The organism is Brevibacterium spongiae (assembly GCF_026168515.1).
Taxonomy (GTDB): Bacteria; Actinomycetota; Actinomycetes; order Actinomycetales; family Brevibacteriaceae; genus Brevibacterium; species Brevibacterium spongiae.
The window spans coordinates 2,352,954-2,468,296 of sequence record NZ_CP093443.1 but is presented as its reverse complement, the minus strand read 5'-3'; the positions used below and the strand labels follow the sequence as shown (position 1 = coordinate 2,468,296).

General features: G+C 65.1%; 92 protein-coding genes, 1 tRNA gene and 1 pseudogene (2 of these 94 cut by a window edge). 66 read left to right on the top strand and 28 right to left on the bottom strand.

The window, feature by feature from the left end; all coding sequences use genetic code 11:
• From xerD to L1F31_RS11100, 10 genes are all read left to right on the top strand, one after another.
• Positions 1–608: the 3' portion of a site-specific tyrosine recombinase XerD gene (gene xerD / locus L1F31_RS11145; protein WP_265417365.1), read on the top strand. The gene continues 343 nt to the left of window position 1, outside the view; 608 of the gene's 951 nt are visible here — the last part of the coding sequence; its start codon lies off the left edge, out of view; the stop codon is at positions 606–608.
• A 38-nt stretch (positions 609–646) separates the two neighbouring features.
• Positions 647–1,516, top strand: a complete 870-nt coding sequence (locus L1F31_RS11140; protein ID WP_265417364.1) for a ParA family protein — start codon at positions 647–649, stop codon at positions 1,514–1,516.
• A 185-nt stretch (positions 1,517–1,701) separates the two neighbouring features.
• Positions 1,702–2,562, top strand: coding sequence for a segregation and condensation protein A (locus L1F31_RS11135; RefSeq protein ID WP_265417363.1), 861 nt, complete (start codon positions 1,702–1,704; stop codon positions 2,560–2,562).
• Positions 2,559–3,215 carry an SMC-Scp complex subunit ScpB gene (gene scpB / locus L1F31_RS11130; protein WP_265417362.1) on the top strand — a complete coding sequence of 219 codons (657 nt, stop codon included), beginning with the start codon at positions 2,559–2,561 and terminating at the stop codon, positions 3,213–3,215. The genes L1F31_RS11135 and scpB overlap by 4 nt, the downstream gene beginning before the upstream one ends.
• Positions 3,216–3,232: 17 nt before the next feature.
• Complete coding sequence (locus tag L1F31_RS11125) at positions 3,233–4,093, top strand: pseudouridine synthase (RefSeq protein ID WP_265417361.1); 861 nt, start codon at positions 3,233–3,235, stop codon at positions 4,091–4,093.
• Positions 4,090–5,235 carry a prephenate dehydrogenase gene (locus tag L1F31_RS11120; protein ID WP_265417360.1) on the top strand — a complete coding sequence of 382 codons (1,146 nt, stop codon included), beginning with the start codon at positions 4,090–4,092 and terminating at the stop codon, positions 5,233–5,235. The genes L1F31_RS11125 and L1F31_RS11120 overlap by 4 nt, the downstream gene beginning before the upstream one ends.
• On the top strand, positions 5,232–5,891 hold the full coding sequence (gene cmk / locus L1F31_RS11115) for a (d)CMP kinase (protein WP_265417359.1): 660 nt from the start codon (positions 5,232–5,234) through the stop codon (positions 5,889–5,891). The genes L1F31_RS11120 and cmk overlap by 4 nt, the downstream gene beginning before the upstream one ends.
• Positions 5,888–7,399, top strand: coding sequence for a ribosome biogenesis GTPase Der (gene der / locus L1F31_RS11110; protein WP_265417358.1), 1,512 nt, complete (start codon positions 5,888–5,890; stop codon positions 7,397–7,399). Before cmk ends, der begins: the two co-directional genes overlap by 4 nt.
• Positions 7,400–8,908 carry an AI-2E family transporter gene (locus L1F31_RS11105; RefSeq protein WP_265417357.1) on the top strand — a complete coding sequence of 503 codons (1,509 nt, stop codon included), beginning with the start codon at positions 7,400–7,402 and terminating at the stop codon, positions 8,906–8,908.
• 16 nt (positions 8,909–8,924) lie between these two features.
• Positions 8,925–9,551, top strand: coding sequence for an L-threonylcarbamoyladenylate synthase (locus L1F31_RS11100; protein WP_265417356.1), 627 nt, complete (start codon positions 8,925–8,927; stop codon positions 9,549–9,551).
• 177 nt (positions 9,552–9,728) lie between these two features.
• Here the strand turns inward: L1F31_RS11100 and L1F31_RS11095 are convergent, their stop codons facing one another.
• The 5 genes from L1F31_RS11095 to L1F31_RS11075 all read right to left on the bottom strand — a co-directional run bounded on the left by L1F31_RS11095 (position 9,729) and on the right by L1F31_RS11075 (position 14,500).
• Complete coding sequence (locus L1F31_RS11095; RefSeq protein ID WP_265417355.1) at positions 9,729–10,433, bottom strand: ABC transporter ATP-binding protein; 705 nt, start codon at positions 10,431–10,433, stop codon at positions 9,729–9,731.
• Complete coding sequence (locus L1F31_RS11090; RefSeq protein WP_265417354.1) at positions 10,433–11,206, bottom strand: ABC transporter ATP-binding protein; 774 nt, start codon at positions 11,204–11,206, stop codon at positions 10,433–10,435. The genes L1F31_RS11095 and L1F31_RS11090 overlap by 1 nt, the downstream gene beginning before the upstream one ends.
• Entirely contained in the window at positions 11,203–12,327 is a 1,125-nt protein-coding gene (locus L1F31_RS11085) for a branched-chain amino acid ABC transporter permease (RefSeq protein WP_265417353.1), read from the bottom strand. The genes L1F31_RS11090 and L1F31_RS11085 overlap by 4 nt, the downstream gene beginning before the upstream one ends.
• Before the next feature lie 5 nt (positions 12,328–12,332).
• Entirely contained in the window at positions 12,333–13,199 is an 867-nt protein-coding gene (locus L1F31_RS11080; RefSeq protein WP_265417352.1) for a branched-chain amino acid ABC transporter permease, read from the bottom strand.
• A gap of 86 nt (positions 13,200–13,285) precedes the next feature.
• A complete protein-coding gene (locus L1F31_RS11075) occupies positions 13,286–14,500 on the bottom strand; it encodes an ABC transporter substrate-binding protein (RefSeq protein ID WP_265417351.1) in 1,215 nt (404 codons plus the stop codon).
• Positions 14,501–14,948: 448 nt separating this feature from the next.
• Here L1F31_RS11075 and L1F31_RS11070 point away from each other — a divergent pair, with 448 nt between their 5' ends.
• Both L1F31_RS11070 and L1F31_RS11065 read left to right on the top strand, forming a co-directional pair.
• Entirely contained in the window at positions 14,949–15,692 is a 744-nt protein-coding gene (locus tag L1F31_RS11070; RefSeq protein ID WP_265417350.1) for an SDR family oxidoreductase, read from the top strand.
• A gap of 232 nt (positions 15,693–15,924) precedes the next feature.
• Positions 15,925–17,124: an acetyl-CoA C-acyltransferase gene (locus L1F31_RS11065; RefSeq protein ID WP_265417349.1), complete on the top strand. Its 1,200-nt coding sequence runs from the start codon at positions 15,925–15,927 to the stop codon at positions 17,122–17,124.
• A 163-nt stretch (positions 17,125–17,287) separates the two neighbouring features.
• Here L1F31_RS11065 and L1F31_RS11060 read toward each other — a convergent pair whose 3' ends face one another.
• Positions 17,288–20,074: an HNH endonuclease signature motif containing protein gene (locus L1F31_RS11060; RefSeq protein WP_265417348.1), complete on the bottom strand. Its 2,787-nt coding sequence runs from the start codon at positions 20,072–20,074 to the stop codon at positions 17,288–17,290.
• A 259-nt stretch (positions 20,075–20,333) separates the two neighbouring features.
• Here L1F31_RS11060 and L1F31_RS11055 point away from each other — a divergent pair, with 259 nt between their 5' ends.
• Together L1F31_RS11055 and L1F31_RS11050 are read left to right on the top strand one after the other, a co-directional pair.
• Positions 20,334–21,650, top strand: coding sequence for an MATE family efflux transporter (locus L1F31_RS11055; protein ID WP_265417347.1), 1,317 nt, complete (start codon positions 20,334–20,336; stop codon positions 21,648–21,650).
• The gene (locus L1F31_RS11050; RefSeq protein ID WP_265417346.1) at positions 21,647–22,543 is read left to right on the top strand and encodes a GNAT family N-acetyltransferase; all 897 of its coding nucleotides are present in this window, start codon (positions 21,647–21,649) and stop codon (positions 22,541–22,543) included. Before L1F31_RS11055 ends, L1F31_RS11050 begins: the two co-directional genes overlap by 4 nt.
• A gap of 124 nt (positions 22,544–22,667) precedes the next feature.
• On the opposite strand, the gene L1F31_RS11045 is transcribed toward L1F31_RS11050, so the two are convergent.
• Positions 22,668–24,176, bottom strand: a complete 1,509-nt coding sequence (locus L1F31_RS11045; protein WP_265420429.1) for a M1 family metallopeptidase — start codon at positions 24,174–24,176, stop codon at positions 22,668–22,670.
• Entirely contained in the window at positions 24,169–28,188 is a 4,020-nt protein-coding gene (locus L1F31_RS11040; RefSeq protein ID WP_265417345.1) for a Pls/PosA family non-ribosomal peptide synthetase, read from the bottom strand. The genes L1F31_RS11045 and L1F31_RS11040 overlap by 8 nt, the downstream gene beginning before the upstream one ends.
• A gap of 390 nt (positions 28,189–28,578) precedes the next feature.
• On the opposite strand from L1F31_RS11040, the gene L1F31_RS11035 reads away from it, so the two are divergent.
• The 4 genes from L1F31_RS11035 (at position 28,579) to L1F31_RS11020 (ending at position 33,423) form a co-directional block, all read left to right on the top strand.
• Positions 28,579–29,793, top strand: coding sequence for a metal-dependent hydrolase family protein (locus L1F31_RS11035; RefSeq protein ID WP_265417344.1), 1,215 nt, complete (start codon positions 28,579–28,581; stop codon positions 29,791–29,793).
• A gap of 234 nt (positions 29,794–30,027) precedes the next feature.
• Positions 30,028–30,549, top strand: coding sequence for a DedA family protein (locus L1F31_RS11030; protein WP_265417343.1), 522 nt, complete (start codon positions 30,028–30,030; stop codon positions 30,547–30,549).
• A 256-nt stretch (positions 30,550–30,805) separates the two neighbouring features.
• Positions 30,806–32,197, top strand: a complete 1,392-nt coding sequence (locus L1F31_RS11025) for a sodium:proton antiporter (RefSeq protein ID WP_265417342.1) — start codon at positions 30,806–30,808, stop codon at positions 32,195–32,197.
• The gene (locus tag L1F31_RS11020; RefSeq protein ID WP_265417341.1) at positions 32,194–33,423 is read left to right on the top strand and encodes an MFS transporter; all 1,230 of its coding nucleotides are present in this window, start codon (positions 32,194–32,196) and stop codon (positions 33,421–33,423) included. The genes L1F31_RS11025 and L1F31_RS11020 overlap by 4 nt, the downstream gene beginning before the upstream one ends.
• Positions 33,424–33,532: 109 nt before the next feature.
• On the opposite strand, the gene L1F31_RS11015 is transcribed toward L1F31_RS11020, so the two are convergent.
• Positions 33,533–33,606 (bottom strand) — tRNA-Pro (locus L1F31_RS11015).
• A gap of 230 nt (positions 33,607–33,836) precedes the next feature.
• On the opposite strand from L1F31_RS11015, the gene gcvH reads away from it, so the two are divergent.
• The 4 genes from gcvH to L1F31_RS10995 are packed head-to-tail and all read left to right on the top strand — an operon-like array spanning position 33,837 to position 37,248.
• Positions 33,837–34,241, top strand: a complete 405-nt coding sequence (gene gcvH, locus L1F31_RS11010) for a glycine cleavage system protein GcvH (RefSeq protein WP_265417340.1) — start codon at positions 33,837–33,839, stop codon at positions 34,239–34,241.
• Positions 34,241–35,347, top strand: coding sequence for an FHA domain-containing protein (locus L1F31_RS19000; RefSeq protein WP_346732460.1), 1,107 nt, complete (start codon positions 34,241–34,243; stop codon positions 35,345–35,347). The genes gcvH and L1F31_RS19000 overlap by 1 nt, the downstream gene beginning before the upstream one ends.
• A 10-nt stretch (positions 35,348–35,357) precedes the next feature.
• Positions 35,358–35,843 (top strand): bifunctional nuclease family protein, encoded by a 486-nt coding sequence (locus L1F31_RS11000; protein WP_265417339.1) that lies wholly within the window; start codon positions 35,358–35,360, stop codon positions 35,841–35,843.
• A gap of 10 nt (positions 35,844–35,853) precedes the next feature.
• A complete protein-coding gene (locus tag L1F31_RS10995; protein ID WP_265417338.1) occupies positions 35,854–37,248 on the top strand; it encodes a class II 3-deoxy-7-phosphoheptulonate synthase in 1,395 nt (464 codons plus the stop codon).
• Between the two features lie 149 nt (positions 37,249–37,397).
• Here the strand turns inward: L1F31_RS10995 and L1F31_RS10990 are convergent, their stop codons facing one another.
• Together L1F31_RS10990 and L1F31_RS10985 are read right to left on the bottom strand one after the other, a co-directional pair.
• Positions 37,398–39,566, bottom strand: a complete 2,169-nt coding sequence (locus L1F31_RS10990; RefSeq protein WP_265417337.1) for a protein kinase domain-containing protein — start codon at positions 39,564–39,566, stop codon at positions 37,398–37,400.
• On the bottom strand, positions 39,563–40,780 hold the full coding sequence (locus L1F31_RS10985; protein WP_265417336.1) for a lytic transglycosylase: 1,218 nt from the start codon (positions 40,778–40,780) through the stop codon (positions 39,563–39,565). The genes L1F31_RS10990 and L1F31_RS10985 overlap by 4 nt, the downstream gene beginning before the upstream one ends.
• A gap of 125 nt (positions 40,781–40,905) precedes the next feature.
• Between L1F31_RS10985 and L1F31_RS10980 the strand changes: the two genes are divergently transcribed.
• Complete coding sequence (locus L1F31_RS10980) at positions 40,906–41,256, top strand: Rv2175c family DNA-binding protein (protein ID WP_265417335.1); 351 nt, start codon at positions 40,906–40,908, stop codon at positions 41,254–41,256.
• A 106-nt stretch (positions 41,257–41,362) separates the two neighbouring features.
• Here the strand turns inward: L1F31_RS10980 and L1F31_RS10975 are convergent, their stop codons facing one another.
• Together L1F31_RS10975 and L1F31_RS10970 are read right to left on the bottom strand one after the other, a co-directional pair.
• The gene (locus tag L1F31_RS10975) at positions 41,363–42,589 is read right to left on the bottom strand and encodes a polyprenyl synthetase family protein (protein ID WP_265417334.1); all 1,227 of its coding nucleotides are present in this window, start codon (positions 42,587–42,589) and stop codon (positions 41,363–41,365) included.
• Positions 42,586–43,131 (bottom strand): hypothetical protein, encoded by a 546-nt coding sequence (locus tag L1F31_RS10970; RefSeq protein WP_265417333.1) that lies wholly within the window; start codon positions 43,129–43,131, stop codon positions 42,586–42,588. Before L1F31_RS10970 ends, L1F31_RS10975 begins: the two co-directional genes overlap by 4 nt.
• Positions 43,132–43,191: 60 nt before the next feature.
• Between L1F31_RS10970 and dinB the strand changes: the two genes are divergently transcribed.
• From dinB to L1F31_RS10955, 3 genes are all read left to right on the top strand, one after another.
• Positions 43,192–44,427, top strand: coding sequence for a DNA polymerase IV (dinB, locus tag L1F31_RS10965; RefSeq protein WP_265417332.1), 1,236 nt, complete (start codon positions 43,192–43,194; stop codon positions 44,425–44,427).
• Between the two features lie 131 nt (positions 44,428–44,558).
• On the top strand, positions 44,559–44,966 hold the full coding sequence (locus tag L1F31_RS10960) for a DUF3040 domain-containing protein (RefSeq protein ID WP_265417331.1): 408 nt from the start codon (positions 44,559–44,561) through the stop codon (positions 44,964–44,966).
• Between the two features lie 49 nt (positions 44,967–45,015).
• Positions 45,016–45,705 (top strand): YdcF family protein, encoded by a 690-nt coding sequence (locus L1F31_RS10955; protein WP_265417330.1) that lies wholly within the window; start codon positions 45,016–45,018, stop codon positions 45,703–45,705.
• Positions 45,706–45,910: 205 nt separating this feature from the next.
• Here the strand turns inward: L1F31_RS10955 and L1F31_RS10950 are convergent, their stop codons facing one another.
• From L1F31_RS10950 to L1F31_RS10940, 3 genes are all read right to left on the bottom strand, one after another.
• On the bottom strand, positions 45,911–48,442 hold the full coding sequence (locus L1F31_RS10950) for a transglutaminase TgpA family protein (protein ID WP_265417329.1): 2,532 nt from the start codon (positions 48,440–48,442) through the stop codon (positions 45,911–45,913).
• A gap of 74 nt (positions 48,443–48,516) precedes the next feature.
• The gene (locus L1F31_RS10945) at positions 48,517–49,692 is read right to left on the bottom strand and encodes a DUF58 domain-containing protein (RefSeq protein ID WP_265417328.1); all 1,176 of its coding nucleotides are present in this window, start codon (positions 49,690–49,692) and stop codon (positions 48,517–48,519) included.
• A gap of 4 nt (positions 49,693–49,696) precedes the next feature.
• Positions 49,697–50,686, bottom strand: a complete 990-nt coding sequence (locus tag L1F31_RS10940; RefSeq protein ID WP_265417327.1) for an AAA family ATPase — start codon at positions 50,684–50,686, stop codon at positions 49,697–49,699.
• A 486-nt stretch (positions 50,687–51,172) separates the two neighbouring features.
• Between L1F31_RS10940 and mraZ the strand changes: the two genes are divergently transcribed.
• The 22 genes from mraZ to nrdR all read left to right on the top strand — a co-directional run bounded on the left by mraZ (position 51,173) and on the right by nrdR (position 77,380).
• Positions 51,173–51,604 carry a division/cell wall cluster transcriptional repressor MraZ gene (gene mraZ / locus L1F31_RS10935; protein ID WP_101553353.1) on the top strand — a complete coding sequence of 144 codons (432 nt, stop codon included), beginning with the start codon at positions 51,173–51,175 and terminating at the stop codon, positions 51,602–51,604.
• A 179-nt stretch (positions 51,605–51,783) separates the two neighbouring features.
• On the top strand, positions 51,784–52,749 hold the full coding sequence (gene rsmH / locus L1F31_RS10930) for a 16S rRNA (cytosine(1402)-N(4))-methyltransferase RsmH (protein ID WP_265417326.1): 966 nt from the start codon (positions 51,784–51,786) through the stop codon (positions 52,747–52,749).
• Positions 52,746–53,312, top strand: coding sequence for a cell division protein FtsL (gene ftsL, locus L1F31_RS10925; protein ID WP_265417325.1), 567 nt, complete (start codon positions 52,746–52,748; stop codon positions 53,310–53,312). The genes rsmH and ftsL overlap by 4 nt, the downstream gene beginning before the upstream one ends.
• Before the next feature lie 74 nt (positions 53,313–53,386).
• Positions 53,387–55,168 (top strand): peptidoglycan D,D-transpeptidase FtsI family protein, encoded by a 1,782-nt coding sequence (locus tag L1F31_RS10920; protein ID WP_265417324.1) that lies wholly within the window; start codon positions 53,387–53,389, stop codon positions 55,166–55,168.
• Positions 55,165–56,739, top strand: coding sequence for a UDP-N-acetylmuramoyl-L-alanyl-D-glutamate--2,6-diaminopimelate ligase (locus L1F31_RS10915; RefSeq protein WP_265417323.1), 1,575 nt, complete (start codon positions 55,165–55,167; stop codon positions 56,737–56,739). Before L1F31_RS10920 ends, L1F31_RS10915 begins: the two co-directional genes overlap by 4 nt.
• 1 nt (position 56,740) lies before the next feature.
• Entirely contained in the window at positions 56,741–58,207 is a 1,467-nt protein-coding gene (locus L1F31_RS10910; RefSeq protein WP_265417322.1) for a UDP-N-acetylmuramoyl-tripeptide--D-alanyl-D-alanine ligase, read from the top strand.
• Positions 58,204–59,292, top strand: a complete 1,089-nt coding sequence (mraY, locus tag L1F31_RS10905) for a phospho-N-acetylmuramoyl-pentapeptide-transferase (RefSeq protein WP_265417321.1) — start codon at positions 58,204–58,206, stop codon at positions 59,290–59,292. The genes L1F31_RS10910 and mraY overlap by 4 nt, the downstream gene beginning before the upstream one ends.
• A 52-nt stretch (positions 59,293–59,344) precedes the next feature.
• On the top strand, positions 59,345–60,847 hold the full coding sequence (gene murD / locus L1F31_RS10900) for a UDP-N-acetylmuramoyl-L-alanine--D-glutamate ligase (protein ID WP_265420428.1): 1,503 nt from the start codon (positions 59,345–59,347) through the stop codon (positions 60,845–60,847).
• 1 nt (position 60,848) lies between these two features.
• Positions 60,849–62,438, top strand: a complete 1,590-nt coding sequence (ftsW, locus tag L1F31_RS10895; RefSeq protein WP_265417320.1) for a putative lipid II flippase FtsW — start codon at positions 60,849–60,851, stop codon at positions 62,436–62,438.
• A gap of 1 nt (position 62,439) precedes the next feature.
• Entirely contained in the window at positions 62,440–63,540 is a 1,101-nt protein-coding gene (locus tag L1F31_RS10890; protein ID WP_265417319.1) for a UDP-N-acetylglucosamine--N-acetylmuramyl-(pentapeptide) pyrophosphoryl-undecaprenol N-acetylglucosamine transferase, read from the top strand.
• A 2-nt stretch (positions 63,541–63,542) separates the two neighbouring features.
• Positions 63,543–64,943 carry a UDP-N-acetylmuramate--L-alanine ligase gene (gene murC, locus L1F31_RS10885; protein ID WP_265417318.1) on the top strand — a complete coding sequence of 467 codons (1,401 nt, stop codon included), beginning with the start codon at positions 63,543–63,545 and terminating at the stop codon, positions 64,941–64,943.
• Between the two features lie 5 nt (positions 64,944–64,948).
• Positions 64,949–65,704 (top strand): cell division protein FtsQ/DivIB, encoded by a 756-nt coding sequence (locus L1F31_RS10880; protein WP_265417317.1) that lies wholly within the window; start codon positions 64,949–64,951, stop codon positions 65,702–65,704.
• Positions 65,705–65,956: 252 nt separating this feature from the next.
• The gene (ftsZ, locus tag L1F31_RS10875; RefSeq protein ID WP_265417316.1) at positions 65,957–67,141 is read left to right on the top strand and encodes a cell division protein FtsZ; all 1,185 of its coding nucleotides are present in this window, start codon (positions 65,957–65,959) and stop codon (positions 67,139–67,141) included.
• Position 67,142: 1 nt separating this feature from the next.
• Positions 67,143–67,901, top strand: a complete 759-nt coding sequence (gene pgeF, locus L1F31_RS10870) for a peptidoglycan editing factor PgeF (protein ID WP_265417315.1) — start codon at positions 67,143–67,145, stop codon at positions 67,899–67,901.
• A gap of 78 nt (positions 67,902–67,979) precedes the next feature.
• The gene (locus L1F31_RS10865; RefSeq protein WP_265417314.1) at positions 67,980–68,510 is read left to right on the top strand and encodes a cell division protein SepF; all 531 of its coding nucleotides are present in this window, start codon (positions 67,980–67,982) and stop codon (positions 68,508–68,510) included.
• Positions 68,511–68,604: 94 nt separating this feature from the next.
• On the top strand, positions 68,605–68,904 hold the full coding sequence (locus tag L1F31_RS10860; protein ID WP_265417313.1) for a YggT family protein: 300 nt from the start codon (positions 68,605–68,607) through the stop codon (positions 68,902–68,904).
• 405 nt (positions 68,905–69,309) lie between these two features.
• The gene (locus L1F31_RS10855) at positions 69,310–70,140 is read left to right on the top strand and encodes a DivIVA domain-containing protein (protein WP_265417312.1); all 831 of its coding nucleotides are present in this window, start codon (positions 69,310–69,312) and stop codon (positions 70,138–70,140) included.
• A 99-nt stretch (positions 70,141–70,239) separates the two neighbouring features.
• Positions 70,240–70,776, top strand: coding sequence for a signal peptidase II (locus tag L1F31_RS10850; RefSeq protein ID WP_265417311.1), 537 nt, complete (start codon positions 70,240–70,242; stop codon positions 70,774–70,776).
• Complete coding sequence (locus tag L1F31_RS10845) at positions 70,769–71,692, top strand: RluA family pseudouridine synthase (protein WP_265417310.1); 924 nt, start codon at positions 70,769–70,771, stop codon at positions 71,690–71,692. Before L1F31_RS10850 ends, L1F31_RS10845 begins: the two co-directional genes overlap by 8 nt.
• Positions 71,693–71,958: 266 nt before the next feature.
• Positions 71,959–75,468 carry a DNA polymerase III subunit alpha gene (dnaE, locus tag L1F31_RS10840; RefSeq protein WP_429860965.1) on the top strand — a complete coding sequence of 1,170 codons (3,510 nt, stop codon included), beginning with the start codon at positions 71,959–71,961 and terminating at the stop codon, positions 75,466–75,468.
• Positions 75,469–75,569: 101 nt separating this feature from the next.
• A complete protein-coding gene (gene hisD, locus L1F31_RS10835) occupies positions 75,570–76,880 on the top strand; it encodes a histidinol dehydrogenase (RefSeq protein WP_265417308.1) in 1,311 nt (436 codons plus the stop codon).
• A 2-nt stretch (positions 76,881–76,882) separates the two neighbouring features.
• Positions 76,883–77,380 carry a transcriptional regulator NrdR gene (gene nrdR, locus L1F31_RS10830; protein WP_265417307.1) on the top strand — a complete coding sequence of 166 codons (498 nt, stop codon included), beginning with the start codon at positions 76,883–76,885 and terminating at the stop codon, positions 77,378–77,380.
• Between the two features lie 232 nt (positions 77,381–77,612).
• Here the strand turns inward: nrdR and L1F31_RS10825 are convergent, their stop codons facing one another.
• A complete protein-coding gene (locus L1F31_RS10825; RefSeq protein WP_265417306.1) occupies positions 77,613–79,844 on the bottom strand; it encodes a HelD family protein in 2,232 nt (743 codons plus the stop codon).
• Between the two features lie 223 nt (positions 79,845–80,067).
• A complete protein-coding gene (locus L1F31_RS10820; RefSeq protein WP_265417305.1) occupies positions 80,068–80,859 on the bottom strand; it encodes a spermidine synthase in 792 nt (263 codons plus the stop codon).
• Between the two features lie 236 nt (positions 80,860–81,095).
• On the opposite strand from L1F31_RS10820, the gene L1F31_RS10815 reads away from it, so the two are divergent.
• Both L1F31_RS10815 and L1F31_RS10810 read left to right on the top strand, forming a co-directional pair.
• The gene (locus L1F31_RS10815) at positions 81,096–82,268 is read left to right on the top strand and encodes a DUF4192 family protein (RefSeq protein WP_265417304.1); all 1,173 of its coding nucleotides are present in this window, start codon (positions 81,096–81,098) and stop codon (positions 82,266–82,268) included.
• Positions 82,269–82,496: 228 nt separating this feature from the next.
• A complete protein-coding gene (locus tag L1F31_RS10810) occupies positions 82,497–84,002 on the top strand; it encodes an RNA polymerase sigma factor (RefSeq protein WP_429860924.1) in 1,506 nt (501 codons plus the stop codon).
• Between the two features lie 87 nt (positions 84,003–84,089).
• On the opposite strand, the gene L1F31_RS10805 is transcribed toward L1F31_RS10810, so the two are convergent.
• Complete coding sequence (locus tag L1F31_RS10805; RefSeq protein ID WP_265417302.1) at positions 84,090–84,935, bottom strand: N-acetylmuramoyl-L-alanine amidase; 846 nt, start codon at positions 84,933–84,935, stop codon at positions 84,090–84,092.
• Positions 84,936–85,062: 127 nt separating this feature from the next.
• Between L1F31_RS10805 and L1F31_RS10800 the strand changes: the two are divergent.
• A pseudogene (locus L1F31_RS10800) lies at positions 85,063–87,148 on the top strand (DNA gyrase/topoisomerase IV subunit B).
• Between the two features lie 139 nt (positions 87,149–87,287).
• On the opposite strand, the gene L1F31_RS10795 reads toward L1F31_RS10800, so the two are convergent.
• Together L1F31_RS10795 and L1F31_RS10790 are read right to left on the bottom strand one after the other, a co-directional pair.
• Entirely contained in the window at positions 87,288–88,181 is an 894-nt protein-coding gene (locus L1F31_RS10795; RefSeq protein ID WP_265417301.1) for a M56 family metallopeptidase, read from the bottom strand.
• Positions 88,182–88,199: 18 nt separating this feature from the next.
• Positions 88,200–88,562, bottom strand: coding sequence for a BlaI/MecI/CopY family transcriptional regulator (locus tag L1F31_RS10790; RefSeq protein WP_265417300.1), 363 nt, complete (start codon positions 88,560–88,562; stop codon positions 88,200–88,202).
• 242 nt (positions 88,563–88,804) lie between these two features.
• On the opposite strand from L1F31_RS10790, the gene L1F31_RS10785 reads away from it, so the two are divergent.
• Genes L1F31_RS10785 through cydC form a run of 3 tightly spaced genes read left to right on the top strand, consistent with a single transcriptional unit; the run spans position 88,805 to position 94,773 of the window.
• Complete coding sequence (locus L1F31_RS10785; protein ID WP_429860964.1) at positions 88,805–90,370, top strand: cytochrome ubiquinol oxidase subunit I; 1,566 nt, start codon at positions 88,805–88,807, stop codon at positions 90,368–90,370.
• Positions 90,371–90,382: 12 nt separating this feature from the next.
• The gene (cydB, locus tag L1F31_RS10780; protein WP_265417298.1) at positions 90,383–91,405 is read left to right on the top strand and encodes a cytochrome d ubiquinol oxidase subunit II; all 1,023 of its coding nucleotides are present in this window, start codon (positions 90,383–90,385) and stop codon (positions 91,403–91,405) included.
• Complete coding sequence (gene cydC / locus L1F31_RS10775) at positions 91,402–94,773, top strand: thiol reductant ABC exporter subunit CydC (protein WP_265417297.1); 3,372 nt, start codon at positions 91,402–91,404, stop codon at positions 94,771–94,773. Before cydB ends, cydC begins: the two co-directional genes overlap by 4 nt.
• A gap of 15 nt (positions 94,774–94,788) precedes the next feature.
• On the opposite strand, the gene sepH is transcribed toward cydC, so the two are convergent.
• A complete protein-coding gene (gene sepH, locus L1F31_RS10770) occupies positions 94,789–95,916 on the bottom strand; it encodes a septation protein SepH (protein ID WP_265417296.1) in 1,128 nt (375 codons plus the stop codon).
• A gap of 338 nt (positions 95,917–96,254) precedes the next feature.
• On the opposite strand from sepH, the gene L1F31_RS10765 reads away from it, so the two are divergent.
• Positions 96,255–97,367 carry a ferrochelatase gene (locus L1F31_RS10765; protein ID WP_265417295.1) on the top strand — a complete coding sequence of 371 codons (1,113 nt, stop codon included), beginning with the start codon at positions 96,255–96,257 and terminating at the stop codon, positions 97,365–97,367.
• 142 nt (positions 97,368–97,509) lie between these two features.
• Here the strand turns inward: L1F31_RS10765 and L1F31_RS10760 are convergent, their stop codons facing one another.
• Entirely contained in the window at positions 97,510–97,737 is a 228-nt protein-coding gene (locus tag L1F31_RS10760; protein ID WP_265417294.1) for a hypothetical protein, read from the bottom strand.
• 285 nt (positions 97,738–98,022) lie between these two features.
• Here L1F31_RS10760 and L1F31_RS10755 point away from each other — a divergent pair, with 285 nt between their 5' ends.
• Positions 98,023–98,322, top strand: a complete 300-nt coding sequence (locus tag L1F31_RS10755) for a DUF4193 domain-containing protein (protein WP_135541258.1) — start codon at positions 98,023–98,025, stop codon at positions 98,320–98,322.
• 136 nt (positions 98,323–98,458) lie between these two features.
• On the opposite strand, the gene L1F31_RS10750 is transcribed toward L1F31_RS10755, so the two are convergent.
• A complete protein-coding gene (locus L1F31_RS10750) occupies positions 98,459–98,914 on the bottom strand; it encodes a DUF3093 domain-containing protein (RefSeq protein WP_265417293.1) in 456 nt (151 codons plus the stop codon).
• Positions 98,915–98,978: 64 nt separating this feature from the next.
• Here L1F31_RS10750 and dut point away from each other — a divergent pair, with 64 nt between their 5' ends.
• The 3 genes from dut to L1F31_RS10735 are packed head-to-tail and all read left to right on the top strand — an operon-like array spanning position 98,979 to position 100,722.
• On the top strand, positions 98,979–99,452 hold the full coding sequence (dut, locus tag L1F31_RS10745; RefSeq protein WP_265417292.1) for a dUTP diphosphatase: 474 nt from the start codon (positions 98,979–98,981) through the stop codon (positions 99,450–99,452).
• A 7-nt stretch (positions 99,453–99,459) separates the two neighbouring features.
• Complete coding sequence (locus L1F31_RS10740) at positions 99,460–100,338, top strand: DUF3710 domain-containing protein (RefSeq protein ID WP_265417291.1); 879 nt, start codon at positions 99,460–99,462, stop codon at positions 100,336–100,338.
• Positions 100,339–100,344: 6 nt separating this feature from the next.
• Positions 100,345–100,722 carry an OB-fold nucleic acid binding domain-containing protein gene (locus L1F31_RS10735; RefSeq protein ID WP_265417290.1) on the top strand — a complete coding sequence of 126 codons (378 nt, stop codon included), beginning with the start codon at positions 100,345–100,347 and terminating at the stop codon, positions 100,720–100,722.
• A 39-nt stretch (positions 100,723–100,761) separates the two neighbouring features.
• Here the strand turns inward: L1F31_RS10735 and L1F31_RS10730 are convergent, their stop codons facing one another.
• Together L1F31_RS10730 and L1F31_RS10725 are read right to left on the bottom strand one after the other, a co-directional pair.
• Entirely contained in the window at positions 100,762–101,493 is a 732-nt protein-coding gene (locus L1F31_RS10730; RefSeq protein WP_265417289.1) for a potassium channel family protein, read from the bottom strand.
• Positions 101,490–102,164: a potassium channel family protein gene (locus tag L1F31_RS10725; RefSeq protein WP_265417288.1), complete on the bottom strand. Its 675-nt coding sequence runs from the start codon at positions 102,162–102,164 to the stop codon at positions 101,490–101,492. Before L1F31_RS10725 ends, L1F31_RS10730 begins: the two co-directional genes overlap by 4 nt.
• 138 nt (positions 102,165–102,302) lie before the next feature.
• Here L1F31_RS10725 and L1F31_RS10720 point away from each other — a divergent pair, with 138 nt between their 5' ends.
• Together L1F31_RS10720 and L1F31_RS10715 are read left to right on the top strand one after the other, a co-directional pair.
• Positions 102,303–104,207 carry an APC family permease gene (locus L1F31_RS10720; RefSeq protein ID WP_265417287.1) on the top strand — a complete coding sequence of 635 codons (1,905 nt, stop codon included), beginning with the start codon at positions 102,303–102,305 and terminating at the stop codon, positions 104,205–104,207.
• A 7-nt stretch (positions 104,208–104,214) separates the two neighbouring features.
• Entirely contained in the window at positions 104,215–105,648 is a 1,434-nt protein-coding gene (locus L1F31_RS10715) for a class I SAM-dependent RNA methyltransferase (RefSeq protein WP_265417286.1), read from the top strand.
• A 150-nt stretch (positions 105,649–105,798) separates the two neighbouring features.
• Here L1F31_RS10715 and L1F31_RS10710 read toward each other — a convergent pair whose 3' ends face one another.
• The gene (locus tag L1F31_RS10710) at positions 105,799–105,993 is read right to left on the bottom strand and encodes a hypothetical protein (protein ID WP_265417285.1); all 195 of its coding nucleotides are present in this window, start codon (positions 105,991–105,993) and stop codon (positions 105,799–105,801) included.
• A gap of 335 nt (positions 105,994–106,328) precedes the next feature.
• Between L1F31_RS10710 and acnA the strand changes: the two genes are divergently transcribed.
• The 5 genes from acnA (at position 106,329) to L1F31_RS10685 (ending at position 114,288) form a co-directional block, all read left to right on the top strand.
• Positions 106,329–109,013, top strand: a complete 2,685-nt coding sequence (acnA, locus tag L1F31_RS10705) for an aconitate hydratase AcnA (RefSeq protein ID WP_265417284.1) — start codon at positions 106,329–106,331, stop codon at positions 109,011–109,013.
• A gap of 465 nt (positions 109,014–109,478) precedes the next feature.
• Complete coding sequence (gene dxs, locus L1F31_RS10700; RefSeq protein WP_265417283.1) at positions 109,479–111,419, top strand: 1-deoxy-D-xylulose-5-phosphate synthase; 1,941 nt, start codon at positions 109,479–109,481, stop codon at positions 111,417–111,419.
• 473 nt (positions 111,420–111,892) lie between these two features.
• The gene (locus tag L1F31_RS10695; protein WP_265417282.1) at positions 111,893–113,203 is read left to right on the top strand and encodes an ISL3 family transposase; all 1,311 of its coding nucleotides are present in this window, start codon (positions 111,893–111,895) and stop codon (positions 113,201–113,203) included.
• An 87-nt stretch (positions 113,204–113,290) separates the two neighbouring features.
• Positions 113,291–113,902 carry a hypothetical protein gene (locus tag L1F31_RS10690; RefSeq protein ID WP_265417281.1) on the top strand — a complete coding sequence of 204 codons (612 nt, stop codon included), beginning with the start codon at positions 113,291–113,293 and terminating at the stop codon, positions 113,900–113,902.
• Positions 113,902–114,288: a hypothetical protein gene (locus L1F31_RS10685; RefSeq protein WP_265417280.1), complete on the top strand. Its 387-nt coding sequence runs from the start codon at positions 113,902–113,904 to the stop codon at positions 114,286–114,288. The genes L1F31_RS10690 and L1F31_RS10685 overlap by 1 nt, the downstream gene beginning before the upstream one ends.
• Before the next feature lie 211 nt (positions 114,289–114,499).
• Here L1F31_RS10685 and L1F31_RS10680 read toward each other — a convergent pair whose 3' ends face one another.
• Positions 114,500–115,343: the 3' portion of a ribonuclease D gene (locus L1F31_RS10680; protein ID WP_265417279.1), read on the bottom strand. 308 nt of this gene lie beyond the right edge of the window; 844 of the gene's 1,152 nt are visible here — the last part of the coding sequence; its start codon lies off the right edge, out of view; the stop codon is at positions 114,500–114,502.

Sequence of the window (115,343 nt, the reverse complement as noted above, 5' to 3'; positions counted from 1 at the left end):
GCCCGCCGCAGGAGGGACTGCGCCTGCCCAAGGCGCTCTCGCTCGACGAGATCGAGGCGATGCTCGCCACTGCGGAGGGGGAGGAGCCGGTGCAGATCCGGGCCAAGGCCCTGCTCGAACTCCTCTACGCGACCGGCGCACGCATCTCCGAGGCAGTGGGGACCGACCTCGATGACCTCGACCTCGACTCCGGACTGGTGCGTCTCTACGGCAAGGGCGGCAAGGAGCGGATCGTGCCCTTCGGCTCTCACGCGGCACAGGCCGTGGGGGCCTGGGTCTCACGGGTGCGGCCGGGAATGGCCGCGAAGGCGAAGTCCTCCGCGCCGGCCGGCGCACTGTTCCTCAATGCCCGCGGAACCCGACTCTCGCGGGTCTCCGCATGGCAGATCGTCAAGAACGCGGCTGAGGCGGCGACGATCGATGCGGAGGTCTCTCCGCATACGTTCCGGCACTCCTTCGCCACGCATCTGCTCGAGGGCGGAGCCGACATCCGCGTCGTCCAGGAGCTGCTCGGGCACGCCTCGGTGACGACGACCCAGATCTATACGAAGGTCTCCGAAGAGACACTGCGGGAAGTGTACGCGACCTCGCACCCCCGGGCGCGGTAGGGTTGGACGAAGAGCAACGAAAGGTGGCCATCCGAGAGATGAATACGCAAGAGGCGTTGGATATCCCCCAGCAGAGGACTGCAGCAGCCGAGCCCCAGGATTTCCCGGAGCCGGCCCCCTTGGCTTCGCATGGGCCCGCCCGCATCATCGCCATGGTCAACCAGAAGGGCGGGGTCGGGAAGACGACCTCGTCGATCAACCTCGGTGCGGCTCTGGCCGCGTACGGTCGCAAGATGCTGCTCGTCGACTTCGACCCGCAAGGAGCACTCTCCGTCGGTCTCGGACTCAACCCGTATGACTTCGACATCAGCGTGTACAACCTGCTGATGAACCCGCGCATGGACCCGCACGACGTCCTCGTGAGCACGGAGTTCGAGAACATCGACATCCTCCCGGCCAACATCGATCTCTCGGCCGCCGAAGTGCAGCTCGTCGGTGAGGTCGCCCGCGAGCAGGTGCTCGCCCGGGCACTGTCGAAGGTCGCCGACGAATACGATGTCATCCTCATCGACTGCCAGCCCTCGCTCGGCCTGCTCACCGTCAACGCGCTGACCGCCGCGCACGGTGTGATCATTCCGCTCGAGACCGAATTCTTCGCCCTGCGCGGTGTCGCCCTGCTCGTCGAGACGATCGAGAAGGTCCAGGACCGGCTCAACCCCTCGCTCGAGGTCGATGGAATCCTCGCCACGATGTTCGACTCGCGGACCCTGCACTCGAAGGAGGTCATGTCTCGGGTGACCGAGGCCTTCGGCGACAAGGTGTTCGAGACCGTCATCAACCGGACAGTGAAGTTCCCGGATGCCTCAGTGGCCGCCGAACCGATCACGAGCTTCGCGCCGAAGCACACCGGCTCCGAAGCCTATCGCCGACTCGCCCGGGAGCTCATCGCCCGCGGAGGCGCACCCTGAGCGACGCTGCAATACACGAAGGTGGGATCGACACCTCACATGACGGCGCAGTCAAAGCCTCGCATGACAGTGAGGTCGAAGCGTCATATGACGGTGAGATCGAGGCGTCGCACGACAGTGAGGTCGATGCGTCGCAGAGCGGCGACGTCGATGCGTCCGGTGAGCAGGCCGGGCAGGGATTCCAGGTGCGGCTGGAGAACTTCTCCGGCCCTTTCGACCTGCTGCTCGGGCTGATCTCGAAGCGTCGACTCGACGTCACCGAGATCGCCTTGGCCGAGGTCACCGACGAATTCATCGCCTACACCACCGAGCTCAAAGACAAAGCGAATCTCGCCGAGATCTCACAGTTCCTCCTCGTCGCGGCCACCCTGCTCGACCTCAAGACCGCACGGCTGCTGCCCCACGAAGAGGGCGAGGAAGCCCTCGACCTCGAACTGCTCGAGGCCCGCGACCTCCTCTTCGCGCGACTGCTCCAGTACAAGGCGTACAAGTCCGTCTCCGGCTACCTCGCCGAGGCGATGGCCGCCGGATCGATCCGCGCACCCCGCGATGTGGCCCTCGAGGCAGAGTTCCAGGATGTGCTGCCGCCCTTGGAACTCAACATCGGCCCCGGCGAACTGGCAGGCATCTTCGCCACCGTGCTCCAACGCGACCACACCCCGCCGACAGTGGCCGTCGATCACATCCACCTGCCGCTGGTCAGCGTGTCCGAACAGCGCGGACATATCCTCTCCCTGCTGCGGGCCGGTGAGGTCGATTTCGCCGATCTGCTCGAAACCGCTGAGAACACGTTGGTCGTCGTCGCCCGCTTCCTCGCCCTGCTGGAGCTGTTCAAGGTCGGCCTCTGCGACTTCGACCAGCCCGAACCCTTAGGCCGGCTGCTCATCCACCGCACCGAGATGAGCGAAGACGGCGTCGATCTGCGCACCGAAGGTGATTGGAGCGGGGACGAGAGCGCGACCGACAGCGCACTGCCGGCGGCAGACGGCGAGGGCAGTGCCGGGAATGACGACAGGGAAGACGATGGGGGAGACGAGCGAGCATGATCGACGATGAGATCCTCGCCGGCATCGAAGCCGTGCTCATGATCACCGACTCGGCAGTGTCCGCCGCTGAACTCGCCAGCTCCTTGGGTCTCGACGAAGACACTGTGCACGACGCGATCGCCGCACTCAAGGCCGACTACGACGGTGATGAGAACCACCGACAGCGCGGCTTCGAGATCCGCCACGTCGCCGGAGGCTTCCGCATCTTCTCCCGCGGCGACTACCACGAAGTCGTCAAGGACTTCCTCACCGCAGGGCAGAGCGCGAAGCTGTCCCAAGCAGCACTCGAGACCCTCGCCGTCATCGCCTACCGGCAGCCGATCTCGCGACCGCGCATCGCCGCTATCCGCGGAGTCAGCGTCGACGGCGTCATCCGCACCCTGCTGCTGCGCGGACTCATCGTCGAAGCGGGCAAGGAGGCATCCACCTCGGCGCTGCTCTATGCCACGACCCCGCAGTTCCTCGACACGATGGGGATGAACGCGATCGACGACCTGCCCGATATCGCCCCCTACCTGCCCGAGGATGCCGACGTCGCCGAACTCGGCGCCGACGACACCGAAGTCCTCGCGGAGATCGACGAGGCCCTCGACGGCGATATCGACGAAGACTTCGACGAGCCGGACGCGACGATGTCACGAGTCGACGATTGATTTGAGAGAATAGGCTTATGAGTCCCTACCGTGATCACCGTGCCCCTGGCGGGCGCCAGAACCGACCGACCAGAAAACAGCGCGCTTCGACCGCTTCGAAGGGCGCCGAGAAGCACGGCCAGGGCGCTGGCCAGGTATCGGATGCCCATGTCAGCGGTGGTGTGCGCCTGCAGAAGGTGCTCGCCGAGGCGGGGCTTGGCTCACGTCGTGCCTGCGAGCAGCTCATCGTCGACGGACGCGTTGAGGTCGACGGTCAGATCGTGACCGAACTGGGCACCCGGATCGACCCCGAAACGCAGTCCGTGTACGTGGACACAGTGAGAATTTCGACACAGACCAAGAAGGTCTACCTCGTGCTCAACAAGCCGGCCGGCGTCGTGTCGACGATGAGCGACCCCGAAGGTCGCCCATGCCTGGCCGACTACGTGCGCAACAACACCGAACGTCTCTTCCACGTCGGTCGCCTCGACACCGAGACCGAAGGACTCATCCTGCTCACCAACGACGGAGAGCTGAGCAACCGCCTGGCCCATCCGCGCTACGAGGTCCCGAAGACCTACCTGGCGAAGGTCAAGGGCCAGCTGGCCAAGGACGCCGGTGCCATCCTCAAGGCCGGAATCGACCTCGAAGACGGCTTCGTCAAGGTCGATGAGTTCAAACTCGTCGACTCGACACCCGGCAAGTCCGTCGTCGAACTCACCCTCCACTCCGGTCGCAACCGGATCGTGCGTCGCCTCCTCGACGAGATCGGCCACCCCGTGGAGCGGCTCGTGCGTCTGCGCTTCGGACCGGTCGTCCTCGACGAGCAGAAGCAGGGCAAGATCCGTCCGCTGCGCTCCGATGAGGTCGGCGCCCTCTTCGAGGCCGTCGGTCTGTGAGAGTCCACATCATCGGCACCGGCCTGCTCGGTGCCAGTCTGGGGTTGGCGCTGAGCGCAAACGGCCATGAGGTGACCCTCGAGGACACTTCGCCGACGGCTCAGCAGCTCGCCGCGGACCTCGGCGCAGGACGCGTCGTCAACGCAAAGACCGGCACCGAGGCGGCCGATACGACCGATCCCGACGCACCGGACACGGCTCCCGCGCATCCGGACATCGTCGTCGTGGCAACCCCGCCCGACGTCGCCGCCCGAGTCATCGCCACAGCACTCGAGACCTACCCGGACGCCACCGTCACCGACGTCGCCAGTGTGAAGACCCGACTCCTGGAGTCGGTGAAGACCCTGGTCACACGCTCTCAGCTGGACCGCTACATCGGCTGCCATCCGATGGCCGGGCGGGAGAAGTCCGGGGCCATCGCCGCACAGGCGGACCTGTTCACGGCCCGCCCCTGGGTGATCTGCTCGGACGAGGACACACCGGAGTCCCGCCTCGGCGAGGTCATCGCCATGGCCACGGACACGGGCGCCTCGGTGCTCCACCTCGACCCGCGCATCCATGATGCCGCGGTCGCGAAGGTCTCCCACGTTCCGCAGATCGTCTCCTCCCTCGTCGCCTCCCAGCTGCGCCACGCTCCGCTCGAGGAGATCGCCCTGGCCGGGCAGGGGCTGCGAGATGTCACGCGCATCGCCGCCTCGGACCCGGGCCTGTGGACCCAGATCCTGACCGGCAACGCCGAGGAGGTCCGGTCGGTGCTCATCGACCTGCGGACCGAACTCGATGAGGTCATCGCGGCGCTCGAACTCGGGCCGGGATCGACGGGTCTGCTCGCCAAGGCGATCGCCCTGGGCAACGAAGGACACGACCGGATTCCCGGCAAGCACGGGCAGCCGCCGACCACCTATGCTGTTGTCACGATCCTCGTCCCGGATACGCCCGGAACCCTGGCCCGGCTGTTCAAGGACATCGGCGACCTCGGCGTCAACGTCGAGGACTTCCGGATGGATCACGCCTCCGGTCGGAAACTGGGCATGGTCGACGTGTCCGTGGTCCCGGCCATCCAGCAGGAGCTGGAGATCGGACTGCTGTCGAAGGGATGGCAGATCCCCGAATCCGCCATCGAGAAAGAAGGAACTGCATGAGCGTCGTAGCCATTGACGGACCGTCCGGAGTGGGCAAGTCGAGCACCGCCAAGGAGGTGGCGCGTCGGCTGGGCTACCAGTACCTCGACACAGGAGCGATGTACCGGGCGATGGCATGGCTGTGCCTCAACCGCGGGGTCACCGATCCCGTCGACGTGCTCGAACAGGTCCGCGGCGCCGATCTGGAGATCTCACTGAGCCCTGATGAGTTCTTCGTCTCCGTCGACGACATCGACGTCACCGAGGACATCCGCGGTGCGGACGTGTCGGCGAACGTGCAGACGGTCTCCGGAGTCGTCGACGCTCGCGAGGAGCTCATCGACATGCAGCGCGACTACATCAGGGCCGCACCCGAGGGCATCGTCGTCGAAGGCCGCGACATCACCACCGTCGTCGCCCCCGACGCCGAGGTGCGCATCCTCATGACCGCGCGCGACGACGTCCGTGTGGCCCGACGGGCCAAAGAAGTGCACGGCAACGCCGATGCCGAGGCGATCGCCGCCACCCAGGATCTCGTCACAGGCCGTGACGCGAAGGACTCCGCCACGACGAGCTTCTTGGAAGCCGCCGACGGAGTGTACACACTCGATACCAGCGACATCGACTTCGACCAGGTGGTCGAGACGGTGCTGCAGCTGGTGAAGGACTCACAATGAGCGAATCCGAATTCCAGGAGACACCCGACGACAACCTCGTCGACCGTGTCGAGAGCATCAGCGACGAGGAGGCCGAGCAGCGGGCGACCGCGCTCGAGGCCGGACTCGAAAGCTACGAACTCGAAGACGAGGACCGGGCGCTGCTGCACGCCTATGGTTTCGAGGACGAAGACGAGGAGACCCTCGGCGCCGCACCCGTGCTCGCAGTCGTCGGCCGCCCCAATGTCGGCAAGTCGACCTTGGTCAACCGCATCCTCGGGCGTCGCGAAGCCGTCGTCGAGGATGTTCCCGGAGTGACCCGAGACCGGGTGAGCTACCGCGCGGAATGGAACACGAAGGAATTCACTCTCGTCGACACCGGCGGTTGGGACCAGGACTCGAAGGGCATGGCCTCGCGGATCGCGATCCAGTCGGAGATCGCCGTGGACATGGCCGATGCCGTCGTCCTCGTCGTCGATGCGACGACCGGCCCGACTTCGACCGACGAGATGGTCGTGAAGATGCTGCGGCGGAAGAAGAAGCCGGTCATCCTCGCGGCGAACAAGGTCGACGACGAGCGCGGCGAGCTCATGGCCGCCGAACTCTGGGGACTGGGTCTGGGCCAGCCGTGGACGGTGTCGGCCCTGCACGGTCGCGGAGTCGCCGACCTGCTCGATGAGGTGCTGACGATCCTGCCGGAGGTCTCGGCCGTCGACACCCGCGTCGAAGAGGGCGGACCGCGTCGCATCGCCCTCGTGGGGCGACCGAACGTCGGGAAGTCCTCGCTGCTCAACCAGCTCATCGGCACCGACCGTGTGCTCGTGGACAATGTCGCCGGCACCACGCGTGATCCCGTGGACGAGCTCATCGAGCTCGGCGGGAAGCAGTGGCGATTCGTCGACACCGCAGGCATCCGCCGTCGTGCCCATCAGGCCAGCGGTGCTGATTTCTACGCGGCACTGCGGACGCAGACCGCCCTGGAGCGGGCCGAGGTGGCCCTCGTCCTCCTCGAGGTGCAGGAACCGCTGAGCGAACAGGACGTGCGCATCGTGACCACCGCCGTCGAGGCGGGGCGTGCCGTGGTGCTCGCGTTCAACAAGTGGGATCTGCTCGACGATGAACGTCGCTACTACCTCGAGCGGGAGATCGAACGGGACCTCGCGCATGTGGCGTGGGCGCCGCGGGTGAATATCTCCGCGAAGACCGGTCGTCATGCCGAGAAGCTCGTGCCCGCCATGGAGGCGGCTCTCGAGGGCTGGGACACCCGCATTCCGACGGGTCGGCTCAACGCCTTCCTCGGCGAGCTCGTCGCGGCGAACCCGCATCCCGTGCGCGGAGGCAAGCAGCCGCGCATCCTCTTCGGCACGCAGGCACAGTCGCGTCCGCCGAAGTTCGTGCTCTTCACCACCGGCTTCCTCGATCCCGGCTACCGCCGGTTCATCGTCCGTCGTCTGCGCGAGACCTTCGGCTTCAAGGGCACTCCCATCGAGGTGTCGATGCGCATCCGCGAGAAGCGGCGGGGACGCTGAATGACCGAGGACGAGCAGCCGGACGGTACGGGCGCGGTCGGGGACGCGGACTCCTCGAACGGTGATTCGGTGCGCCATGCCGAGTCTGCTTCGTCCTCGGAAAAGGCGACCTCGGGATCGGCTTCCTCAGAACCGGCTTCTTCGGAATCGGCGGCCTCGGGATCGGCGGCCCCAGGTCTGCTGACCCGGCGGTCGAGGCGCCCGGAACCGGACGCGGACGAAACCACGGGCGGTGCGGACGCTCGAGCCACCTCGGCGGGATCCGGGAACGGCACAGCCACCTCGGCGGGGTCTGGGAACGGCACAGCCACCTCGGTGATCGGGGAATCGGACGCGGACGTCCGGGCACGGCCCTGGCACGAGCGCCCACCGGCGCGCGCGCTCATCATCGCGGTGACGATGGCCGGCCTGGCGTACGCGCTGATGTTCTTCCGCGAACTGCAGGACCTCGCGGCACCGGTGTTCCTCGCGCTGAACTTCTACATCGTCGTCTACCCGGTGCAGCGGATCCTCACTCGCTTCAAGGTCCCACGGGCGATCGGCGCGTGCATTTCGGTCATCCTCGTGCTGTGCATGATCGTCGCGTTCTTCGGCCTCACCGCGTGGTCGGTGGCCGAACTCGTCATCCTCATCCCCAGCTACAGCAACGAACTCGTCAACACCTACCAGAACGCACTGGCACTGCTCTCGGACATCGGGGTGACCTCCTCGGTGATCCAGCAGCAGCTTTCGGCCTTCGACGTGCGTTCGGTGCTCGATGCGATCTATCCGCTGCTGACGAACGTATCCTCGGTGGCGGGCCTGCTGACCACGGTCATCATGGCTGTCTTCTTCGTGGCGATGGACTCGATGGGCATCGACAAGCGGATGACGATGCTGCTCGACATCAAACCCTCGCTGTCGGTGTCGCTGGGCGACTTCGCCAGCGGCGTCCGCCGGTACTGGGTGGTCGCGACGGTCTTCGGTCTCATCGTCGCCTTCCTCGACGTCATCGCTCTGGCGATCATCGACGTTCCGCTCATCTGGGTGTGGGGCGTGCTCGCGTTCCTGACGAACTACATCCCGAACATCGGCTTCGTCATCGGTCTCGTCCCGCCGGCTCTGCTCGCTCTCGTCGACAGCGGCTGGCAGTCGGCCGTGTGGGTCGTCGTGGCCTACAGCGTGCTCAACTTCGTCATCCAGTCGATCATCCAGCCGAAGTTCACGGGCGAATCCGTCGGCGTGACACCGCTGATCTCGTTCCTCTCGCTGCTGTTCTGGGTGTGGATCCTCGGTTGGCTCGGCGCACTGCTCGCGCTGCCGGCGACCCTGCTGATCAAGGCCCTGCTCGTCGACGCGGACCCGAAGGCGAGGTGGGTGAACATCCTCCTGGCCTCGGATCCCGAGACAGGGAGACGGGACCCGAAAGCAGGACGGCGGGCTCTGAGAACGGGGACGCGGGAGCCGAATGCGGGTCGGCACGCTCCGAACGCAGGGAAGCACGCTGACCCCTCGCCCTCAGGAGCCTGAGTGGTTAGCATGAGGTATGGCGACTCTACTGAATATCCATCCGGAGAACCCGCAGGACCGACTGATCGAGAAGGCCGCTGAGTCCTTGAGGAGCGGAGGGCTCATCGCCTATCCCACGGACTCCTGCTACGCCCTGGGCTGCGCCTTGGACAATAAGGCCGGCATCGAGAGGATCAGCCGCATCCGGCACCTCGACTCGAAACACCACTTCACGCTGATGTGCCACGATTTCGCCCAACTGGGGCAGTTCGTCATCGTCGACAACTCGGACTTCCGCGCCATCAAGTCGATGACGCCGGGACCCTACACGTTCATCATGAAGGCGACGAAGGAAGTGCCGCGCCGAATGATGCACCCGAAGAAGCATTCGGTCGGTGCACGGATTCCGCAGAACGTCACCGCGCTGGCCCTCGTCGAGGCGATGGGCGAGCCGATCCTGTCATCGACTCTGCTGCTGCCAGGTGCTGAGGATCCGCTCACCCACGCCGAGGATGTCATGGATCAGCTCGGCAACGACGTCGACATCGTCGTCGAATCCGGTGTTCCCGGGGTCGTGCCGACCTCGGTCATCGACTTCACAGGCAAGTTCCCCGAGGTGGCCCGCGTCGGCGCCGGGGACGTCTCCCGGTTCCTCGACGAATAGGGACCGACGTCGGAACCCGATCTGCTGGCTTGAACTGTTCGACTGGCCACATCTGATGAACTAATCGTCGCCGAGGTGGGAGCACCGCCTCGGCGACGAAGTGATTGCCTGCGTAGCCAGCCAGCCAGGCAGTCGGACGTGGCCAGCCAGACGGCACACCGTGGCCAGTCAGGCAGCCTACAGGCCCAGGTAGGCGGCCTGCACCTCCGGGTTGTCGAGCAGTCGTGAGGCATCATCGGCCAGGACGATCCGCCCCTCGGCGAGGACATATCCTCTGTGGGCGATTGCCAGCGATGCCTTCGCATTCTGCTCACTGAGCAGGACTCCGATCCCGTTGCGGTTGATCTGAGCGACCGAGTCGAGGACCTGCTCGACGACGATGGGAGCCAAACCCATCGACGGCTCATCGAGGATGAGAAGGCTGGGATCCGACATCAGTGCTCGACCGATCGCAACCATCTGCTGCTGGCCACCGGACAAGGAGCCAGCCGGCTGCTTCGCCTTCTCCTTGAGGATCGGAAACAGGTCGAGGACTTCGGCGTAGATCTCTTCGGTTCGGGCACGGTTCCGGTGGGGGTACGACCCGAGACGCAGATTCTTCTCCACCGACATCTTGCCGAACAGATGGCGCCCCTCGGGACAGTGCGCGATGCCCACTTTGACGATCGTGTTGGGGCGGGCGCGATGAAGATGCCGCCCCTCGTAGTCGATCGACCCGGAACGAACGCGCATCAGCCCGCTGATCGTCTTGAACAGAGTCGTCTTGCCTGAGCCGTTCGCGCCGAGGATGACGGTGAGTTCTCCGGGGCGAGCAGTGATGCTCACGCCATGGAGCACATCGGTGGCATCGTAGCCGGTGCTGACATTGTCGAGTGTGAGCATCAGTTCTCCTCCTGGGCTGTCGAACCGAGATATGCGCGGATCACGTCGGGATTCGCCTGGATCTCCGCAGGCGTACCGAGAGCGAGCTTCTGCCCATGATCGAGAACGAGGATCGTGTCAGCGAGGCCCATGATCATCGTCATCTTGTGTTCGACGAGAAGAACGGAGATTCCTCGCTGCGGCAGTGAACGAATGAGGTTGCCGAAATCGACGGTCTCCTCTTCGGGAATGCCGCCGGCAGGTTCGTCGAGCAGCAGCAACTCGGGTTCAGTGGCCAGCGCCATTGCCACCGCCGTGCGCTTCTGCACCTCCTGGGGCACGTTGGACGCCAGATCGTGCCGATACTCGGCGACGCCGCAGAACTCAAGGGCCTCCATCGCCTTGGTCTCGTTGATACGCGATTCACGACGATGGCGAGGCGTGTGGAAGACAGCGTCGAAGATATTGGACTTCGAACGCACGATCCGGCCAGCCAAAACGTTCTCCAACAGCGTGCTGTCATCGAACAGGTGCGTTGTCTGGAAGGTGCGGGCGATGCCTCCGTCGACCGTATTGTGGGGAGAGGAATGAGTGATGTCCTCGCCCTTGAAGCTGATGCTTCCTGCCGTGGGCCGATAGAAACCGTGAACGAGGTTGAATAGCGTCGACTTGCCCGCTCCGTTGGGGCCGATCACTGCGGTGATCTGACCCTCTTCGACATCCAAGTCCACGTCCTTGACCGCATCGAGTCCGCCGAAGCGCTTACCGAGGCCGCGTATTTCAAGCAGTGTCATTTCGTCTCCTCGGAAGAGGTACTGCCGCCGGTGTGGCCGGCATTCGACTGGTTCCGGGCCGTGGAATCACTCCCGGAGTGGTCGTCTGATTCGATGGACTTCGACGCTCCGTCCGGCCCGCGAGGGTCTGACGCCTGTCGACCGTCCGTCGACTGGCGAGCTTCTGCGGCCCTGCGTCGTCGGCTGCGTTTGTCGACGAATCCACCGAGGTAGCCGATGATTCCCCGTGGAGCGAAGATCACGAGAGCGACGATGATGGGTCCCAGCACGATGAAGCGGTAGGCCTGGAAATCCTGGAACAGTTCGAACAGGAAGGTCACGATCATGCTGCCGAGCAGGGGACCAGCGACCGTGCCCATTCCGCCGACGAGGATGAACATGAGGAATTCGAAGGTCTTGTCGATCGATGCCGAATCGGGTCCGATGAATCCGACGACAGTGGCATACAGCCCTCCGCCGATCCCACCGAAGACGGCTGATGCGGCGAACGCCAGCTGTTTGCTGAAACCGACCCGCACTCCGATCGCATCAGCCAGATCCTCGCTCGTCCTGATGGTCAGCAAGGTGCGACCCACGCTCGAGCGGCGGATCGCATAGGTCGTGTAGACGCAGACGAGCAGTATGGCGAACACGAGGTAGAACATTGCCACCGGAGATTCGAAGTCGACGATTCCGCCGCCTTCGGGAAATTTCACATTGTTGACTCCGGAATGAGCGTGAGTGACGGACTCCCAGCGGCTGATGACGAGGAAGATGATGAAGCCGATGGCCATTGTGAATATGGCGAAGTACTCGTCCTTGGTTCGCAGCGCAATAAGTCCGCAGAGGTAGCCGATCACCGCAGTGCCGATGACGGACACGACGAATGCGGCCCAGAAGGACCAATCGTAGTCAGTGGTGAGCAGTCCCACCCCGTAGGCTCCGATGCCGAAGAATCCACCTTGGGCCAGGTTCAGCTGTCCCGTGAAGCCGAGGATGATGTTGAGGCCGTAGACGGCGATCGCTGCGCACATGCCGACAGTGATCACGCGCATCGTGTAGTTCTCCTGCGCGAACGCCAGCGGAGTCAGGCCGAGCAGGACGATCAAGGCGATGGTGCCGATGATTCGAGGATTCTTCATAGAGTTCATCGCTGCACCGCCTTGGTGAACAGTCCGTTGGGTTTGATGGCCAGCACGGCGACGAGAACGACGAAGGCCACGGCCTCACCGACTGCCGAGGAGACATAGGTCGCTGTCATCGTCTCGGCGATCGCCAGCGCGAATCCGCCGACGATGGCACCCGGAAGTGATCCGAGTCCGCCGAGGATGATGATGGCGAACACTTTGAGATTGAGTGCGTCGCCCATCGTCGGAGACAGCAGATTGATCGGTGCGACGAGGCCGGCTGCGATGGTGGCCAGAAGGGCCGACAGCCCCAGAGTCAGCATCGACACCATCGAAGGATTGATGCCGACGAGCGATGCTCCGACTCGGTCCTGTTCGATCGCTTCGATAGTCTGCCCGTGAATGGACCGTTTGATGAACCACGCCAACAGCGCCAATACGATCACAGCGGTGACGATGATGACGATCCGCTGAGCAGAGATCTCAGCACCGAGGATCCGCAGCTCGCCGGTGATGGGTGTGTCCATGCGGCGGAAGTCTGCGCCCCAGATCGCTTGAGCCAGAGCTTGGAAGAAGAACATCGCACCGACTGCAGCGATCATGTGGTGGGTGTGCGGAGAGTTCCGCAACGGGTGGAAGACGAGGCGTTCGAGCCCGACTCCGACGACGAAGAGCATGATCGCGGCGATCCCGATCGCGGCGATATAGGGAACTCCGACGGTCGTGAGGAAGAAATACGTGATGTAGGCGCCGAGCATATACAGCGCGCCGTGGGCGAGGTTGGGAATGCGCAGCACTCCGAAGACCAGTGTCAGTCCGATCGCAGCCAGGCAGTAGACGCCGCCCAGCGCGAGGCCGTTGAAGAGTTGTTGGATGAAGAGGGTCATAGTGATTCGGGTCCTCTGCAGGCATGAGGGCGGCCCGGGTGAGGCGCACCGATGCGCCTCACCCTCAGCAGTGCCGCGGACGGGTGTTACTTGTCGTCGGATACCTGTTCGATCGGCACCTTCGTGTATTTGCCGTCCTCATTGAGGAAGGTGGCCTCCAGATTGGGATTGAGGAGGTGCCCCTGTTCCGTGATCTCTTCGGGGAAGCCGTTGACTTTGTACTTGTCATCGACCTCGGGCAGGGCGTCGCCGATGGCTTCGCGGATCTTTTCGGGGTCGTCCGTCGTTCCCGCAGTCTCCATGGCCTTCGCGATGATGGCAATGCCCTGGTAGTTCAGCGCAGTCTCACTGGTCGGCACCTTCTTGTCACCGGCTTTGTCTGCGAACTTCTTGACGAAGTCCTTCGTGCCCGGATCTTCATACTCGGAGACGGGCAGGACGCCGACGGAATTCTTGAGATTGTCGAGCTTCGTCACCGTCGCCATCTCATCAAGCTTCGCCTGGTCCATGACGAGGAAGCTGCCTTTGAATCCCTGCTTGCGAGCTTCTTCCATGATCAGCGCAGTCGGTTGGGAGGGCCCGCCGACGAAGATCGCATCAGGTTTCTCAGCCAGGGCTTTGGAGACCGGACCGGCGAAGTCGGACACAGTGGCGTAGTCGACGCTGTTGTCTCCGCCGATCTTTCCGCCGGCTTCGCTCCATGCGTCTTTGATCGATTTGGTCCACTGCTGACCGTATTCACTCTGTGTTCCGAGCAGGGCAAGCTTCTTGCCTCCGTGTTCCATGGCGGTTTCGGAGAACTCCTGCGCATAGGATTCGAAGTTCGGAGGAATCATCATCGTCAGCGGGTTGTCCGACTGCACGATCGCCGGATCTGATGTGTAGGCGGAGATGAGGAAGCTCGACCTGCCGCTGTTGATCTGCTGTATCGCCTTGATCGCTCCTGCGTTCGGGGAGACGACCACCGGCGCTTTGTCCTGGTCGGCCAGCCGTTGAGCATTGCTGGCGGCGGTGGAGGGCGCGTACTTGTCGTCGAGGGACTTCAGCTCCAGTGTCACGGGCTTGCCATCGACTTCGACACCGTCTGCGTTGAGATCGTCGATTGCCATTTCGAGGCCGATCTTCACGTTCTCTCCGTAGGCGGCACCTCCTCCACTGAGTGGTCCGGTGTAGCCGATGACGACTGAGTCGCCATCACCTGAGCCACCACCACCGCCGCACGCTGTGGCAGCCAATGCGATTGCACCCAGAACTGCGGCTGCCGAAAGCCTGCGGCGGCGACTTCGCGAGACAGAGGTCATCTTTTCTCCTTTGAAAAGCTCCTGGAGCGAGCCCGCTCCACACGGTGTCCGAGACGTCACCAGCGACAGTGCTCGGAGTCGTCGTCAATCCGAAATGGACTTCGACTGATGTGAACCCTTCCAAATCACTGTGGTGAAGTCAATGGTTTTCCGCTAGATTTTTGAACGTTCGATAATGAGGGTTCTTGTGCTCAGGCTCAGTGCATAGTCCGAGGTCGGAAGCCGTGCAATAGGGCTTCGGCGGCTGATCTATGGGTTGATGGTCTCTGTGTTCCGGGTGGTTTGACCACCTTTTGAGCAATCAATCGTTCAATGCGCAGTTGTGGTCTAGAGTGGAAGCAGTTGCGCAAGAGACCTCGGTCACACCTGCAGCGGTGCACACGTGAATAGCGTCCGATCGCGCGATGCGAACCAGAACCCTGAGACCACCAATGTGAGGAGCACGAACATGACTCGAACAGCAATCGTCACCGGCGGCGGACGCGGCATCGGCGCTGCAATCGCGAAGAGGCTCGGGGCAGACGGCCTCAAGGTCGCCGTCCTCGACATGGGACCGACCGATGAGACAGTCGCGGCGATCAAAGCCGATGGGGGAGAGGCGCTCGGGCTCGAAGCTGATGTCTCCGATGAGGAATCGGTGAATGCCGCAGTCAAGCAGGTCGCTGAGACCTTGGGTGCGCCGACCGTTCTGGTCAACAATGCCGGAATCCTGCGCGACAACCTTCTGTTCAAGATGACCTACGAAGAGTTCAACAAGGTCCTCTCCGTCCACCTCGGCGGTGCGTTCCTCATGGCCAAGGCCGTGCAGTCGTACATGGTCGAAGAGAAGTTCGGCCGCATCATCTCGATGTCGTCGACGTCGGCGCAGGGCAACCGCGGACAGACGAACTACGCGGCCGCGAAGGCCGGAATCCAGGGCATCACGAAGACCTGGGCCATCGAACTCGGCAAGTTCGGCATCACCGCGAACGCCATCGCTCCCGGCTTCATCGAAACCGATATGACGAAGGCCACCGCTGAGCGCGTGGGTGTGGACTTCGATGACTTCGTCACGGCAGCGGTCAAGGAGATCCCCGTCGCTCGATCAGGCAAGCCCGAAGACATCGCCCACACGGCCTCGTTCCTCGCGTCTGAAGGCTCCGGGTTCGTCTCCGGTCAGGTCATCTACGTTGCGGGCGGGCCGAAGGACTGACAGGTACCAGTCCGCCGGCAGGGCGAAGGGGGCGATGGCCGACGGACCGTCACTCACAGCAGTTCACGCTCACCGCCGCTCCCGCGCGGCTGCTCTCAACGCAGCCGCTCACATACAGTCGCTCTGCCAGGGCGGCTCCCAGACTTCAGTACCACCTACGAACTTCTGGTTCGCAACTCGATATTCGACGAACTCGCACTGCGCTGTTCGACAACTTGGAAGGGTCAGACCCATGAGAGAAGCAGTCATCGTCTCGACGGCGCGCACGCCGATCGGCAAGGCATACCGCGGTGCGTTCAACGACACCCAGGCCCAGGAACTCGCGGGGCACGCGATCAAGCATGCCGTTGAACGCGCAGGACTGGAAGGCGGCGAGGTCGAAGACGTCATTCTCGGCGCAGCACTCCAGCAGGGCAGCCAAGGCACGAATGTGGCTCGGCAGGCAGCGCTGCGGGCCGGCCTTCCTGTGACGGTTCCGGGAATGTCGATCGACAGGCAGTGCTCTTCGGGCCTGATGGGCATCGCGACCGCGGCCAAGCAGATCCTCTTCGACGGGCAGGAGATCGTCGTCGGTGGCGGCGTCGAATCGGTCTCGCTCGTTCAGAACGACAAGATGAACACGTTCAGGGCAAAGGATCCATGGCTCGAAGAGCACGTCCCCGGCATCTACTACCCGATGCTGGCCACCGCCGAGGTGGTGGCTGAGCGCTATGGCGTCAGCCGGGAGGCCCAGGACGAGTACTCCCTGTCTTCGCAGCAGCGGACAGCCGCCGCACAGGAGGCCGGGCGCTTTGACGACGAGATCGTTCCCCTGCCGACGACAAAGGTCGTCGTCGACAAGGAGACGAAGGAGACTTCGCGACACGACGTTCTCCTCGAGGCTGACGAAGGCAATCGCCCGTCGACGACTCTGGAAAGTCTGGCCGGCCTCAACCCGGTGCTCGAGCCCGGTGTGGCATCAAAGGTTCCGAGCATCACCGCCGGAAATGCGTCTCAGCTCTCCGACGGCGCATCGGCTTCCGTGGTCATGTCCAGCGACGAGGCCAGCAGGCGCGGACTCGAACCGATGGGCATCTACCGCGGCATGGCCGTGGCCGGCTGCGCACCTGACGAAATGGGCATCGGCCCGGTGTTCGCGATCCCGAAGCTGCTGAAGACGCACGGTCTGTCGATCGACGACATCGACCTGTGGGAACTCAACGAGGCATTCGCCGTGCAGGCTCTGTACTGCCGGGATCGTCTCGGCATCGACCCGGAGAAATACAACGTCGATGGCGGCGGAATCTCCGTCGGCCACCCCTACGGCATGACGGGCGCCCGACTCGTGGGGCATGCGTTGATCGAGGGGCGCCGTCGTGGCGCCAAGTACGTCGTCGTGACGATGTGCATCGGCGGCGGCCAGGGTGCAGCCGGACTCTTCGAAGTCTGCTGACGGCAAGCCAGAGGCCGGTGGCATTCGAGATGAACTCATTTCGAATGCCACCGGCCTCTGCACTGGGTGGCTCGTTCTAGCTCTGTGTGGCTCTGTGTGCAGATGGGTGTGGAACGGCAAGGCTCACCGGGCACTGCTGGGGCGCTGCCGCCGGGAGGTCAGGTCAGAACGGTGGGGGCTCGCCGGAGTCCCAGAACCAATCGCGGAGCTCGCCCGAGTCGGTGCGTTCGTCGGACGTGCCGGGGGACCCGGCGAACGGGTCAGCCGCAGCCTCGCGCCACCCGGGCTGTCCGTCGGCGGCAGCAGGTTCGGGGCAGTCTCGTCCCCTTCTCCGTCGGCGGGGCGCAGGTGTCTCCTCGTCGGTCGGTGCTGCTTCGTCCATCGCAGGTTCGGGATCGATCCGTCGGTCTGCCCGCGGCAGGGCACTTCCGAAGCGCTCGAGGAACAGGCGAGCGTGCTCGACGTTGAGCGGGTTGTCCGGGGTGACAACCTCGACCGTGACGCCGCGGCGGAAGACGTACTCAAGGTGTCCGGGCTCAGTCATTCGGACGTCGAACTTCTTCGCGGTCTTCAGGCTGTGGTGCAGCTTGCAAAGACAATGCAGGTTTCCGAAGCGGGTGAGTCCTCCGCGGCTCGGATCGACGTGATCGAATGGGTCGATGTGGTCGACTTCCGAGGTCTCTGCGGGCAGCGTGCAGCCAGGGAACGTGCAGGTCACGTACTGTGCGACGAGTGTCTTACGCACGTTGTTCGGAATGGCGTACGTCTGCGCCTTGGCGTCGATCGGGGTCCCGGTCGCGGGGTCGGTGAGCAGACGGGTCCACGTGGTGGAGTAGCCCGCAACACGACGGGCCATGTCGGCGGGGATCGGGGAGCCGCCCGGAAGCATGCCGGCCAGATCGCACACCTCTTCCGAGGTCAGCTGTTCGGTGGCAGGGCTCGGTTCGGCGGGATCTGCGCATGGGGGCGTAGTCGGCCGTTCGTCCGTTTCGCCGGATTCTGAGCTCTGCTGATCGAAGCCCTCACCGTCCGTGTCCTGCTGGATCTGGCTGAGCAGGGTGAGCAGGGGAACGGTGATGAACGTGCTTGCTTGGTTCGACAGCCAGTATTCGCTTGTGGGCATGTCGAGGAGGAACTCGAAGCTGATCCTGCAACCGCCTTCGTCGCGGATGGGGGTTCCGAAGGAATCTGCCGCGCCGACTGCGGCGGAGTTGGCTCCCTCGGTGGGGCGGGCCCCGCTGGCTCGGGATCCGATCAGCGTCGCGAGTGCGTCGTTGATGCCGGTGCGGTTCATGCTGTTCCGTGTGCCAGCGGCTGTGGTGCTGGTCGAGTCCACGGCGTTGGTGCCCGTCAAGACTTCGGTGCTGCTGTTCGCCGGGTTCCCAGCTGCGGTGTCTGTCGTGGTGCGGCTGCTGAGGATGGCCTCGAGGATCTGTGACTCGAAAGCGCGATCAGCCGGGGTCGTCGAGGGGGCCGAGCTCTGGGCACACTTCTCCTGTGGGGCACACTCCTCCTGTGCAGCCTCGGTGTACCCATTCTCGTCGAGGTCGTCGAAGACGCGCTCTATGTAGTCGAGCAGCGATTCGCCTTCGTGCATGGGGACTCCGTCGGGGCCGGCGAAGAGCCCGTCGAGCGGGAAGTCGGTGTTCGTCGACGTGCCGTCGGCGTTGTTTGTGCTGATGATGCGCAGCTTCATCTGCGGCCGCGTGCGAGTGAGGATGTCGAACATCAGCGCCGAGATCGATCGGTCCTCGTCGAAGCAGTCTCCGGCCTTCAGCTGGTTGGAGAACGCGCTGGTGTTGCTTTTGTACACGGCCCGGGTGAAGGCGTCGAGCCGGCGGTAGCACGCCTGCAGTTCCGGCGCGGGGCCGGTCAGGGTGAGGTAGGCGGTGCCGTCGTCGCCTGTGGTGAGGTCGACCCGGCGGCGCAGAGCGACGTTCTTGAGGGTGTCCTCGGGAGGCTGGGTCGCGGCGATCTTGAGCGTGAGCGAGCGTTTGAACGTCTCGATCGTGATGTCGGCGCGCCTCTTGCTGAGGAACTCGTCGATGGTCGGCAGGTGCTCGAAGTGGAGGTCGCGGCAGGCGCGCGTGGCGCTGTCGACGTGCTCGATCGTGAAGTCGCCGTCGAGGCAGCGGCGCAGGAATTTCGGCAGTCCGTGGGTGAGCGTCATCGACGAGGTCATGTGCCTGAGCGCATTGCTCGTCGTGGCACCGAGCAGGCTTGAGTACACCCCGGCATCGGTCGGTTCGAGGTTGCCGCGCAGCCAGGTGAAGAACGTCTGAGTCGGGTCATATCCCGGGAAGTCGGGGAGCGGCGCTGGGTTGGCGAGGATCTCTTCGGCGAGTTTCGACGCGCGGCGAAGGAGTCGGCCTGCCGCACGGTTCTTCTTCCGTCCCCTGCCTTTGGCGAACGTCGTTCCGGTTTCGGACTCGACCTGAGTGATCGCCTCGGCCCAGGCTGTTGCCTCGGCATCCGTGAGTGCCGCGATGGACTCGGGTGGGAAGCGGTCGGAGGTCGATGCTACGGCTGAGTCGTCGCATGGTTCGGAGACTGCCTCGGACTCTCCGGCTTCAGGGGCGCGGTGGCGGGCAACGGTCTCGGTGAACGGCGCGAACTCATAGACGTCGTCGAGGTGAGTGCCGGTGAGTCCGAGGGCGTAGGCGACGTCCTGGACGACGACCGTGCTGGTGGCGACGAGCGAGTTGATCTGAGCGATGCTGCTGTCCGCGTAGACACGGAAGAGGTCGACGAGTTCGCTGTCTTCGGCATCCTCGAGGCGGCGCCCGTGTGCGCGGCGGTGTTGGGACAGGGTCGCGCAGTCCGCGTCGGCTGGGGGAGCTGCGGGCAGGTTCGATGTCGGACTGTCGTTGTCGCCGATGGTCTTCATCGGGTCTTGCCCCCTCTCCACGTCGCTGTGGAAGTCGATCGTCAGGATCGTTGTCTGCTTCAATTATACGAGCTGAGTATAGTAATTAACATCACAATACGATTACAAATAGAACTGAATGTCGATTCCGGTGAGCCAAATTCGGTCTGCGGATATTCCGATCATCGCTGATCTGTTTGTTCTCCAACCGTATCTTTCGCCACTGACACGAGATTCGCGACGCCCCACCGTGCACTCCGCCTCGAACCCCGCCACCCACCCCACCACCCGCCCCACCAGGCACGGCACCGCTCGCGTCCGTCCTGTTCGTTAGAATCGTTCTGTGGCAGCGATCGACAAGGACATTCTCCGTTTAGCACTCCCCGCGCTCGGAGCACTGATCGCCGAACCCATCTTCCTGCTCACGGACACGGCTATGGTCGGCCACCTCGGTGCGGGTGCTCTGGGATCGCTGGCGATCGCGTCGACGATCCTGCAGACGGTTCTGGGACTGATGATCTTCCTCGCCTATGCCACGACCCCGCGCGTCGCGAAGCGGATGGGATCGGGTGACCGCGCGGGAGCGATCACGGCCGGGTTCGACGGGATCTGGCTCGCACTGTGCACCTCGGTGCTGCTCATCATCATCGGACTGCCGCTGCTGAATACCGCGATCGCGGCATTCGGACCCGAACCGGAGATCGCCGCCGGTGCTTATTCGTATCTGGCGATCTCGTGGTGGGGACTGCCGTTCATGCTCACCGTCATCGCGGCCACCGGGCTCCTGCGCGGACTCCAGGACACGAAGACTCCGCTGATCGTCGCCGCCGCCGGATGCATCGCGAACATCGGCCTCAATGCCCTCTTCATCTACGGACTCGATATGGGAGTGGCCGGCTCGGCGATGGGCACTGTCATCGCGCAGGCAGGCATGTGCACCATCTACATCATCATCTCCGTCCGCGCCGCCAAACGCCTCCACGCCAGCGTCCGCCCCGACTGGTCGGGCGTCTTCTCGTCGGCGAAGACCTCCGGCTGGCTGCTGGTGCGCAACATATCACTGCGCGCCGCACTCATCATCCTCGTCTTCATCGCCACGTCGATGGGCACCACCGAACTCGCCGCGATCCAAGTTGCCCAAAGCATCTTCTTCGCGCTCGCGCTTGCCCTCGATTCGCTTGCCATCGCAGGTCAGGCGATGATCGGACTCGAACTGGGGGCGAAGAACACCGAGGCGGTCGCCGCGATCAACAGACGCCTGTGCCTGTGGGGGATCGTGTTCGGGATCGTCGTCGGCATCATCCTCTTCGCCGGGTCCGGAATCATCCCGCGGGCCTTCTCCACCGACCCCGAGGTGCTGAGCGCACTGACCGCGCTCCTGCCGGTGCTCGCGGTGAGCCTGCCGATCGCCGGCTACGTCTTCGTCCTCGACGGAGTGCTCATGGGAGCTGAGGACGCGCGATACCTCGCTCTGGCACAATTGGTCGCTGTGATCGGTTATGCGATCCTGCTCGTCCCGGTCGCCCAGATGTGGCCGGGAGCGCCGGGACTGTGGGCCGCATTCTGCATCGGATTCGTCAGTTTCCGCGCCCTGACCTTGGGCTGGCGAGTCCGCAACCGTGCGTGGATCGATCGCGCAGTCGAGAAAGGAATCTCATGACCGCTGAGAAGAACGTCGCGAATGATTCGCAGGCAACCCCCGCCGAGGCGGGGTCTTCCTCCCTGCGCGGACGGATCCGTCCGCTGCCGGCTGAGACCCCAGACGAGACCTTCCTGCCCTTCCTCGATCTGTGCTTCAACTGGTCCATGGACAAGCCGCGCATCGAGATCGAGGATCTGAAATACCGCAGCGACGCCGCCTTCTACTACCGCGATTGGGGACGCAACGGCGACATCGCCGTGGCCGCCCATGCCGAAGCTGACCCCGAATCGCCGATCATCGGGCTCGCCTGGGTGCGACTGGCCGACATCGACGACGTCGTCGGCAGGTCCGATGACAGGGTGAGCGGTGATTTCGCCGCGGCGCTGGAGAAATCCGGCACCGAGGTGGTCCGCAGTGAGGTTGTGCCCGAGCAGAAGGCTGCGTCCGAGGGGCAGGCTGCGGATGAAGGTCAGACCGTGGCTGAGGGTCAGGCCGCGGACGCCGGCACCGACGACGCAGACTCCTCAAACACCTCAGACACCGACGAATCGAAGGCCGACGATTCGAAGCCCGACGGATCAGACATCGACGGATCAGGCACCGAGGGCTCGGACACCAGCGGTGCCCCCGATCTGTCGCCGATTGACGATCGCGCGCCATTCACCGGGTACGGCTGGGTCGCCGCCGACATCCCCGAACTCTCGATCGCCGTACTGCCCGACCATCAGGGGCAGGGGATCGGCGGAGCACTCGTCGACACGGTATGTGCGCTGGCACGGATGAGCGGCTTCCCAGCCGTGAGCCTCTCCGTCGAGGACGGCAACGGGGCGGCGAAGCTCTACGCCGACCACGGCTTCGTGTCCGTCGGACGCAACGGCGACTCCGACGTGCTCGTCCGCCGGCTCGGCTGAGACAGCCCCGACCTGCTGCGGAGTTTCCGGAAGTCCCGCACACCAGGGAGGGTACCTCCGGGCGTGCGGGAGCTCCGGTGAGGAAGTTGAATTCCGTTAAGGAAGCTGAATTCCCTGATGGGAGTTACGGGAGTTCTTGGAATTCCGGGAGCTCGAGTTCGCCGAGCCACGGACGGACCACCTCGGCGATGTCGCGTCCGGACACCTCCGAGACGCAGTCGATGAACTCCTCGGTGCTCACCGATGAATGGCGGTACCGCTTCGTCCACTCGCCGACCGCCGTGAAGAAGTCCGCATCGCCCAATTCCCGGCGCAGCGCGTGCAGGCACAGTGCCCCGCGCTTGTACACCCGGTCGTCGAACATGTCCGGCCCGCCGGGATCGCCGAGCAGGATGTCCTGCGGCTGCGCGGACAGCTTCTCCCACCATTCCTGTGCACGTTCGTGCGCGGTCGCCCGACCGGACTCCTCCGACCACAGCCACTCCGCGTAGCATGCGAAGCCTTCGTTGAGCCAGATGTCCCTCCACCGCGAGGGTGTCAGCGAGTTCCCGAACCACTGGTGGGCCATCTCATGGGCGACGAGGCGCTCGGCCTCCCACTCAGCGCCCAGATGATTGGGGCCGAGCACGGACAGAGGCTGCGACTCCAGCGGGATCTCGAGCACATCATCGGTCACGACCACGTCATAGACCTCGAAGGGGTACGGGCCGAAGCGGTCGATGAACAGGTTCATCATCCCGTGCTGGACGCCGAGGCGCTCCACCGCCACGTCCCAATGATCGTCGGCATAGACACCGAGGGGAACGGGAGATTCCGTCCGGCTGTGCGTGGTGCGTCTGCCGCTCGCGTCGTGGACCGGCTCGGCCTTGGCAGAAGCGTTCTTGCCCGACGCGTTCTCAACTGTCGCGTCCCTGCCGGCGGCACCGGTCACCCCTCTGACGGCACTCGACAGGGCGTCCCTGGCCGAACCGGCGGCAGCATCCTTCGCTGCGCCGATCATCGAGGCGCCGAACCCCGTCGCTCCGGAGCTCAGCGGAATCTCACCGTACTTGTACCGCCCGATCTGCACCGTCGCCAGGTAGGTCGCCAGGGGAGTCGTCGACTCGTACGTCCATTGGGTGCGCCCGGCCTTGCGAGTCTTCTTCGTCAGGCTCCCATTGGACACCACCGTGTACTCGGATTCGACGAGCACCCTGATCCGGTACTGCGCCTTGTTCGACGGATGGTCATTGCACGGGAACCAGGTCGATGCGCCGACGGGCTGACCGGCCACGAGCACACCGTCTTCGAGCTCTTCCCAGCCGATGTCGCCCCATGTCCCGATCGCCGGCTCCGGATTGCCCGTATAGCTGATGTCGATGACGACAGGCTGGTCTCGTTTGAGCGAGGGAGTCGTCAGCCGCAGCTTCTTCCCACGGGCGGAATACCGGACCTTCCTGCCGTTGACGCTGGCCTTGGTCACCCGCAGACCCGTGAGGTCGAGGACGATCGACGTCGTGTCCGTGAGCACTCGACCGGTGAGCACCGCCCTGGCCGAGAGCCGATTCGGGCCGATCCGGTAATCGAGGTCGAGATCGTAGTGGTCGATGTGCAGATCCGCGCTGCCGACCCCCGGAGTATAGGAATCAGGCATGTGATCGCTCCGACCGGACGTCGTCGCGCCCTTCGTCGTCGCGGCCGTGTCCGTCGCGGCCTGGCTCGTCTCGGCCTTCGTCGTCGTGGTCTTCTTCGCTGAGTGAGGGGAGTTCCGGGGCATCCACCCAGGGTATGACAGGATTGCCGCTGAAGTAGGCATGGGCCGGCACGAACTCTCCGCGCATGACCAGCGAGGTGGCACCCACGGTGGCGTTCTCGCCCAGCGTGGACGCCGGCAGGATGACGCTGTTGGGACCCAGCGTGGCACCGGGATCGAGTTCGACCGTGTCGAGGCTCATCACTCTGTCGTGGAACAGGTGAGTCTGCACCACACAGCCGCGGTTGATCGTCGAGTTGTCTCCGAGCCGCACGAGGTCGGCCTCCGGCAGCCAGTAGCTCTCACACCACACACCGTGTCCGATCTTCGCCCCCATCGCCCGCAGATACCACACGATCGCAGGGGTGCCCACGGCGTTGCGCGCGAACCACGGGGCGGCGACGAGTTCGACGAAGCAGTCGGCCACCTCGTTGCGCCAGATGAACGACGACCACAGCGGATGCTCCCCGGCACGGATGGGACCGGCGAGGACCCATTTCGCGGCCACCGCCATTCCCGCCGCCACAGCACCGGCGGCCATCATCACGATCCCCGAGGTGGCCAGGGCCAGAGCGACCGACGCGACGAACCCCGTCGCCTCCGCAGCCACCCCTCCCGGCAGTCCGAGGAAGAACCAGATGGTGAGGATCACTGCGGTGATGAGCACACCACCGGCGATGATCGACGAGATCCGCAGCGTCTCCCAGAAAGCGCGCGCAGCTTTGACCCCGAAGGTCGGGGCATAGGTGAGCGACTCATCGGACTCCACAGCCGAGCGTCGCAGCTGCACCGGGGGAGAGCCGAGCCACGACGAGCCCTTCTTCGCCTTCGCCGGAGCTGCCGAGAGCACTGCGACCAGGGCGTTCTTCGGCACCCGACGCCCGGGTGAGGCGATTCCCGAGTTGCCGAGGAAGGCCCGTTTGCCGACCTTCGCACGCCCGGCCCGCATCCACCCGTGGCCGAGCTCATAGCTGGCGACCATGGTGTCATCGGCGAGGAAAGCTCCCGCCGCGATCGTCGTCATCTTCGGCACGAACACGACGGTCGAGATCTCCGTGCCCGGCCCCACCTTGGCACCGAGGAGGCGCAGCCACCACGGGGTGAGCATCGACGCGTAGAGGGGGAACAGCAGATCCCGGGACATATCGAGCAGACGCTCCGTCGCCCACACCCGGTATCCGCGAGCCGAACGGACGGGGAACTCGCCCTCCTCCATGCCGATCGCCAGGATCCGCACCGAGACGAGGACGAGCAGCGCCGTGGTGAGGAACCACAGGCACGTCACCACCGGTGACCACGCGACCAACAGCCACGGAGACTCCACGACCTCGATCCCGGAGACCGCGAGCATGAGCGCGACACCAGGCACCACCGCGAGATACGGCAGCAGCGCATTGATCTGGGACCCGACGGCATAGAACAGGAACGGCAGACTCCGCCGCGGCGGGGGATCCGGCCAGGACTTCTTCGCCTTCCCCACACGCACGGCCGGCGAACCCGAATAGATCTGGTTCTTCCGCACCCGACCGGTCACCGCGGAGCCGGCTTCGACGAGGGCCCCAGCCCCCACCTCGGCGCCGGGCATGAGCGTCGACCGGGCACCGATCGTGGCATTGCGACTGATATCGATGCGACCGATGCGCAGCAGATCTCCGTCGACCCACCAGCCCTTGAGATCGACCTCGGGCTCGACCGCCGCCCCGTCGCCGAGGGTGAGGAATCCGGTCACCGGAGGCACCGAATGCAGATCGGCATCGGCACCGATCCGGTTGCCCAACAGCTTCGCGTACCAGGTCACCCACGGTGCGCTCGCCACCGAGACCGCCGCAGCGAGGTCCGCGATGTGCTCGGCCAGCCACAGCCGTTTGTGCACCCACCCTGAGCGCGGATAGACACCTGGCCGGATGCCGATCATGAGCAGCCGTGCGGCGGCTGCCGAGATGAGCATCCGCCCCCACGCGGTGACGAAGACGAGGAAGAGGACGAGCACGACCGGCCATGGGGTCAACGGCAGGTCCGCGCCCAGGCCGACGCCGATATTGGCCGCCAGCATTGCGAGAACGACCCACCGGACCCCGCCGAGGATGTGCACCGGGATCCCGAGCAGAACCTGGAAAGCCTGCATCCCCCGAGATGTCCGTGTGATCGTGCGCTTGGGTCCGGTCGGTCCGATCCCGGAGCCCTCCTCGCCGAGGCAGAGCCTGGCCAGGGCGCCGAAGCGCGGATGGGCGTAGATGTCGCCGACGGTGACGCTGGGGTGGCGGGTGCGCAGTCGGGAGACGAGCTGAGCCGCAGCCAGGGAGCCGCCGCCGGCGGTGAAGAAGTCGGTATCGCTGCCCGGTCGGGTGCCGAGGACCGCGGTCCACTGCTGCCCGACCCATTCGGTGTCCTCATCGAAGACCTCGTCGGATGAGGACGTCTCGGCACCGTCGTCGAGCGGCCACGGCAGAGCATTGCGGTCGACCTTGCCGGAGGTCTTCGTGGGCAGGTCCTCGACGAGAGCCAGGCGCGGCACGAGCGCGGCCGGCAGCCCCTCGCGCAGCGTCGACTCCCAGCCGGGAAGCTCGGCCTCGCCGTATCCGGAGCCGGGGGCCAGGTAGCCGATGAGGACATCCGTTCCGGCCGCGGTCTTCTTCACCGCGGCGGCGGCGCCTTCGACACCGGGCAGGGCCTGCAGGGCGGCATCGATCTCTCCGAGTTCGATGCGTCTGCCGCCGAGCTTGATCTGCTCATCGGCCCGGCCGACGAAGATTAGTCCGGCCGGGTCGTTGATGACGAGGTCGCCGGACCGGTACGCCCGTTCCCAGCCGAGGCTGGGCATGGGAGCGAACTTCTCTGCGTCCTTGGCAGCATCGAGGTAGCGGGCCAAACCGACTCCGCCGATGATGAGCTCACCTGTCTCGCCTGCGGCGACGGGTACGCCCTCGGCGTCGACGACGGCCAGAGTCCACCCTTTGAGCGGCAGGCCGATGCGGACGGGTTCGCTGCCGTCGAGCATGGCAGCACACGCGACGACGGTCGCTTCGGTAGGGCCGTAGGTGTTCCACACTTCACGGTCGTCGTCGCTGAGCCTGCGGCCGAGCTCCGGCGGGCAGGCCTCGCCTCCGAAGATGAGCAGACGCACATTGTCGAGGCTCTCGGCCGGCCACAGCGCCGCAAGGGTCGGCACTGTCGAGACGACGGTGATCTGTCGCGACGACAGCCACGGGCCCAGATCCATCCCGGACTTCACCAGGGCCCGCGGGGCCGGGACGAGGCACGCCCCGTGGCGCCACGCCAGCCACATCTCCTCGCAGCTGGCGTCGAAGGCTACGGACAGTCCGGCGAGCACGCGGTCACCCGGTCCCAGCGGCTCCTCCTGGCAGAACAGGGCCGCCTCGGCATCGACGAAGGCCGCCGCCGAACGATGGGTCACTGCCACACCCTTCGGGGTGCCCGTCGAACCGGAGGTGAAGATCACCCAGCAGTCGTCATCAGGTGTGGGGGAACGCAGCTCGGACCGCTCCAACGGTCCGCGTTCGGTGCGGGATTCGATGCGTCTCTCAGCGGTGATGACTCCGGTCACGGCCGCCTCGGCGAATACGGTGCGCGCCCGCTCATCGGGATCGTCGACGTCGACGGGAACGTACGCCGCGCCGAGCATCAGTGTGGCCAGGATCGCCAGGTACAGGTCCACCGAACCCGAGGGGACACGGATGCCGACCTTGTCACCGGGACCGATGCCGGCTTCGGCCATCTCAAGTGCGAGATCGCGGATGGCGCTGATGAGCTCTGCGTAGCTGAGCACCCGCGTGCCGTCGTCGAGCGCCGGCTGGTCGGGATGCGCGCTCGCCGACTCGAGGAGGACGTCGATGAGTGTGCGGTCCTCACGGGGCCGCGAGGGGGACGGGAACTGCGGTGCGTATTCTCTCACGTGTCTTCCGGGTCGATCGGGAGCTGACTGTGGCCGGGCCGACCGGCATCGCCGGTGACCATAGCCGAAGAAGGTGTCGCGGACGTGAACACATGTCGGGGCGCGAGCTGCAGCGCGGGTCCGGTCGCCGAGATCGATCTTAGCCTCGGTCTGCGGCTGATCAACGTCACCGCGGCACAGTCCGTCATAGATGCGCCAACCGTGATAGTTGTGGTCGTCCGTGAAAGATGCGCCCGCCCATCACAGATGCGCCGTCCGTCACAGATGTGCCCGTCCGTGATAGATGTGAGGGGTTGGTCCGATTCCCTCACAGGGGACTTCCCACTCAGGGGACTTCCCTCTTCGGAGTCGCGGCCAGCAGTCGACCGTCAATGATGAGGAGTCCGCCCCATGTCCACAGTCCTGACCCATGCCACCGTCTTCGACGGAACCCGTTTCCTGCCCGGCACCCGCGACGTCGTCATCGACGGAGGACGAGTCGCCTCGGTGACGGAGGGAGGGCAGGGATCGCACGACGCCGGTGACGAGTTCGTCGACTGCACCGGCCGGACGATCATTCCCGGCATCATCGATTGCCACGTCCACCTGACGAGCTCGGGGGCGGCATCGACGTCGAACTTCCACGACCCGTTCTCGCTCCAGTTCTATCAGTCCGTGGCCAACATGGAGGCCACGCTCAAGGGCGGGGTGACCTCCGTCCGCGACGCCGGCGGCACCGACCTCGGCGCGAAGGTCGCAGTCGAGACCGGAGTGGTGCGCGGGCCCAGACTGTCGATCGCGGTCAACATCATGTCCCAGACCGGCGGCCACGGAGACTTCCACCTCGTCTCCGGTGCCGAATCGCCGTTCCTCGCTCCCCACCCCGGGCGCCCCTCCGGCGTGGCCGACGGGCTCGAGGGTGTGCAGAGTACGACCCGCGAACTGCTGCGGGCCGGTGCCGACCACATCAAGATCTGCTCCACCGGGGGAGTGCTGTCCCCGCGCGACGATCCTCGTCACTCCCAGTTCACCGAGGCCGAGATCGCCGTCATCGTCGCCGAGGCGGCCGCCCAAGGTGCCCATGTCATGTCCCATGCGCAGGGCGCACCGGGAATCAAGAATGCGGTGCGCGCAGGCGTCCGCTCGATCGAGCACGGAATCTATCTCGATGACGAAGCCATCGACCTCATGCTCGAACACGGCACCTGCCTCGTCCCGACGCTCCAGGCCCCGCAGGCGGTCATCAAGGCCGCCGAGGCGGGAGCGAGTCTGCCCGCCTCCGTCGTCGACAAGGCCCACCGTGTCGTCGACGACCACCAGAACTCGATCGCCCGCGCCCACGCCGCAGGGGTGCCGATCGCGCTGGGCACCGACGCGGGAGTCGGCCCGCACGGGCAGAACCTCGAAGAGATCAGCCTGCTCGCCGAGGTAGGGCTCACGACCGTCGACGCGCTCGCCGCCGGCACCTCGGTGGCGGCACGAGTGCTCGACGATGACCGGGTGGGACGCCTCGGGACCGGTGAGCTGGCCGATCTCGTCATCATCGACGGCGACCTGCGCACGGCCGATGTCCGCGGAATCGAGAACCGGGTCACTGCGGTCTATCTCGAGGGCGAACGGGTCTGAGCGGTGAGCGGTCGACCGGCGGGGCGGGCCTGAGCGGTGGACGGCGATGGGGGCGGGCCGCCTCGGTGAGTGGCCGACGGGCAGGCCGCCTCGGTGAGTAGTCAACGGGCAGGGCCGGTCGCCTCGGAGAGTGAGATCGGTCTCCACCACTGAGTTTGTGAGGTAAACCTAACTTATCCGGGGTATGATGGGCGGAGCCGATCAGTCGCTGCCGAGAAGGAGGAACGGGCCCCGATGAACCCTCTCGAATGGTCGTTCCCGCTCGCCGTCACCTGGCTGATCATGTACGGAATCATCATCGCCCGCGCCGGCGGCACGTTCCTGCTCGGCCGTCTCGCACGCTCCGGCATGCGCAGGATCGAACGCGTCGACCGGATCATGTCGGGACCGAAGTATCGCAGAGCCGAAGGCATGATCGAACGCTTCGGGGCACCCGTGATCGCCGTGAGCTTCCTGATGATCGGCGTCCAGACCGTGCTCAACCTCGCCGCCGGCACCACGGGCATGAGCTATCGCCGGTACCTCCCGGCGCTCGCCGTCGGCGGCGCGATGTGGGCGACGATCTATTCGACCGTCGGCCTCATCGGATTCAAGGCTCTGGCCGCCGGGTACCAGCGGGCCCCCGGACTGACCATCGGGCTCGCAGTGTGCTTCGCCGTGGCGGTCGTGGGTCTGATCATCGGTCTGAGGAAACCCGCCGAACCCGCCGAGGCGGCCGCCGAGTCCCGCTCGAACGCGGAGTCGACCGGCGCCTGAGGTGGTCGACCTGAGCCTGAGCTAGTCGACCGGAGCCTGAGCCGCAGGACCGCCTCGGCGAGGTCTTCGTCAGGGAGGACTCGGCTGGGGAAGACTCGGTCGGCGGGTCCTCCTCAGTGAGGCTGCCGTTCGGGAGCTTTTCGTCCAGGTGGCAAGCCGATGGCGGAACTCATCCCATCATTCATTAGAGTGGTGGACTGTCAGCGTCGACAGGACGAGAGCGCTCGTCGACAGTCAGTGAAGGAGGGGTCCGCGAATGGTCGTGGCCTGGTGGAGCATCATTCCGTTCGTTCTGCTTCTCGGGTGCATCGCGGTGCTCCCGCTGATCCCGGCCACGGAGAAGATCTGGGATCGCAATCTCGTCAAACTCATCGTCGCGCTCGTCCTCGGCGTGCCGATCGCGGTCTGGTTCCTCGCGAGCGGAGAAGCGTCCACCGTCATCCACGCGCTGCTCGAATACTTCCAGTTCATCGTCCTCATCGGCAGCCTTTTCGTCGCCTCGGGCGGCATCTTCCTCGTCGGCGACATCAAGGCCACACCGAGGAACAATACGATCTTCTTAGCCGTCGGCGGTGTGCTCGCGTCCTTCATCGGCACCACGGGTGCGGCGATGCTGCTCATCCGGCCGATCCTCAATACGAACCAGGACCGGAAGTTCCGAACCCACACCGTCATCTACACGATCTTCATCGTCGCGAACTGCGGCGGTCTGCTCACGCCGTTGGGCGATCCGCCTCTGTTCCTCGGCATGCTGCGCGGAGTGCCCTTCGAATGGACCTTCGGACTGTGGCCGTACTGGCTGTTCGTCAACGCCCTGCTGCTCATCAGCTACTTCGCCCTCGACTCGAAGATGTACGCAAAGGAACCGGCCGAAGCCCTGGAGAAGGACGCCGAGTACGTGACGAAGCTGGGGCTGCGCGGAGCCAGCGGCCTGGTCTTCCTGGCGATCATCATCATCGCCGTCGCCTTCATCCCCTCCGTCGACATCCACGCCATCGAAACCGGCCACGCAGCATTCTCCGACTATGTGCCGTGGCGGGAGGTCGTCATGCTCGCCTCCGCGATCACCTCGTTCCTCGTCGGCGACCGGGGTGCCAGGTTCAACCTCAACAAGTTCACGTGGGCGCCGATCCTCGAAGTCGGCGCGCTCTTCATCGGCATCTTCCTCACGATGATGCCTGCGCTGCAGTACCTCAGCCAGGTGGCCCACAAGATCCCGCTGAACGAGATCTCGCTGTTCGTCTTCACCGGCGGACTGTCCTCCGTGCTCGACAATGCACCGACCTATGTCACCTTCTTCGAGATGGCCGCCCAGGTTCCCGGCGAACCGCGTGTGGCCGGGGTCGCCGAGACCCTGCTCATCGCAGTCTCGCTCGGTGCGGTCATGGGCGGAGCCATCACCTACATCGGCAACGGTCCGAACTTCATGGTCAAATCGGTGGCCGACTCAGCGAACGTCGCAATGCCGAGCTTCGGCGGCTACGTCTGGTGGTCGCTGCGCCGCCTGGTGCCGATCCTCGCCGCAATGGTGCTCATCTTCATGACCGACGGCATCTGGTGGATGCTGCTCGGGATGCTGCTCGGACTGCTCATCCTCGGGCAGGCCGGACGTGACCTGCGAGCGGCGAAGGTGTCTTCCGGATCATGAGGTTCGGCGGAGACGGTCCGCGCGCAGGCGCCGGGGTCGGCCTCTACTTCGCAGGCAACGGGGCCGTCTTCGCCGCACTCCTGCCGTGGTACCCGCTCCTCGTCGAGCGGCTGGGGCTGGCCTCTTGGCAGTTCGGACTCGTCGTCGCCTGCTACGCGGCGGGATCACTGCTGTCCTCGGCGCTGCCGGCGGTGTTCATCGCACGCTTCGGAGCTCACCGGGTCGTCATCGTCGGCACCGTGCTGCTCGGGGCGGCCGCTGCCGCGACAGCGTGGTCGGTCAACGGAGTCATGATGGCCGTCTGCCTCCTGCTGCTGGGCTGCTGTGATGCGATCGTCGATGTCGCCCAGAACGTCGTCGGCATCGCCGTGCAGGACAACCTCAACCGCACGATACTGTCGTCGATGCACGCGCTGTGGAGCCTCGGCGGGCTGCTCAGCGGCGCTGCCGCTACAGCGGCTGCGAGCTCGGGAGCGGACATGCGCGTGTGGCTGGTGATCATCGCGGTCATCGCAGTGATTCTCACGCTCAGCGGTCGCCGGCTCATCGGCGACGTCGCAGCGCCTCGGCGAATGACCGACTCGGATGCGCACGGATCGGCGAGTGAAGCGGTGAGGGATGAGGCTGCCCCGGCGCAGGCGTCACGGTTCGGTCGGTCGAAGCGCACAGTCCTGTTCGCGGCGCTGCCATTGGCGATCGTCGCGGTCTGCGGTGCCGCGGTCGAGGACATCGCGAACAACTGGGCGGGGCTGGCAGCGGTGGACTTCGCGAACGTTCCGGCCGCCTCGGCAGGGATCGCCTTCAGCGTCGTCATCGGCAGCCAGTGCCTCGGCCGCTTCAGCGGGGACGTGCTCGTGTCACGGTTCGGTGCGGGGCGGATCGCGCGGATCGGCGGCAGTCTCATCGCCGTCGGAGGGATCGGCGCGGTGTTCGCCCAGGAGCCGGTCGTGCTGCTCATCGGTCTGGGACTGCTCGGCTACGGATCGGCGACGCTCGTACCCGGTGCCCTCGGAGCGGCGGCGAGGCTGCCCGGGATCGGACAGGCCGGGGGAGTGACCCTCGTGAACTGGCTGATGCGCGTGGGCTTCTTGGGCACGAGTCCGCTGGTCGGCCTCATCGCCGCAGGCGCTGGGCTGCGCTGGGGGATGGGACTGCTCATCCTCGTCGGAGTGCTCACCGTCGTCTTCGCCCCCAGACTCGACGTACCCGAATCCGGGCGACCCTGAGGGACGCGTCGAGCGGGAATGCGTCAGCCGGGAAATGAAAAATGTGCCGCGTCATCGTCTGGACAATGTCGCGACACATCTTCTGCAAGTGGGAGGGGCTCCCAGTGTGTCGGGCTAGCGGGATTTGAACCCACGACCTCTTCACCCCCAGTGAAGCGCGCTACCAAGCTGCGCCATAGCCCGTTACCGTACTCCCTCGTGGGCAACGAGAACTAGCTTATACCGATCACCGGTCAACTGCCAAAACCACGTTCCGTGACCATCGAAAAGCAGGTATCATCCCAGGTGGATACCGAAGAAGCGGGGCTCGCCGGCGCCGGTTTCGGTGACTCGGTAACATTTCCGTTTCGTGATTGTTATGAAAGTGGGCCAGGCGGCTATGCTTGGTACACCGACAAACTAGAGGAGTCGACATGGCAGATCTGGATTATCCAGTGTCTTTGCGGTACTCGCGCGACCATGAGTGGATTGCGACCACGGAAGACAATGCGGTTGTCCGTGTGGGTATCACTGATTTCGCACAGGACCAGCTGGGTGACGTCGTCTATGTCGATCTGCCTGCCGTCGGTGATACGGTCACGGCCGGTGAATCCTGTGGCGAAGTCGAGAGCACGAAGAGCGTCTCCGATCTCATCGCACCCGTCTCCGGGACCGTCACCGAGATCAACGAGTCGCTCGACGACTCACCCGAAACCGTCAATTCGTCCCCCTTCGAAGACGGGTGGATGTATCTTGTTGAACTCAGCGAACCTGAGCAGGTCGAATCGCTGATGGACAACGAGCAGTACAAAGAGCTCATTCAGAGCGAGGAGGCGTAATGTCGCAGAATAACGATCAGAACCGACCAGCCCCCTCGCAGCCCTGGTACGACAACGGCCAGGTGCCTCAGTCGAAGAAGTTCCCCTTCGGTGCCGGCAACGGTGACGATTCGGAGACCCGTGTGAACCAGCAGATCGACCAGAACGGTCAGCGAAATACTCCTCCGTTCGGACAGCAGCCGGCAGACGGCGCCCCGCAGGCACCGCAGTACGGCAACGGTCAGCAGGCTGGCAATGGTCAGCAGGCCCCCAATGGTCAGCAGTACGGAGGCACGCCTCAGGGCGGCCAGCAGTACTCCAATGGTCAGAACTTCGGAGGAACCCCGCAAGCAGGTCAGAACTACGGAGGCACTCCGCAGGCAGGCCAGAACTACGGCAGCGCTCAGCAGTACGGCGGATCCCAGCCGGCCAACCAGGCCTACGGGAACAGCGGGCAGGGCAGCCAGGGTCAGCCGCAGTATCAGCCTCCGCAGAACCAGTACCCGCAGCAGGGCTATCCGCAGCAGGGCTACGGTCAGCCGCAGTCCGTTCAGCCGCAGGGCAGCCAGGGCGGTCCGCAGCACAGCTACAACGGAGCCGGTCAGAACGGACAGTTCGACCCCAACCAGCAGCAGGGCGGCCAGGGCCAGCAGGGCAACTTCGGGCAGCCCCAGTCGGGCCAGCCGCAGTCAGGTCAGCCGCAGGGCGCTCCCGGTGGGGGCCACTACGAGCAGATGAACGATTCGGGCAGCCAGCAGTTCCAGGGAATCCTCGATCCGCACACCGGTGAGATCCACCCGGTTCCGGACCTCGAGGGTCTGCAGGATGCCGATGCTCTCCTCGTCGTCGTATCGGGTCCGGACTCGGGATCGCAGATCCTCCTCGACACCGACGTGGTGACAGTGGGACGCAGCCCGAACGCCGACATCTTCCTCGATGACGTCACCGTCTCACGCAAGCATGCCGAGTTCATCCGCACGCCCAGCGGCTTCACGCTGCGGGACACCGGTTCGCTCAACGGCACGTATGTGGGCCGACAGCTCATCGATTCCATCGAACTGCAGAACGGGGCCGATGTGCAGATCGGCAAGTTCCGAATGATCTTCCAGCAGCGTCCGCGCTCCTGACCGGAGGATAATGTCAAAAGTTGAAGTTGAGGTTGTCGGCGTGCGCATCGAAATGCCCGCCAACCAACCGATCCTCCTGCTCAAAGCCACCGAACCCGCCTACTATCTGCCGATCTGGGTCGGAGCGATCGAGGCGAATGCCCTGTCGATCGCGCAGCGGGGTCTGACCCCGCCGCGTCCGATGGCGCATGCTCTGCTGCTCGACGTGCTGTCCAAGTACGACGCCGAGCTGTCAGACGTCACGATCACCGGCAAGGACGGGCAGATCTTCCTGGCGGAACTGCACACGAACGATGGAAAATCGATCTCCGCTCGTCCCTCCGACGCGGTGACGCTGGCATTGACCGCCGACTGCCCCGTCTACGTCGAATCACAACTGCTTGAAGAATCCGGAATCGAAGCACCCGCAGCCGACGAAGAGGAAGTCGCCCAGTTCAGGGACTTCCTCGACAACGTCTCGGCAGAGGACTTCGAAACCGGTACCGAAAACCCATGAAAGTGAAACATTGAGTCTCCACACCGACCCGGTCCTGTCCAACAGAGAAATCGGCGCTGCCGGCAACGACAACCTGCGCGGTCTCGATGACTGGCGCGACATGGATCCGAAGCAGCAGCCGACCTATCTCGACAGTGCCGCGCTCGATGAGGTGCTCACCGACCTCCGGAGCTCCCCGCCGCTGGTCTTCGCCGGCGAAGCCGATGTGCTCAAGCAGCGCATCGCCGCCGCGTCCCGCGGGGAGGCCTTCGTCCTTGCCGGAGGCGACTGCGCCGAGTCCTTCGACGGTGCCCAGGCAGACAAGATCCGCGCCCGCGTGCAGACGGTGCTGCAGATGGCTGCCGTGCTCACTTACGGCGGGTCCATGCCCGTGGTGAAGATCGGCCGCATGGCCGGCCAGTTCGCCAAACCCCGTTCCGCTGACATGGAGACCCGCGACGGAGTCACCCTGCCGTCGTTCCGCGGCGACATCGTCAACGGCTACGAGTTCACCGAGGAGTCCCGCCGCCACGACCCGGAGCGCCTGCTCAAGGCGTACCACGTGTCCGCGTCCACGCTCAATCTCATCCGCGCCTTCACCCAGGGCGGATTCGCCGATCTGCGTTTCGTCCACGACTGGAACCGCGGATTCCTTGCGTCGAACCCTGGGTACCAGCGCTACGAGCAGACGGCTGCCGAGATCGACCGCGCCATCCGGTTCATGGATGCCTGCGGAGCCGACTTCGATGCGCTCAAGACCACCGAGTTCTACGCCGCCCACGAGGCGCTCCTGCTCGAGTACGAACGTGCGCTGACCCGCATCGACTCACGCACCGGCGAAGCCTACGACGTGTCCGGGCACTTCCTGTGGATCGGTGAACGCACTCGCGAGGTCGACGGAGCCCACGTCGACTTCCTGTCCAAGGTCCGCAACCCCATCGGCGTCAAACTCGGACCCACGGCGACGGCGGACGATGCTCTGGCCCTGGCCGAAAAGCTCGACCCCGACGCAGAGCCCGGCCGTCTGACCTTCGTCACCCGCATGGGTGCCGGCAAGATCGGCGAATCGCTGCCCGCCCTGCTCGCCGGAATCGGTGATCGGCTGCCGCATGTGACCTGGGTCTGCGATCCGATGCACGGGAACACGATCACCTCGAACACGGGATACAAGACTCGTCGCTTCGAAGACGTCATGGCCGAAGTCGAAGGCTTCTTCAACGCTCACCGCGATGCCGGGACGATCCCCGGCGGACTGCACATCGAGCTCACCGGTGACGACGTCACCGAGATCATGGGCGGGGCCACGGAGATCGACGACGAAGGTCTGCGTCGACGCTACGAGACGCTCGTCGACCCTCGCCTCAACCACGATCAGTCACTCGAGATGGCCTTCCAGGTCGCCGAATACCTCACGCGCAGGCACTGACCCGAAGCAGCAGCACAGCGAGAAGACGCCGGTGGCCCCGCAGTTCGACTGCGGGGCCACCGGCGTTCTGCTGGAGACGTTGTGAACCCGATCCACAATCGAGATTCAGAGGGACAGACGCGACTGAGAGAGGAACGGACGCGTCTGAGCTAGTCCTTCTCGTCGTCCTTCTTCTCGTCGTCCTTGGACTTCTCGTCCTTCTTCTTCTCATCCTTCTTGTCGTCCTTGGGCTCTTCCTTCTTCTCCTTGCCCTTGGAGACGCGGACGATGATGAGCGAGTTCGCGGGCTTCGCCTCGGTGCTCTTCGGGAACTGCGAGATGACCTTGCCCTTGGGAACGTCGTCGGAGAACTTCTCGTCCTTGCCGACGCGGAAGCCGCGCTTGGCCAGGGTCGCGTAGGCGGCATCGAAGGTCAGCCCCTCGACATTGGGTACAGGAATCGGGGCGACGCCCTTGGAGACGACGAGGTCGATCTTCTCGCCCTCGGACAGCTTCTTCCCGGGCTTCTGCGACGCCGAGATGACAGCATCATCAGCGACCGAATCGCTGTACTTCTCATCGACCTTGCCGACGGCGAGGTGCGCCTTCTTCAGAGCCTCCTCGGCGTCCGAGCGGCTCAGTCCCTCCAACTTGGGCACCGCGAACTTCTCCTCACCCTTGGACACGACGACCGTGACGGTCGAATCCGGGGCGAGTTCCGAGCCGCTGACGGGCTCGGTGCCGATGACGACTCCCGCAGGCACGGTGTCGTCGAAGACTTCCTTCGGCTCGGCCTTCAGCTCGCTGTCCTCCAGTTGGGAGGTGACTTCCTCGACCTGTTTGCCGGCCAGCTGACCGGGCACGATCGATGTCGGTTCGGGCAGGTTGGCGATGACCAGCCACGCCACGAGCGCGAGAACCGCGGCCATGGCGACGAGTCCAGTGAGCACACGACGACGGCGACGACGTGCAGGGGAGACCCCCGTCGAGGCGGCTGCCGCGGAAGAGGTTCCGGAAGAACCGCTGCCCGCAGAGGCCGCGACCACGGCCTTGTCGGCAGAGTCGGATTCGTCATCCGTGGCGGAGTCGCGCTTCGCCCCGTCCGAGTCATCGTCGGTGTCCGCGGAATCGCGTGTCGATTCCTCATCGTCGGACGTCACCGCGGCGGTGACTCCGCCGATGCCGGCGGCTGCGGCCGCGACACCTGCGCTGGCGGCTGCCGGCGACCCGGTGCGGGAGTCCTTGTTGTCGGTATCGGCATCGGAATCAGCACCAGAGTCATGCGCGTTGGAATCATCAGCGTCGGAAACGTCGGCGTCAGCGGTCGCGGCGGCCGCCTCGGCGCCGGTGTCGTCCTCCTCGTCATCCTCGAGATACGGGATCTCGTCGGTGCGGGAGCGCTTCTCCTTCGGCACTTCTTCGCCGAGGTCGATGCTGGCGGTGAGCACGGGGGAGTGTTCGCCGGCGGCGATCTCCGGATCGCCGAGGTCGAGCTCGGCCTCACTCATCTCCGCGCGCGCCTCCGCCAGTGCCAGACGGAACTCCGCGGCATCGGCGGGACGATCCTCCGGGTCCTTCGACGTCGCCCACAGCACGATCGCGTCCAGACGGGGGCTCAGACGCGCAACGACCTCCGACGGGGGAGGCACCGTGTCGTGGACGTGACGGTAGGCGACCTGAATCGGCACATCGTCGGTGTACGGCTGGGCACCGGTGAGCATCTCGTAGAACATGATGCCGACCGTGTACAGGTCAGTGCGGGCATCGGCACCGGCACGGGTGACGAGCTCGGGGGCGACATAGCCCACCGTTCCGATGAGCGTCTTCGTCGTCGTCGCCGTCGTCACCGCACGAGCCAGACCGAAGTCCGCGAGCTTGACCTGACCGTCGGTGCCCAGCAGGACATTGTCGGGTTTGAGGTCGCGGTGGATGATGCCCGTCGAATGCACGGCCTCGAGGGCGGCGAGGACCGCATCGAGGACGACGATCGCCTGCCTGGGAGTGAACGTGCCGCGGTGCTTGAGCTCACGGCGCAGCGTCACCGACGGCAGGTACTCCATGACGAGGTAGACGATGTCACCGTCGCGGGCCTGATCGTGGATGGCCACGAGATTCGGGTGCGTGAGCCGGCCGGCATTGATGGCCTCGCGGCGGAAGCGTTCGACGAACGTCTCATCCGAGATGAGATGTTCGTGCATGACCTTGATCGCGATCTCCCGATCGAGACGCAGATCGGTGCCGCGGTAGACCATCGCCATGCCGCCGCGCGCTACCTTGGCATCGATGCGGTAACGGTCGTTGAGGACCGTGCCGATGAGGGGATCTCGGCGTGCGGTCACAGGGCCTCCTGCATTCTCTGGCGCTGAACCTGCACGGAGCGCACGAAGGCCTTCGTCTCCGCGAGCAGTCCGTCGGCTCGGACCGAGCGCAGATCCTGGTAGTAGCCGGCCAGGGCCTCGTTCTCGGACTCGGCGGTCTCGATGAGCCAGCCGAGGATGACGGTGCCGGCGACGATGTTGTCTTCGATGTCGAGCAGGTCGAGGCCGCGTCCGACGATGTCGGATGCCCACCGTCCCGAACGCGGGGTGACCTGCATGATGCCGATGGCATTGCCGGCCGAGACGGTCGTGTGTTGGAAACCCGATTCCTGAGCGGCGACGGCCTGCATGAGCGCGGGATCGGCGCCGAGCTCCTCGGCGATCGTGGCGATGATGAGCTTCGCCTGCGCCGGGGCCGGATGCCGCCGGTGCAGCAGGGTGTACTTGTTCAGTCGCGCCGCCTGCAGCACGGAGGGGCGGATGCCTTCGATCTGCGCACCGGCCGCGACGCGGGGGATGTCGCCGGGCGGTTCGGGTGCGGTGCGACGTGGGCGTGCCGTCGAGGGCCGCAGCAGAAGCAGTTCGCCGACCTTGAGGAACGAGTCATCGCCCATGGCGTTGGCCCGGCGCAGGGTCGCCGGTGAGATGCCGTGCCGGGCCGCGATGCCCTGCAGGGTCTCACCTGGGGCGACGACGTGCGAGGGGTCCTCGTCGGGCAGATCGTTCTTCTCCGGCAGGGACAGCACCTGCCCCTGGTGGAGGTTCTGCCGCGGGGAGATGCGGTTGAGTTCGGCCAGTGCCGGCACCGAGACGCCGTGCTTGCTCGCCACCCCGTAGAGGGTGTCGCCCTGCTTGCATTTGTAGGTGCGTCCGCCGTGAGTGACCGGCACTGTCGCGCCGGCCGTGCCCGAGATCCACTGGGGGCCGGTCGATGGGGTCGAACTCGCCGAGGCGGCCCTTGCGTCATCGTCGGACGTGGACGTGGACGTGGACTTGGCGTCGTCGGACGTGGACTCGGAGTCGGTGGAATGCGACTCGGCGTCGGCAGGGTGCGACTCGGCGTCGGCCGGGGATTCGTTTTCGGGGGTGGAGGGGACCGCCTCGGCGGGGGTTTCGGTTTCGGGGTCGACGCGGTCGGCTCCTGGGATCGGACCGGTCGAATTCACCTTCGAGGCGGCACGGATGTCAGGAGCAGCGGTGATGGGCATCTGCCGATGCCGTCGCGGTCGTGTCATCTGTCACCTATTGACTGTTGAGTGGGGAAGCTACGGTCACCAGCCTAACGAGTGGCCGCCTCCGACCCGAGCATTCGACTGCGCATGGCGGGGTGTTTCTGTCGAATATTGCTACCCTTGGAGGCGTGAATACCGAAGAACTCGTCCAGGACTGGGCCCCGCTGCCCGATATCGCAGAACTCACCGGACTCGGCATCTCCCAGGTGCGGCGTCTGCTCGAAGACGGCGCGATCTGCGGAATCAAGATCGGGAAGCCGAAGGTGCTGCAGGTGCCGCTGGCCTTCTTCGTCGACGGCGAAGTCGTCAAACCGCTCAAGGGCACGCTCAACACGCTCTCCGATGCCGGTTTCGACGACGAGCAGGCCATCGTGTGGCTCTTCACCCCCGACGATTCGCTGCCCGGTCGCCCCATCGATCTGCTCCGCGCAGGCAATCGCAAGGAAGTGCGCCGTCGCGCTCAGGCCCTCGCGTTCTGAGCCGCTCGCTTGCTGAGGGGCTTGCGTTCAGAGGCCCCACGTACCGAGGTGCTCGGGTTCTGAGCCCTCGCGCTCTGGGGCGTCGTGTCCAGAGGCTGAAGTCTGATCAGCTCGTGCGGTAGCTCAGAGCCCGTGCGAACTTCTTGAGGCGGTCACGGGCGGCAGTGCCGATGCGCACACTCGCCGCGGCACCCGCCGCGGCACCCGCCGCGCCACCAGCCGGGGTCGAAGCACCGGCCCAGGATTCGACGACCGCGGCGGCCTTCGCGTGCTTTTCGGCGATGAACCCTTCGACGGCGTCCAAGCCGCCCGAAGCTGTGATCATGTCCACGCATTCGGCCACGTGCGCATCGGAGAGGTCCGGATCGCCCAGTCGTGCCGCGAGGACAGCGAACTGGTCAGGCGAGATCCGCGCCGCGGTCTCGGCGATGAGCACCGTCCGCTTGCCCTCTCTGATGTCATCACCTGCCGGTTTGCCCGTTGCTTGAGGGTCACCGGCGATGCCGAGCACATCGTCGCGCAGCTGGAACGCCTGCCCCAGCGGCAGCCCGAAGTCCGAGACCTCAGCGAGCAGACCCTCACCGGCGCCGGCCAGAGCCGCACCGAGGAGCAGGGGCTGCTCGACCGAATACTTCGCTGACTTGAAGCTCAGGACCTCCCACGCACGCTCGGCGATCCGCTCGTCATCGAGGGGGATCACCTCGGCGAGGACATCGAGGTACTGACCGACCATGACATCGCGGCGGATGGTCGCCCGCAGCTCGCGAGCCAGGCGGGTGTGGCCCAAGACGTCCTGCGAACGCTCGAACAGCTCCTCGCTCAGCGCCAGACAGATATCGCCGATGACGATCGAGGTGGACACGCCGAAGGACGCTCCGTCGCCGTGCAAACCGGACTCTGCGTGCCGGGCCTCGAACTGCCTGTGGAGCGAGGGGTGGCCGCGACGTGTGTCCGAGTTGTCGATGAGGTCGTCGTGGATGAGCGCGGCCGCGTGCAGCAGCTCGAGCGACCCGGCGGCCTGCGCCAAACCTGTGACCACCTCGGTGTCGGCATTCGAAGTATCTCCGCCGGCGAGCTGGAAACCCCACCACAGGAGGACGGGGCGGATGCGTTTGCCGCCGCGGGTGAACGCGATGAGCGCTTCGCCGATGGCATCGGCATCGGGGGAGACGGACTCGAACTCGGCGGCCTTCTCTGCCAGGAACGACTCGAGCTGTGCCGAGACGGCGGCGGAGACGGTCTCAGCGGAGTCGAGGTCCTCCACGAGCCCGGGCAGGTCGGTCGAAGCCGGCGCCGAGTTCTCACCCGGCGTCATCGAAGTGTCATCCGTCATGGAACGATGTTTCCGCCGACGGTGACGATCGACTGCGACTTATCGGAGGAGTCCTCGGCCACGGTGACGACGAGGACGCTGTCATTGTCCTTGTGCTTGAAGTTCTGCACGCTGCCGCTCTTCGTCTTCACCTCATCGCCGAAGGTTTCGAAGTCGGCCTTGCCGAGTTCTGTGTCGTAGTACTCGAAGACGTCCTTGGCCTCGGCCTTCGCGCGGACGACGAGGCTGACCTGCTCGGGCTTCTTCTCGTCCTTGTCGTTGTGGGCCTTGACGATCGACGCCGAGAGCACCTCCGAATCGGGATACGGCTTGACGTAGTCAGGCAGATCCTTCACGTCGCTCGAAGCGTTGGGATCCTGACCGGTGGCCTCCTCGGAGGCTTCGGACGATGCGGTCTCAGAGTCCGTCGGGCTCGCCTGAGCGGCAGTGGTCTGTTCGGCCGACGGGGTCGATTCGGCCGTTCCCGCATCGGCTCCCGAACAGCCCGCGAGGGCCAGAGCGGCGGCGATGGGCAGTGTCATGACAGCGGTGCGCGATACCATGCTTCAAGAGTACCTGGACTGTTCGGCGGAGCCGAAAGGAACAAGCGCGAGGGGCAGGCGATGAGTCGGAAGCAGCTGGCACGATCCGGAGGTGACCTCAGCCGACTGGGCACCGACGACTCCGGTGCCACGATGCTCCACCTCGACATGGACTCGTTCTTCGTCTCCGTGGAGCTGCTCAGCCGCCCCCACCTCCTCGGCCGACCCGTCATCGTCGGGGGTCGCAGCGGTCGCGGCGTCGTCGTCTCCGCCAGCTACGAAGCCCGCGAATTCGGGGTCCACGCGGCCATGCCGATGTCCCGAGCGATGAATCTGTGCCCCATCGCCGAGGTGATCCCGCCGTCCCATGGCCTGTATTCGTCCTTCTCCCGCCAAGTCTTCGACCTCGTGGCCGAGGTCACCCCGGACGTCCGCCAGGTCAGCGTCGACGAAGCCTATGTCGACGTCTCCGGCGCAGTGCGCCGGCTCGGCTCACCGGTGGAGATCACCACCCGGCTGAGGGCACAGATCCAGGAACGCACAGGGCTGAGCGCCTCGGTGGGCATTGCGGGCAGCCAGGTCGTGGCGAAACTCGCCTCGACGCGGGCGAAGCCCAACGGACAGCTGCTCGTCCCCTTGGCGAAGACCCAGGAGTTCCTCGACCCGATGCCCATCGAAGCCCTGCCCGGGGTGGGGGAGAAGACCCGGGAGGGCTTCTCCCGCTACGGCATCCGACTCATCGGCGACCTCGCCGCAGTCGACGAGGATTGGGCGGCACGTGTCTTCGGCGCGCACGGCCATCACCTGTGGCGAGCCGCCCACGGCCTCGACTCGCACGGCTTCGATCGGCAGGCCAAGGAGCACTCGATCAGCGCCGAGAATACCTTCGGTGAGGACATCTGGGACGTGGACGTGCTCGACCACGAGCTGCTGCGTCTCGCGGACAAGGTCGCCTATCGGGTGCGGGCCGAAGGGAAGGTGGCGACGACTCTGGGCCTGAAGTACCGGCTCGGCGATTTCACCACCCTGTCGCGTTCGGTCACGCTGTCTGCGCCGACCGATCTGGCCCGGGAGATGTACGAGGCGCTGCGGCCGGCGATGCGCAAACTGCGGGAACAGCGGACACAGGGGGTCAGGCTGCTCGGGGTGCGGGCGGCGGGCCTCAACGACTTCGCCGTCACAGGACGGCAGGCCACCTTGGATGAACCCGAACATTCGGGGCGGGAAGCAGAGGTGGCACTCGACGAGGTCAGGCGGCGCTTCGGGACCGAAGCGATCTCGCAGGCCTCACTTCTGCGCAAGCGGCAGGAGCCCTGACGGGTGGTGAGGTGGAACATAGTCTGAAGACCCCGTGAGAATCCGGGCGATCAAGGGCCCCCGAGATGTTTTTTCGGGGCTCAGAGACTATGATTGGATGAAAGACTTGAGTAGGGAAACGGGGGTTCGAGATGCCACTCTCCGATCACGAACAGCAGCTGTTGGATCAACTGGAGAAGCAGCTGCGCAGTGAAGACCCTCGATTCGCACGCAATATCTCGGAAACCCAGGCCGCGGCAACGGGTCCGGGAATCTCCGCCAAGCGCTTCGTCCTCGGCATCCTCGTCGCTCTGGCCGGACTCGCCGCGACGATCCTCGCGATCTCGCTCGTGTCCGACTCGACCTGGTGGATCGCTCTCGGCGTCGTCGGGTTCGGTCTCATGGTCGCCGGAATGTACTGGGCGTTCAGTCGCCCCGGTCACATCCACTCGACGCAGACCGAAGACCGCAGCGTCGGAGCGAAGTCGAATTCGAAGGGCAATGCCGGCTTCATGAGCCGGATCGAAGACCGGTGGGAAAAGCGCCAGCGCGGCGAATGACTCCGGTCCCCACGATCAAGGCACTCTCATGCTGAGGGTGCCTTTTTCATTGCCTGTTGGAATCGCCTGTGCCGGTCTGGCCGGCGCTGCTCTCGCGTCGGTGATCGCCTTCGCCGAATACACGCACTGGACCTCGAGTCATCGCCGACTCGGAGGCACCGGACTGAGCAGCGGCGGTCCGGGACACGTCCGGGCCGGGGATGTGCGGCCCGGAGATGGTCGGGGCATGAGCGGTGGTGGCCGGATCATCGTGGTGCTCGGCTACCGGAACCGGGGTGAGCGAGCCAACGGCATCAATCGGTTCCGTGTGCGTGCCGGACTGCGCACCATCGACTCACAGACACGCTCAGCCGTGCTCATCCTCTGCGGAGGAGCTGTCGGCGGGCAGACGCCGGAAGCGAGGATCCTCGAACGCTTCGCGCGTGAGGAACTGGGCTTCACCGGCAGGATCCTCCTCGAGACTCAGAGCATGACGACATGGCAGAACATCGTCAATGCCATCCCGCTCATCGACGAGGAGCTGAGACCCGACTCGACGATCAGCATCGTGTCGAACGCTCATCATGCAGAGAAGGCCCGTGATCACCTCTGGCAGCTGAGACCCGACCTGGCCCGTCGCCTCGTGCGAGGCGGCGACTATCGGTTCGGGGAGCAGCCCGTCGTCAAACCGATCGCAGCGGTCAGGGGACTGCTTGCCCTGCGGGAACTCGATCGTTCGAAACGGGCACGGGTCGGCTGAGTGCCAGTGGACGGGCAGAGGGCCAGGACGGGCGGGCCGAGCCGAGGACGGGCGGGCCGAGCCGAGGACGGGTGGGCCGAGCCGAGGACGGGTGGGCTGAGCGCGAGGGCGGGCTGAAGTCGACCTGTGAACGCCGTTGTGGCGGCGTGTGAATGTCGAAGGAGGCGGCCCGTGAGGGACCGCCTCCTTCTGTGCTTCTCCGCAGTCAGCGCGGGGGATTGAAGAGGCTGGCAGGCCAGATCTTCGCGGAGATCCGGTTGCCCGGTGTCGCCCGTTCGGACAGGTCCGTGCCCACTTCGTCGATGAGCGCACGCACTTCGGAATCGTCGAGCGACTCGGCCGCGGCACCATACCGCTTCGCCTCAAGAGCATCGACGAACGCCGACAGCGCGGAATCATCACGGCGCTGAGCATCCGGTTCGTTCGGCGCCGGACGACGCAGACGATTCAGCCGCTCGTCGGCACGGTCGGCCGCAGCCGGACCTGCCGCTCCTGCAGGCCCCGATGCGGCACCAGCGGTCCCTGCAGCATCTGCGGAATCGGTACCACCACCCGCACCGGCGGAACTTCCGCCGGCGGGAGCACCGGCAGCCACCTCGGCGGCGGACTTGCGGACCGGTTCCCCGGTCTCGGGATCCACCTCGACGGGGACAGGGCCCGCGCTGCCGGAAGGCGCCGCACCCGCCGCACCGGAAGCGCTCGAACCGGCGCCACCCGACGCACCGTCGGCACCGGCCGAGGGCACGGCTCCGGCGAGCACGAGTTCGTTGAAGCGCAGCGTCCGGCTCGGATCCAGGCTCTGCCCATAGTCCGTGGACAGGGCGCGCACCTCGGTCCAGATCGCCTCGAGGTCATGCGGATCCTTCGTCCGACGCGAACGCAGGATCGAGCGCCAGATCGCGGGAATCGCCGCCAACAGCAGCACGGCGAGGATGAAGACGCCGATCCACACGTAGGTGGTCAGGGCGGCCCCTGCCGGTTCGGCAGCCTGAGTACTCGTCTCCTCATCGCCGGCCTCGGATTCCTCGCCTCCGGCAGCAGAGGTCTCCTCGGTTGGTTCTTCACTCGGGCTCGCCGACTCGGACTCGTCGGTGTCCTCCTGATTCGCCCCACTGGCCAACGTCCACTCGGGCGGATCGCCGGCAGGCCCACCAGGAGTGGGTTCGAAGCGGATCCACCCTGCGCCCTCGAAGTAGAGCTCCGGCCAGGCATGCGAATCCTGCATGCTCACGTCGAATCCACCGTCGGACTTGTCCCCACCGGCGAAGCCGACACCGATGCGTGCCGGAATCCCCATGGTCCGGGCCATGATCGTCATCGCCGAGGAGAACTGGACGCAGTAGCCCTTCTTGTCCGCGAGGAAGTCCGAGATCGCATCTCCGCTGGCCCGCTCCGGGGCATCGAGGGAGTACTCGAAATCGCCGCTGCGGAAGTACGCCTGCAGCAGCACCGCCGCTTCCCACTGATTCTCAGCATCGGCGGTGACCCGCTCCGCAGTCTCGCTGACACTCGTCGGCAGGGAATCGGGCACCTCGAGCTCGGTGTCGAAGTCGCCCTTGTCCACCGGAGTCGCGGACTGTAGGTCCTTGACGTCGGGATTCGGCGACAGGTAGTTCATCGAATACTCAAGGCCACCGGTCTTCTCACCATTGCCCACCACGGTCAGCGTCTTCTCGTCGAAGATCCACCGACGGTCGAGGCCCTCGGGCCGCTGCGGGGCATAGGGAGACGGAAGGTACTGCTGGTCGTAGTCGGCGCCGACTACGACGTCGATGGTCTCTTCCTGATAGTTCGCTTTCCGCGGCATGCCCTCGGGCCAGGGCATCCCATCGGTGGCGATCGCGAAGGGATCGAGGCTGAACGGACTCGGTGCCCAGTTCTCCCCGTCGAAGTCGTCGATCGACGTCAGCCGGACCGGATCTGGGTCCTCGGCCGTGGTCTGATAGCTGAACAGCGTCGCATCGTCACGGTCGCCGAGGTTCTGCCGCAGATTGAGGAACGGGTTCGTCACGGTCAGGTCGCCCTGGCCCTTCGACGCCCGGTCGGGCAGAGTCGGCACCGGCGGCAGCGCCAGAGGCAGGCCGAGGCCGATCGCCAGAGCCAGCGCACCGGCGAGCACCGCTGTCAGTCCTCCGCGCCAGCGCGTGGCCGGCAGATACGGGCTGAGCATGAGCAGCAGGAAGGCCGCGAGGATCGCGACGATATGCCACCACTTCACCTCCTGAGCGGCGAAGTACACGGGGATCATCCAGAGCACGAGCAGCAGCACACCGCCGACCTTCGGGGCCCGCAGGTCGGCGACGAGGCCGTCGATGAGGATCGTGATGAGGGTGAACGCGATTGTGAGCATCGCGGTGAAGCCGGGAGTGCTCGCAGCCGGGGGAGCGGTCGCATAGAGATCGCTGACACCGGCGGAGAGCTGGTCGATGACCTTCCCGAACGAACTGCCCGTGGGAACGAAGCCGAGCAGCAGAGTGCCCTGCGCGCAGACGACGAAGACCGCGATGAGTCCGGCCGCGCACTGGGCGATGACCGCGGTGCCGCTCGAGCGCAGCACCGCGATGCTGCGGAACACGGCTCCGACGATGACGACGATTGCGACCGAGGCGAGGACGGGCGGCAGCCAGGCGAAGTCCTTGAACACCGCTGAGACGGCCACTGCGGTGAGCACCATGGCAGCGAAGACGATGACCGCTTCGAGCCATCCGGCCGGCGGACTCGAATCGTTCGTAGACACCACACCTGTGGGGGACTGGGACGGCGGTTCGGACGCGGAGGTTCCGTGCGACCGTGTCGGGGGAGTATCGAGGCTCATCGGCGCACCTCCTGCGACCGGTTGATCCTGCGCTTGGACTCGAAGCTAGTCCACGACTCGGGCAGGTCCTCGCTGAGACCCATCATCGTCATATCCTCGATCTCGCTGAGCGTGCGCAGAGTCACGGGCACACGCCGCGAGAACTGCGAAGCGAGCTCCTGACCGCGCTGATCGCCGACGGAGCAGATGACGATGTGGTTCGGGTTGTCATGTGCGGGCAGCTCGACCTTGCCGGGACGGACGAGTGCGGAGAGAAGTCGCAGCTTGTCGATATCGCGCGCTCCTTTGAATCTGATCTGGTGTCCGGGGACGACGACATTGACTTCATAGTCGGCTCGCAGGAATGCGGTTCCGGCCGCAGTCGCGGCGGCCAGCAGGAACTCGATCTCGAGGTCGCTGGGCTCTTCGGCCTCCGCGTCGGCGGCGAGGTCGACGATGATGAGCGCGTGCAGCGTCTCCTCGTCGGCCTCATGACGGACCATGAGCTCACCGGACTTCGCGGTCGAGGGCCAGTGCACGTGACGCAGATCGTCGCCGGGCACATATTCGCGGGTATGGAAGTCACGGGTGGTGTGCCCGGACCGGACCTTTCCGTCGTCGAGGCGCGCGGGACGGATCGACGAATCCTTCGGGATGCGTGCACTCAGATGCGGAACGGACACGGCGACGGGGAACGCCCCTCTGACCTTCTTCTTCATCTTCACGAGTCCGAAGGGACCGAAGACCGTGATGAGCGCCGCTTCGACGCCGGAGACCCCGCGCCGATGCGGTGTGAACGAGGTGAGCACGGTCTGCGAAGCCCTATGCGCCAAGGCCGGCACCGCCCCGGAAGTGGAGTCGCCGAAGCCGTCGGCGGCGACGAAGTCGATGGTCGAGGACGGGATCGCGAGCTGACCGATGTTGGTCACTCGCGCCTCGATCTCGACTTCCTTGCCCACGGCCGCCAGCGGATAGCGGTCCCGGGCGCCCGGCAGTGCGACCTCGTGCAGAGAGGTGCTCAGGGCAACCGAGACGCGCCGGGTGCCCCACAGAATGAGCAGTGCCGAGAGCACGACCAGACCAAGCAGCAGCAGCCCGGCCGGAAGCAGTCCGGGCAGGGCGAACCGGTAAGCCGTGATGATGAGGGCCGCCCCGGCGAGGACGAAGATGATTCCCGAAGTGCTCAGTCGCATGCGGTCACTGGTTCGTCGAGACGGGGACCCGGGACAGCATCCGACCGATGAGGTCTGCTGCGAGTTCGGAGTCGTCTCCGTCGCGGGGGATGATGCGGTGAGCGAGGATGTACGGAGCCAGGGCCTGCACATCGTCAGGGGTGGCGAAGGTGCGACCTGACAGGGCCGCCCGGGCCTTGGCCGCCCGCAGGAGGTGGACGCCGCCGCGCGGCGAGCTGCCGAGCAGGATCGCCTGATCGTCGCGGGTCGCCTGCAGGATCGCCACGATGTATTCGCGCAGCGCCCGGCTCGCCGAGACATGTCGGACGATGGTGCGCGCCTGAGTGATCTGCTCGAGGTTCGTCACCGCCGTCGCAGTCTCGAGCGGATCGTTCTGAATCTGGTTATCCAGCAGATCGACCTCGTCCTTCGTCGCCGGGTAGCCGAGCGAGATCCTCGTGAGGAAGCGGTCGCGCTGTGCCTCGGGCAGGGCGTAGGTGCCCTCCATGTCGATCGGGTTCTGAGTGGCGACGACGATGAACGGCGTCGGCATCTGGTAGGTCTGCCCGTCGATGGTGGCCTGTCCCTCGGCCATGCACTCGAGCATCGCCGACTGGGTCTTCGGCGAGGCTCGGTTGATCTCATCGGCGATGACGATGTTCGCGAACACAGGGCCCTGGCGGAACTCGAAGTGACGGGTCTCCTGATTGAACAGGTTGACGCCGACGACATCGGTGGGCAGCAGGTCCGGAGTGAACTGGATGCGGCGCACGGAGCCGTCGACGACCTTGCCCATCGCGCGGGCCAGCAGGGTCTTGCCGACCCCGGGGACGTCCTCGAGGAGGACATGGCCGCCGGCGAGCAGCGCGATGAGCGCGAGCCCGACCGCTTCGTCCTTGCCTTCGAGCACCGCATTCATCGTCGTGCGCGCCCGCGAGGTCAGGTGCTGCACCCATTCGATGTGTTCGGCACCGATCACGGAATTGGTCTGTGTACCTTCTTGGCTGATCGACATGACACCTATTGTCCCCTATGCCCGCGGCTCCAGCCACACGAGCTTCTTTCAGGTTCGGCGCTGCTGTCCCTCCCACGGGTGAATTCTGTCCATTTCCCGCTCCCCACTTCGCTCCCCATTTCCCTCCCCGAGGAGGTTCCCCACTTCGCTCCCCACTTTCCTCCACGCGGGCCCTCCACTTCCCTCCCCACTTCGCTCCACCTCGGCGAGGGGATCCCGCGGACTCCGCGAGAACTCGCGGATCTTCGCAGTCGGACCCACCCTCACCGAGGTGGCTCGACGTCACCTGAGAACCGCCGTTTCGTGGCCTGCAGACACCCTCGCGACGCACCGATAGAAAATTTTCCCCACTTTCCTCCACCTATCTGACCTGGGAAAATACCGTCATCCAGACGTGGGCTAGGTGAAACGCTGGAATACGTGGAGGAAAGTGGAGTAGGGTGGTTGATATCGGAGCCGATGGGTTTCCGAAAGGGGTGAGACGACATGTTCTTGGGCACTCATATGCAGAAGCTCGATGACAAAGGTCGCCTCATCCTGCCCGCAAAGTTCCGCGAGGAGCTGTCGCCCGGACTCGTTCTGACCCGTGGACAGGAGAACTGCCTCACCCTGTTCCCCACCACGGAGTTCGAAGCCGAGCACGCGCGAATCCAGAACGCGCCGAAGACGAATAAGGAAGCCCGCGATTACCAGCGTGTGTTCCTGTCGGCGGCATTTGCGGATCAACCGGACAAACAGGGACGCATCACGGTCCCGAACATATTGCGGCAGTACGCATCACTGACCAGGGAAGTCGCAGTGATCGGCATGGGCAACCGAGTCGAGATCTGGGATGCACCGACCTGGGAGGACTACCTCGTCGGCGCTCAGCAGGCCTTCGCCGAACGCGAAGAGGAGGTGATCCCCGGAGTGATCTGATTCTGCTCGGGCTTGATCCTTGCCCGCCGTGCTCGAGTTTCGGGGAACTTCCCCGTTTCCGAAGCTCGGTAGTCCTGACACACTTCCCCGGTGGCAGGGCCGCGGCGGTCAAGGTTCTGGCTCCAGCAGCACCACAGCAGCACACCCCCGAAGAAACCCACACACGAAGGACCCCACGCATGACAGCTCAGCAGCACGTACCGGTGCTCCTCGAGCGCGTGGTCGAACTCATCGGGGTCGGCGTCGCCGCCGCCCGCACCGCCGGCATCACCCCGGTCGTCGTCGACGGCACACTGGGCATGGGCGGCCACTCCGAAGCCGTCCTCCAGGCCTTCCCCGACGTCCACCTCGTCGGCATCGACCGCGACCTGCAGGCCATCGACATCGCCACCAAGCGCCTGGCCCCCTTCGCCGACCGCACCGACATCGTCCACGCCGTCGACGACGAGCTGCCCGAAGTCCTCGCCGACCTGGGAATCACCGCCATCAGCGCGATCCTGCTCGACCTCGGCGTGTCCTCCCTGCAGCTCGATGAGGACGAACGCGGATTCTCCTATTCCCGGCCCGCACCCCTGGACATGCGCATGGACCGCACACAGGAGCTCACCGCCGCCGAGGTGCTCGCCACCTACTCCGAAGCCGAGCTGCGTCGGATCCTGCGCGAATACGGCGAAGAGAAGATGGCCGGAAAGATCGCGAAGATCATCGTCACCGACCGTGCCCACACCCCGTGGGAGACCTCGGAGCAGCTCGCCGCGATGCTCTCCCGCGTGATCCCGCAGACGAAGAAGCGCTCCCACCCCGCCAAACGCACATTCCAGGCTCTGCGCATCGAGGTCAACGACGAACTCGGAGTTCTGCGCACCGCACTGCCGGCCGCGCTCGAGGCCCTGCACATCGGGGGAGTGGCCGTCATCGAGTCCTACCAGTCCCTCGAAGACACCATCGTGAAGAAGACGTTCCGCACAGCCACGACCACGTCGGCGCCGCCGGACCTGCCCGTGGTCCCCGAAGAGCTCCAGCCCTGGCTGACCGAGATCATCCGGGGCGCAGAGATGGCAGACGAGACAGAAGCAGAGACCAACCCGCGGGCGGCCAGCGTCCGGCTGCGGGCAGTGCAGAAGATCAGGGAGGCACGATCGTGAGGAATTCCCAGGCGACCGCAGGTCAGACCCACGTCACCGAACGCTTCCGCAGGCTCGAGGAGACCGGTGCGTCGCAGAGTCCTGCCAAGCTGCGTCTGCTCAAGTTCGAGCTGCCCCAATCCCGACTGCCGTTCTCGCTGCTGTGCGTCGGGATCCTCGTGGCGACCCTCGTGGCCGTGCTGCTGCTCAACATCTTCGTCTCCCACACCTCCTACAAGGTCGACCAGCTGACCTCGCAGAAGGAAGCGCTGGCCGAGCAGAAGGACCGGCTCGTCGAAGACAACTCCTACCGCGAGTCCCCGCAGAACATCGCCCTTGCCGCCGAAGAGCTCGGCCTGGTCCGCGATTCCTCCCCGGAGTTCCTCGACGCGAAGACCGGGAAGATCATCGACGCTCCGGGGATCGACGTCAGCGGTGAGAAAGAGCCCACAGTCGTGCCCGGGCCGCGCGCCGATACACGCGAAGACCTCCGACCCAATCTACGATCGGATGAGAAGCTCCCGGTCGTCGGGGGCAGCCCGAGCAACGACGTTGCGGCTCCGAGCCAGGAGACCCCGAAATAGTCTGAGCTCACCGGGACCAGGGAACGGCCTGACCGAACCACTCGCCGACCACGCCAAGGACCGAGGACAGTGCAATGGGCCCAGCCAAGAGCCGACTGAAGAAGAAGCGCAAGAGCACAGGCCCCAATCTGCGTCTGCGGATGGGGTTCATCGCCGCTGTGTCGATTCTCGCTCTGCTCATCACCACCGTGCGGCTCGTGTCCATCCAGGGGATGGACTCGATGCAGCTCGCGGAGAAGGCCCTGTCCAATCGCCTCGTCACCAAGACCCTGCCCGCAGACCGAGGCCAGATCCTGGCCTCCGACGGCACTGTGCTCGCCGACAGCGTCTCCCGCTACCAGCTCGTCGTCGACCAGCAGAACGTCGCCCAGTACAAGGTCGACGGCAAGCTCGTCGGAGCCTGGGGTGCCGCCGAAGCCCTGGCGAAGCCGCTGAACACCGATCCCGGACTCCTCTACCCGAAGCTCGTCGGTGACAAACGCTGGAACCCCGTGGCCAAGGGACTGACCTCGGAGACCTGGAGGGCCGTGCAGAAGCTCGAAGTCCTCGGCGTCTCAGCCGAGCAGTACGCAGTGCGCTCCTATCCGGCCGGCGGAGTGGCCGGCAACCTCGTCGGCTTCCTCAGCTCGGACGGCACCGCGCAGGCCGGACTCGAGATGGCCTACGACGACGAGCTGTCCGGCACCGACGGCCAGCAGCAGTACGAACGCGGCGCACGCGGAGAGATCATCCCGCTGGGAGACAACAACATCAAGGACGCCGTCGACGGACAGGGACTGCAGACGACCATCGACCCGGACCTGCAGTACTACGCTCAGCAGGCCATCGAGGAACAGCGGAAGAAGCACAAGGCTGAATCCGCGTCCATCGTCATCAAAGAGGTCAAGACCGGGCGGATCATCACCGCCGCCGACGCGCCCACGGTCGACCCGAACTCCCCGGGCAAGGTCGACGGCGACGATCGCGGATCGCGGATCTTCACCGATGTGTTCGAACCCGGTTCGACGGCGAAGATGGTCACCGCCGCGGCCCTGCTCGACCAGGGACTGGTGACCCCCGAACAGGAATTCACCGTCCCCGACAAATGGAAGGCACCCAACGACGAAGAGTTCCGGGACTCGTCTCCGCACCCCGACGAGAAACTCACCTTCGCCGGGATCCTCGCCCAGTCCTCGAACACCGGCACCATCCTCGCCGGACAGAAGCTCACCGAGGAGCAGCGCTACGAATACATGAAGAAGTTCGGCTTCGGATCCACCTCGGGCATCGGCTTCCCCGCCGAGACCGCAGGCATCGTCCACCCGTACAAGGATTGGGACGGGCGCACGAAGTACACGGTGATGTTCGGCCAGGGCATGGCCGCGAATGCGCTGCAGACCACCGACGTCATCTCCACCATCGCCAACGGCGGCGTCCACGTGCCCTCCCGCCTCGTCGACGGGATGATCTCACCGCAGGGTCGGACCCTGTCGACCCCGGCAGGGGAGAAGCAGCGGGTCGTGAGCGAGAAGGCCGCCGACAAGACCCTGCGCATGCTCGAAGGCGTCGTCGCCGAAGGCACCGGAAAGTCCGCCCAGGTCTCGGGCTACCGGGTGGCAGGTAAGACCGGCACCGCACAGGCACCCGCCGCCGAGGGCGGCGGCTACGACGGCTACACCGCCTCCTTCGTCGGTGTGCTCCCGGCAGAAGACCCCCAACTGGCGATCTCGGTGACTTTGCAGAGGCCCCGAAAGGGCTATTACGGTGGACAGGCCGCAGCCCCCGTCTTCTCCGACGTCGCAGGCTTCGCGATGCGGCATCTGAAGATCCCACCCTCGACCGAGAAACCCGAGCTGCCTGCACGAGAATGGAAATGATGCGTCTTTCACAGCTGCTGCCGATCGCCCCCGGCACCCTTCACGGCGATCCCGAGAAGGAGGTCACGGGGGTCTCCCACGACTCGCGCGCCGTCTCGCCGGGACAGCTCTACGCCGCGCTGCCGGGAGCCAACGTCCACGGAGCGAAATTCGCGCCCGAGCTCATCCGTGCCGGAGTCGATGCGATCCTCACCGACTCCGCAGGCTGGACGATGATCTCCGAGGCGCTCGGCGACTCCGAGACCGACCGGGACCTGCTCGAGCGGGTCAGCGCACTCATCGTCGAAGCCCCGCGGGCGGTGCTCGGGTTCGTCTCGGCCGCCGTCTACGGGACCACCTCGGTGCCGGAGCTCATCGGCGTCACCGGAACGAACGGGAAGACCACGACGACCTACCTCGTCGACGGGATGCTCTCCGCGCTTCGCCACCGGACCGCCGTCATCGGCACAGTCGCCATCCTCATCGCCGGTGACACCGTGCCGAGCGTGCGCACCACCCCGGAGGCTCCCGAGCTGCATGCCCTGTTTGCGAAGATGCGTGCCGCCGATGTCGACACCTGCGCGATGGAGGTCTCCTCCCACGCGCTGAGCCAGCACCGCGTCGACGGCGCCCACTTCTCCGTGGCCGGGTTCACGAACCTGTCCCAGGACCACCTCGACTTCCACAACACGATGGAGGAGTACTTCGAGGCCAAGGCCCAGCTGTTCACCCGCACCTTCTCCGACCGCGCGGTCATCGTCGTCGAAGACGAATGGGGCGAGCGGATGGTCGACGCCGCGCAGGTGCCGGTGCACACGCTGGGACGCGACGACCGCAGCCAGTGGCGCATCGACCACACCCCGGGAGAAGCGGACTTCGTCCTCCACCTCGACGCATCACAGACCGTGCGGCTGCGCTCACCGCTGCCGGGCGACTTCAACGTCACGAACACCGCCTTGGCCGCCGCCATGCTCATCGAATCCGGCATCAGCGCCGATGAGATCGACGCGATCGGACGCAGCTTCGTGGCCTCGGTGCCGGGGCGGATGGAGATCATCGACGTCTCCGGCCCCCGAGCGCTCGAGGAGTCCCACCCCGAGCTGCTCCCGCGCGCCATCGTCGACTACTCCCACACTCCCGACGCCATCGCCAAGGCGCTGGCGAGCCTGCACGCCGACTCCGAGGAGCTCGTCATCGTCTTCGGCGCGGGCGGCGACAGGGACCGCGGCAAACGCTTCGGGATGGGGCAGGCCGCGGCGCGCGAAGCCGATGTGATCGTTCTCACCGACGACAATCCCCGCACCGAGGATCCCGCCACAATCCGCGCCGCCATCAGGGAAGGCATCGACGCCGCCGTGGCCGCCGGACAGGCGCGTGTGAAAAAGATCATCGAGGCTCCCGACCGGGGCCGAGCCATCGACGAGGCGATCGCCTCCGCAGACCCGTCCACGACTGTGCTCATCGCGGGCAAGGGACACGAGACAGGCCAGACCGTGGGCACCACGGTGACCGAATTCGACGACCGCGCGCGGACACGCTCGGCGCTGTCCATGCGACTCGGCGGCGCACAACCAGGTAAAGTTCACAGATGATATGAAGCGACTGACTGCAGCCGAAATCGCAACCGCCCTGAGCGGCGAGTTGTACGGCATCGACCCCGAGACCCCATTGACCGCCGGCGTGGTGACCGACTCGAGAGAAGTCGGGCCCGGCGATATCTACGTCGCCCGCCGAGGTGAGAGCTTCGACGGCATCGAATTCGCCGCAGCCGCCGTCGAGGCCGGCGCGGCCCTGATCATCGGCGAATCCGTCCCCACCGTCGATGAGGAGCCCCTGCCCACCGTCGTCGTAGCCGACGCCACCGAGGCACTGGGCCTGCTCGCCAAACACAGCATCGAAGGACTGCGCGCAGACGGGGAGATCACCGTCATCGCGATCACCGGCTCCGTCGGCAAGACCACGGTCAAGGACCTCGCGGCAGATCTGCTCTCCGGTGAGGCCGCGACCGTGTGGCCGCCGAACTCGTACAACAACGAGGTGGGGGTGCCGCTGACCGCGCTGCGGGCAGACGAGTCCACCCGCTTCCTGGTCCTCGAGATGGGCGCCCGCTCGATCGGCAACCTCGCCTACCTGACAAGCCTCGTCCGTCCCGATATCGCCGTCGAACTCGCCGTGGGCACCGCGCACTCGGGAGTCTTCGGATCGATCGAGAATACCGCACGGGCCAAAGCTGAACTCGTCGAGTCCCTGACCGCCGGTGCGACCGCGGTGCTCAACGCCGACGACACCCGAGTGGCGGGAATGCGCGAGGTGCTGGCCCCCGAGGTGAACACCCTGTGGTTCTCCCAGCGCGAATCCCTGCCCGAATGGGTCGGGGCCGATGACGCGATCGTGCGCGGCACCGGAGTGACCACTGACTCCTCCGGCCACCCCGCTTTCACCCTCACCCTGCCCGGTGAGGAACCGCAGGACGTGCGCCTGGCGCTCATCGGCGAACACCACGTCGGCAATGCTCTGGCCGCTGCGGCCATCGCCCACGCCTGCGGAGTCGGGACGAAGTCCATCGTGACCACACTCTCGACGTCCTCGGCCGCCAGCCGCTGGCGCATGGAGCTCATCGACTCGCCCTCGGGCGTGACCGTGCTCAACGACGCCTACAATGCGAACCCCGAGTCCATGCGCGCCTCGCTGAAGACCTTGGCCTCGATGGGGCGCGGCGATGAGGAGAACCGGCCCCGCCGGACCTTCGCCGTGCTCGGCGAGATGCTCGAACTCGGCGATGAGTCCGTGTCCGCCCATTCGGACATCGGCGAACTCGTCGTGCGCCTGAACATCACCCGCACCATCGTCGTCGGAGAGGGTGCGAAGCCGATCTTCAACGCCGCGAACCTCGAAGGCTCCTGGGGCAACGAAGCGATCTGGGTGGCCACTGCCGCCGAGGCAAAGGACCTGCTCAGCGCCGAACTCGCCCCCGGTGACATCGTCCTGTTCAAATCCTCCCGAGACGCCGGTCTGCGCTACCTCGGGGACGAAATCGCCGGAGTATCGGGGGCCCAATGATTGCCGTACTGCTCGCAGCCTGCCTGGCTCTCATCCTCGCCCTCGTCGGCACCCCGCTGTTCATCCGGGTGCTCGTCAAACAGGGCTACGGCCAGTTCGTCCGAGACGACGGTCCGACCTCGCATGCGACGAAACGCGGCACCCCCACCATGGGCGGCGTCGTCATCATCGGCGCCGCAGTTCTGGCGTATCTGCTCGGCCACCTGTTCACCGGGTCGGTGCCGACAGCCTCGGGGCTGCTCGTGCTCTGGCTGGCTGCCGGACTCGGCGTCGTCGGCTTCCTCGACGACTTCATCAAGATCAAGAAGCAGCGGTCGCTGGGCCTGCGCCCCGTACCGAAGCTGATCGGTCAGGCCTTCGTCGGCATCTCCTTCGCCGTCCTCGCCCTGCAGTTCCCGAACTCCTTCGGCGAGACCCCGGCGTCGACGAAGATCTCCTTCATCCGCGATACGAACCTCGACCTCGCCTTCGGGTCCGCAGTGCTGGGCCTCATCCTCTTCGTCATCTGGGCGAACCTCATCGTCACCGCGGTCTCGAACGCAGTCAACCTCACCGACGGACTCGACGGTCTGGCCGCCGGCGCCTCGGTGGTCGTCTTCGCTGCGTACGTCGTCATCGGCACCTGGCAGTCGACCCAGAACTGCAACCTCATGTCCGAGGCCACGAACGCCTGCTACTACATGCGCGACCCCCGCGACCTCGCGATGGTCGCCGGAGCCATGGCCGCCGCCTGCTTCGGGTTCCTGTGGTTCAACACCTCACCCGCGAAGATCTTCATGGGCGACACCGGTTCGCTGGCCATCGGCGGTGCCTTCGCCGGACTCGCAATCATGTCCCGCACCGAGCTGCTGCTCATCGTCCTCGGCGGACTCTTCGTCATCATCACCCTCTCGGTGATCATCCAGGTCGCCTCCTTCAAGACCACCGGCAAACGTGTGTTCAGGATGGCACCGCTGCAGCACCACTTCGAACTCAAGGGGTGGGCCGAAGTGACGATCGTAGTGAGATTCTGGATCATCGCCGCACTCTTCGTCATCGCCGGCATCTGCCTCTTCTACGCCGACTGGGTGGCCCGCATTGGCTGATGAGGAGAACAAGGCCGCGCACATTCGGTCAGCTCAGCCGGCGCAGTCCACCGTGGCGGAGGTCCCGGCCGCGCTGGCCGGGCCGAACTCATCCCTGGCCGGTCTGCGGATACTCGTCACCGGACTGGGCGTCACGGGCTTCCCCGCGGCGGTCCACCTCGGCGAACGCGGTGCCGACGTCATCGTCATCGACGGCGACGATCAGGCCGATGTCAGCGAGAAGGCACAGATCCTCGAAGTCTTCGACGTCGACATCCGCCGCGGACCCGAACACGTCGCGGGCCTGCCCGAAGGCGAGATCGACCTCGTCGTCACCTCCCCGGGATGGCGTCCGGACCAGCCGGTGCTCGCCGCAGCCGCAGCGGCCGGCATCCCCATCATCGGGGAAGTCGAACTCGCCTGGCGGATCCGCGGAACCAACGACGCCAAATGGCTGGCCATCACCGGCACCAACGGCAAGACGACGACCACGACGATGCTCGAATCGATGCTCCTGGCCGCCGGACTCAAGGCCAAGGCCTGCGGAAACATCGGCACCCCGCTGCTCGAAGCCGTGCTCGAACCCGGCCTCGAGGTGCTCGCGATCGAACTCTCGAGCTTCCAGCTGCACTGGCAGGAATCGATGAGCGCAGATGCCGCGGCCGTGCTCAACATCGCACCGGACCACCTCGACTGGCACGGCAGCGCCGAAGCCTACGCCGCGGACAAAGCGAAGATCTTCCACAATGCGAAGCTCGCGTGCGTCTTCAACTGCGCCGACGAGTCGACCCTGCACATGGTCGAAGAGGCCGACGTCATCGAAGGGGCCAAAGCCATCGGCTTCACCACCGGTGTGCCCCGTCCCGGCGAACTCGGTGTCGTCGAAGAGCTGCTCGTCGACCGCGCCTTCATCCCGCAGCGCTACTCCTCGGCCGCAGAGATCGCCTCCCTGGCCGACGTGGCGACCGCCACCGGAGTCGCCGGCGGTGACCCCGCGCCGCATCAGGTGGCCAATGCTCTCGCCGCGGCCAGCCTGGCACGAGCCATCGATGTGCCCGGACAGGCGATCTCGGCAGGGCTGCGCAGCCACTCGCTCGGCGCACACCGCATGGTCACCGTGGCCGAGGCCGACGGGATCCGCTGGGTCGACGATTCGAAGGCGACGAACACCCACGCCGCGAACGCCTCGCTGGCTGCCTTCGACTCGATCATCTGGATCGCCGGGGGACTGCCCAAGGGTGCCGACTTCAGCGAGCTCTTCTCCTCACACAAGGACCGGATCAAGGCGCTCGTGCTCATCGGCGAAGACGATGCTGCGTACCGCGAGGCCATCGCCGCGACCGTTCCCGAGCTCAACGTCGTGCGCATCGAGCCCGCTCTGGCCGTCGACTCCGGCGTGCCAAGACGCCGCGGCGAAGCCGTGGCCGCGGCCGCCGTCGACGCTGCGACGACACTGGCCGAAGCCGGGGACACCGTGCTGCTGGCTCCGGCCGCTGCGAGCATGGACCAGTTCCTCAACTACAACACTCGCGGCGAACTGTTCACCGAAGCCGTCCACAACCGACTGGGACGCTGACATGGGCCGGCAGACCACCGCGAAGGAGGATGCACGCCGCCGCCGTAAGCTCGCGAAGACGACGAGCGCCTCCGCGCCTGCGGCGACGAAGACGCGGAAGGCCGCCTCGGCGAAATCCGGTGCGCCGTCCGCAGCACGGTCTGCCGGTGGAAAGTCCGCAGCCGGATCCGGCGGCGGAAAGTCCGCAGCCCGATCTGCTGGTGCGACGAAGCCTGCCGCGTCGGCACAGCGCACTCGGAAGACCACTCCGAAGAAGTCTCGCGCCGAGAAGTCAGCACCGAAGACAACGACTCCGAAGACGTCGAAACCGAAGAGCTCCCCGGTTCAGAAGTCCGGCGCGAAGAATCCCTCGGTGGTCAAGAAGGTCATGGCGACGCTGCGTGGAGACTGGTCGCGCTTCTCCGCATACCCGCTGACGACGTACTACATCATCCTCGTCTCCGTGCTCCTGCTCACCGGACTCGGTCTGGTCATGGTGCTCTCGGCATCCTCGATCACCTCCTACGACGGGGGAGAGGGCTCCTCCTTCGCCTATTTCAACAAGCAGGCGATGTTCGCCGGCGTCGGCTTCGCGCTCATGATCGCCGCCAGCCTCGTGTCATTGAGCTTCTGGAAGAGACTGGCGTGGATCGCATTGGGCGCCGGCATCGTCATGCAGGCCCTCGTCTTCCTGCCCGGGCTCGGCAAGACCACGAAGGGAAACGCGAACTGGATCGGCTTCGCCGGCTTCCAGGTCCAACCCTCCGAATTCCTCAAGGTCGCCCTGGCCCTGTGGCTCGGCTTCATCCTCGCGCAGAAGTTCGGGAAGATGACGACCTTCGGCCACGCCATGATCCCCGTCGTCCCCGGAATCCTCGCCGCGGTCGGCCTCGTCGTCGGCGGCAACGACCTCGGCACCGGACTCGTGCTCATGGCCATGGCAGTGGTGTGCCTGTTCATCGGCGGCTTCCCGATGAAGTACTTCCTTCTGCTCGGAAGCATCCTCACCGCAGCCGTTATCTTCTTCGTGCTCAGCTCGGAGAACCGCCTCAACCGCATCAAGGCGATGCTCACCGGCCATGCCGACCAGACCGCCGCCGACACGATGGGTCAGGCCTGGCAATCCAACCACGGCCTGTTCTCCCTGGCTTCGGGAGGATGGTTCGGCGTCGGACTGGGCGCCAGCCGTGAGAAGTGGTCCTGGCTGCCCGAAGCACACAACGACTTCATCTTCGCCATCATCGGCGAAGAGCTCGGCCTCATCGGCACCCTCGTCGTCATCTTCCTCTTCGCCATCCTCGGCTACGGCATGATCCGCGTGATCATGCGTTCGACCAATCTCATGGTCCAGGTCACCACCGCCGGCTTCTTCGCCTTCATCATCGGACAGGCCGGAATCAACATCGGCGTCGTCACCGGCCTGCTGCCCGTGATCGGCCTGCCGCTTCCCTTCGTCTCCTACGGCGGGTCCTCGATCATCTCCTGCCTCCTGGCCGTCGGCGTGCTGCTGTCCTTCGCCCGGACGGAGCCCGGAGCAGACGCCGCCATCGCCGTCCACAAAGACCGCATGCGATCCTCATTCGCCGTACTTGCCCGCAAGAGAAGGAATTGAGATGACGAGTATCCTCCTCGCCGGTGGAGGCACCACCGGCCATATCTCGCCGATGCTGGCGATCGGCCGCGAACTGCGTGAGACCCACCCCGACTGGGACATCATCGCGCTGGGAACTCCCGACGGGCTCGAAGCCGAGATCGTGCCGAGGGCCGGTTTCGAACTGCTCACCATCGACAAGGTGCCCATGCCGCGGTCGATCAGCCCCGCCCTGCTGAAGTTCCCCGGTCGCTTCTCCGGCAACATCTCCGCAGTCAGGCGGATCATCTCCTCCCGCGGCGTCTCCGCGGTCGTCGGCGTCGGCGGCTACGTCTGCCCGCCGGCATTCCTCGCCGCCAAACAGGCGAAGATCCCGCTCATCGTCCACGAAGCCAACGCGAAACCGGGAATGGCCAACCGCCTCGGCGCGCGACTGACACGCCCCGGACGGGTGGGCATCACCTTCCCGGACACGCAGCTGCGCAATTCCACCCTCGTGGGCATGCCGATGCCCGCCGAGATCACCGCACTCGACCGCAGCGACGCCGCGCAGCGTGCCGGATTCCGTGCCGACCTCGGACTGCGCGATGATGCTCCCGTGCTCGTCGTCACCGGCGGCTCTTCAGGCGCGCAGAAGATCAACGAAGCCTTCCTCGCCTCGGCCGACGCCTGTCAGGAAGCGGGCATCCAGGTCCTCCACATCACAGGTGCCGGCAAAGGCGAAGAGCTGCGCGAAGCCACCGCGGAGCTGAGCGACTACCACGTCGTGGACTACGTCGACGGGATGCACCGCGCCTATGCGGTCGCCGATCTGCTCGTCGCCCGCTCCGGAGCCGCCACCGTCTCCGAAGCCAGCGTCGTCGGCGTGCCCGCGCTCTACGTGCCGCTGGCCATCGGCAACGGCGAACAGCGGCTCAACGCGGCCGGCAGCGTCGCCGCAGGAGCCTCGCTCATGGTCGACAATGCCGAATTCTCCGCCGCCACGGTCACCGAGACCATCCTGCCGCTGGTCGGCGACCGGCCGCGGCTCGAGGAGATGAGCCGTGCCGCATCGGCCCTGAACTATCCCACCGACGCCGCAGCCAGAATGGCCGGCATCCTCACCCGCGCGCTGGAAGGCTGAATATGACCCAAGCACACATCGTCCCCGTCGGTGAACTCGGTGCCGTCCACTTCATCGGCATCGGCGGATCGGGGATGTCCGGAATCGCCCGGATCATGGTCATGAACGGAGTGACCGTCTCGGGGTCGGATGCGAAGGACTCCTCCGTCGTCGAGGTTCTGCGCACCCTCGGCGCGACCGTCACGATCGGGCATTCGGCGGACAACCTCGGCGAGGCAGATACCCTCGTCATCTCCTCGGCCATCCGCAAGGACAATCCCGAACTCGTCGAGGCGCAGCGACGGGGCCTGCGCATCCTCCACCGCTCCGGCGCCCTGGCGTCCCTCATGGTCGACCGGCGCGCCGTGGCCGTGGCCGGGACCCACGGCAAGACGACGACCACCTCGATGACCACCGTGGCACTGCAGGCCTGCGGCATCGATCCGTCGTTCGTCATCGGCGGAGTGCTGTCGACGACGGGCACGAACGCCCACCTGGGCACCGGAGACGTCTTCGTCGCCGAGGCCGACGAATCCGACGGCTCCTTCCTGCTCTACGAACCGACCATCGGCATTCTCACGAACGTCGAGGCCGACCACCTCGACCACTACGGGACACCGGAGAAGGTGCGCGAGGCGTTCATCGAATTCTGCAATGGCATCCAGTCCCGCGGGGGAACCATCATCGCGTGTGCCGATGACGCAGGATCCCTCGACGTGGCCACGACCGCCCGCGCCCAAGGCGCCGACGTCGTCTTCTACGGCACCGGGGACGACGCCGACATCCGGCTGACCGGGCTCGAGTCCGGGATCGCCTCTTCCTTCGCACTGCAGCTGCCCGGCCGGGACGAACCGCTGACCGTGGAGCTGCGGCAGCCGGGACTGCACAATGCGCTCAACGCCACCGCCGCGATCGCCACGGCGCACAGCCTCGGCGCCGATGTCGATCGTGCGGCCACCGGACTGGCCGGCTACGGAGGCACCCGCCGTCGCTTCGAGGAACGCGGGATCGCCGCCGGTGTCCGCGTCATCGACGACTACGCCCATCACCCCACCGAACTGCGGGCCGTGCTCAACGCCGCTCGCGGAGTCGTCACCGAGGAGGGCCGCGTCTGGGCGATCTTCCAGCCCCACCTGTACTCACGGACGATGGAGTTCCGGGAGGAGTTCGGCCAGGCCCTCGGCCTGGCCGACGAGGTCGTCGTGCTCGACGTCTTCCCCGCCCGCGAAGACCCTGTGCCGGGAGTCACCGGAGCCATCATCGCCGATCGGGTTCCGCACGATCACGTCACCTTCGAAGAGTCCTTCGCCGAGGCGATTCCCTTCGTCGCTGAGAGGGTGCGTCCCGGTGATCTGGTGCTCACCCTCGGCGCCGGCGATGTCACGATCCTCGGACCCGAGCTGCTGAGCGCCCTGGAGCGCTGAACCTCATGGTGCCGCTTCCCCCTGCCCGCACCGGTGACAACTCCACCGCCGATCTCACCGGAGTCATCCGGGCCCGCCGCCTGCAGGTCTGGCGTCGACGTCTCATCGCCATCGGCATCGTGGTCGCCGTCATCGCCGTCGCAGCGATCGCCTGGTTCTCACCGCTGCTGGCCCTTCAGAAGGTGAGTGTGAAAGGCAGCGAACTCGTCGACTCTGATCAGGTGAGCTCTTTCGTCATGGACTCCGAGGGCGGCACCCCGTTGCCCCAGGTCCGGCCCGGCACGGTGGAGAAGAGCGTGCTCAAGAGGTTCCCGAAGGCGGAGAGAGCCTCCGTGCACTATTCCGGTCCCCGGTCGCTGACGATCACGCTGACCGACAGGACCCCGGTGCTCGCGCTCGAAGGTTCCTCAGGCTACCGCCTCTACGACGCCGCAGCCGTCGACCTCGGCGTCGTCGACAAGGCGCCCAAGAAGCTCACGGTGCTCGGGAACTCGGGAGGAGAACCGGAGAAGTCGACAGTGTCCGCCGTCATCCGGTTCCTGGGCGAGCTGAGACCCGAACTGCGCCGACAGCTGACGACGATCCAGGCGAAGGACGCGAACAATCTGCAGGGCGAACTCGACACCGGCAAGAACAAGGCAACGGTCGTCCTCGGCGATTCCTCGAACGCGAGCCTCAAGGTGCGCACCGCGGTGCAGCTGGCGACAGAGGGCCGCACCGAGATCGACGTCTCAGTGCCGTCCGTACCAGTGACGGACTGAACGACCCGGGCCGAACCCGGAGCGGCTCGGAACCTGACGCTGGGAGGTTCCGGCGACGTCGCACCTCACACAGCCGATGTTTGCCCCGGTTTGGCTCCGACACACCGGGCCGGAAGTTTGGCCGAACCCCGACACTCCGGCGAGAATGGTTGCAGTGATATTGCCCCGCCCAATAGCGTCAGGGCAGAGAACACAGACCGAAATGCGCACGCAGACCCTGCGGAGTGCAAGCGCTTGAGACGAGGAACCGACTTGGCTGAATTCCCACAATCCGGAGCGGATATCAAGGTTGCCGGAACCGGCGGCGGCGGTGTCAACGCTGTTCAGAGGATGATCGACGTCGGCCTGCGCGGCGTGGAGTTCATCGCAATCAACACCGATGCCCAGGCTCTCGTCCTCTCCGACGCCGATGTGAAGCTTGAGATCGGCCGCGATCAGACCCGCGGTCTCGGTGCCGGTGCCGATCCGGAGATCGGTCGGAAAGCCGCCGAATCCTCCGAAGACGCCATCCGCGACGCCCTCGAAGGCGCCGACATGGTCTTCGTCACTGCAGGTGAGGGCGGCGGAACGGGAACCGGTGCGGCTCCCGTCGTCGCACGTGTGGCCCGCTCGCTCGGTGCCCTGACCATCGGTGTCGTCACCCGCCCCTTCACCTTCGAGGGACGCCGTCGTTCCGCGCAGGCCGAAGCCGGCATCGCCGCTCTGCGCGAAGAGGTCGACACCCTCATCGTCATCCCCAACGACCGACTGCTCTCGATCTCCGATCGCAGCGTCTCCGTCGTCGAAGCCTTCCGCTCGGCTGACGAGGTTCTGCGGTCCGGTGTCCAGGGCATCACCGACCTCATCTCGGTGCCGGGCCTGATCAACCTCGACTTCGCCGACGTGAAGTCGGTCATGCAGGATGCGGGCACCGCGCTCATGGGCATCGGCGCCGCCACCGGCGACGACCGCGCCGTCCAGGCCGCCGAGTCCGCCATCGCCTCCCCGCTGCTGGAAGCCAGCATCGACGGAGCACACGGAGTGCTCTTCTGCATCACCGGCGGCGGAGACCTCGGACTCTTCGAGGTCAACGAAGCCGCACGTCTGGTGCAGGAAGCTGCCCACCCCGAGGCGAACATCATCTTCGGTGCCGTCATCGATGACAACATCGGCGACGAATGCCGCGTGACCGTCATCGCCGCCGGCTTCGACAACACGTCGTCGAACGTCGAATCCGCCGGCGCAGAGGCGATCCCGGCCTCCATCCCGGCCTCGGCACCTGCGGAGACCGAGAGCGAATCGCCCGTGGTCCCCGAACCTGAGGCCGAGGAGACCGAAGCGAAGGAAGCACAGCCGGTCCGCCGCAGCGAGGAGCACCAGATTCCGGCCACGCTGCCCAGCGAACGCAGCAGCTCGAACTTCGACAACGATCTCGATATCCCGGACTTCCTCAAGTAACATGCTGCGCTCGAGGTTCGTCATCCCCGGCAGGCGCACCGCCCACGTCGCCTTCACCGACCGCCACGGCGGGTACTCGAACGGGGACTTCGCCTCGTTCAACCTCGCCCGCCACGTCGGAGACGATGACGAACTCGTCGCAGCGAACCGAGCCGCCCTCGCTCAGGTCATCGGCCTGAGCGGGGAGCGGCTCTCGTTCGTCTCCCAGGTCCACGGCACGAACGTGCGCACGATCACCGAGGAGAGCGACCTGCGGCAGACCGCCGCCGAAGCGGATGCGCAGACGACGAGCCTCGCCGGCATCGGACTGGTGATCATGGTCGCCGACTGCACACCGATCATGCTCGCCGATGCCGAGTCAGGAATCATCGCAGCCGTCCATGCCGGCAGGCAGGGAATGGCGGCAGGAGTCGTGCCCACCACCGTGGCACACATGCGGGAGGCCGGCGCGGAGGAGATCCACGCGGTCATCGGCCCATCGGTGTGCCCACGCTGCTACGAAGTCTCAGCCGAGCTGCGCACCGAAGTCGCCGAGATCGAGCCCACGGCCGCCTCGGTGTCGGTGACGGGAACTCCCGCACTCGACGTCGCAGGAGCGACGGCCGAACAGCTGCGAAGGGAAGGCGTGACCATCGACCACTTCTCCCGCACCTGCACCAAGGAGTCCGAAGACCTGTTCTCCTACCGCAGGCAGCAGCGGACGGGCCGCTTCGCCGGCATCATCTGGCTGCAGGAAGAAAACCCCACGACACACCCGTAGGACTCACCCGTCCGTGTGCCCACGTGCGATAGTTTGGGCCTCAGGTGAGCAAGTGCCGAAGTCCGAGGAGCTTAAGACATGTCAGCAATCAAGAAGACGCTGGAATACCTGGGTTTCGTCGAAGAAGAGGACGAGACCTTCGATCGTCACGATCGTCATGAGTCCGAGCGCCGCGAGCCCGCAAGCCGGGACCGCGAAGTCATCGAGTCCTTCGACGACGACCGCTACGCGGAGCCGGAAGCGGCCGAGGAGCGCACTCCTGCCCCGGTGACTCCGATCCACCCGTCACCGATCCGTCCCGTAGACACCCCGGCTCCAGGAACCTCAATGAATCGCATCAGAACCATCCACCCGCGCAGCTACAACGACGCCATGGTCATCGGTTCGGCCTTCCGTGAGGGCACCCCGGTGATCATGAACCTCTCGGAGATGGACGAGAACAACTCCAAGCGTCTCGTCGACTTCTCGGCCGGCCTCATCTTCGGGCTGCACGGTTCGATCGAACGCGTGACGAACAAGGTGTTCCTGCTCACTCCGGAGAACATCGAGGTCGCCGGCGAGAACGAAGCGGATTCGGACTCCCAGGCCAGCTTCTTCAACCAGAGCTGAGCAGATCGGGAACTGCTCTCAACTCGTCTTCAGTTCGAGCCGCTATGCTGAGGCTCCGATAGTCAAGCACCAATGAAAGGCACGAGGAACCCCCGTGGCCATGATCTTCTACATCCTCGGCACTGCGCTGAGCCTCTATGTCTACGTGCTCCTGGCCAGGGTCGTCCTCGACCTCGTCCAGGTGTTCTCCCGTGACTGGAAGCCGTCAGGTTTCCTCCTCGTTCTCGCAGAGATCGTCTACACGCTCACCGATCCGCCGCTGAAGCTGCTGCGCAAGATCATTCCGCCGCTGCGTCTGGGGCAGATCTCCCTCGACCTCGGGTTCATCGTGCTGCTCATCGGCATCCAGATCATCGCCTCGGTGTTCTTCAACCTCTCGCACACCACGGCCTGAACCCGGCTCGCTGGTCTGAGGTTGGCTCGGTGGCTTGAGCCCTGCTCCACGGTCTGAGCCTGGTTCCGAGTAGCCGGGCCGGCCGCATTCGGGGGAGAGCGGCGACGATGCCGGCAGGCCGCGCCCAGCGGGGACACGCAGATTCCGCATCAGCGAATAACTGGGTGAAACGCCTATGAATGGGTGAAAATCCATTGCGCAAATAGCTGATAAATGGTGAATATGCTCACGGGAATTGGCCGAGCGCACGAATGCCTTGTTAGCCTCAGGTAGGTAAAAGTTCGTCATCAAATGCGAGACACGCGATAACTGCAGGACAAAACTGCAGGTGTTACGCTAATGTGACGTTGAAGCCGTCCTTCTGGGCGGCAGCGTAATGATTGTAGATCGACCGAAGGTGACCTCATGGCGCTCACGCCTGAAGACGTAGTAAACAAGCGGTTCCAGCATGTGAAGTTCCGCGACGGGTACGACCAGGACGAAGTCGACGATTTCCTTGACGAGGTCGTCGTTGAGATCCGCCGTCTCTACCAGGAGAACGACGAACTGCGTCAGAAGCTCTCCACCGCCGAACAGCGTGTGAAGGAACTCGAAGCCGGCGGTGCCTCCGCCGCTCCGGCGCAGGACATCGACGCTACCCAGGCCATGCCTGCCGCGATCCCCGCTCCCGAGAAGCAGGCCGACGCTCCGACAGCGAAGGAAGCACCTGCTGCTCCGGCACCGGTCGAAGACACCCCGAAGCAGGCCTCTGCTCCTGTGGTCAAGGAAGCCGCACCGTCTCCGCAGGACAGCTCCGCCAACACCGCATCGTCGTCGGCAGCTCCTGCCATGGCAGCCGGTGCCGCCGGCGGAGCCGCAGGTGCCGGACTCGGCGCAGTCGGCGGCGACGGAGATGCCCACGGCCTCATCGCTCTGGCTCAGCGCGTCCACGACGAGCACGTTGCCGAAGGTGAGCGCAAGCGCGACGAGCTCATCAAGGGCGCGGAGAAGGAAGCCGCCGACATCGTCGGCAAGGCCGAGACCAAGCGGGACGAGACGCTGTCGACCCTCGAATCGCAGAAGTCCACTCTGGAGCGTTCGATCGATCAGCTCTCGAACTTCGAGCGCCAGTACCGCACGCGCCTCAAGAGCTACCTCAACGATCAGCTGCGCGACCTCGAGAACTCCACGAGCTTGGCTCCGGAGACCCTCGACGGCAATGGTCCGCTGGGTGGTTCCTCGAACCACAAGCTCTGATAGCACGGCACGACCGACCGAGGTCCGGGAACTCTGCGGAGATCCCGGACCTCGGTCATGTGCGTTCGACGTCGTCTGCGGTGGACTAGAATGAACCAAATGAACGAACCTGTCTCACAGGCGAAGCGATCCCGCGCCGCCATGCTGGTCCTGCTGTTCTCCATTGCGGCGATCGTGCTCGTGGTTGATCAGTTCACCAAATTCCTAGCGGTCTCGCTGCTTGAAGACCGGCCGCCGGTGCCGGTCATCGGCACGCTCGCCGGGTTCAACTTCTACCGCAATCCAGGTGCGGCCTTCGGTCTCGGATCGAGCGTGACCTGGGTGTTCCCACTCATCGCCATCGGCGTGTTCGCGGCGATCCTCGTGCTCTCTCGCAAACTCGGCTCCCGATCCTGGGCGATCGGACTGGGCCTGCTGCTGGGTGGGCTCTTCGGCAACCTCGTCGATCGTCTGTTCCGGGAACCGGGGTTCCTCCACGGAGCCGTCGTCGACTTCATCGATCTGTCGCTGTTCATGTGCAATGTGGCCGATATTGCGATCTCCGCCGCCGCAGTGACTCTCGTCATCGTCAGCCTCAAGGGCATCGAACTCGACGGATCGACCTCCACCCGTGTGAAAAAGGACTCTCATGACTGAACGTTCCATCCTCGTCCCTGAGGGACTCGAAGGTCAGCGCGTGGACGCTGCGATGTCGAAGCTGCTCGGCCTCTCCCGCACTGCCGCAGCAGAGATCTGCGCGGACGGGGGAGTGCGGATGGCCGGACGCACCGTCATCAAATCGGATCGGGTCGTCGCCGGCGAACGCCTCGACATCATGTTGCCAGAACCCCGGCGCCCCCTCGAAGTCGTCGCCGACCCCGTACCCGGGATGCGGATCGTCCACGACGAGGATGCCTTCGTCGTCGTCGACAAGCCCGTAGGAGTCGCCGCTCACCCCGCCCTGGGCTGGACCGGACGGACAGTCGTCGGCGGACTCGCCGCGGCCGGTTTCCGGATTGCCACCTCGGGGGCACCCGAACGTCAGGGCATCGTCCAACGACTCGACGTGGGCACCTCCGGTCTCATGGTCGTGGCGAAGAGCGAATACGCCTACAGCGTGCTCAAACGCGCCTTCAAGGAACGCACGGTGGAAAAGACCTACCATGCTGTGGTCCAAGGACTTCCCGATCCGGTGCTCGGCACCATCGACGCGCCGATCGCCCGCCATCCGAAGCACGACGGACTCTACGCCGTGCGCACCGAAGGCAAGAACGCGATCACACACTATGAGGTCATCGAAGCCCACCGACGTGCCGCACTCGTGGAAGTCCACCTCGAAACCGGGCGCACGCATCAGATCCGGGTCCACTTCTCGGCCACCAAGCACCCCTGTGTCGGCGACCTGCCCTACGGCGCTGATCCTGTGCTGGCGAAGGAACTGGGCCTCGAACGTCAGTGGCTGCACGCCATCAAACTGGGGTTCCACCACCCCGACACGCAGAAGTGGGTCGAGTTCGAAAGCGGATACCCCGAGGATCTGCAGACGGCACTCGACCGCATCCGTCCGAACTGAGCCCTCTGTCGCGGCCGGCAGTGTCACGGCCGGCGGGGCGCCGTTCAGGCGAAGGTGCCCACCAAGGCGGAGGGGCCGAGCCGGCGAAGGTGCCCACCAAGGCGGAGGGGCCGAGCCGGCGAAGGTGCGCTGGGCAACAGACTGCGGAGCCTCCTGAAACGGAGCTGATGGACTAAGCTGGATGGGCAATACCGGCCACTTCAGGAAGGCGGCGCCCAGTGCCGAATGAGGACTTCGTCCACCTCCACGTCCACACCGAATACTCCATGCTGGACGGAGCGGCCCGGCTCACCGACCTCATGGCGGCGACGAAGGCGTCGGGGATGTCCGCCATCGCCACCACAGACCACGGGTACCTCTTCGGGGCCTTCGACTTCTGGTCCCAAGCCACGGCGGCCGGGATCAAGCCGATCATCGGCGTCGAAGCCTATGTCACCCCCGGCACCGACCGACGCGACAAGACCCGCGTGAAATGGCGCACCGACGAATCGCAGAAGAGCGACGACCTCTCTGGCGGCGGTCTGTACACGCATATGACCCTGCTCTCACGCAACAACACGGGGATGCGCAACCTCTTCAAGGCCTCCTCATATGCATCGCTGGACTCGGTGACGGCGAAGTGGCCGCGTCTGGACCAGGATCTGCTGGAGAACTATTCCGAAGGACTCATCGCGACCACCGGCTGCCCCTCAGGTGAGGTGCAGGTGCGGCTGCGCCTGGGACAGTACGAAGAAGCCAAAGCTGCGGCCGGGAAATACCGCGAGATCTTCGGCAAGGAGAACTACTACGTCGAGCTCATGGATCATGGTCTGTCCATCGAGAAACGGGTGACGAAGGACCTCATCCGTCTGTCGAAGGAGCTGGACATTCCGCTGGTCGCCACCAACGACCTGCACTACACGCACGAATCCGATGCGAAGGCGCACGAAGCGCTGCTGGCCATCCAGTCCGGATCCAAACTCATCGAACCGACCTACGATCAGGGCGGATCCCGCTTCGCGTTCTCCGGTTCCGGCTATTACCTCAAGACCCCCGCCGAGATGAGGGTCCTGTTCAGAGAATTCCCCGAGGCCTGCGACAACACCCTCGAGATCGCGGAGAAATGCGAAGTCTCCTTCGACACCTCGGCGAACTACATGCCGAAGTTCCCATGCCCGCCCGGTGAGGACGAGACCTCCTGGCTGATCAAGGAAGTCGCCAAGGGACTCGACTACCGGTACCCGAACGGCGTGCCCGACGATGTCCGCAAACAGGCGGACTACGAACTCGACATCATCATCTCGATGGGCTTCCCCGGCTACTTCCTCGTCGTCGCCGACTTCATCAACTGGTCGAAGGACAACGGCATCCGGGTGGGACCCGGCCGTGGTTCCGGTGCCGGTTCCATGGTCGCCTACGCGATGCGCATCACCGACCTCGATCCGCTCCAGCACGGACTGTTCTTCGAGCGCTTCCTCAACCCGGACCGTGTGTCCATGCCCGACTTCGACGTCGACTTCGATGATCGTCGCCGCGGCGAGGTCATCGAATACGTGACAGAGAAGTACGGCGACGAACGTGTCGCGATGATCGTCACCTACGGCACGATCAAGACGAAGATGGCGCTGAAGGATTCCGCGCGAGTGCTCGGCAAGCCCTTCTCCATGGGTGAGCAGCTGACGAAGGCGCTGCCGCCGGCAGAGATGGCCAAGGACATTCCGCTCAAGGACATCGAAGACCCCGAATCCAAGCGCTACAAGGAGGCGGGGGAGTTCCGGGACCTCGTCGACTCCGACCCCGAAGCTCGTGAGACCTTCGAGACCGCGAAGGGCATCGAAGGTCTGAAGCGACAGTGGGGCGTCCACGCCGCCGGCGTCATCATGTCCTCGGACCCGATCATCGACGTCATTCCGATCATGCGCCGGTTCCAAGACGGTCAGGTCATCACCCAGTTCGACTACCCGACCTCTGAGGGCCTCGGGCTCATCAAGATGGACTTCCTGGGGTTGCGCAACCTCACGATCATCTCCGACGCCGTCGAGAACATCAAAGCCAACCGGGACTTCGATCTCGACCTCGAACACCTTGCGCTTGATGACCACGGTGCCTATGAGCTGCTGTCCCGAGGCGACACACTCGGCGTGTTCCAGCTCGACGGCGGCGGACTGCGGGCCCTGCTGCGGATGATGAAGCCCGACAACTTCGAAGACATCTCCGCGACCATTGCGCTCTACCGTCCGGGCCCGATGGGCGCGGACTCGCACACGAACTTCGCGCTGCGCAAGAACGGTCTGCAGGAAGTCACACCGATCCACCCGGAGCTCGAGGAGCCCCTCCAGGACATCCTCGGCACCACTTACGGCCTCATCATCTACCAAGAGCAGGTGATGGCGATCGCGCAGAAGGTCGCCGGCTACTCACTGGGACAGGCAGATATCCTCCGCCGCGCGATGGGCAAGAAGAAGAAGTCCGAGCTCGATAAGCAGCAGGTCGGATTCTTCGGCGGGATGAAGGAACGCGGCTACTCCGAGGCCGCCGCCCAGGCCCTGTGGGATATTCTGCTTCCGTTCTCGGACTACGCGTTCAACAAGGCCCACTCGGCCGCCTACGGTCTCGTGTCGTACTGGACTGCCTACCTCAAGGCCCACTACACGGCCGAGTACATGGCCGCACTGCTGACCTCGGTCGGCGACAACAAGGACAAGCTCGCGATCTACCTCAACGAGTGCCGTCGCCTGGGCATCACCGTGCTGCCTCCGGACGTTAATGAGTCCGCGCTCCACTTCACCCCGGTCGGCACCGACATCCGCTTCGGCATGGGCGCGGTCCGCAATGTCGGCTCCCACGTCGTCGAAGGCATCGTCGACGCCCGCGCAGAGAAGGGCGCCTACACTTCGTTCACGGACTTCCTCGACAAGGTGCCCAGCCATGTGTGCAACAAGCGCACCATCGAATCGCTCATCAAGGCCGGAGGCTTCGATTCGCTCGGGCACAGTCGACGCTCGCTCGTCGAAGTCCATGAGGAGGCCGTGGACTCCGTCATCGGCGTCAAACGGCAGGAAGCCAACGGCCAGTTCGACCTCTTCGCCGGGCTCGGCGGGGGAGACGATGCACCGGGCTTCTCCGTGACGATCCCGGACCGCCCCGAATGGGAGAAGAAGGAGAAGCTGACCTTCGAGCGCGACATGATCGGCCTCTACGTCTCGGACCATCCGCTCAATGGGCTCGAAGGGGTCCTGGCCGCGGAGTCCGACGCCTCCATCGCCGAGGTGGTCGATCCCGAATCGCACCGCCACGACGGTTCCCAGATCAAGGTCTGCGGAATGATCACACAGGTCATCCGCAAGGTGTCGAAGAATTCGGGACGCCCCTATGCGATCGTCACGCTTGAGGACCTCGAAGCCGAAATCGAAGTGATGTTCTTCGGTGACACCTACGAACCCGTGGCGAGCCTGCTGGCCACCGACCTCGTGATCTCCCTGACCGGACGCATCCGCACCTCCGACGATCGTCCGACCTCGCTCATGGCGATGTCGATGACGATCCCGGACGTCACCGACCCCAAGGACCGTCCGCTCAACCTGCTCATGCCGATGGAAAAGGCCACCGAGGAGATGGCGACGAAGCTCAAACGGATCCTCGAGTCGAACAAGGGCCAGACCGACGTCCACCTCGTCCTGTCCCAACCCGGACGCCAGACGGTGATGCGGCTCGACAGATCGATCCGCGTCGACCCGAATCCGAGCCTCTACGGCGATCTCAAGGCGCTGCTCGGCTCACGCTGCTTCAGCAGCTGAGCTGCCGGGCGCGGACCGGCGGCCGTGTGTTCCCCGGCGCCGAGTGTGCAGACCGTCCGCACTTCGGGCCGGGGGCCTGCGGTGCTGCTGTGGAGACTAGAATGGTGCGGGTGAACATTCTGGACTTCCGTGGCGAGACCCTCAACAAGCGATTCCTGGCGCAGAAGCTGCCGCGAGCCGCTGAGACCCATGCTGATATCGAACGACGCGTCGCCGAACTGCTCGACACCGTCGCCGGTGGGGGAGCGGCGGCAGTGAAGGACTTCACCGAACGCTTCGATGGAGTGCGCCCCGATGTCCTCCGCGTCCCAGCCTCAGCGCTGGCAGAGGCCGCTGCCGAGCTCGACTCGCAGGTCAAGGCCGCGCTCGTCGAATCCATCGACCGGGCCCGACAGGTCGCCGCCGATCAGCGCCCTGTCGATGTGCGCACAGAACTCGCGACCGGAGCCTTCGTCACCACGCGCCACCTGCCGGTCGAACGTGTGGGCCTCTACGTGCCCGGCGGACTCGCCGTCTACCCCTCGACGGTGATCATGAACGTCGTGCCCGCCCAGACCGCGGGCGCACACTCACTGGCGATCGCCAGCCCACCGCAGTCCAACGGTCTGCCGCACCCGACGGTGTTGGCCACGGCGCACATCCTCGGTGTCGACGAGGTGTGGGCGATGGGCGGAGCCCAGGCGATCGGCGCTCTGGCGTACGGCTTCGACGATGGGGAGGAGCTCGAACCCGTCGACCTCATCACCGGACCCGGCAACGCCTATGTGGCAGCCGCGAAGTCGCTCGTGCGGTCCCGGGTCGGCATCGATGCGGTCGCCGGTCCGACCGAGATCATCATCCTCGCCGATGCGAATGCGAATCCGCGGTTCGTCGCCGCCGATCTCATCAGCCAGGCCGAACACGACGAACTCGCCGCCTCGGTGCTCGTGACGGATTCCCCCGAACTCGCCGAGGCGGTCGCCTCCGAGCTGAAGGTGCAGGTGCCGGCCGCAATGCACGCGGATCGGATCTCCACGGCCCTGGCCGGACGGCAGTCGGCCATTGTGCTCGTCGACGACCTCGACGCCGGGATCACCGTGGTCAACGGCTACGCCGGTGAGCACGTGGAAGTCCACACCGCCGATGCCGCCGCCGTCGCGCAGCGGATCACCAACGGGGGAGCCGTGTTCCTTGGCGATTGGGCACCGGTGTCCCTCGGTGACTACTGCGCCGGATCGAACCACGTGCTGCCGACGATGGGCACCGCCGCACACGGCTCCGGCCTTGGCGTGCACTCATTCATCAAGGTCAGCCAGGTCATCGACTATGATCAGCAGGCCCTGTCCGAAGTGGCCGAACACATCGGGGTGCTCGCCGCCAGCGAGCAGCTGCCGGCCCATGGTCGCGCCGTCGACATCAGGTTCGAGGAGTAGAGATGCGCTGTCCGTTCTGCCGTGAATCCGATTCCCGTGTCGTCGACTCGAGGACCAGCGAAGACGGCGCAGCCATCCGCAGACGGCGTCAGTGCCGCCATTGCGGTCGCCGTTTCACCACGATGGAAGCCACCAGCCTGTCGGTGATCAAACGCTCCGGCGTCACCGAGGAGTTCTCCCGACAGAAGATCATGTCGGGTGTGCGCAAGGCCTGCCAGGGGCGCCCCGTCAGCGACGACGACCTCGCGAAGCTCGCACAGCGGGTCGAGGAGAACATCCGCTCGAGGGGCATCGCTGAGATCGACGCCGACGAGGTGGGCCTGTCCATCCTCGAACCGCTGCGCGAACTCGACCAGGTCGCCTATCTGCGATTCGCCAGCGTCTATCAGGGATTCGAATCACTCGAAGACTTCGAGACCGCGATCGATTCGCTGCGTGCGGATGCGCTTCTCCAGGCAGGCAAGACGACGGAACCGACCCCCGAGGATTTCGCGGACTGACCGGATCCTGAGACCGGCGAAAATTCCTCTCAGAAATCTTCGTTTCGAGTACCGGCGTACAGAAATAGTTGTGTAGTATTGACTGTGCGCGCTACGGCGCGCGGCCGCTTGCGGTTCGGAGGGGAAGCCGAACCCAAGCGGCCTTTTAACATTCACCCTCCACTTGCTACCTGACGGCGCCCCAGCAACCCGGCGAAAGGTTGCTGGGGCGCCGTCAGGTAGCAATAAGGGGTCAGCCGGCTTGGCGGATCGACTCGGCTGCGACGAGCTCGGTGAGCTCCGTGTGCACGGAGGCGAGGATGCGCAGACGGTCCGTCGTCCTCGTCAGCGCCACATAGAGTCCGCCGACGCCGGCTTCGCTGCCGATCGGAGCGATGCGGCCGGGCTCGACGATGATCACCGAATCGAACTCGAGCCCCTTGGCCTGAGCGGGGGTGATGAGCGCGATCTGGTGGTCGAGGCCGGTCACCGAACGTCCGAAATCGAACTCCGCGAGCACCTCGGCGATGGGGTCGATGAGCTCCTGCGGGGCGATGACGGCGATCTTCCCACCCTCTGCGGCAGCGACTTCCTCAGCTGCAGTCGTCGCCAGTGCGCCGAGCACCTCGGACTCGTCGGCGAACGTGTCCAGCCGGGGATCGACACCTCCCTGACGCACCGACTCGACGAGCTCGAGGTGCGGGAAATGCCGGTGGAGATACCTGTTGGCCAGATCCATCACCGACTGCGGGGTGCGGTAGGAGACCGTGAGCACTTGGAGAGCGAACCTGTCTCCGACGAACTCGGAGAGGATCGATGACCACGTGCGGGAATTGTCGGCCTGCGACGACTGTGCGAGGTCGCCGACGACCGTCGCCGATTTCGACGGGACTCGGCGGAAGAGCACCCGCCACTGCATGGGGGAGAGCTCCTGCGCCTCATCGACGACGAGGTGGCCGTACGTCCACTCCCGGTCATCCAGGGCACGCTCGGCCAAGGTCATCGTGGGACCCTGCTCTTCCCAGCGGGCGGCGAGCATCTCAGCGGTGACCATATCGCCGGTCTCGGTCATGTCGACGACCGCCTCGGCATAGTCACGGGCCGAATTGTCACGCGCCTGAGTCTGCTGCGGTGCGGAGCCGAGGAGTTCGGCCAGCTCGTCGAGAAGCGGTACGTCCTCGACGGTGAACTCGGTTCGTCGGTTCTCCAGCAGGGTCGACTGCTCGGAGGGAGTGAGCATTGTGCCTGCGGCTGCCCGAAGCTTGTGCGGTCTGCCCAGCAGCGCACGCAGCGCTCCTGCAGGTCCGATGGGGAACCAGGCGAGGTTGAGCGCACGACGCACGTCGACGCTCGAGCGCAGTTCCTCCAACAGTTCGGGCAGACGTTCACCGGCGGCGTCGAGGCCCATCTCGCGGGCGAGATCCTCGGCGAGGATCTTCAGCAGCCCGGTGACGAATCCGTTGCGGGCGGCATTGTGCGCATCACCGCTGCGACGTGCACGGTCGCGGGCAGCCCGGACGTCCCTGCGCCGCAGCGTGATGGTGTGCGAGCCGACGCGCAGCTCTTCGTCGTGCTCGGGCACTCGCTGGTAGTTCGCGATGTGCTTCTTCAGGACCGCTGCCATGACCGAACGGCCCTTGATCTCTGCGACCGCCGGATCGTCGACGGCCTCGGTGTCGAGCCCGGGGTAGAGCTGACCCGGGGTGAGGAGCACGGCACCGGTCTCGCCGAGGCTGGGCAGCACCTTCTCGATGTACTTGAGGAACACTGTCGAAGGTCCGACGAGGAGGACACCGGACTTCGCGATCCGCTCCCGGTGGCGGTAGAGGAGGAACGCGGCACGGTGGAGGGCGACTGCCGTCTTGCCGGTTCCGGGACCGCCCTGGACGACGAGGACGCCGGAGAGGGGACGGCGGATGATCGCATCCTGTTCGGCCTGGATGGTCGCGACGATATCGCCCATCCGACCGGTGCGATGAGTGGTCAGGGCTGCCAGCAGGGCGCCTTCGCCCTGCAGGTTCGACCGCTGGTCATCGTCGAGGGCCTCGATGTCGAGCACATCGTCTTCGATCCCCGTGACTTTCCGGTGGGCGGTCACGAGGTGCCGACGGCGGGCGACGCCTTCGGGATTGGCCGCAGTCGACTGGTAGAAGCGCTCCGCGGCTGGTGCCCTCCAGTCGATGAGGATCTGCTGGCGCTGGGCATCGGTGAGACCGATGCGGCCGATGTAGGTGGGGTCGTCCTCGTCGACGAAGTCGAGGCGTCCGAAGCACAGCCCCTCCTCGGCGCCGTCGAGGCGGATGAGCTGATCTTCGTACAGCGTGGCGAACGCATCGCGTTCGGTCCGGTGCTGATGGTTGCCGCCGACCTCGGAGATCCTCACGGTTCCGAGGCGGCCTGTCGTCTCCTCCCGCAGCTCATCGAGTCGGGCATAGAGCTCGTCGAGCTTGGCCTGCTCGACGCGAATTTCTGAAGTTTCGGTCATCTCACCTTCTTGGGTCGGCATTCAATTATGCCGAACTTTCGTCGGTGTCTGTAGTCGCCGCGTCATTTCGGACCGGGGCGTTTCTCACATTCCCCACCTCGGGCGGGTCTGGGGCACCTGCCGAGGCTCCTGCCGCGGGCGGTCGGAACCCTGTCGCGAGCGTTCACAGCCCCTTGTCGCGGACAGCGCCGAGGCGGCGGGCAGGTCGGAGAAAAGCCCGGGTTCACAGCCCCAGACGGGAGCGCAGCCCCTGACCCGAGAGAAACGTCGCGGACGAGGCGGCAGTGCGCAGGGCGCGATCGAGCCCGGCCGTGGGCAGCGGGGTGTGCGAGGCGAGCACGACGACGTTTCCGCGCCTGCGTCCCTTGAGGATCGCCGGTTCCGTGGCCGCCGCGAGGTGGGCGAAGTGCTCTCCCAGAGCGTGCAGCTCTGATTTCAGCACCGAGTGGTCACCGGCGTCGGGGACATTGGCGAGATAGAGGCCGGTCTCCTTGACCGCCGTGGCGCAGGCGGCGAAGAACTCGGGATTCTGCAGCCCCGGCGGCACCGAATCGTGGTCGAAGGCGTCGCGGACGAGGACGTCGAGCGTGTCGGGGCGGAACTTCCCGATCTCTGCGGCACCGTCGCCGGCGCGCATGGCCAGAGCGGGGGAGCGGGGCAGGTCGAACCACTCGCGTGCGTAGTCGAGCAGCTTCGCGTCGATGTCGATCGCCGTCTGCTTCGAGCCCGGACGTGCCGCGTCGAGGGCACGCGCCAGAGCACACCCTGCCGCACCGATGTGCGCGGCCCGCAGCGACCCGTCGGGGAGGACGACGTCGATGGCCCGACGCATCCAATCGAGATATTCGAAGTCCAGGCGCTGGGGGTCACTCAGCGTGATCGATGAGGAGGGAACTCCGTTGACGTGGAGGACGTAGGAATCGATCTCTCCGTCGAGCTTCTCCAACCGTGCGGTCCCCGTCGCGATGTCGACCACTTGGGAACCCGGTGCTGTGTATATCCGTCTCTTCGCCACTCCCCACTTGTATGTCAGCGGAGCCCGTGTGGCAATTCGACCCGATCCGCGTGGGGATAACACGATGACTCCACCACCCCCAGCCTGTGGAGAGTCGAGCGGTGTCCACAGTGCCGGGGCGAGTCCTGGTCGTCGGTCCTGCCGATCGGGTGAAGTGGGGGCTCAACAGGCCGGCACGACGCCATCCGTGTCGCATCACACCGAAACGACGAGACCAGAACAGACGAGGACAGAACATGAGAACACCCGCCCGCTCACCGGAAGACATCATCGGCATCGTGCCGCACACGCTGGGGTACACGCCCCGCAGAAGCCTTGTGGCGCTCATCGTCGGCACCGGGGCTGGAGGGTCGCAGACGAGTTCGACGACCCTGCGCATCGACTTCGACCGAGAGACCGCAGCGCAGATCATCTCCGAAGGGGGAGGCTGGTATGCGAACCTCGTCTCCCGCGCCTGTGCCGTCACCGGCATCTTCCTCGTCGTCTACGATGACGACTACGAACCGGTCTCCGACGGAGACTCCGACGTCGGCGACGAATACGCGGAGGTCCACCGCAGCCTCATCCGTGCCGCGATCGATGAACTGGCGCTGACCTTCGACGCCAGGGGAATCGACACCCTCAGCGCCTGGTGGGTGAGCAACGACCGGTTCGGGCGAATCGACGCCGACGGATACGACAGCACACCGCTGATCGCAGCGACCACCTCGGCGTGTGCAACGGAGCTCGTGGCCGGCGGATCCAATCCCGTCGGCGCCCCGGAGGAGCTCGTCATCGCACCGGTCTCGGCCGAAGCATTCGCAGACAGTCGGCGCGGTCGGCCACAGGAATGGATGGACCTGGGCGAGGCCTTCGCGATCTTCGCCGAACTCTATCCCCGGCTGAACGCTATGCGCGCGGGAGAGGACCCCTTCGATCGGGACCGGCTGCACGCGTTCATGGATCTGCCCACGGTGATGGCCCTCGACGCCCTGCTCGACGAGAAATGGTCACGGGACGCACTCGAGATGATCCTGAGCTTCGACCACCCGAACCTCCCGCCCGCTCGGGTCGTGGACGCAGACGGTGAGCGACTGCGCGAACTCTGCTGGGAAACGAGCCGCCGCGCAGACGCGGCCAGGGAGATCGTCGGTCTCTCGGAGCGCGCTCCGCACCCGCGGGACGTGCTGCTGTCCATCTCCTTCCTCAAGGAGTATCTGCCGCTGGGGCATCCGCGTGTGCGTGCCACCGCGTATTCGGTCATCGCCTGGTTCGAATGGGCGCTGGGCGGATCGACGATGGCGGAGAACTATGCGCGCGCGGCGCTCGAGCTCGAACCCGAGCACGGTCTGGCGTCGCTCATCGCCGAAGCCGTGATGATGGGATTTCTGCCGCGCTGGCTCATGGACACCGAGGCGGCCCCATTCTGAACGGAGTGCGATCGCGGGGACAGGACTGGGCGAGGAATAGGGACGAGCCGAAGAGCGTTGGCCGCGATATGCGGACAACACGCTCGTGCCGACTTCAGCGGTCGATTCGCAAAGCCGGGAATAACGTGCGAAAATTAAGCGTTGACCCAGTCATTGCAGGATGGGCGGACTCTGCGTTCGCCCCGGACCGTACTCGGACCACTTGACTTGGGTCTTAGTACTGTCCGAATGCATGGGGAAGTTTCAACGCTCGCGAAAGGTGAACACGTGCCGAGAGTCGACAAGGAAACCACAACGGTGACAGAGAAGTCGGAGGGAACGGCCGGCAAGACCTCGACCGGTGGATCCAAGACCACTGCGGCGTCGAAGACCACCGCGAAGAAGACGACGAAGGCGTCGAGCGCTTCGGGAGCCAAGACGGCAGGAACGACGAAGTCGACCGCGGCGAAGGCCGCGAAGACTGCGCCTGCCAAGACCACTGCCGCGAAGAAGACGACCGCTGCGAAGTCCACCACGGCGAAGACGGCAGCCAAGTCGACTGCCGCCGAGTCGACCGCAGCATCGAAGAAGACGACGAAGCCGACAGCCGCCAAGGAAGCGAAGAAGGCGACCAAGGCGAAGAAGACCGTCGAAGAGATCGACACCACCGAAGAGGTCGAGCCGACAGCGGACGCGTTGGCCACCGAGGAGAGCCCTGCCGAGGCGACCGAGACGAAGAACTCGGAAGAGAAGGAGAAGAACGCAGCCGTGGCCGAGGCCGGCGGCTTCATCGTCTCCGATGCGGATGAGGAAGACGCTCCTGCGCAGCAGGTCGTGTCCGCCGGTGCGACTGCGGACCCCGTCAAGGACTACCTCAAGCAGATCGGCAAGGTGGCGCTGCTCAACGCCGCCGAGGAGGTCGACCTGGCCAAGCGGATCGAGGCCGGCATGTACGCCGAGCACCTCCTCGATGCCGGTGAGGTCACCGACCCGCGTGAGACGATGGATTACAAGTGGATCATCCACGACGGCCGGATCGCGAAGAACCACCTGCTGGAGGCCAACCTCCGTCTCGTCGTGTCCCTGGCCAAGCGCTACACCGGCCGTGGCATGCTCTTCCTCGATCTCATCCAGGAAGGCAACCTCGGCCTCATCCGCGCTGTCGAGAAGTTCGACTACACCAAGGGCTTCAAGTTCTCGACCTACGCGACATGGTGGATCCGTCAGGCCATCACCCGCGCCATGGCCGATCAGGCCCGCACCATCCGCATTCCAGTGCACATGGTCGAGGTCATCAACAAGCTCGCTCGCGTCCAGCGCCAGATGCTGCAGGATCTCGGTCGCGAACCGACCCCGGAGGAGCTTGCGAAGGAACTCGATATGACGCCCGAACGCGTCGTCGAGGTGCAGAAGTACGGCCGTGAGCCCATCTCCCTGCACACGCCGCTGGGCGAAGACGGCGACTCCGAGTTCGGTGACCTGATCGAGGACTCCGAAGCGGTTGTGCCGTCGGACTCGGTGAGCTTCACACTCCTGCAGGAGCAGCTGCATTCGGTCCTCGACACGCTCTCCGAGCGTGAAGCCGGTGTGGTGTCGATGCGCTTCGGACTCAACGACGGGCAGCCGAAGACCCTCGACGAGATCGGCAAGGTCTACGGGGTCACCCGTGAGCGCATCCGCCAGATCGAATCGAAGACGATGGCGAAGCTGCGTCACCCGTCGCGGTCGCAGGTGTTGCGCGACTACCTCGACTGATGCGCAGCTGAATCAGCCGACACAACGACGAGCGCCCCTGGAATCACCAGGGGCGTTCGTCGTACCAGACACTGTGCCCGGTCGTGGTCAGAACCAGTCGACGATGCCGTCGAAGAGCGCCGCCGCATATTTCGACTGCCCGGACGTCGATTCCATGAGCTTCGCCTCCTCACGGTTGCCCATCTCCCCGCATTCGACGATGGCAGCGGGCACGGAGGCATTGTTCAATCCCGCCAAGTCGGGACGACGGCTGATCGCGTCTTTGCCGTAGGCCTGATTCGGAGTGAACGTCTCGCCCATCGCCGAACCCAGAGACTTCGCCAGTGAGACCGATGCCTTCTCGGTCTTCGCATCCTCGCCTGGGTCCGCGACGATGATGTGGAAGCCCTTGACCGAACTCGACTCGCTGCCGTTGGCGTGGATGCTCACCATCAGATCAGCATCATCGGCGAAGGTGCCGCGCTCGTCCACGCAGGGACCGACGCCCGTGTTGTCCTTGCGGCTGAGCACAACCTTCGCACCCGCCTCTTCGAGGGAATGTCGCAGCTTCTTCGCGACCGCCCATGTGAAGTCGGCCTCCGGGTAGTCCGAATTCGTCGAGGTGCCCGTCGTGTTGCACGCCTTCGTGCCGCCGCGGCCGTCCGGGACGGGTTCGCTGATCTTCGCCGGATTGTCGGCATTGCCGCCGTTGTGACCGGGATCGATGGCGATCGTCTTCCCGCTCAGGTCGACGTCTGCCGACTCGCTCGCCGAGGCGGCCCCCTCCTCGGCGTCGGATGTGCCCGCGCTGTCAGGGTCCGTCGATGGGCTCGCACCGGAGGCGTGAGTCGTCGTCTCCGCGCCGGGTTCGGTGCCCGCCCCGCAGGCGGCGAGGCCGGGCAGGCAGAGTGAGGCGGACAGGACGAGCACGGGAGCGAGGAGGCGATGGCGCATGAGGCCCATTGTCTCAGCCGGACCCGCCTCGCGGAGCCGAAATGGCGAAACTCATCTCGACACGGGCCGCAGGGAATAGGGCGCAGAGCGCACAGCGATTAGAATTTAATCGAACGAGAGGAAATCTGTGGAAGACGAAAGCTACGGCGCCAGGCATCTGTCGGTCCTGTCCGGTCTCGAGGCCGTGCGCAAACGCCCCGGCATGTACATCGGCACAACCGATTCCCGCGGTCTCATGCACTGTCTGTGGGAGATCATCGACAACTGCGTCGATGAGGCCCTGGGCGGTCACGGATCCGAGATCCTCATCGAACTCGCCCCCGACGGCTCTGTCGCGGTCACGGACAAAGGCCGCGGGATTCCCGTCGACATCGAACCGAAGACCGGTCTGACCGGAGTCGAGGTCGTCATGACCAAGCTCCACGCCGGAGGCAAATTCGGCGGATCCTCCTATGCCGCCTCCGGTGGTCTCCACGGCGTCGGCGCCTCCGTCGTCAATGCCCTGTCCGCTCGCCTCGACGTCGAGGTCACCCGCGGGTCGAAGGTCCACAAGATGTCCTTCCGCCGTGGTGTGCCGGGCCGATTCGACGATTCCTCCGGCACTCCGAGCCCAGACAACGGGCCTCGACATCGTCGGCAAGGCCAAGCGGGGAGCCACCGGCACCCGCGTGCAGTACTGGGCGGATCCGCAGATCTTCCTGGCCAAGGCCCAGTTCGACTACCAGCACCTCATCGAACGTGCGCGCCAGACGGCGTTCCTCGTTCCCGGACTCGAGATCCGCATCGTCGATCGTCGCGGTGTCGCCCGGGACGAGACCGGCGCGGTCATCGCCGAACGTGAGGAGATCTTCAAGTTCGACGGAGGAATCACAGAATTCGTCGACCACCTCTCCATCGACCCGCCGATCACCGACACCTGGAGGCTGCAGAACACAGGCACCTTCAAGGAGACGGTGCCCGTGCTCGACTCCTCCGGCCATCTCGAATCAACGGAAGTCGAACGTGAAGTCGGCGTCGACATCGCGCTGCGGTGGGGGACCGGCTACGACACGAAGCTCAAGTCCTTCGTCAATGTCGTGTCGACACCGCACGGCGGCACCCACCTCGCCGGGTTCGAACAGGCCTGCCTGAAATCGATGCGCAAGGCCGTCGAGGCCAATGCGCGCAAGCTCAAGGTCGGCAAGGACAAGCTCGAAAAAGACGATGTCATGGCCGGTCTCACCGCGGTCATCACCGTGCAGCTGTCCGAACCTCAGTTCGAGGGCCAGACCAAGGAGGTCCTCGGCACGGCCGCGGTGCGCCAGATCGTCGCCAAGACCGTCGAAGCCCAGCTCGGCGACGTGCTGGCGTCGACGAAGCGCGCTGAGAAGCAGCAGACCGCTGTGCTGATGGAGAAGGTCGTCGCGGAGATGAAGTCACGCATCTCCGCCCGCACCCACAAGGAGAACCAACGGCGCAAGACCGCGCTGGAAGCCTCCTCGCTGCCGGCGAAGCTCTACGACTGCCGCGACAACGGGGTGGAGGGCACCGAACTGTTCATCGTCGAAGGCGATTCGGCGATGGGTACGGCGAAGGCCGCCCGAAACTCCGATCACCAGGCGCTGTTCCCCATCCGCGGGAAGATCCTCAATGTGCAGAAGGCGAGCCTGTCGGACATGCTCGCCAACGTCGAATGCTCGGCGCTCATCCAGGTCATCGGCGCCGGCTCCGGTCGCAGCTTCGACATCGAGGCTGCACGGTACGGTCGAGTGATCATCATGACCGATGCCGATGTCGACGGGGCGCACATCCGCACCCTGCTGCTCACTCTCTTCTTCCGGTATATGAAGCCACTGGTCGAGGCCGGGCGTGTCTTCGCCGCAGTGCCGCCGCTGCACCGCGTCGAGGTCGTGACGAAGCGGGGAACCCCGAACGACGTCATCTACACGTACTCAGAGGCTGAGCTGCATACTCTGCTGAAGAAGCTCGAGAAGCAGAAGAAGACGTACAAGGAGCCGATCCAGCGCTACAAGGGCCTGGGGGAGATGGACGCCGACCAGTTGGCGGAAACGACCATGGATCCGAGCATGCGCACACTGAGGCGAGTGACGATGGCCCACGCCGAGGCGGCCGAGAACACCTTCGAACTCCTCATGGGCTCCTCGGTCGGCCCGCGCAAGGAATTCATCGTCTCCGGTGCCGCCGTGCTCGACGCCGAGCGCATCGACAGCTGAACCGCCGCTGACCCGGCTGCGACGACCGGGTCAGCGAGGACTCGATCCGGAAAACGCATCGGTCAGAGTCTGATTCCGAAGCGCGTCGGCTCGCGCATGACCCAGTTGCCGATGCGCGAATCAGCTGCCGCTGCCCGTGTCAGATGCCGAATGTCGCAGGCATGATGATGAGCAGCGTCGGGACGAGCAGCAGCACTGCAGCCAAACCGATCGACATCAGCCGCACCGGGATCCTCGTCGAATCCAAGGGGCGGGAGAGCCTGCGGACGCGCTGGGCCGACAAGTCGCTGCGGTGTTCGGGATTCAACTCCGCAGCTGACTTCACAGCTCGAGCGAGTATGTGCGGATCCACGCGCTGTCGGGCTTGGTCATCGGCCATGAGCTCGATGAGCCGATTCACCGAATTCAGGCCGATCGCCGTGGCTGAGAAGTAGGGCAGAGCCCGGTGCCAGGCGGCGAAGGGGATGACGAGCACATCATGCCGGAAGTCCAGATGCGCCCGCTCATGGGCGATGACCGCGGTGCGCTCCTCCTCGTCCAGGGCCTTGATGAGGCCGGTCGAGAGCACGGCCGTGCCCTTCCGCGGGCCTTTGGGCAGACAGTAGGCGACCACCTCGTCGGTGGTGATGATGCGCGTATCCGGATAAGTCGCCGACGGCTCACTGAGCAGATGGAGGATCTCGTCGTGGCGCAGACGTGCTTTCCTAGCCGAGTAGAACGTCAGGACCAGACAGCCGAGCAGCCGGCCGATGAGCAGAATTCCGATGATGAGGAAGACCCACGCCACGAGCGAGAGCTGGGTATGGGTTTCGCCGCGCAGCAGCTGAAGAAGACCCTGCGGGAGGTTCGTCGCTCCGGGGGCGACGGCGAACGCGAGAGCCGCGCCGATGAGGGACAGGCCACCGGCGAGGCCGACTGCCTGCCAGAGGACGACCTCGGAGATCGGGTCACCCCGGAAGCGTGCGAGTGCCGCAGGGATCGGCCATGCGAGCAGAAATGCCAGCACGGCAAGGATGAGCCCTACCAGGGTCATTGAGGTGACCGACCTGGGTCAGGACTGAGCCGAGTGATTGCGCCCAAGCAGATTGCGCAGCGCCTTGGTGTCGGCTTCGGAGACGGTGCCGAGGAAGCGGGCGAGCACGGCCTGACGGTCCGGCGCCTGCGAGAGCATCTCGGTCATCAGTTCGGCCACATGGTCTTCGCGAGTGGACACTGCCAGGTAGCGATGCGGACGAATGCTCCGGTCGCGGGTGACGAAGCCCTTCTTCTCCAGGCGTGAGAGGACAGTGTGAACCGTCGTCAGCGCGAGCTCGCGATCCGAGAGCACCTCGCGGAGTTCGGCAGCGCTCAGTCCGTCGTCATGGACCCAGATGGCGTCCATGACGCTGCGCTCGAGTTCACCCAGTGTTCCCACAGTCAGTTAGTCCTCATTGTCGAGTCGGTCAGTTGGCTCAAGTATATCTCTACACGCTGTCGAATTCCAGGCAGAGCGCCCTGAGGGTCCTGCGCGTCGACCCTGGTCACATATCGCAGGGGAGGGGCATACTTGGTACAGGGAATCTTGGATGTTGAAACAGCCGAGGCGACGTTTCTACCGAGTGTAGAATTCTACGTGACGTAGAAACATTGCCGAACCTGAACGGAGAGCCCATGGAACTGGACCCGGTCCTCATCGGACGGTGGCAATTCGGAATCACGACGGTCTACCACTTCTGGATGGTGCCGCTGACGCTGGGCCTGGGGATGCTCGTGGCGATCCTGCAGACGATCTACCACCGCACCGGCAACGAGGTCTATCTGCGGAGCACGAAGTTCTTCGGCAAGCTGTTCCTCATCAACTTCATCATGGGCGTGGCCACCGGGCTGGTGCAGGAGTTCCAGTTCGGCATGGCCTGGAGCGAGTACTCGCGCTTCGTCGGCGACGTCTTCGGCGCGCCGCTGGCATTGGAGGCGCTGCTCGCCTTCTTCCTCGAATCGACGTTCATCGGCCTGTGGATCTTCGGCTGGGGACGATTGCCCAGGGCCGTCCACCTCGGTGCTCTGTGGTGTGCGGTCATCGGGTCGTGGATCTCCGCGTACTTCATCATCGTCGCGAACTCGTGGATGCAGCATCCCGTCGGCGTCGAAATGGTCGACGGGCGACCGGTGATGACCGATGTGTGGGCAGTGCTCGGCAACAACACTGCCATCGCCGCCTATACGCATACGCTCTTCGGCGCGCTGGCCGTCGGAGGATCGTTCCTGCTCGGCATCTCCTGGTACCACCTGTACCGGCGCCGCAAGGACGGCATCGACACTGTCGGCTCAGACGGCAAGGTCATCGTCGGCTCCGCGCCCGACCTGCCCGGACGTGATGAGACCGACCATGCGGTGTGGATCAAGTCGCTGCGCATCGGCGCCATCGTCGGCATCCTTGCGTTCGCGGGGGTCTCCATCACCGGCGATGTGCAGGCGAAGCTGATGTTCGAACAGCAGCCGATGAAGATGGCCTCCGCCGAGGCGGCCTGCCACGACGGCACCCAGTTCTCCGTCCTGACCATCGCCGACCCCGCATCGAACGACTGCGACGGGGTCCAGAACATCTTCGAGATCCCCGGACTGCTGTCCTTCCTCGCCAACGGCAACTTCGACACCCCGGTCCACGGTGTCACGACTCTGCTGCCCGAATACCAGGAACGCTACGGCACACACATCCCCGACGATCCGCGCTACGGCGAACACGCCGGCGAACCGGTCGACTACCAGCCGATCATGATCGTCACCTACTGGGGATTCCGGATGATGATCGGCTTCGGCGCCCTGGCCGCCGGAGTCTGCGCCATCGGCCTGTGGCTGTCCCGGAAGGGAACCGTTCCGCAGTCGAAATGGCTCAGCCGCGGCTTCGTCCTGGCGATCACCGCGCCGTTCATCGCGAACTCGGCCGGATGGATCTTCACCGAGATGGGCCGTCAGCCCTTCGTCGTGGCTCCGAACCCGGCACAGCTCGACGGTGTGTTCATGTACACGCAGGCAGCTCTCTCGCCCGAGGTGACTCCGGGAATGCTGCTGTTCTCACTCATCAGCCTGACCCTCGTCTACGGGGTGCTGATGGTCGTCGAACTGCGGTTGCTGACGACCTACGTCAAGGGCGGTGTCGCCTCGGCGATGCCTGAACTCGCCGCATCCAAGTCCAAGCCCACGATCACCGACGACGGCGATGACGTGCTGTCGTTCGCCTACTGAGGGAGAGACTCGATGGAAATCCTCGCCACGATCTGGTTCATCCTCATTGTCGTCCTGTGGATCGGCTACCTGTTCCTCGACGGCTTCGACCTCGGAGTCGGTATGCTCATGCCGTTCATGTCCCGGACCGAACGCGGCAAACGGGTGCTGCTCAACTCGATCGGCCCGGTCTGGGACGGCAACGAGGTGTGGCTGATCACCGCCGCCGGAGCGATGTTCGCCGCCTTCCCGCACTGGTACGCATCACTGTTCTCCGCCCTCTACATTCCGCTGACCGTGTGCCTGCTGTCCCTGATCTTCCGGGCCGTGTCGATCGAATACCGCGGCAAGGGCCACACCCAGGCGTGGAAGACGTTCTGGACGTGGGCGATGGCGCTCGGCTCGACCGGCACAGCGTTCTGCATCGGTGCCATGCTCGCGATCACGACGACCGGGCTGCCGCTCAACAGCTACGGTGACATCGTCGGGGGAGCGTTCGCCTGGATGTCCTGGCCGGCCCTGCTCGGCGGCCTCGGCGGTCTCGGGTTCGCCCTCGTCCACGGACTCGTGTTCCTCGGGCTCAAGACACAGGCTGAGATCCGGGAGCGGGCTCAGCGGTGGGCGACACGTCTGATGCTGCCGGCAGCGATTCCGTTCGTCGTCTGGTTCGCTCTGTCTCTCACCCAGCGCATATGGCTCATCGTGCCCGTGCTCGTCGCCGTCATCGCACTCATCGCCTCGTTCTTCGCAGTGCGTGCCGGAGCCGAGAAGCGCGCCTTCGTCCTCCACGGCGTCTACATGCTCACCGGAGTCGGCTCCGTGTTCGCAGGTGCCTATCCGAACGTGCTGCCCTCGACGCTGGATGCGGCGAACTCGCTGACGGTCGCCACGGCCTCCTCCTCGGACTACACGCTGACGGTCATGCTCGTCGTCACAGTGGTCATCCTCCCGGTGATCATCGGCTACCAGATCTTCAGCTACCGGATGTTCCTCGGCCGGATCGCCGAGACCCACATCCCCGAAGCCCACAGAGTCCCGGTGGCGATCCGGTCGTGAGCTCGCCTCTGTCGATCCTGCTCGAACTGCGCCGCGGTCGGCGCGGGTTCGCGCTCTCGGTGTTCTCCGCCCTCGCACGCGCCGTCGGGATCGTGCTCATCGCCGAGGCGCTGGTGCGAGCCATCGTCGGCCACAGTGCACCCGGACTGTGGGTGGTCCTCGGCCTCCTCGGCGCCGTGCTGCGCGGCGGCGGACTGTGGCTGGACAAGCGGTTGGGCACGACACTGGCAGCCGAATCGAAACGTGGCCTGCGGGCGGGGATCCTCTCCGCCCTGCTGCGCGGGCGCGGCCGACCGAAGACCACGACGGCGGTCACGGTCACCCGCGGGATCGATGACCTCGACGACTACTTCACCACTGTGGTGCCAGCGCTGAGCGCCGCTGCTGTGGTGCCCATCGTCCTGCTCGTGAGGATCGTCTTCAGCGATGTGCTCTCGGCCGTGATCATCGCCCTGTGCCTGCCGTTGGTGCCGGTGTTCATGGTGCTCATCGGAAGGTACACGGCTGATTCGACCAAGGAGACGCTCGGTGCCCTGGAGCGTCTGTCGGACCATCTGGCCGAACTCGCCGAGGGACTGCCCGTGCTCATCGGTCTCGGCCGGTCCCGTGACCATGCGCGTCGTCTGCGCGAACTCGGTCGGCGCTATCACGATGCGAACCTCGCCACCCTGCGCATCGCCTTCCTCTCCAGCCTGGCACTCGAGCTCATCGCCACGATCTCCGTGGCATTGGTCGCCGTCGTCATCGGCCTGCGCCTGGTCAACGGGACGATGGACCTGGGTTCGGGGCTGTTCGTCCTGCTCATCGCCCCGGAATGCTTCACTCCTCTGCGCGAGCTCGGAGCTGGGTTCCATGCCAGCGAGAACGGGCGTGAGGCGCGCGGGCGGGCGCAGGAGCTTCTGGCCGAAGCTGAGGCGAGCAGTGTCGCGCAGCAGGCCGCCACGGCAGCGTCGACCACGGGCGAGTCCGTATCCGACCACGTCGTCTATGCCGACGGCACACGCATCGAATGGTCCCGCAGCATCGACATCGGCCCGGGGGTGACCACGATCAGCGGCCGATCGGGGTCCGGGAAGACCACAGTGCTCAGTGCTCTGGTCGGCAGCCTGCCCGCCGACGCACGCACCACCGTCTCTCCGGTGGCCGCGGCCTATGTGCCGCAGGCCCCGCGAATGTTCGGGACCACCATCGGCGCTGAACTCGAGCTCTTCGGACTCGACGCCGAACAGACGCGAGCCGCTCTCACAGCGGCCGGTCTGCCCCTGGATCCATCCACCCAGACCGCCGCGCTCAGCCCCGGCCAGCTGCGCCGACTGGCGATCGCGCGGGTGCGCCACCGCCTCGGCAGCGGAGCAGAGATCCTCGTGCTCGACGAACCCACCGCGCACCTTGATGCGGACAACGCCGAAATCGTCATCGAGCTGATCGCCGAGGCGGCCGCCACCCACCGAGTCATCCTGGCCAGTCACGACGAACGGGTGCGGGCCCTGGCCGACACCGAGATCCGCCCGCGGAGGACCGTGACCGCAGTCGTGCTCGACAGCGCGGTCGAAACGACTGACCGAGTCGACGACGGAACCCCTGCGACGAGTGCCCCTGACAGCGGGTCCGTCAGCGGATCCGACGGCGTCAGCGGATCCCCGCAGGCCGGAGAAGCCCCATCGGTTGGGGAGCAGACGAGCGTGGGGGACCGACCCGACCCGGAGACATGGACGGCAGCGCTGCGGCGCCGGTGGTCGATCCTCTCCTCAAGCCTGCCGCTGTTCACTCCGTCGATGCTGCTCGCAGCGGTCACTGCCTGTGCTTCGAGCCTGGCCGCCATCGCCCTGACCGCGGTCTCGGCCTGGCTCATCGTCGAGGCCTCCTATCAGCCGCCGATCATGCTGCTCATGGTCGCGATCGTCGGTGTCCGATTCTTCGGCCTCAGCCGCTCGATTCTCCTCTACGTCAGTCGCCTGCGACTGCACTCGGCGATCTTCGCCGCCCTCACCCGGCTCCGCACCTCCCTGTGGGAGCACTTCGAGACTGTGGGCATGAGCGACCGGAGGATGCTGACCTCCGATACCGCACTGCGTGCGATGGTCGCCGACGCCGACGACGTGCGCGATCTCGTTCCCCGCACGCTGTTCCCGCCGCTTGTCTCCGTTATGGTCGTCATCGGCGTGAGCATCACCGCGGCCCTGCTCGATCTCGGTTCGCTGCCGTGGCTGCTCCTGCTCGCCGTCGTCAACCTCATCATCGTCCCGGCGATCGTCATCCGCGCCGAAAGCCGGTTGGCCCGCGGCATCCGTGCCGATCGCAACGGAATACTCTCCCTGCTCACGAGGGCACTGAACGCCAAAGACGATCTGGCCGCCAATGGTGCCCATGGCCGAGTGCTCGGTCTGCTGGACGGTTCGGAGCAGCGCCTTGCCGCGAAGCAGGCGGCCTCGGCACGGAACTACGGACTGGCCCAGGTGTGGCTGCAGCTGAGCACCTTCGCCACCGCTCTTGTCCTCGCGGTCACCTCGGAGACGCCGACGGAGATCCTCGCTGTCCTGTCCCTCATGGCACTCGGGCTCAATGAAGTCTTCGCCTCCGCACTCGACGCCTTCCGCCGGCTGCCGGGGCTGGCCACAGCACTCGATGCCCTGCCCGATCCGCGCACCGCCGGCCAGGTCAGGCAGAAGCAGACCGAGAAGGGGCCGGCAGGCATCGAGGCACTCGAACTCGACGCCGTCACCGTCGGCTGGGGTGAACGGCCAGTGCTCGACGACCTTCACCTGCAGGCCCGACGCGGCAGCTGGACAGTGCTGTGCGGCGACAGCGGCACCGGAAAGACGACGAGTCTGAGCGTCCTGCTGCGTTTTCTCGACCCCTGGTCAGGGACCTACACGGCCCGTGACGCCGCCGGGTCCGACCACGATATGCTCACTCGCTCACCTGCAGACCTCGTCGGGCAGCTGGCCTGGTGCCCTCAGGAGGCCCACGTCTTCCGCTCCACAGTGCGCGGCAACCTGGCCCTGGCCCAGCAGGCCATGCCCGATGACGCGCAGATGAGTGCAGCACTGAGTGCGGCAGGTCTGGGCGATTGGGCGAACGCCGAGGGACTCGAGCGCTGGGTCGGCGACCACGGCACTGAGATCTCCGGAGGTCAGCGACAGCGCCTCGCGGTGGCACGGACCCTGCTCACCGGAGCTGATGTCATCGTCCTCGACGAACCGACAGCCCACCTCGACGATGAGACCGCGACGGAACTCATCGACGACCTGCGGCAGAACCTCCGCGACCGCACCGTCGTCATGGTCACCCACGACCGTCGTCTCATCACGGTCGACGACACAGTCATCGACCTCGGACACCGGACCCTGGAGAACTCACCGGTGTAAGGTCGGTCCAGCAGGTCAGTCGCGCTTCGAGCCGAACATGATCTCGTCCCAGCTCGGGATCGACGCGCGCGTGTTCTTCTTCGACTTCGGCTTCGACTCCTTGGCCGCAGATGCGTCCGTGTACTGATCGGCGTGATCGCTGACCCCGGGCTCATTGAGCAGAGACAGCTGATTCTCGTCGTCGAAGACGCCGACCTTCTCGGTCGGCTCCTGCGGATCGTCCGTCGTCGGAGCAGGATCCTCGAAAGCGAAGACCTCGTCATCGGCGGCGGCTTCGGGCTTGCCGGGAGCCGTGTGCGCACCCTGCGGGTGGGTCTCCGGATCTTCGGTCACCGCACGCAGACGAGCTCGCGGCTCCTCCTCGGCCTCATAGTGGCGGCGCTTGCGCAGATTCTCCAGGATGCGGCCGGTCTCGGCCTGATGATCGCGGGACTGCTGCGAAGGAGCCGAACCAGCGGTCGGTCGCACGGGACCGTCCGAGGCGATCGACTCGGACGGCGCATCGGATGGTGGGAAGACGTCGACCTCCTCGGTGGACATCTGCCGTTCGGCTCCGGAACCGTAGTTCGGGATCGGGCCGGTGTCGGTGGGACCGGAATCGGCCAGCCACTTCGCTTCGTCGTCGATCGGGGTCAGCGAGCGACGGTAGTAGTGCCAGCTCGCGGTGCGGACACGGTCCGCGGCGGTGAAGCTGAGCTGGATGTACCAATTGCCGTCCTGCTGCTTCCAGGAATCCCACTCCATCGTGTCGATATTGACATCACGCATGGCCAGACGTTCCTGGCAGAGCTCGATGAGCGGAGTGGGCTCACCGTTGGGATCGTGATCGGAGTAGATCGGGTGCCGGCTGGCGAGGAAGGCGGTGCGTTCGCGTTCGGCCATGGCCGGGCCCTCATAGGTGCGCACGTACTCGAGGTCGGCTCCGGTGGAGGAGGCGACCTCCTCGGCGTCCATGCCGCCGCGGATCATGGCCTGGATGTCCTTGGGGCGCACGGGAGTATCGGATTTGGGGTGAGCACGGTCCTTGCGCACCGCAGCACTGAGAGCCTCGTCGAGGACGACTCGGTACTGAAGCCCGTTCTCGTCGTTCAACAGCAGATGAGTGCCATCTGCGTCGACTCCGTTCAAGATCAGTTCACGCATTGCCTTTAGCTCCTTCGTCGCGTCTCCCTAGAATCGTGTCACGTTCGGCGCGTCGCACCGGGCAGATTTGCACGCGAGTCGCGAAATCTCGGGCCGGTTCGGACTCTCCGGGGTCGAATCTGTGACCACGGACACTCAGAAACGTTCGGCGCAGCCACCCGGCGCCGTTCGGCGGCGTCAGCCGGCGGCGTTCGGCACGGCCACCCGGCGGCGTTCGGCACGGCCTTTTCGTGAACACTCGCCGGTGGATCTGCGGCCCGACGTCTGCACCGTGAGTGGGTGAGGCTCACTGTGCGGACAGCGGGCCCGGGCGCTCTACAGCCTGTAAAATCGAAACCGTGAATACGACTGCACCGATCGATGCCCTGATCCTCATGTCATTCGGAGGACCGGAGGCCCCAGAAGAAGTGGTTCCCTTCCTCCGCAACGTCACCGCCGGCCGCGGGATCCCGGAGGAGCGACTGGAGGAGGTGGGAGAGCACTACTTCGGCTTCGGAGGCAAATCTCCGATCAATGACCAGAACAAGGCTCTGCTGGCCGCGTTGCGGGCCGAACTCGACCGTCGCGGCATCGACACGCCGCTGATCTGGGGCAACCGCAATTGGGATCCCTACCTCACCGACGAGGTGCGCACTCTCGCACAGAAGGGTGCGACGAATTTCCTGTCGATCGACACCTCCGCCTACTCCTCGTACTCCTCCTGCCGCCAGTACCGTGAGGACTTCGCCCAGACGATCGACACGCTGGGCGGAGAAGGCCTCACCGTCTCGATCGACAAGATCCGACAGTTCTACAACCATCCCGGCTACGCCGAGGCCTGCGCCGACTGCCTGAACCAGGGCCTCGCAGACTTCAAGGACCAGGTCGGCGAACTCGATGCGGCCAAGCACCGCATCCTCTTCGTCACCCACTCGATCCCGAACGTCATGCAGGACGCTTCGGCGGTCACCACCAACGGCTACCTCGCCCAGCACGAGGAGCTCATGAATCACCTCATGGATGGTGTGGCCGAGTCCGAGCGGGTGCCTTTCGAACTCGTCTACTGCTCCCGGTCCGGTTCCCCGGAGGTGCCGTGGCTCGAACCCGACGTCAACGATCGGATGGCCGAACTCGCCGAGGCGGGGGTGACCGGCGTCGTGCTCGTGCCCATCGGCTTCATCTCCGATCACATGGAGGTCGCATTCGACCTCGACACCGAGGCGAAGGAGACCGCAGACGAGCTCGGCTTCGCGTTCACCCGCGTCGCGACCGTCGGCACCCATCAGGCGTTCGTGTCCGGTCTTGTCGATCTCGTCGAGGAACGAGTCGCGCAGCTGCGCGGTGAACAGATCGAGGCCCCGGCCCTCCCCGGGACGAAGGCGCTGGTGCCCGGCAGCGGAGCTTGCAGCATCGACTGCTGTCGCGGTCGCATCGAACGCGCCACTTATCCGAACTGGGAGCCAGCGAGCTGAGACCGGCCGGGCGACGGGGAACCGGTCCGTCGGTCGCCCCCGTCGGCCCCTGTGAACCGGCGCGGCCGGCCGCGAACCGGCCCGGACATGAAGAACCCTCCCTCACCGAATCGGTGGGGGAGGGTTCGTCTTTCTCAGGTTCTCAGGCGTCTTCCGGGCTCGGGATGACGGGCAGTGCGCCCGTCTCGGCCTGGATCACCTCGGCGATAGGACCGGTGTCGACGTCATTGCGGCCGGCGAGCTCCATGAGATTCTGGAGGTCGTCGATGAGGTTCTCGACGAGGAAGTCGTCACCGGCGGACCGGGCCTCGTGAATGCGATGACGGACATCATCGATTCGGGTATCGAGCTGATCAGCGAATTCACTCATAGTGGATCCGTCCTTCCTGGGGCCGCCTCCGGAGAGGACGAACCCGGTGTTCGACCGGCAGAGTGAACTGTCGGTGCTGTCCATCACAAGTATTCTTGCAGAGCTTTTCGAGAACTCTATGTGTGGCCGTCATATGCAGACAAGCTGGTGATGAGAATCACCGCATAGGGTACGCCCTCCATCTTGCCAACGGCAAGCATACAGTGCACAATGCTGGGGACACGTCACGCGGAGGATACGCCAATCCTCTTCGGCACCCCCCTGGACAGAGAGCGATGAGGCCATATGGCAACAGACTACGACGCACCTCGCAAGCAAGACGATGAGATCAAGAGCGATTCGATCGAACAGCTAAAGGCTCAGCGCTCACAGGCGCAGGCAAGCAAGATCGATGAAGACGAAACTGCGGTCGCCGAAGGGTTCGAACTCCCCGGTGCGGACCTGTCGAACGAAGAACTCTCCGTCCGTGTTCTCCCCAAACAGAACGACGAGTTCACCTGCATGGAATGCTTCTTGGTCCGTCACCGTTCGCAGCTTGCGACCGAGGAGGGCGGCGTTCCGATCTGCACGGATTGTGCAGGCTGATTCGCTTCTCTCTTCATACACGGAACGCGCCCTTCGCAATGAAGGGCGCGTTCTGTATTTCACTCTTTGCTACCTGACGGCGCCCCAGCAACCCGGCGCCGGGTTGCTGGGGCGCCGTCAGGTAGCAAATGGGGCGTCAGCTGTTGAGTGCGTCTGCCAGTTCCTTCGCGCGGCGGGTGGACACGAGCCAGTAGGGAGTGGGGTCGGAGGCGTCTTCGAGATCGATGCGCACGACGTCCTTCGCCCAGGGACGGATCTTGAGGAAGGCCCGAGCGTCGAGGTCGACTCCGCGAGCCTGGCGGGCCGCCTCGCCGAGGAAAGCCTGCGCCCGTGGAACGAACTTCCGGTCGATATGGGCCTCGCCGACGAACAGCTGCTGCTCCGTGACGATGATCGTCACGGTCAGAGAGCTCAGCCACCAGGCGAAGAGCACGAAGCTGATGACGGGCAGGATGATCGTGCCCCAGGGCCAGACGGGGGCGACCATGAGCGCCGTCGATGCCGCACCCACCACGACGAGGATCCACATGCCGATCGAAGCACGGACCTTTTCCTGGAATATCACTTGGGTTCCAGATTGCATTGTTGCCATGGCCCCATTGTCCCATAGCGAAGAGTTTGGCCGCGCTCAGGCTGGAGCGTTAGAGTGCATCTTTGTGACGGAAACCCTGAAGATCGACCTCCAGATCCTGGACACGGGAATGAGCGCGCCCGCCTACGCGCACGCGAGCGATGCCGGGGCCGACCTGCGCTCGACCATCGACTTCGTTCTCGAGCCCTTCGAGCGCCGCGTCGTGCCCACCGGGATCGCGATCGCCCTGCCTGAAGGCTATGCGGCGTTCGTGCATCCGCGCTCGGGCCTGTCGAGCAAGCACGGGGTCACCGTCGTCAACGCGCCGGGCACCATCGACGCGGGCTACCGCGGCGAGATCAAAGTGCCGCTCATCAACCTCGACGCGAAGACCCCGCTGCGCATCGCCCGCGGCGACCGCATCGCCCAGCTCGTGATCCAAGCAGTGGCCCAGGCCGACTTCGAGGTCGTCGACACCCTCGACGACAGCGACCGCGGAGCCGGAGGATTCGGCTCCACCGGCGGAATCGACGCCGGCTTCAGCGACAAGGAGAAGTGAGGACTCAATGGGACTGTTCTCCCGTTTCAAGAAGACCGCACCGGACGACGACATCCGCGCCGATGACGACATCAACGACGACGAAGAGCTCACCGACACCGAGGCGGCCGACCTCGAAGCCGACGACGCTGAGTCCGAGGACGACGGCGCTGAGTCCGAGGACGCAGCGACCGATGACGCAGAGTCCGATGACGCAGAGTCCGATGATGCTGAGTCGGACGAGGACGTCGACGAGGACGAGGCGCTGCTGGAGAAGTCCGCGCCCTTCGACCGGTCCGAGAAGGGCCCGTTCGACATCTCCGAGGACTACCCGGAGCATGACCGACTCGACCTCGGCGCGCTCAAGGTGCCCGTCGTCGACGGCATGCAGGTGCGTCTGGACACCGACGACGATTCGCAGCGCGTGCTCGCTGTGACCCTCATCCATGACGGCGGGGGCATCCAGCTTCAGGCGTTCGCGACCCCACGCTCCGAAGGACTGTGGAACACCGTGCGCCGACAGCTGGCCGAATCTGTCACCAAACAGGGCGGCGAATCGACCGAGCTGCACACATCGCTCGGCAAGGAACTGGCCATCGAGGTCCCGGCGAAGACGGAATCCGGACGCCCCGGCAGACGAGCCATGCGCTTCGCCGGCATCGACGGCCCCCGCTGGTTCATCCGTGCCGTGTTCTCCGGCAAGGCCGTGACCGATGACGAGATCCGCGCCGAACTCTCAGCACTCTTCCGCGGAGTCGTCGTCGATCGCGGTGAGGAAGCCATGGCACCCAGGGAACTCATCGCGCTGACCGCACCGCAGGTCGATGCCGCCGACGATGAAGAGAAGAAGGACGAGGACGAGCTCAACCCCTTCGAACGCGGTCCTGAGATCACAGAGGTCCGCTGACCGGGGATGTTGGATCTCATCACGCGCCTCGTGCGCGACTTCGGGTCCCGCGATGCCGAAGCCCGCGCTGACCTGCGCCTCGTCAGCCAGGTCCCCGGAGTCGTGCCGGTCGAAGACCTTGAGGCACGGAAGACCTCGCGCATCGCCGGGGTCGTCTCCGCCATCACGCAGTCGTGCAGCGGCGACAGCCCCAGACTCGACATCACCGTGGCCGACGGCACCGGTGAGGCCCGCGCCCAGTTCCTCGGGCGTCGCGAGATCAGCGGCATCCGACCCGGGGCGCTCATCGTCTTGGAAGGACGGTTCTGCGGCAAGGACGGCGTGCTGACCGCGCACAATCCCGTCTACGAGCTCTTACAGACCCGCGACGACTCAGACGCCTGACTCAGAGGTCTGAGTCAGGCGACGGTTACGACACTTGATTCAGTCGCCGGTCGGCTCTGTGATCTCCACTGAATCTTCGGTCTCTGCCGTCTCCGCAGACTCGGCCGTCTTCGTCGTCTCCTGCAGCAGTTCGAGCAGCGCTCCCTCCTGATCGGGAGAGGAGAGGAAGAACAGTTCGTCTCCGGCCTCGATGACATCATCGGGACTGGGCGCGAACGCCCGTGAATTGCGGATGATCGCCACGAGCACCGTGTCGAGCGGGAATGTGATTCCGCCGATGCGTTCGGCCACGAGCTCGGCGTTCTCGTGCACCGTGAACTCGAGCAGACCGGCCTGGCCGCGTTCGAAGCTCATGAGGTGGACGAGTCCGCCGACCTCCACCGCCTCCTCGACGAGAGCGGTCATCAGCCGTGGAGTCGACACGGCGACGTCGACACCCCAGTTGTCGTCGAAGAGCCATTCGTTCTTCGGATTATTCACCCGCGACACCGTCCGGGGCACACCGAACTCGGTCTTCGCCAGCAGGGAGAGAACGAGATTCGTCTTATCGTCTCCGGTCGCAGCCACGACGACATCGGCTTCCTCGAGTCCCGCCTCGGCGAGGCCGGCGAGCTCACACGCATCAGAGAGCAGCCATTCGGCACCCGGAATCCGCTCATGACCGAGCGCTTCCTTGCTCTGGTCGATGAGCAGGACCGAATGCTCTTTGTCGATGAGCTCCCGGGCCACCGACCGACCGACGGAACCGGCCCCGGCGATGACGACCCTCATAGTTCTTCCTCCACGGGATTGACGGGCTGATCGAGGATCCGTTCGATCTCGCCGAGGCGGTCGACCGGAGCCATGAGATGGACGAGGTCCCCGTCCTGGATGAGCAGATCATCATGGGCGACGATGCCCTCGGACAGGCGAGTGACATAGGTGACCCGCGCCTTCGTCCGTGATTCGATCTCCTTGATCGGACGGGCCACCCAACCGGGGTCGAGGTGGACTTCGGCAAGGACCAGATTGCCGGAGGGCTCACGGTATTCGGTGATCGATCCCTGCGGAACGAGTTTGCGCATCACCTGCTCGGCCGTCCACCGCACGGTGGGCACAGTGGGGATGCCGAGGCGTTCGAAGACCTGCGCACGGTCGGGGTCGTAGATGCGGGCCGCGACATTCGTGACCCCGAAGGTCTCACGGGCGACACGCGCGGCGAGGATATTCGAGTTGTCCCCGCTCGAGACGGCCGCGAAGGCGAAGGCATCTGAGGTCTTCGCCTGGGAGAGGGTCTCACGGTCGAAGCCGACCCCGGTGATGGTCGACCCGCTGAAATCACGACCGAGTTTGAGGAACGCGTCCGGGTTCCGGTCGACGACGGCGACGGAGTGCCCATTCGCATCAAGGGCCTTGGCCAGGGAGGCCCCGACTCGGCCGCAGCCCATAATCACGAAGTGCATGGGGGTTTTCCTCTCCGCAGTGATCTACCATTGGTTGCCGTGGCCAGCAGTTTTTCTGATGCCGTCAAAAGACTACTCGTTGGACGGCCCTTCCGCAGTGAGGACAGGCGTGCACCAGCGCTGAATAAGCGCATCGCAATGCCCGTCTTCGCCTCCGACATGCTCTCATCGGTGGCCTATGCTCCCGATGAGATCCTGCTGGCGCTGTCGCTGACCTCGCTTGTGGCACTCACGGTGTCTCCGTGGATCGGTGTGGCAGTGGGCATCGTCATCCTCGTGATCGTCGCCTGCTACCGCATCAACGTCAAGGCCTATCCCTCCGGCGGAGGCGACTACGAGGTGGCTTCGAAGAACCTCGGATCAGGGGCAGGACTCGTCGTGGCAGCGGCCCTGCTCGTCGACTATGTGCTCACCCTGGCCGTGTCGATGACGGTGTTCGCCGCCTACATCACGACGGCGTTCCCGACACTCGCCCCGTACCGGGTGCCGGTGGCGATCGTCGGCATCCTGCTCATCTGCTTCGCGGGACTCCGCGGGTCGCGGGCGACTCCGATGCTTCTGGCCGTTCCCACCTATCTGTTCCTCGGCGCTGTGTTCCTCACGATGAGCGTCGGCCTCATCCGGGTCGGTCTCGGTGACACCCCGCACGCGCAGACTGCCGACTATACGATCGTGCACAGCAACCTCGGCGATCAGGCGACTCTCGGATTGGCCACGGTCCTCATCGTGCTGCGTGCCTTCTCTTCCGGTGCCGTCGCGCTGGCGGGTGTCCAGACCGTGGCCACGGCGGTGCCGGCGTTCAAGAAGCCGCGCGGCAAGAACGCCGGCAACACGCTGCTGCTCTCCGGTCTCCTTGCCGCTCTCATGCTCACCGGTCTGACCTACCTGGCCTCGGTTACGGGAATCAAATACGTCGACGACCCGCATCTCTACCTCGTCCGCGGCGACGGCAGCCCGGTCAGCGCCGAATACGAGCAGGAGCCCGTGCTCGCCCAATTGGCGCATGCGATCTTCGACAATGCTCCCGTCATGTTCTACATCGTCGTGCTCATCACCGCCCTCGTGCTCATCGCCGCAGCGAACACCGCTGTCGAGGGCTTCCCCGGATTGGCCTCCCGACTGGCGCGCGACGAATTCCTGCCCAGGCAGCTGGCGACGAAGGGGGACCGGCTCACCTTCTCCAACGGCATCCTCCTGTTGGCGGCGGCAGCGATCGTCCTCGTCATCGCCACGTCCGCCTCGGCGACGACGCTCATCCAGCTCTACCTCGTCGGCGTCTTCGCCAGCTTCGTCCTCGGGCAGGCGGGCATGGTCCTGCACTGGCGCAAGCGGCTGCGGCTGGTCATCGATTCGAAGACTCGGGTGCGGATGCACTTCAACCGGATCGTCAACGCCGTCGGCTGCGTGCTCGCCGCCGGTGTGCTCATCGTCGTCATCGTCTCGAAGTTCCTCGCCGGAGCTTGGCTGGCCGTGGCCGCGATGGCAGGTCTCTACCTCATCATGGGCGCGATCCACCGGCACTACTCCCGGGTCACGCGGGAGCTCGCCCCGGATGCCGACGTGAACTCGCGGACGATTCCGTCGAACACGCACGCGATCGTCGTCGTCAGCGAAATCGACAAACCCACGATGCGCGCCCTCTCCTATGCCCGCGTCACCCGGTCGAGCCAGCTCGAAGCCGTCACCGTGGCAGTCGACGAGGAAGCCGCGGCCCATCTGCAGAAGCGGTGGAACGAGATGGAGCTGCCGGTGCCGCTGACGGTGCTCGGGTCGCCCTATCGCGAACTCGTGCGACCGATGCTCGCCCACATCCTCGCCATCCGCCGCAGGTCGCCTCGCGATCTCGTCATCGTCTACATTCCGCAGTTCGTCGTCGGGCGCTGGTGGGAGCACATCCTGCACAACCAGGTGGCACTCAAGCTGCGCACCCGCCTGCTGCTCGTGCCGAACGTCGTCGTGGTCTCCGTGCCGTGGCGTCTGAAATCCTTCTCCCGTCAATACGGTGGAGACGGCCCCGATCCCTCGCTGTACAGACAGGCCTAGACAACGCATGAGTGACACAATTCTTCCCGCTCAGGAACTCACCCTCGACATCGAGTCACCGGCCGCCGGAGGCACCTCCGTCGCCCGCCACGACGGACAGGTCGTCTTCGTCACCGGTGCGCTTCCCGGTGAGAAGGTCCGGGCACGCACCGAGGCGGGACCGGCGGCGAAGTTCCTCCGCGCCGATGTGATCGAGGTCCTGGAGGCCTCCCCGCACAGGGTCTCCGACCGGCGGGCCGCCTATGCAGTCTCCGGGTTGGGTGGCGGCGGCACGACGACTGGGTTCGGCGGTCGCGCCGCGGCCGGATTTGACGGCGCGGCGGCCGGGTTCGGCGGCGCGACGGCCGGATTCGACGGCGCGGCGGCCGGATTCGACGGCGCGGCGGCCGGATTCGGCGGGATGGAATACGCGCATGTCGACCTCGCGCATTCCCGCACGCTCAAGGCCGAGGTGCTCAACGACCAGTTGGCTCGCATCGGTCACATCGACCGGCAGGCTGAGGTCCTGCCGGCGCCGAACGAGGCCGACGGCACCGATTGGCGCACCCGCGTCCAGCTCGCCGTCGATGCCGAGGGCCGGCCCGGAATGCTCGCGCCTCGTTCCCATGACGTCATTCCCGTGACCACTCCGCCGCTGGCGGCGGGACCGCTGCACGACCTCGACGTCGCAGCGCTTCGGGTGCCCGGAGTCCGGCGCCTCGAGTTCGCGTGGTCCGGGGACCACGGCGCACTCATCGTCCGCGGCCCAGCTACGAGTCAGGCCGTCGCGGAGATCGACGCCTGGCTGCCGGACTCCTTCTCTCTGCTCGCCGAGGCGGCCGAGACCGGCGGTCGTCGACAACGCCAGCGGGGCCGGCGCCGGGGACCTGTACACCCCGAGCTCGCTGTCGTCCGCGGCCGTCGAACCCTCACCGAGACGGTCTCCGGGCGGGAGTTCACGGTTGCCGCCGACGGATTCTGGCAGGTGCACAGGGACGCGGCAGAACTGCTCAGCTCTGAAGTCGTCGCCGCCGTGCCCGACCGGGTCGAGTCACTCACCGACCTCTACTGCGGTGTCGGCGTGCTCGGCATCACGGCGGCTCGGGCGACCGGGGCACCGCTGTTCGGCGTCGAGGGGGTCGGCCCGGCGATCGAGCATGCACGTGAGAACGCTGCCGATATCGACGCCCGATTCCTCACCCTCAACGTCGATCGGGTCCGGCTGCCCGATTCCGATGTCATCATCCTCGACCCTCCTCGGGCCGGGGCCGGGAAGACTGTCACCTCGGGGCTCATCGATTCCTCGGCGAGCACCCTCGTGTATGTCTCCTGCGATCCTGCGACGCTGGCCCGTGATCTCGCACGGCTGACCGCCGGGGGATTCGCGATCGAGAGCCTCACAGGATTCGATCTCTTCCCCCTCACCTCGCATCTGGAGACGGTCACCGTCCTCCGACGGTGACCCCATCGGGGGCGGGCCGCATCTCAACCGAGGCGGCCCACCTCGGGGAGGGGACGATCGGGATGTTCAGCCGCCTCGGCGAGGGCCTGATTGGGATGCACCGCCTCGGCGAAGGCCCAGCTGGGATGGTCAGCCGCCTCGGCGAGGGGATCAGCCGACGCGGTTGCGGCGGGGGAGGAGCACGAGGGCGATGAGGGCGATGAACGTCGTGAGGAATCCCCACAGTCCCCACCAGCGGCCGGAACGGCCTCTCTCCTTGGCGAACGAATTGCAGATCACGGCGAAGATGATGCCGACGAGCAGCGCGCCGAAACCGAATCCGGCGCCGAGTGTGAACGGGTCCATGAGTGTCTCCTCGGAGCGATATGAGTGTGCGGCGAAGGGCCGCGTGCGGTGGTGCGGGCAGGCCCGCGATATGGTTCTCACACTAGGCTCGCGGGGGTCTCAGCGTCCCTGACGATGGCCGTCGACGTCAGTGCGGAAAACCCGATCCGAGGGTTTCGATCATCCGTGTGCCACGGTGGTCAAAGCACCGTGAATGCGATAGAATTTATCTTGACGTCAAGATACTTTTGGAAACATATGTGTCGCGTAAATCGGTGCGCGGTGCAAGGGCCTGCCCGGCGATTCGGAACGGTCCGGTTTCTTGGATGAGTATCGGATGAAACAGGAGAATCACGATGAGCAACGTCGATACGTTCAAATCGAAGAGCACCCTGACCGTAGGCGATAAGGATTATGAGATCTATCGCCTGGACAAGGTCAAGGGATCGGAGAAGCTTCCCTTCAGCCTCAAGGTGCTGTTGGAGAACCTGCTGCGCACTGAAGACGGCGCAAACATCACCTCGGAGCACATCGAGGCACTCGGCAGCTGGGATCCCAACGCCGAGCCGGACACCGAGATCCAGTTCACCCCGGCCCGCGTGGTGATGCAGGACTTCACCGGTGTGCCCTGCATCGTCGACCTCGCCACGATGCGCGAGAAGGTCGTCGAACTCGGCGGCAACCCGGATCAGGTCAACCCGCTGGCTCCCGCCGAACTGGTCATCGACCACTCGGTGCAGATCGACCGCTTCGGCACCGCCGACGCCGTCGAGCTCAACATGGACATCGAATACCAGCGCAACGGTGAGCGCTACCAGTTCCTGCGCTGGGGCCAGACCGCATTCGAAGACTTCAAGGTCGTGCCTCCGGGCATGGGCATCGTCCACCAGGTCAACATCGAGCACCTGGCTCGCGTGGTCATGCCGCGCGAGGTCGACGGAGTCCTCCGGGCCTACCCGGACACCCTGGTCGGCACCGACTCGCACACCACCATGGTCAACGGCCTCGGTGTGCTCGGTTGGGGCGTCGGCGGCATCGAGGCAGAGGCGGCCATGCTCGGCCAGCCCGTGTCGATGCTCATCCCGCGCGTCGTCGGCTTCAAGCTCACCGGCGAGATCCCCTCCGGAGTGACCGCAACCGACGTTGTGCTCACGATCACCGATATGCTCCGTCAGCACGGTGCCGTCGGCAAGTTCGTCGAGTTCTACGGCAAGGGCGTCGCCGAGGTGCCGCTGGCCAACCGTGCGACGATCGGCAATATGAGCCCCGAGTTCGGTTCGACCGCGGCGATCTTCCCGATCGACGAAGTCACCATCGACTACCTCAAGCTCACCGGCCGTTCGGCCGAGCAGATCCAGCTCGTCGAGGACTACGCGAAGACCCAGGGTCTGTGGCACGATCCGAGCAAGGAAGTCGAGTACTCCGAGTACCTCGAACTCGACCTGTCCACCGTGGTGCCCTCGATCTCCGGACCGAAGCGCCCGCAGGATCGCATCGAACTCTCCGACGCGAAGAACCAGTTCGCCAAGGACATCCACAACTACGCCGCGCCCGGCGAGGAGTCGAAGTCCGTGGACGTCACCACCGGCAACGGCGAGTCGTTCGAGCTGGCCAACGGTGCTGTGGCGATCGCCTCGATCACCTCCTGCACGAACACCTCGAACCCCTCGGTGATGATGGCTGCCGGCCTGCTGGCACGCAATGCCCGCAAGCGCGGGCTCAACTCCAAGCCGTGGGTCAAGACCTCGATCGCACCGGGTTCGAAGGTCGTCACGAACTACTACGAGAAGGCCGGGCTCATCGAGGATCTCGAGGCTCTGAACTTCTTCATCGTCGGCTACGGCTGCACGACCTGCATCGGCAACTCCGGTCCGCTGGACTCGGAGATCTCCGACAGCATCCAGGACAACGACCTCGCGGTCACCGCAGTCCTGTCGGGCAACCGCAACTTCGAGGGCCGCATCAGCCCGGACGTGAAGATGAACTACCTCGCTTCGCCTCCGCTGGTCATCGCCTATGCACTGGCCGGAACCATGGACTTCGACTTCGAGAATCAGCCTCTGGGCAAGGACTCCGAGGGCGTCGACGTCTACCTGGCTGATCTCTGGCCGTCGCCGGAAGAGGTCGAGTCGGTCATCGCCTCGTCGATCTCCACTGACATGTTCGACAGCGAATACGGTCGGATCTTCGATGGTGACGAGCGCTGGCAGCAGCTCGACACCCCTGAGGGCAAGATCTTCGAGTGGGACGACAAGTCGACCTACGTGCGCAAGCCCACCTTCTTCGACGGCATGGGACTCAAGCCCGAAGCCGTCAAGGACATCAAGGGTGCACGCGTGCTCGCGAAGCTGGGCGACTCGGTGACCACCGACCACATCTCGCCTGCAGGTTCCTTCAAGGCCGACACCCCGGCCGGCAAGTACCTCGTCGGGAACGGTGTCGAGCGCAAGGACTTCAACTCCTACGGCTCGCGCCGCGGCAACCACGAAGTCATGATCCGCGGAACGTTCGCGAACATCCGCCTGCAGAACCAGCTCCTCGACGGAGTCCAGGGTGGCTTCACCCGCGACTTCTCGCAGGAAGGCGCTCCGCAGACGACGATCTACGATGCCTCCGTGAACTACCAGGCCGCCGGAACCCCGCTGGTCGTGCTCGGTGGCAAGGAGTACGGTTCGGGATCCTCGCGTGACTGGGCCGCCAAGGGCACCAAGTTGCTCGGTGTCGAAGCTGTCATCACCGAGAGCTTCGAGCGCATCCACCGCTCGAACCTCATCGGCATGGGCGTTCTGCCGCTGCAGTTCCCCGCCGGCGAATCCGCTGATTCGCTCGGACTCGACGGCACCGAGACCTTCTCCATCGAGGGCGTCACGGAGCTCAACGAGGGCAAGACCCCGGCGACCGTCAAGGTCACCGCCGAGAAGGAAGACGGCACGAAGGTCGAATTCGACGCCGTGGTCCGCATCGACACCCCGGGTGAAGCCGACTACTACCGCAACGGCGGCATCCTGCAGTACGTCCTGCGTCAGCTGGCCGACGCCTGATCCTCAGGTGTCGTGCTGAGTCACTGACTCCGACGTGAGTCACTGACTCGGATGTGAGTCTCTGATTCGCTGCTGGCGGCTCTCGCTGAGTCGCTGAGCCGGAACACAACGAGGGCCGGTGGGTTTCGACCCACCGGCCTTCGTCGTACCTGGGTGGCGGGCGATCCAATAGGTAGGGCGGCGTCCGTCACCGTTAGCGGCTGATCCTACAGGTGCTGCGGCATCCCTCACCGTTGGCGGCTCAACCACTCGTTGCACCGGGGCGGTGTGAAGCCAGCGGTGTCGGATGGCGGTGCGTTGGCGAAGACGCTGCGGCAGGTGAAGCCAGTGGTGTCGGATGGTGCCGGTGCGGGCAAGCCCCCAGGGGAAATACGCGCGATGGTGCGAGGCACATCCTGTGGTGAGGGATAGGATGGGGCGAATGGAATCTGTCCGTCACCGTCGCCGTCAGAAGAGTGAGACCGAATGACATTTCTCGACAACCTCAGCTCTCCGGCCGATCTGCGTCGGCTCGACGCACAGGAATGCGGCGTACTGGCCAAAGAGATCCGCGACTATCTCATCACGACCGTGGCCTGCACCGGCGGACATCTCGGACCCAACCTCGGCGTCGTCGAACTCACCATGGGCATCCACCGCGTCTTCGATTCCCCACGCGACACCATCATCTTCGACGTCGGCCACCAGACCTATGTGCACAAGCTGCTCACCGGCCGCCGCGACGAATTCTCCACTCTGCGCCAGCGCGGCGGACTCTCCGGCTACCCGAGCCGGGCCGAGAGCGACCACGATGTCGTGGAGAACTCCCACGCCTCGGCCTCCCTGTCCTGGGCCGACGGAATTGCGAAGGCCCGCCAGCTGAAAGGCGAGGACGACCGCCACGTCGTCGCAGTCATCGGCGACGGCGCACTGACCGGAGGCATGGCCTGGGAGGCGCTGAACACCATCGCCGCCGACACCTCGACCCCACCACGCCGACTGGTCATCGTCGTCAACGACAACGGCCGCTCCTATGCCCCGACCGTCGGCGGATTCGCTGCTCACCTCGACGAGCTGCGCACGACCTCCGGCTATGAGAAGCTCCTGTCCTGGGGCAAAGAGACACTGCGCCAGTCCGGTGCGCCGGGCCGCGCGGCCTACAGTGCGATCCACGGCGTCAAGCGCGGCCTCAAAGACATGGTCAGCTCACCGCAGACCGGAATGTTCGACGAGCTCGGCATCAAATATTTGGGCCCCGTCGACGGTCACGACCTGCCCTCGGTGGAACGCGCCCTGCAGCTGGCCCAGCAGTTCGACGGCGGACCCGTCATCGTCCACATGATCACGCAGAAAGGCCATGGATTCGACCCCGCCGTCAACGATGACGCCGACCAATTCCACTCAGTCGGAGTCATCGACCCGATCACCGGCAAGGCAACACCATCGAAGTCGACGTCGTGGACCTCGGTGTTCGGCACCGAAGTCTGCGAACTCGCAAGAGAGCGGGACGACATCGTCGCCGTCACCGCGGCCATGCTCATTCCGGTGGGACTGGCGAAGTTCGCCGAGGATCACCCCGATCGCGTCTTCGACGTCGGCATCGCCGAACAGCATGCGGTCGCCTCGGCGGCGGGACTGTCCTACGGCGGGCTCCACCCGGTCGTGTGCATCTACTCGACATTCCTCACCCGTGCCTTCGACCAGATGCTCATGGACGTGGCCCTGCACCGGCAGGGCGTGACCTTCGTCCTCGACCGCGCCGGCATCACCGGACCCGATGGAGCCAGCCACCATGGCATCTGGGACATCGCGATGCTGCGCATCGTCCCTGGTCTCCGGCTCGCGGCACCCCGTGACGCCGCCCGCCTGACCGAGGAGCTGCGCGAAGCAGTATCCGTCACCGACGCACCGACGGTGCTGCGCTTCCCCCGAGGCGGCGTCGGAGGCGATATCCCGGCGCTGAGGCGGCTCGACGACGGCGTCGACGTCCTCCGCGAATCGTCCGCCGGGGCCTGTGCCGATGTGCTCATCGTCTCCGTCGGACCGTTCGCCAGGTTGGCCGGGGACGTCGCCGACGTGCTGGAAGGCCGCGGGATCACCGCCACGATCGTCGATCCCCGCTGGGTGCTGCCCGTACCCGAATCGGTCATCGCTCTCGCCGCCGAGCACAGTCTCGCCGCGGTCATCGAAGACGGAGTGAAGATCGGCGGCATCGGTTCGCAGATCCGCTCGGACCTGCGTGAGGCCGATTCGCGGATCGGCGTGCTCGAACTCGGGGTTCCCGACGAGTTCCTGCCGCAGGGGACACGGGAGGAGATCCTCGAACATGTCGGACTCGATGTCGAGACGATCGTCGACGACATCGTCCGTGCCCTGCCCGCCGAGGTGGCAGACCGCGCTGCTCAGAGTTCCCGTCGCGCGGTGTGAGCGCCGGGGGCGCAGTGTTGTAGTCCGTGATATTTCTGCAACTCGGCTTGCGGCAAATGCATTGACGATCTTTACTTGCCTTAAGGAGACACCTCAGCCGAATGCGTCCGTTTGGGGCGTGTTCGATTATCCATGCCGCTGAGCTCGATATGGACCAGTGAGCCGTGGCCAGGCTGGAACTGCGCGCCGCTGTCAAAGGCGTCATCGCCCGTTCTGCGGTCGTTCAAATCATCTCGGATACACATTTTCTTGACCCGGCGATCTAAAAACGCGTAGTCGTGAAATCAGAGACCCTTAGGGGCAAGTCGGCATGGTACGACCGATCTCATACTTACGGGGGATGCGGATTACGGGCTCTTCGTAATTGAGGGTGTAGACCGGTGATTTCAGGACACGGCGTGGCGTAGCCCGGATAGACATCGAGGTCTTCCGATGATGGAAGTTCTCACACAGTCCATCCGAAAGACCTCGACGTGGCCAAGCCTACTTTCTCGACCCCTGACCTCACGACATTCTGCCGACTCGACTCCCTCGACCTGACCTGTATCGGCCAACACATCACCAGGCACAAAGCCATCCTGGAATGTCAGCCCAACACTGCCGATGACTGGTGCCGTCGGTGTGGTGGCCACGGGTTCGTTCGCGATACCGTCGTCCGCCGTCTGGCACACGAACCCTTCGGCCACCGACCGACCACGCTTCATATTCGCCTCCGCCGGTACAAATGCGTCGAGTGCGGCCACGTATGGCGTCAAGACACCACTGCTGCGGCACCACCACGAGCGAAGGTCTCGCGAACCGGCCTTGACTGGGCGCTGCGTGCCCTCGTCATCGACCACGACACCGTGTCCGTGATCGCTGCGAAACTCGCCGTGTCCTGGCATACCGCGAACTCTGCAATCCTCTCTGAAGGCCACAGGCTGTTGATCAACGACCCGAACCGTTTCGACGGGGTCAGCGTCATCGGTGTCGACGAGCATGTATGGCGGCACACGCGTCGTGGTGACAAGTACGTCACCGTCATCATCGACCTCACCCCCATCAGTGCAGGAACGGGACCGGCACGCCTGCTCGATATGGTGCCCGGCCGGTCGAAGCAGGTGTTCAAGGAGTGGTTGAAAGCCCGACCCAAGGTTTGGCGTGATGGCATCGACGTCGTCGCGATGGACGGGTTCTCCGGCTTCAAAACAGCCTCGGTCGAGGAACTGCCAGAAGCCATCGAAGTCATGGACCCCTTCCACGTCGTCAAGCTCGCCGGTGATGCACTCGACGAGGTACGCCGCCGTGTTCAACAGGAGACAACTGGCCACCGTGGCCGAGCGAAAGACCCCTTGTATCGGGCGAGGAGGACTCTGCACACCGGGGCTGATCTGCTCACGACCAAGCAGCAGGAGAGGATCGTGGGCCTCTTCGCTGACCCGAACTTCACCGCGGTTGAAGTGACCTGGGCCGTCTACCAAGACATTGTGACCGCCTACCGAACCGCCGACGGCAACGAGGGTAAGAAACTCTTGCAGAGGGTCATCGATGCCCTGACAACGAACCTGCCTTCTGAGCTAATTGAACTCAAACGGTTGGGACGGACTCTGAAGCGTCGCGCTGATGATGTGCTGGCGTTCTTCACTCGACCGGGAACGTCGAACGGGCCGACGGAAGCGATCAACGGCAGGCTCGAGCATCTGCGGGGGTCTGCTCTGGGGTTCCGAAACCTCACCCACTACATCGCCAGGTGTCTGCTCGAGTCCGGTGGCTTCAGACCGGTTCTACACTCTCAATTACGATGAGCCGGATTACGGTTGGCCGTGTGTACTCTGTATCGAGTTCTCGTGTGACAGCAAGCAGTCATGACGGAATAGAGAAAGGACGGAACGATGAACCGATTTCGCGGATTGGGAGCTATTGGAGCAATAGCAATGCTGATAGTGAGCACGATTGTAGCCTCCCCAGCAAATGCTGAAGAACTTAATGTACCGGAAAAGCTTGCAAAGAGCGGTGGAACGGTTGAGATGGTTGTGGCTGGTCAATCCAAGTCTTTCGAAATCTCCCCGCGTAACTTCGATTCCCAGAAGACTGCTGTTCCGTACTGCAGCTATAAGGCGAAGAGCGGAACTATAGTTCGCACATATTCCCGAGCTGGAGTGAGCGGTTTTGGTGGTAGCAAAGCGTATCTCAAATGCGGCAAATATGACAATGAAAAGACTAAGCGGGACGGATGGGGGCTTCGCCATATTGGTGACGGTCATAAGAAGGCCTGGGAGAGTAAGGCTGGCGGGAGCGACTGGTTTGAAATGATGCAGTTCGCTACCAAATCCACTTTGAAGAATCCTGAAACGGGGATACGGCAACCCAGTGACAATTACCTGTACTGTGCTCCTGTCGAACTTAAATATAACGGAAAAGTGTACGATAGATTCAAGACAAAAGTGCCAGTTCGACACAAGGGCCAGATTTTGATGTCATCGTATCCAGGGGAGAAGTGTTGATGGCTAAGAAGATCCGAGATCTGGACTATGTCCTCGCTGGACGCCTGGCGGAAATGATTGGAACTGCGGGCGATGTCGAAGTCAGGGGCTCTGAGATGACTTTCCCGATGCGGGACAGCGAAGGGTCAATCCTGAACTACAGTTTCGATGTTCGCGGTCTTGCAGATCAGGTCGAGGAAAACATTTCGCAAGCAGTCGTTGCGAACGGAAACAGTCGCGGCGCGCAGCGCGCGGCACTGGAGGTCATCGCCAGCAACATTCTCAAAGATAACAATGACTTATGGGACATACCCGAACCTGACAAAGGCGATGTCGTCTATCACGTTGACAACTACGAGCCGATCGTCATCGATATGAAAGATTTCCCTCCGCGTCGGCGGAAGTGACGTTCTAGGAGAGTTTCAGTCTCCGGGCCGTTAAAGGTCCGGGGACTGAATGTTTTGAGGCGTATTGCGGATGAATCATTGGGAGATGACGCTGCTTAAGACGGCCTAGCCCCACAGCGATTGATGAGTCGTAGAAGACGATAGATATCAGCGAATGATCGGGCAGGCTTGTCGATGCGAGTGGCGATGCCTTGTTTAAGTAGACATCGACTCAGGCGCGGGGGAGAGTTGCGAGAGACTTTTCGAGCACCGGGGCACTGAGCTCGACTTGCCACGGGCGGGCTCCGGCTTCGGCGAGGTAGTCCGCAACGTCGACGACGGGCTGCGCCGCCAGGGACTTCACCAGTGCCGGCTGCAGCAGCACATCGTGGGGGATCGTCAGCGATTCCGACAGCTCGGCCATCGCCGACTTCAACGCGGCGACACGGTCCTTGAGGTCCGTGTGGCTGAAGGGGCTGCGGCGCTCCCGTCCGCCTGCCTGCTTCGGCGGCAGCTCTTCAGCGGTCAGCCGGGAGGCCTTGCGGTAGGCGCGGAAGAGGCGGGCCGCCTCGGCGCGGGAGAGCCTGCGCCACTTGGTCATGATGTCGTCGCTGGACTTCACCCCGGACTGAGCGAGCGCGACGAGATCACGGTCGCGCAGAACCTTGCTCGGTGCGATATCTGATTCGAAAGCCATCGCATCGCGGGCCTGCCAGAGTTCGCGGACCCGGGCGATATCGCGACGTGATCGCAGCTTCGACAGTCCGTGCGTGCGCCGCCATGGTTCGTCGAAATGCTTCGGTTCGAAGTCGAGCAGGTGCGTGAACTCCTGCTGAGCGTATTCCCACCGATTTGCGTCGAGCAGCGCTTGGTGGAGGATGTCGCGGATCGGCAGCAGCACCTCGACGTCGAGGGCGGCATAGTTCAGCCACGCCTTCGGCAGCGGCCGGGTCGACCAGTCGGCGGCCGAATGCTCCTTGGCCAGACGTACTCCCAGGGTGCGCTCGGCGACCGCGGCCAGACCGAACTTCTCCCAGCCGAGGAGACGGGCGGCGAGCTCCGTGTCGAACAGCGCG

What these genes read in the sequence shown, in the direction of transcription:
- L1F31_RS11125 (WP_265417361.1), top strand. Translation starts at nt 3,233, where the DNA reads ATGAGTCCCTACCGTGATCACCGTGCCCCTGGCGGGCGCCAGAACCGA.
- L1F31_RS10850 (WP_265417311.1), top strand. Translation starts at nt 70,240, where the DNA reads ATGAACGAACCTGTCTCACAGGCGAAGCGATCCCGCGCCGCCATGCTG.
- L1F31_RS10815 (WP_265417304.1), top strand. Translation starts at nt 81,096, where the DNA reads ATGAGAACACCCGCCCGCTCACCGGAAGACATCATCGGCATCGTGCCG.
- murC (WP_265417318.1), top strand. Translation starts at nt 63,543, where the DNA reads ATGACCCAAGCACACATCGTCCCCGTCGGTGAACTCGGTGCCGTCCAC.
- L1F31_RS11140 (WP_265417364.1), top strand. Translation starts at nt 647, where the DNA reads ATGAATACGCAAGAGGCGTTGGATATCCCCCAGCAGAGGACTGCAGCA.
- L1F31_RS10865 (WP_265417314.1), top strand. Translation starts at nt 67,980, where the DNA reads ATGTCAGCAATCAAGAAGACGCTGGAATACCTGGGTTTCGTCGAAGAA.
- L1F31_RS10760 (WP_265417294.1), bottom strand. Translation starts at nt 97,737, where the DNA reads ATGAGTGAATTCGCTGATCAGCTCGATACCCGAATCGATGATGTCCGT.
- L1F31_RS10690 (WP_265417281.1), top strand. Translation starts at nt 113,291, where the DNA reads ATGAACCGATTTCGCGGATTGGGAGCTATTGGAGCAATAGCAATGCTG.
- cydB (WP_265417298.1), top strand. Translation starts at nt 90,383, where the DNA reads ATGGAAATCCTCGCCACGATCTGGTTCATCCTCATTGTCGTCCTGTGG.
- L1F31_RS10730 (WP_265417289.1), bottom strand. Translation starts at nt 101,493, where the DNA reads ATGAGGGTCGTCATCGCCGGGGCCGGTTCCGTCGGTCGGTCGGTGGCC.
- L1F31_RS10915 (WP_265417323.1), top strand. Translation starts at nt 55,165, where the DNA reads ATGATGCGTCTTTCACAGCTGCTGCCGATCGCCCCCGGCACCCTTCAC.
- L1F31_RS10750 (WP_265417293.1), bottom strand. Translation starts at nt 98,914, where the DNA reads ATGGCAACAATGCAATCTGGAACCCAAGTGATATTCCAGGAAAAGGTC.
- cmk (WP_265417359.1), top strand. Translation starts at nt 5,232, where the DNA reads ATGAGCGTCGTAGCCATTGACGGACCGTCCGGAGTGGGCAAGTCGAGC.
- L1F31_RS11065 (WP_265417349.1), top strand. Translation starts at nt 15,925, where the DNA reads ATGAGAGAAGCAGTCATCGTCTCGACGGCGCGCACGCCGATCGGCAAG.
- L1F31_RS10960 (WP_265417331.1), top strand. Translation starts at nt 44,559, where the DNA reads ATGCCACTCTCCGATCACGAACAGCAGCTGTTGGATCAACTGGAGAAG.
- L1F31_RS11105 (WP_265417357.1), top strand. Translation starts at nt 7,400, where the DNA reads ATGACCGAGGACGAGCAGCCGGACGGTACGGGCGCGGTCGGGGACGCG.
- L1F31_RS10795 (WP_265417301.1), bottom strand. Translation starts at nt 88,181, where the DNA reads ATGACCCTGGTAGGGCTCATCCTTGCCGTGCTGGCATTTCTGCTCGCA.
- L1F31_RS11070 (WP_265417350.1), top strand. Translation starts at nt 14,949, where the DNA reads ATGACTCGAACAGCAATCGTCACCGGCGGCGGACGCGGCATCGGCGCT.
- L1F31_RS11025 (WP_265417342.1), top strand. Translation starts at nt 30,806, where the DNA reads ATGGTCGTGGCCTGGTGGAGCATCATTCCGTTCGTTCTGCTTCTCGGG.
- L1F31_RS10720 (WP_265417287.1), top strand. Translation starts at nt 102,303, where the DNA reads ATGCCCGTCTTCGCCTCCGACATGCTCTCATCGGTGGCCTATGCTCCC.
- L1F31_RS10685 (WP_265417280.1), top strand. Translation starts at nt 113,902, where the DNA reads ATGGCTAAGAAGATCCGAGATCTGGACTATGTCCTCGCTGGACGCCTG.
- L1F31_RS11100 (WP_265417356.1), top strand. Translation starts at nt 8,925, where the DNA reads ATGGCGACTCTACTGAATATCCATCCGGAGAACCCGCAGGACCGACTG.
- L1F31_RS10975 (WP_265417334.1), bottom strand. Translation starts at nt 42,589, where the DNA reads ATGACGGATGACACTTCGATGACGCCGGGTGAGAACTCGGCGCCGGCT.
- L1F31_RS11075 (WP_265417351.1), bottom strand. Translation starts at nt 14,500, where the DNA reads ATGACCTCTGTCTCGCGAAGTCGCCGCCGCAGGCTTTCGGCAGCCGCA.
- L1F31_RS11095 (WP_265417355.1), bottom strand. Translation starts at nt 10,433, where the DNA reads ATGCTCACACTCGACAATGTCAGCACCGGCTACGATGCCACCGATGTG.
- L1F31_RS10920 (WP_265417324.1), top strand. Translation starts at nt 53,387, where the DNA reads ATGGGCCCAGCCAAGAGCCGACTGAAGAAGAAGCGCAAGAGCACAGGC.
- L1F31_RS10740 (WP_265417291.1), top strand. Translation starts at nt 99,460, where the DNA reads ATGGGACTGTTCTCCCGTTTCAAGAAGACCGCACCGGACGACGACATC.
- L1F31_RS10880 (WP_265417317.1), top strand. Translation starts at nt 64,949, where the DNA reads ATGGTGCCGCTTCCCCCTGCCCGCACCGGTGACAACTCCACCGCCGAT.
- L1F31_RS11085 (WP_265417353.1), bottom strand. Translation starts at nt 12,327, where the DNA reads ATGAAGAATCCTCGAATCATCGGCACCATCGCCTTGATCGTCCTGCTC.
- acnA (WP_265417284.1), top strand. Translation starts at nt 106,329, where the DNA reads ATGAGCAACGTCGATACGTTCAAATCGAAGAGCACCCTGACCGTAGGC.
- L1F31_RS10940 (WP_265417327.1), bottom strand. Translation starts at nt 50,686, where the DNA reads ATGTCGATCAGCCAAGAAGGTACACAGACCAATTCCGTGATCGGTGCC.
- dnaE (WP_429860965.1), top strand. Translation starts at nt 71,959, where the DNA reads ATGCTGGACGGAGCGGCCCGGCTCACCGACCTCATGGCGGCGACGAAG.
- L1F31_RS19000 (WP_346732460.1), top strand. Translation starts at nt 34,241, where the DNA reads ATGTCGCAGAATAACGATCAGAACCGACCAGCCCCCTCGCAGCCCTGG.
- L1F31_RS10725 (WP_265417288.1), bottom strand. Translation starts at nt 102,164, where the DNA reads ATGCACTTCGTGATTATGGGCTGCGGCCGAGTCGGGGCCTCCCTGGCC.
- mraZ (WP_101553353.1), top strand. Translation starts at nt 51,173, where the DNA reads ATGTTCTTGGGCACTCATATGCAGAAGCTCGATGACAAAGGTCGCCTC.
- der (WP_265417358.1), top strand. Translation starts at nt 5,888, where the DNA reads ATGAGCGAATCCGAATTCCAGGAGACACCCGACGACAACCTCGTCGAC.
- sepH (WP_265417296.1), bottom strand. Translation starts at nt 95,916, where the DNA reads ATGCGTGAACTGATCTTGAACGGAGTCGACGCAGATGGCACTCATCTG.
- pgeF (WP_265417315.1), top strand. Translation starts at nt 67,143, where the DNA reads ATGCTGCGCTCGAGGTTCGTCATCCCCGGCAGGCGCACCGCCCACGTC.
- L1F31_RS10825 (WP_265417306.1), bottom strand. Translation starts at nt 79,844, where the DNA reads ATGACCGAAACTTCAGAAATTCGCGTCGAGCAGGCCAAGCTCGACGAG.
- dinB (WP_265417332.1), top strand. Translation starts at nt 43,192, where the DNA reads ATGAGTCGGAAGCAGCTGGCACGATCCGGAGGTGACCTCAGCCGACTG.
- L1F31_RS10945 (WP_265417328.1), bottom strand. Translation starts at nt 49,692, where the DNA reads ATGCGACTGAGCACTTCGGGAATCATCTTCGTCCTCGCCGGGGCGGCC.
- rsmH (WP_265417326.1), top strand. Translation starts at nt 51,784, where the DNA reads ATGACAGCTCAGCAGCACGTACCGGTGCTCCTCGAGCGCGTGGTCGAA.
- L1F31_RS10755 (WP_135541258.1), top strand. Translation starts at nt 98,023, where the DNA reads ATGGCAACAGACTACGACGCACCTCGCAAGCAAGACGATGAGATCAAG.
- L1F31_RS10735 (WP_265417290.1), top strand. Translation starts at nt 100,345, where the DNA reads ATGTTGGATCTCATCACGCGCCTCGTGCGCGACTTCGGGTCCCGCGAT.
- ftsW (WP_265417320.1), top strand. Translation starts at nt 60,849, where the DNA reads ATGGGCCGGCAGACCACCGCGAAGGAGGATGCACGCCGCCGCCGTAAG.
- L1F31_RS11020 (WP_265417341.1), top strand. Translation starts at nt 32,194, where the DNA reads ATGAGGTTCGGCGGAGACGGTCCGCGCGCAGGCGCCGGGGTCGGCCTC.
- nrdR (WP_265417307.1), top strand. Translation starts at nt 76,883, where the DNA reads ATGCGCTGTCCGTTCTGCCGTGAATCCGATTCCCGTGTCGTCGACTCG.
- scpB (WP_265417362.1), top strand. Translation starts at nt 2,559, where the DNA reads ATGATCGACGATGAGATCCTCGCCGGCATCGAAGCCGTGCTCATGATC.
- mraY (WP_265417321.1), top strand. Translation starts at nt 58,204, where the DNA reads ATGATTGCCGTACTGCTCGCAGCCTGCCTGGCTCTCATCCTCGCCCTC.
- L1F31_RS10710 (WP_265417285.1), bottom strand. Translation starts at nt 105,993, where the DNA reads ATGGACCCGTTCACACTCGGCGCCGGATTCGGTTTCGGCGCGCTGCTC.
- L1F31_RS10910 (WP_265417322.1), top strand. Translation starts at nt 56,741, where the DNA reads ATGAAGCGACTGACTGCAGCCGAAATCGCAACCGCCCTGAGCGGCGAG.
- L1F31_RS10970 (WP_265417333.1), bottom strand. Translation starts at nt 43,131, where the DNA reads ATGGTATCGCGCACCGCTGTCATGACACTGCCCATCGCCGCCGCTCTG.
- L1F31_RS11090 (WP_265417354.1), bottom strand. Translation starts at nt 11,206, where the DNA reads ATGACACTGCTTGAAATACGCGGCCTCGGTAAGCGCTTCGGCGGACTC.
- L1F31_RS10890 (WP_265417319.1), top strand. Translation starts at nt 62,440, where the DNA reads ATGACGAGTATCCTCCTCGCCGGTGGAGGCACCACCGGCCATATCTCG.
- L1F31_RS10715 (WP_265417286.1), top strand. Translation starts at nt 104,215, where the DNA reads ATGAGTGACACAATTCTTCCCGCTCAGGAACTCACCCTCGACATCGAG.
- L1F31_RS11050 (WP_265417346.1), top strand. Translation starts at nt 21,647, where the DNA reads ATGACCGCTGAGAAGAACGTCGCGAATGATTCGCAGGCAACCCCCGCC.
- L1F31_RS10855 (WP_265417312.1), top strand. Translation starts at nt 69,310, where the DNA reads ATGGCGCTCACGCCTGAAGACGTAGTAAACAAGCGGTTCCAGCATGTG.
- L1F31_RS11045 (WP_265420429.1), bottom strand. Translation starts at nt 24,176, where the DNA reads ATGCCTGATTCCTATACTCCGGGGGTCGGCAGCGCGGATCTGCACATC.
- L1F31_RS11080 (WP_265417352.1), bottom strand. Translation starts at nt 13,199, where the DNA reads ATGACCCTCTTCATCCAACAACTCTTCAACGGCCTCGCGCTGGGCGGC.
- L1F31_RS10985 (WP_265417336.1), bottom strand. Translation starts at nt 40,780, where the DNA reads ATGACACGACCGCGACGGCATCGGCAGATGCCCATCACCGCTGCTCCT.
- L1F31_RS10810 (WP_429860924.1), top strand. Translation starts at nt 82,497, where the DNA reads ATGCATGGGGAAGTTTCAACGCTCGCGAAAGGTGAACACGTGCCGAGA.
- L1F31_RS10805 (WP_265417302.1), bottom strand. Translation starts at nt 84,935, where the DNA reads ATGCGCCATCGCCTCCTCGCTCCCGTGCTCGTCCTGTCCGCCTCACTC.
- hisD (WP_265417308.1), top strand. Translation starts at nt 75,570, where the DNA reads ATGGTGCGGGTGAACATTCTGGACTTCCGTGGCGAGACCCTCAACAAG.
- L1F31_RS11035 (WP_265417344.1), top strand. Translation starts at nt 28,579, where the DNA reads ATGTCCACAGTCCTGACCCATGCCACCGTCTTCGACGGAACCCGTTTC.
- gcvH (WP_265417340.1), top strand. Translation starts at nt 33,837, where the DNA reads ATGGCAGATCTGGATTATCCAGTGTCTTTGCGGTACTCGCGCGACCAT.
- dxs (WP_265417283.1), top strand. Translation starts at nt 109,479, where the DNA reads ATGACATTTCTCGACAACCTCAGCTCTCCGGCCGATCTGCGTCGGCTC.
- L1F31_RS11030 (WP_265417343.1), top strand. Translation starts at nt 30,028, where the DNA reads ATGAACCCTCTCGAATGGTCGTTCCCGCTCGCCGTCACCTGGCTGATC.
- L1F31_RS11000 (WP_265417339.1), top strand. Translation starts at nt 35,358, where the DNA reads ATGTCAAAAGTTGAAGTTGAGGTTGTCGGCGTGCGCATCGAAATGCCC.
- L1F31_RS10845 (WP_265417310.1), top strand. Translation starts at nt 70,769, where the DNA reads ATGACTGAACGTTCCATCCTCGTCCCTGAGGGACTCGAAGGTCAGCGC.